Source organism: Colwellia sp. 6M3 (genome assembly GCF_014077595.1).
GTDB lineage: Bacteria > Pseudomonadota > Gammaproteobacteria > Enterobacterales > Alteromonadaceae > Cognaticolwellia.
The window spans coordinates 1-92,253 of record NZ_JACGWF010000005.1 but is presented as its reverse complement, the minus strand read 5'-3'; the positions used below and the strand labels follow the sequence as shown (position 1 = coordinate 92,253).

The following is a 92,253-nucleotide window of genomic DNA, read 5'->3' as shown; positions in this document are numbered from 1 at the left end:
ACAGACGGTTGTCGATTTTTTTACGCAAGTCATGCAAATGGATAATTTTACTTTGCGGCAAGAAGCCTTAGAATGAGGGATAATTCACTTTTATTGGTTAAAAGTGAACCCCGAAACTTGAGTTATGATTATAGTGTCTATAAAATAACACGTGTGTAGCAAATAACAAACAGTCAGTCGGTTTTTTAGGCCTAAAAGCTGATTTAATAAAAAACAGGTATATCCAGACGTTATTATTTGGCTATTTATCTAATTAATCGGTTATTAAGTTGATTTCAAAATGAAGTCGTACTTCATTACCAGAAACTTGATCAGGATCAAGGTTATAGATATTACAAGGTTTATACTTTAGGAGTATTTAAAGGAGACTTATTATTCTCATGAAAAATCGATTGAATTGGCTATTAGTAATAATGATATATTTGTCTGTTAATGGACAAGTATTTGCTAAGGCTGTTCATGTCTGTACCGAAATGGCGTATACCGCTTCTGTATTATCATCCGCTAACACAACGATTAATATTCATGAACATCATCAGCCAATTGAGCCGAGAAAAGATAATCACCAAATAAATGAAGTGCATAATACCGCTAAGCCTAAAGCAATGGATAATTGCCATTGCGTAGATTGCGATTGTGTACAAAACATTACAGGACAAGCAAATTCATCATTGTTGCAAGATAACAGTTTTGCAAATTTCTTCCCTGTCATTTCAATAAATGTGGTTAAGTTAAATAGAAACTTTATATCTTTGCCATATACCAACCCTTATAAACCTCCGATTACAATCTAAAACGGGATCAGTGTGCCTTTTTTTCAAGGTAGCTGAACTTGTATTCTATTAGACGTTTAGTGCAATAATTTGTCAAAGTGATTTACATCGCCTAACAAATTAGAACTTCCCCCTGTGCTTTTCGCCACCCATTTAAAAACATTTAATTATACTATTTGGCGTAGAGGAGCTCCTCTGCCCGCCATAAAATACTAAGGCCATATCATGAAAAATGGACTTCTCCAATCGGTTGTAGCAGCAACCTCAATGTCATTAATGACAACTGTTAATGCGCAAGAAAATTCTACTTTAGATATTGGTCGTTTCGCTATTGCAGGTTATGGCGATGTGACTTATATCAACCAATCGAACATGAAAGATGAAACAGGAAACGATATTCAAAATAATGTAGTTGCACGTTTTGTTCCCATATTTTTGTTTCAACTTTCTGAAAAAATTCATATTGAGGCGGAACTAGAGTTCAGTACTAATGCTGAAGGCGAAACCGAAACTGAACTTGAATACGCCAACATGCATTACTTTTTTAATGACAATACCATCATTACCGCGGGGAAATTCTTATTACCCTTCGGTCAGTTTGGTGTGAATTTACACCCAAGTTGGATCAATAAAGCGGCGAGCAACCCAGGTCTTTATGGTGGTCACGGTGGTAATGGTTCGTTAGGTGGAATTACAAGTATTTTGGGAGACACGGGTATAAATATCGCTAATACATGGGATCTAGGTGATGCAGGGAGAATTTTTACTGATTTTTATACGGTCAGTGGTCCAAGGCAAGAAGCCGGAGATCATGGCGGTGGAGTAGAAATGTCAGCTAAAAATGGGGACAACAATAACACCATGGCATTTGGTGGGCGTATCGCTTATGCATTTTTACCTGAATGGGAAGTAGGTATTTCTTATTACTCAGGTAAATATAGTAATGACGGCGACTTAAATTACGATGCTTATAATATCGATTTTAACTGGGTGGGTAGTTATGCCAGTGTTCGAGGTGAAATTTTTGGTTCTAGCGCCGAAACAGAAGGTGAGGATGAACCCATTGAGGTTGATGAACATGGAGAGGAATGGGTAAAAGATTTTGATAAAAGTGGCTGGTATATCCAAGGTACTTGGCAAGCACGCGAGCTAGGTAATGCCTGGTTAAATCCAGTTGAGTTTGTTGTGCGCTATTCAGATATTAAGTCAGATTTTGACGGCAGCATTGGCCATGATTTTGAAGAAGACGCAGGTAAGATGGGCAGTCGTATTTATTATGGTGTCAATTATTGGTTAGAACCAAGTGCTGTATTGAAGTTGGGAGCAGAAAGTACATCAATAGATAATGAAGGTGCAGGTCACGGCGGCATAGTTGATGATCGTGTGTTTTTACAGTTAGCGTTTGGCTTTTAAGGAGATTTACCATGAAAATATTAATATTATTATTGACCATATTTACCTTAACCATCAGTGCATTTTCAGTCCAAGCACAGCATGTCAGCGATCCCTCGTTAGTAGCCGAAGGAGCTAAAGTCTACAGTGAAAATTGTGCTCGTTGCCATAATGCACGTCCTGCAGAAGAGTACACAAAAAAAGAGTGGTCTGTTGTTATTCCTCATATGCGTGCAAAAGCACATATGACAGGTAAGGAAGCATTGGCGGTAGAAGCTTTCTTAGCAAGCACTTTAACTGCTGATGTGCGCAATATAGCAAGCCATGAAAACACGAATTTACCTAAGAAAACTGGTGCTGAATTAGTCACTCAATTCGGTTGTCAGGGCTGTCATCAACTTAGAGGAGAGGGAGGTAAATTAGGTCCTGCTTTAGACAATGTTGTTGCAGATAAAGGTGAGGCATTTGTGCTTAAGAAGTTAATGGAGCCTAAGTTTAATAATGCGGCTTCGGCTATGCCTAAATATCCAATGAATAAGGAAGATATCGCGGCAATTATTGAGTTCTTAAAGCAAGAATAAAACAGCAGGTATAGAGGTGGTTTTGACGGGATTATTTACAGTTTATTTATATTGTCGTCATTAAATTAATCACTGTTTATCTTTTCAGGGAAATAGAATGCCTCTACTCGTTAATGTTTAAGTCTCAGACCTGATATTTGTCAAAAATGATGTTTTTACAAATAGTCACTTGACCTGTGTTTAACACATAGGTGTAAGTTAAGTGTAGGTTTTATAGTTCTTTATTTTCATATTAAGCATCAGCACTTATGTAATGAGAGCAATAGGATCAGTAAGCGCTATGAAGTTAACTTATACCAAACATATGAATTGTCACCTCGTTGTAGATAAGAATGAAAGTGACGCGCACTAAGGAGATCACCATGAATAGATCAACCGCTAGTATTGCCAATAAAAACATCCAAGAGTTAACCATTGAAGGAGCTTGCTGTGCAAGTTGTGTCAATAAGATTGAAACAGCATTAAAAGATATTAACGGCGTAAACAGCGCTGAAATGAATTTTGCCTTACGTTCTGTAGTTGTAAACGGAGATGTCGGCTCTGCTGTTCTGATTAATGCCATTGAAAGAATAGGTTACAGGGCTAGAACCGCAGCAAGGAGCTAGAAATGAATAAATTAATCGGTATAAATACCAGTATAAATCCCCAAAATTTGATTAATAAAGGAGGCTGTTATGTCTGATTTAGATCATAGAGTTGGCGTTAGAGAAATTAACTTAGTAGTAAGAAACCTAAGACTTACCAAGGTAACAGAAGAAAATATCGATGGGCTAATTGCGGAAATAGATCGAATGTTCGGCTTAGATGAAGTCTCTTTCAATCGCAAAGAGCAGAGCATTCATTTAGCTTACGATGCAACCAATTTAGACCTTGATGGCATTGAAAATGTTATTAGAAATCATGGGGCGGATATTCACAATGATTGGTGGACCCGCACAAAAGACAGCTATTACAAATTTTGTGATCAAAACGTCAAGGATAATTTCACACATGAACCTTGGAGTTGTCATAAATCGCCACCAAATTCGAGCAAAAGAAAACGTTAATATCGCGTTAAAAACAACTTAATTAGGAATTACTTATGTTAACGAAAATATCCAAAATAATTACACTTGTCATTTTTACTGTAGTGCTTACAGGCTGTGCAAATAGCGATTTGTCACATCGGTATCTCATGCGTGGCCAAGTAGTGTCAGCAACACCAGACAATATTGTTGTTTGCGTTGGTTTTGATGACGGTGCAAAAGTAGGGCAAATTTTGGAAACATATCGATTTACCCTGAACGATGACAACGATGACGGTGCCGATTTTTTTCAAAAAGTGGAAAAAGGGCAAGTGAAAATAGAAGAAATTATGAATGAACACTTCGCTAAAGTATCGGTTGTAAAAGGTACGGTTAAGAAATTCGATATGGTGCAGTTAAAAAAATAGGAACTTCTCGCTTGCGTGATGTTGGCAAGCTAGGCATCACGCTTTTTTTAAATTAGTTAACTGTTACGGAGGCAGCAATGGAAAGTCTATTTTCATTTTTATTATTTGCCGGGATATTTTATCTCATGATGCGCTTTGGATGTGGAGCTCATATGACCCATGGACACCATGATAAAAAATCCGCTAAAAATAGTTTTATAGATCCTGTTTGTGGGCATGAAGTTGAAGAGGATAAAGGGTATGGCAAACTCGAAAAAGGGCATTTATATCGTTTTTGTTCAAGAGAATGTTTAGATAGGTTTGACCGTGAACCAGGAAAATTTATTGATAAGCAACATGCAATAACACCAAAGGATAATGAACATGAAACATAAAATATCACTGGTTGCATTTGGCCATGCAACAAGCCTATTTCTTGCCATTAGTTTTACTTTATGTGTCATTTTTGGCTTGTTGTTTCCTCAACAAGCCATGTACCCCGTATGGTTACAACTGTTACCAGGTTTTGAATGGATAAGCTGGAAAAGCTTCTTTTTAGGGATAGTAGAAAGCTATTTTTATGGTTGGTTTATTGCCCTTGTTTGGGGGCCGATATATAACGTCGCGGGTAGTAAAAGTAAGTAGTTTAAGCTTTTTATTTACCACTAAAATATTTTGTAATTTTTAATTTAGGAATGCGTATGTGCCCTATTACAGAATCATGAATCATTAATTTATATAGGGTATTTCAAGAAGGATGAAAAATATGCGAATGATAAACACCTTACTGATAACATTATTTTTATTATCAGCTGAACAATTGTCTGCCAAACAAGTAAACATGCATTCTGCCTCAGAATATGACGTATTAACTGAGCAAAATGCAATTGCGCTTGCGCTAGCAAACAATCCTAACCTTGCACAAATTAAGGCCCGATATGAGGCGATGAAAAGCATACCTTCACAAGTTGGTACTTTACCAGATCCAATACTAACCCTAGGGGCTATGAATTTTCCAACGGACAGTTTTGACAGATCGCAAGAAGGGATGACCCAATTGCAAATAGGCGTATCACAGGCTTTTCCTTTTCCAGGTAAGTTAAGCTTGAAAGAAGATATCGCTGAATTTGAAGCCAAAGCCGCTTATTATGATGTTGCTGAAATGCGTTTACTATTAACGAAGAATGTCAGTAATAAATGGTGGCAGCTGTTTTATTTAGACAGAGCAATAGAGACGGTTGATAAAAATCAAGCATTGCTAAAGCAATTTATCGAAGTGGCGAAAACAAAATACACAACAGGCAAAGGACTACAACAAGATGTCTTATTGTCCCAATTAGAATTATCAAAGCTAATAAACCATAAAATTCAAATAGTGGCTTTAAAAGCAACCCAGATAATTCAATTAAATATTTTAATGGATATAACGCCACGTTCACCTATTACCCTGGCAAATAAATTAAGTTTCAATCAACCGCATTTATTGGCCGAAGAACAACTCTATCAATTAGCCATAAGGTCTCGGCCATTACTTCAAAAGCACAAAAAATTAATATCAGCGGCTAATTCTCGGCTTGATTTAGCTGAGCGAGACTATTATCCCGATTTTAATATTGGTGTTACATATGGTGATCGCATAGGCCAAAATTCACAACCGATGGGCGGCGATAGAGCGGATTTATTTTCTATTAAACTCGGTATTAAAATTCCCTTATTTGCCAGCACTAAACAGTCATATCGGGTAAAACAAAGAATCAGCGAACAGTTTAAATCCAAATATGCTTATCTCGATGAAAGCAACCAGGTAAAGGCTGATATCGCTAGATATATCACTGATTATCGTCGCTCTGAACAGCAACGTTCTTTATTTGAAACAGGCATTTTACCACAAGCAAGACAAACCGTTCAGTCCATGTTAGTCGGTTATCAAGTCAGTGAAGTGGATTTTTTAAACCTAGTCGGCAGCCAAGTAACTTTATTTAATTATGAGCTACAGTTTTGGCAATCAGTCTCTCAAAGTAATCAAGCATTAGCATCGATACAAGCCTCTATTGGCAAGGAATATATATATGAATAAATCCACGTTGTTCACCGCCATTATTATGTTGGTTATTGGCTTAGGAATAGGCTATTTTTTATCTGATCAAGGAGAGGGGCCTGCTAACGCGCTAGCAGATAACGTTTCCGTACCGAAAAATAATGAAAATCCCCTATTTTATCGAAATGCTATGAATCCATCGGTTACTTCACCTGTACCAGCAAAAGATGCCATGGGAATGGATTATACGCCAGTGTATGCTGTCGAAACTGATCAAAAAGCGGTATTGGGAACGGTTAAAATAGATCCCGTGGTAGTTCAAAATATTGGGGTTCGCACCGGTATTGCAAAAAAAGAGTCAATGAGCCGCACTATTCGTGCTGTTGGTCGGGTTGATTTTGATGAACAAAAAATGGCACGTTTACATCCAAAAGTTGAAGGTTGGATTGAAGACTTAAACGTCGATAAAACAGGTGAGACGGTAAAGGAGGGAGATGTTTTAGTGAGTATTTATTCGCCAAAATTAGTATCAACTCAGCAAGAATATTTATTGGCGTTGAACAGCCTAAAATCACTCGAAAATAGTCCTTTTGAAGATGTTGCTCGAGGTGCTAAAGACATGGTTGCCAGCGCCCGAGAGCGCTTAAAGTTACTTGATGTGCCAGAGCATCAAATTGTTGAACTTGAAAAAAGTAGAAAAATTAAAAAACAGCTACACATCCATACACCTGTAGATGGCACTGTGACACGCATTGGTTCTAGGCAGGGGCAATATGTAACGCCTAAAACTGAGTTATATATGGTGGTAGATTTAAGCCAAGTATGGGTTTATGCCGATGTATATGAATATGAGTTACCCTGGATTAAGGTCGGCGATGAAGTCGAAATGACCTTAGTCAGTGTGCCAGGAAAAATATTTTCAGGTCGTTTAGGTTATATCTATCCTTATGCCGAAGCAAAAACGCGTACCACAAAAGTTAGAATTATTTTTGATAATCCGGAACAGTTACTTAGACCAGATATGTTTGCTGAGATAACCATACATTCAGACGTTAATGAAGCTGCCATTGTAATTCCTTCACAAGCCGTAATTCGCTCGGGTGAGCGTTCTCAAGTTTTTGTGGTAACTGAACCCGGTCGATTTGAACCAAGAATAGTTACATTAGGCATAGAGTCAAATGGCAAGGTTGCCGTGCTCTCTGGTTTGATTGAGGGGGAAGAAGTCGTGACTTCTGCGCAATTTATGGTTGATTCAGAATCAAAGCTACGTGAAGCCACGGAAAAAATGATGCTACAGCTACAAAACAAAAAATCTAGTAATAATAAAATGCCTCCAATGGACATGAAAAACTCTGTTGAAATGAAAGTTAAGGAGCAATAACAATGATTGAAGCCATTATTTCAGCCTCCTTAAAAGACCGTTTTATGGTCCTTTTAGCGGCGTTAATTATTACTTTAGTGGGTTTGTTTGCTTATAAGAACACCCCGTTAGATGCGATACCTGATTTGTCTGATGTGCAGGTGATTGTTTTTACTAAGTTCCCAGGGCAATCACCGCAAGTTGTTGAAGATCAGGTCACTTATCCATTAACTACTTCAATGCTTGCTGTGCCAAAAACGAAAGTAGTGCGAGGTTATTCTTTTTTTGGTATGTCATTTGTTTATATTATTTTTGAAGATAATACTGACATGTATTGGGCAAGATCGAGGGTATTAGAGTCTTTAAATTACGTGAGTGGTCGATTACCACAAGGTATTACTCCCACTTTAGGGCCTGATGCAACGGGTGTTGGTTGGGTTTATGAATATGCTTTAGTTGATAAAACGGGCAAACATGACTTAGCACAATTACGTTCAATACAAGACTGGTACTTACGCTATCCCTTGCAGACAGTTGATGGCGTTGCTGAAGTGGCCTCGATGGGCGGTTTTGTTAAGCAATACCAAGTTGAAGTCGACCCGAATGCACTCGTGCGTTACAACATACCGTTAAACAAAGTAAAAATGGCAATTAAAGCGTCAAATAAAGATGTTGGTGGTCGCTTAATTGAGATGGCTGAAACAGAATATATGGTACGAAGTAAAGGCTATATTAAATCTATTGACGATCTCAATGCTATTCCTGTATCCGTAAGCCAAGATGGTACGCCCGTGAGATTAAAAGATGTTGCTCATGTTCACATAGGTCCGGAGTTACGACGTGGAGTGATAGATCTTAATGGCGAAGGTGAGGTGGCGGGTGGTGTTGTCATCATGCGCTTTGGTGAGAATGCCTTAGCTACTATTCAGGCGGTGCGTGCCAAACTGGAGGAGCTTAAAGCGGGTCTACCTGAAGGTGTGGAAATAGTGCCTGTATATGACAGAGGTGACTTAATAGAACGCGCTGTTGATAGTTTAAATACCTCATTGTTACAAGAACTTGTTATTGTCAGCTTAGTGGTAATTTTATTTTTATTGCATGCTCGCTCGGCTTTTGTTGCCATCATCACTCTGCCCTTAGGCATATTAATGGCATTTATTGTTATGCGATTTCAAGGCTTAAATGCCAATATTATGTCATTAGGTGGTATTGCTATCACGATTGGAACAATGGTCGATGGTGCTATCGTTATGGTAGAAAATGCCCATACCTGTTTAGCAAAAGCACGTGAAGAAAAAGGGCAGGATCTTACTAATGATGAACGTTGGAAAGTCATAGGTGATAGTAGCCGAGAAGTCGGGCCGGCATTATTTTTCTCTCTATTGGTGATAACGGTATCTTTTCTTCCTATTTTTACTATGCAAGCCCAAGAAGGTCGTCTATTTAGCCCATTAGCTTTTACGGCAACCTACGCAATGGCAGCATCAGCGATACTGGCGGTAACATTAGTACCCGTGATGATGGGATATTTTCTGCGTGGTAATATTATGCCAGAGCATAAAAATCCGGTAAATCGTCTACTCCATAAATTACACAAGCCCACATTAACATTCTTGATGAAGTTTCGAGGCCTCACAATGGTCTTGGCTGTTTCATTGCTTGCAGTGACTTACTATCCTTATTCACAACTAGGTAGTGAATTTATGCCGCCATTGGATGAAGGCGATATTCTCTATATGCCAACGTTATTTCCTGGTATCTCTATCACTAAAGCGAAAGAATTTTTACAACAAAGCGATAAAATATTAAAAACCTTTCCTGAAGTTCATCATGTTTTTGGTAAAGTGGGTCGTGCTGAGTCAGCTACAGATGCAGCACCCTTATCTATGATTGAAACAACTATTCGATTGAAACCCAAAGAGGAATGGCCAGATCCCACAAAAACAACGGCTAACATTATGGCTGAAATGGATAAAGCGATAAACTTTCCAGGCGTAGCAAACGCATGGACCATGCCGATTAAAACGCGTATTGATATGCTCTCAACGGGCATAAAAACACCCATAGGAATTAAAGTCTCTGGACCTGATTTAGTTGTTTTACAGAAAATATCGCAAGATATAGAACAAGCCATGAAAGGCTTACCTGAAACAACCTCTGCTTTTGGTGACAGAACTATTGGTGGCTATTATTTAGATTTTGATGTCGACCGTGAAAAAGCAGCACGTTATGGTTTAACCGTAGGTGCAGTACAAGATGTAATTCAAAGTGCCATTGGCGGCATGAATATAACTGAAACGGTTGAGGGGTTAGAGCGATATCCGGTTAATTTACGTTACCCCAGAGAGCTAAGAGATGATTTAGAGTCACTTAAACGCGTGCTTATTTCAACACCAACAGGCACTCAAATACCTATGGCTATGGTTGCCGACGTGGTGTATCGACGTGGTGCGCCCGTTATTAAAAGTGAGGATGCTCGTCCTAACGCATGGATTTATGTCGATATTTCAAGTTCTGATATTGGCGGATTTGTGCGTGATGCTAAAAAAGTATTGGCAAAGCAAGTAATTATCCCTTCAGGCTATACCGTAACTTGGTCTGGACAGTTTGAATATATGGAGCGTGCAGCGCAACGTTTAAGTATTGTTGCACCCGCTACTTTGTTCATCATATTTTTACTCTTGTATTTAAATTTTCGTAATGTCATTGAACCTCTGGTGGTGATGATGTCGATGCCATTTGCCTTAGTGGGGGGAATTTGGTTGGTATATCTCAACAATTATAATATGTCGGTTGGTGTCGCTGTTGGTTTTATTGCTTTAGCGGGTATGGCAGCAGAAATTGGTGTACTGGTGTTAAGCTTTATTGATACTGAGATCGCTAAGCGTCGTGCAGATGCGAGTGAACCTTTATCAGTGATTGAAATTAAAGATGCCGTATTGTCTGCAACCTCTAAGCGAGTAAGGCCTGTTGCTATGACGGCAATTTCTACGATGGCAGGGTTAATTCCTATAATGCTTAGCTCTTCAACTGGCTCTGATGTAACTCACCGAATTGCTGCGCCTATGCTTGGCGGTATGTTAACTGTATTGATACTAAATTTACTGGTTTTACCTGTACTTTATAGTTTTATTTTACAGTTTCAAGAAGCCGCAAAGAAGAAGAGTGATCAAGCTATAGCGCTAGCATCAGGTTAATTCTCTCAAAAAACGCCTTAGTGATATTTCATGTTGCTAAAGCGTTTTGTTATTTATTAAGAGGTACATATGACGGATATGAGGCACCGGGTTGCTTAGCTAAACTTGGTCTAACGATGTTAAATCGCATCAAGCTATTTACCTGTTACTTTATTTTCACCTTAATATATTTGATGCGTCTTGAAAAAGTCAAAAATAAAGTCGCGATAACAATTAATTCTGTTATGTGGCTTGATGTGCCATTGTTCTTGAATTATCTATCTGCAACTAGATTCAATACACCGCATGACCTTTAAATTATCTAGAGACAATTGAAAATGCTAAGCAGGAAGAAGGGAATTAAGGTTAGATAAAATGACGAAAGGGATTAAGTAAGCCATGAAAAATTAAATACCTTAATTAATGGGGGTTAAGGATATTTCAACTTTATTAACATAATTAAAAATTAGCCGGGGTGGTTGCGCTAACAATTTTACATACGCCAGAAAAGATATTTCTAAATCTATGGGGTTTATTATTATCGAAATAATAACTGTCGTTAGCATTTAAAATAAATACATCGGTGCCAACGGTAAGCTCAATTTTGCCTTCTAAAATATAACCGGCTTCTTCCGCGTCGTTTTGCAGCATTTCAGTACCGGTATCAGCATTTTCAGGATAGCTTTCTACTAGAAAAGTCATTTGCCTGTTAGGAAAAGATTTACCGACTAAATGCATATGCACATCGCCTGAGCCAATATCGATTAATTCATCAGAGGTATAAACTACTTGTTGAATTTCTGCTTCGTTACTTTCTTCTGTAAAGAACTCAACTAACGAAATAGGTATGCCGTTTAACACTTTTTGAAGCGAGCTAATAGATGGGCTTACGCTATTTTTTTCAATCATTGAAATTGTACTATTGGTAACACCTGCTCTTTTTGCAAGCTCACGTTGCGATATATTTCTTATTAATCTAATAGACTTAAGTTTTTTGCCTACATCCATTTAATTTCCTCTAGGGGTAAAACTATTATGTTAGCTCAATTTTTTGAATTATATAACGATCGCTTGGCTTAAGTCATTAATTGAGTTAGTCTGTTTGTTATATTTTACGGGGTGTTCTTATTTATGAGCACTAGTTTTGTAACATTCATTTATTATTAAAAGAATAAAACAATGACTAAAGTTCATACATCTAATCATGCTGATTCTTATTACTTTTCAACATTAAAATATCAACAAAGCTATCCTATGCTCCATGAAAGTATTGAGGCTGATGTGTGCATTGTTGGTGGCGGCTTTAGTGGTATTTCAAGTGCGATAGAGTTAGCTGAACGTGGTTATAACGTTGTTTTATTAGAGGCGTATAAAGTTGGCTGGGGCGCTTCGGGTCGCAACGGTGGACAAATTATTCGTGGTATTGGTCATGATATTGAGGGCTTTAGAAAAACCATAGGTCAAAAAGGTATTGATGCTATTACACAGTTAGGCTTCGATGCTAATCAAATTGTGATTGATAGAATCAATAAGTACCAGATAGATTGTGATTTAACCATGGGTTATTGCGACCTCGCAACGCGTGATAAACATATGAAAATGCTTGAAAAAGAAGTTGAGCATCTAAGACAATATGAATATTCACATGAAATTAAATTACTAGATAAAACGGCACTTAAAAAGCAGGTTATAGGCTCTGACGCATACGTCGGTGGCTTAATTGATATGGGAAGTGGTCATTTACACCCATTGAACCTTTGTCGTGGAGAAGCTAAGGCAGCAAGTGATCTTGGGGTAAAAATATTTGAAGGTACTAAAGTAGAAAAATACACGCCCGGCGAAACCATCGTTATAAAAACAACTAACGGAGAGGTAAGAGCTAAACAATTAATTCTTGCTGGTAATGCTTATTTAGGTGAACTTGCCCCTAAAATAGCGCATAAAATATTACCTGCAGGGAGTTATATCATAGCGACCGAACCATTAAGTGAGTCAGTATATAAATCACTTTTACCTAATAATCACGCAGTTTGCGACCAAAAAATAGAACTAGACTACTTTAGATTATCAGCCGATAAACGCTTATTGTTTGGTGGTCTTTGTAATTATTCAGCACGAGATCCGAAAAATATTGCCGCGACATTGACCCCAAAAATGTTATCAGTTTTTCCTGAGTTAGCAGACGTTAATATCGATTTTCAATGGGGTGGCATGATAGGAATTGGCGCTAATCGCCTGCCACAAATTGGCCGTTTAGATCATAATATTTATTATGCGCAGGCGTATTCAGGGCATGGCGTAAACATTACTCATGTAGCAGGAAAAATACTGGCGGAAGCCATAAGTGGTGAGTCTTCATTAATCAAACATTTCGAAAAAGTGAAACACTTTACCTTTCCTGGTGGTAAACATTTGCGATCGCCATTACTTGCCATGGGCATGATGTATCACAAGCTACTCGATAAATTTTAAGTAATTTTCATTTAATGACTTAGATACGTCGGTATGATGAAAATACTATTACCTCATACCTCATACCTTAAAGCCAATAAATTACCAAGGTGTTGGCTAATAAGGTTGCAGTAAGTACTTTTACTACAAGCACTTACTGACCATGTTGGTAAGTCGGTATAAACTTATTTATTTTTGTCATTTAATTGTAAAACAAGGTTTTTAAGTTCAAGAATTTCTTGTTGTAATTCACTCAATGTTGGCTCTGTTTTATTTTTTTCGCGCGAGCGTTCTTCTTCCATCACATTTACCACAATACCAATCACCATATTCAAAAAGGCAAATGCGGTAAAAAAGATAAAAGTCATGTAGTAAATCCAGCTATAAGGATAAACTTCCATCGTTTCATATTGAATATCGGTCCAATCTTCGAAGGTCATTACTCGAAACAGCGTGAGCATTGAAATAGCGATGTCACTCCACAACTTGGGGTTTATAGTATTGAATAGGAAACTGCCAATTGCGGCGTATATATAAAAAATAATAAACATCAGCAATAAAACATAGCCCAATTGTGGCATGGCTTTTATCAAAGAGTTTATCAATATTCGAAGCTCTGGAACCACCGACACCATTCGCAATACCCGAAACACTCGCACCAATCGTGCAAGTAAGGCCATTTCAGAGTCGTTAATGGGTATAAGGCTTATAACGACAACTAAGGTGTCGAACACATTCCATGCCGACTTGAAAAAGTGTCGTTTGTTTTCTTCTGTTAGAAACCGTAAAGATATTTCAAATAAGAAAAAAAGCGTGATAAACGTGTCTAGTACTGAGGTGACGGAAATAGCGGTATTCGAAAGCGGGAAGGTTTTTGCGCCAATTTCAAGTGCAGAAATTATAATCACACATATAACACTTAATTCGAAAAATTTATTGTTTCTTAACTTAGTAAAAGCAGCTTTAGTATTTTGATACATTGAGGTAATTTAATTCAGTTAGGTTTGGATAGCTTAGATGGTGAATTATAAACTTTTTGTGGTAAAATTAGCTAAGTTTTTAACAAAACTATCGTAACTATTTATGTATAAAACTAAAGCTACATTTTGTTACAGTTTGTGGCCTTAAACCAATCTACAAGCCAATCAATAAACCATTAGAACTTAGCGTTGTTAGTGCAATATTAAAATGCTATAACTAAGTAACATAAAAAAATATCAATTGAAAATAATAGATTATAGCCAAATGAGCAAAAAAAACACTTCAGTTGATAATATCAAAAAGACACGTTTAAAGGTGTTATGGATGGCGATATCTCACCGAACGGTGTTATTCAAATTACTCATTTTACTCTCCAGTTTATTTATTAATATTTCGGCTCACAGCTACAATAAAAATTCATTTCAATATTTTGGTAAAAATTTTGGACAACAATTGTCTGTAATTGAAGCCATGGATGATCAAAATAAAGCGTTAAAGCTCATCATTACACTTTGCGAAGATGAGTCACTTTCTACATTAGAAAAGCTTTCTGCTTTAGCCAGTAAAAGTCGTACCTTGCATAAACTAGGTCAGCTTGAAAACGCGATTAAAGTAGCACAGCAAGAGCAAGAACTTGCTCATGAATTTGAGTTAAATCGATTAGAAGCAGATGCTTATAAAAGGGTAGGGGTTTATGCTTATTATAATGGCAAAAATCGATTGGCATTACACTCTTATCAACAAGCACTTAACTATTATCTCACCCTTGATGAACCTATTGCTCAAGCAAACTTATACAATAATATCGCGCTAGTTTATGGCCGAGCTTCTCAACCTGTGCGAGAGTTAGCGATATATCAAAAAATTCAGCCCATTTATCAGCAGTATGGCAGCGAAAAAGATAATATTGATGTCTTAACGAATATCGCAAATTTACATTTACGCTTAAAAAGATTCGATACGTCGATATCTATGTATCATGACATTATTGAAAAATTATTAAAAACCTCAGATAAAATCGGAGTAGCGAAAGCTTACAGTGATTTAGGCTCGTCTTATAAAAATGCTGGTGACTACCAAAAAGCCGAGCACTACATGACATTAGCACTGAGTTTACATAGAAAAAATAAAGATGATTATAATGCGGCATCCACATTGCATAATTTAGCTGAACTCAACAATTACCTTCATAATATTGATAAAGCTATAGTTTTTGCAGAGGAAAGTATTCGTCTTAGTATTGCTCAAGGTCATACCAATGCTTATGTTGGCGCTAAATACAGTTTGGCTCTCGCCTACTTTTATCAAGGTAAGTATGACTTAGCATTACAAAACGTCGAAGAATCTACTAAGGTTATCAACAAAATTGATTATAAAGAGCAACTAAAATTTAACTTATCTTTACAAGCACTGATTTATGCAGCACAACATAAAAACTTTGAAGCCGTTGCTAGTCACCGAACTTTTTTACAAACACAGCTTGAGTTGGCAAACAATCAACTGAACACGCAATTAGCGCTTTTTGATTCTGAGCAATTAAAGCAACAAGTTGAGCAATTAAAGCAACAAAAACTTTTACAGAAACTTGAGGTAGAGGGTTCTTTACAATCAAGAATTATTATTATCATTGTTGTTGTCGCAAGCTTCGTTATCGCCTTTTTAATTGCTAGACGAGAAATAGAAAACCGTTCGAAAAATGCACTTGAAACCAAAGTTAAACAAAGAACGACAGAACTCGAATACTTAATGCAAGAATTGCAAAACGCTAATAATATTAAAAGTCAGTTTTTAGCGAATATGAGTCACGAAATAAGAACACCTTTAACTACGGTTATTGGTCAAGCTGAAGCTATTATTAGTGGCGATGTAGAAGAAGCCTATATCAGTAAAGAGGTTAAAATAATTCTCGGTAATAGCTTACATTTATTAGAGCTTACCAATAATATTTTAGACTTGAGTAAAATAGAAGCTAATAAAATTGAGCTTGAAATACAAAGTCAAAACTTGCACGACATTTTGCAAGAACTCGCTAATATGTTTTGTTTACAAGCAAATTCTAAAGGTTTAACGTTTGACATTGTGCATCGTTTGCCTGAACCATTTTTAATCGATATTGATGGTTTTCGTGTTAAACAAATTTTGATCAATCTATGTGCGAATGCCATTAAGTTTACGCCCAAAGGGCATATAGAGTTGAATATTAGTCAAAGTGAAACACACTTAATGTTTAAGATTACCGATAGCGGCATCGGTATGAGTAGTTCACAATTACAGCACTTGTTTGAAAGCTTTACCCAAGGAGATAGCAGCATAAATCGGCGCTTTGGCGGTACAGGGCTAGGGTTATGTTTATCAGATCAATTAGCGAAAATTATGGGCGGGAAAATTGAAGTAGAAAGTGAGTTAAATCAAGGCAGTGTTTTTGCCTTTAGTTTGCCTTGTAAAGCCCACTTTAATAAACAGCTTATTGAAAACAAGATATCGATAATTGACACACAGGTGAACATTGATTGTAGTCATCAAGAGTTGCCTCAGCAATTAAAAGGCACAATTTTACTTGCTGATGATCATAATGATAATCGCCGACTTATTGCTAGATTATTGAGCTCAATTGGTTTAAATGTGATCACAGCTCGTAACGGCTACGAAACCATTGCGTTATTCAAACAACATCAGCCAGCATTGGTATTAATGGATATTCAAATGCCTGAAATGGACGGTATTGAAGCGTTTAAAATTTTACGGCAAAAAGGTTTTCAAACCCCTATTATTGCATTAACGGCCAATGCCATGTCGCATGAAATAGCGCATTATTTATCGTTGGGCTTTAATGGTCATTTATCTAAGCCTATTGAGCGAAATATATTTATCCCTACCATTGCCAAATATTACGATGGCAGTATCACACAAGAAAAAGCGAATGAGAGTTTTCAAAATGTTGATATGTCCGATTTAGTCAAAGAGTTTAAATCTAACTTAGTGTTAGAGCAGCAAGATTTAGTGCTACATACTAACAATAAAGATTATGAAAAACTTTCGAATTTATCACATCGTATTGCTGGCGCTGCGCAAATGTTTGGTTTTGCTGATTTATCTCAATATGCCATCAAGTTAGAAACGGCGATCAAAAATAACCACAGTATCGATGTGAATGAATACACCCAAAAGTTACTCAACGAAATAGACCAAGTTTTGTGGTAAATGCAAAGTAAATAAGTCAGCTATTGATTCGACATTAGCCAGCTAAAATAGTCTCTAGATTACTCTATCCTCTCTCAGTAAAATACTCACCACTTAGTGCTTCCCCAAGCTGATCAAAACTGTAAACAAAGTTGCAGGTAACAGATTTACATTTGGATTAACCCTTAATTCAAAGGAGACTAATAAATAGGCTTTGGGCGGTTTAACGCCAGCGCTAAATTGGCTAAGGCCAATTTGTATACAGCGTTGTTAGTAGAATCGTAAAATGCTATAACTTACATGTAATTCATTTGATAATAAAAATAAAGTATTTAAAGGTGTCATAGATGACGGTTTCCAATAGCAGGGTATTAGCTACTTCATTGTTTTTATTTGTAAACTTTCTCATCAGTTTTACCGCTCACAGTCAGAAGCAAAACTCACTCCCTCAGATAGAAGAAAAATTCACTCAGCAACTAACAGAAATTGAGGACATGGCTGATCAAAATGAAGCTTTGAAATTAATAACTGTCTTGAGCGAAGATGCCTCGTTGCCAATACTTCAAAAACTGACGGTATTAGCAAGTAAAAGTAAAGTCCTTCATCAACTAGGTCAACTTGAAAATGCGATTGTTGTCGCTCAAAAAGAGCAAGCATTAGCTAATAAATTTCACTTTAATCAAATTGAAGCAGACGCCTTTAAAAGAGTAGGTGTTTATTCCTATTACAATGGCAACAATGAACTGGCCCTTCACGCTTATCAGCAGGCACTGAATTATTACCTGACAATTGATGAGCCAATTGCTCAAGCCAATTTACACAACAATATTGCCTTAGTACACGCAATAACCAGTGAATTTGAAAAAGCGTTACTCAGCTACCAAAAAGCGGAAAAAATATATCAAGAGTTTGGTAGTGACATAGATAAAATTGACATTAAATTTAATATTGCGGGCTTTCATTTAGAGCTAAAACGTTATGATATTGCTATAGCCATGTATCACGACGTTATTGAAAGGCGCGCTAAAATTGCTGATTTTCGCGGCCTTGGTATGGCGTATGGTCATATTGGTACCTCGTACAAGTATCAAGGAGACTATAAAAAGGCCGAACATTATATGCTTTTGTCGCTTAATTCTGCTCGTGAAAATAAAGATGATTTCTATGTGGCGTCGGCCTTACATAACTTAGCCGAACTTCAAAACGATCTGCAAAATATTGACAAAGCAACAGCCTATGCAAAGGAAAGTATTCGCCTAAGTATTGAGCAAGGCCATGATAACGCTTATGCAGGGGCTTTATACAGCCTAGCTAGAGCAAATTTTTATCAAGGAAATTATCAATTAGCAATGGATCTTGTAGAGCAGTCAAATACCATTGCAGTAAAACGAAAAAACAGAGACCAGATACAATATAACCTTTCATTACAAGCGTTAATATATGCTGCGCAACATCAAAACTATAAAGCAATTACTAGCCAGTATGACTTTTTAAAAGCACAATTTGAATTATCGAATAGCGAACTTAACTCTAAATTAGCCTTGTTTAACTCCAAACAGTTAAAGCAGGAAGTTAAACAACTTAAGCAACAAAAGCGTTTACAAGAGCTTGAAACTGAGCGCTCATCACAAGCACGTACCATCATTATAATTGCCATTATTGCTACGCTATTAATAGGTTTTTTAATTACCCATCGCATCATTGAACGTCGCTCGAAAAATGCACTCGAAATAAAGGTAAAACAACGCACCACTGAGCTTGAGTACTTAATGAAAGAGTTACAAAATGCTAATAATATTAAAAGCCAGTTTTTAGCAAATATGAGTCATGAAATCAGAACGCCGTTAACCACGGTTATTGGCCAAGCTGAAGCTATTATTAATGGTGATGTTGAAGAGTTTTATATAAATAAAGAGGTTGAAATAATTCTTGGCAATAGTTTACATCTATTAGAGCTTACGAATAATATTCTCGATTTAAGTAAAATTGAAGCGAATAAAATTGAGTTAGAAATACAAAGTCAAAACTTACACAACATATTACAAGAACTCGCCAATATGTTTTGTTTGCAGGCGAAATCTAAAGGCTTAACATTTGACATAGTACATTGCTTACCTAAACCATTTTTAATCGATATTGATGGCTTTCGTGTTAAACAAATTTTGATCAACTTATGTGCCAATGCGATTAAATTTACGCAACAAGGACATGTAGAGTTAAATATTAGCCAAAGTGAAACACACTTAATATTTAAAATCACCGACAGTGGTATTGGTATGAGTAGCTCACAATTGCAAAACTTATTTGAAAGCTTCACCCAAGGTGATAGTAGTATTAATCGACGTTTTGGTGGTACCGGATTAGGTTTATGTTTATCAGACCAGTTAGCTAAAATTATGGGAGGGAAAATTGAAGTCGAGAGTGAACTAAACCAAGGCAGTGTTTTCGCTTTTAGTCTACCTTGCCAAGCAACAATGTCTGAACATTGTAATGAAATAAAAGTATCATCTGATGAAACAACTAAAGCGATAAACGAACAACAATTAAAAGGTACAATTTTACTCGCTGAAGATCATAACGACAATCGCCGACTTATTGCTCGCTTACTTACTTCGATAGGCTTAGACGTTATTACCGCACGTAATGGTTATGAAGCCATCACGTTATTTAAACAGCATCAACCATTGTTGGTGTTAATGGATATTCAAATGCCTGAAATGGACGGTATTGAAGCGTTTAAAATTTTACGGCAAAAGGGCTTTCAAACGCCTATTATCGCATTAACGGCCAATGCTATGTCGCATGAAATAGCGCATTATTTATCGTTGGGCTTTAATGGTCATTTATCTAAACCGATTGAGCGAAATATCTTTATTCCCACCATTGCCAAATATTACGGCGGTAGTATCACGCAGGAAAAAGCCGATGAAAGCTTTAACAGTGTTGATATGTCAGATTTAGTAACAGAATTTAAATCTAACCTGGTGTTAGAACAGCAAGACTTAGTTTTACATATAAACAATCATGACAACGATAAGCTTTCGAAATTAGCGCATCGTATTGCTGGTGCTGCGCAAATGTTTGGTTTTGCCAATTTATCTGAATATGCCATCAATTTAGAAATAGCGATTAATCATAATGATACGGCGAGTATTAATAATTACACTCAAAAATTACTCAACGAAATAGACCAAGTATTATGGTAAATATTTAAGTTAACTTATCGATACTGGAACACTGTATCTAAAGACGTATTGAAAAATAAGCTATTTTAAATGACAGTTTGAAAGCTGGGGATATTTATCTTTTTCATTTTAGCGATAATTTTTTGAGAAAATACTTATAAAACTGAAGACGTTTTAGTTCACTAGGCACTGGCTTTTATTGCGGTGAACTTGTTATCAATAAAACCTTAGTTGATATTATCTTTAGTGAGTGTAATAAGCTTATCAACAGTTTTTAAATTTCGCGATGTCGCCTGAACATTTAAATGCTTTTCAATATTACTCAGAGTCAATTTTGAGCGGCCATACCCTTCTTCACAATGTAAATAAAGTACCTTGCCAATAAGATCCATTTGTTCACTTGCTTTAATGTAAGGCGATAATACTGTTATCGACTTGGTTGGGATCTCGGATAAAAAACATAACAGCACTTTACTGCCATCTGAAATAGGGTCGATATCTTTAAAAGGTAAGTTTAAGCGTGCACTTTGCAAATCATCGGGTGTTAAAACAATAACCGGCACCTCAAAATGATATTGCTTAGCAATAAGCTGGCTTATACTTTTAGCCAGTTGCGAGCATTCATTTATGCCATCGCCTTTATAGTTAAAGATTAAGTTTCCACTTTGGATATAGCTCTGTACGTTTTCAAACGATAATTTTTGATAAAGCGCACGCAAGTCCGCCATTTTTATGATTTTTTGACCCGCAACATTAATGCCGCGTAATAATGAAATATAAGTACTCAAAGGGATATTCTCATCAGTTAAGGTTCAATCATTAAACGCTGAGTTATTTTGGAGTATGTCCAGCGCAGTGCTAAAATTTTAGTTTACCGAGTAACATATCTTTATACATAACCCAGTCACCTAGCAGGCTATAAATAGGGTAGGTAAATGTCGCGGGTCTATTTTTCTCAAAAAAGAAGTGTCCAAGCCAGGCAAATCCATAACCCAATAAGGGTAAAGTCCAGAGTAATACCCAAGCAGAGCTTAATAAAATATAACTAAGCATCAGTATAATTAAGCTGGAGCCGATAAAGTGTAACCTTCTACAAATAATATTTTGATGCTGGCTTAAGTAAAAAGGATAAAACGATTTAAAGTCAGTGTATTGTTTTGCGGTTGTATCAGACATTCTCATTACCTAATTTATTTTACTGGTTAGCACTTTTAAGCCTATTAATATCATAGCGCCGCCAAGCACGCGATCGATCCAATGACCTAATCGCTGAAATTTTTCATTTACACTGGGTCTAGAAAGTAAAACTACGACAGCAGAAAACCACAGTAGTTGTAATATCATCATCCAAACACCGTAAATAACCAAATGTAATAGTGGTAAATCTGGCGATAACACCACGGTGAACAATGCAACAAAATAGATGGGCGCTTTTGGATTTAACGCATTACATAAAAAACCTTTAACAATAGCCTTAACATTTGAATGCTTTGCAATTGCTTGCTTTAGCTTAGCATCTTCTGTCTTACCCAAAGGTTTTGCTCTTAAGCCTTGTATACCTAAATAAATTAAATAACACCCGCCAATAAGTTTTATTAGCCATAATGCTGTTGCTGAATTAGCAATAACCGCCGCTAAACCTAAGGCAGAATAAATAATATGAACCGATAAGCCTAAGGCGATACCAATACTCACCATAAAGCCAGATTGCTTACCATTAGAGAGTGTTTGTTGTGACACCAATACAAAGTCTGGTCCAGGAGATGCCGCGGCCAACAAGTGAATTGAGGTAATAATGAGTAAACCTTGCATTAAATCCATAGTAATCCTTAGCAACCTTCTAACATAACGATTAAAAAAATAGCTTGTCGATAATGTCTGTTATTTAAACCTTTAAAATAACATAAACTCAAATGCTTAAAGGTTTTTTTAATAAAAAAAGTACTTAGCTAAATTTAGCGTGTAGTGAATATTTGGAAAAAACTAAGTCATTGAAGTTATTATGTAAGCGCTGTATATTTATTTTAATAACAATACACCAATGGTGTTTTAGTGTTGTTAAAAATTTAAAGTATTGTCGTCAGGTTATATTTTTATAACACAAGTTGGCTTAACTATAACTTTATACAATTTAGGAGTGAAAATGAATAATAAAATTATTGGTATAGTACTTATTATTGTCGGTGTAGCTTTAGCATTATGGGGCTATAACATTTATGATTCTGCAACTTCTCAAGTTACCCGAGTCGTTAGCGGAGATACACCCATTGAAGCTTGGGGTGGTATGGTTGGTGGTGTTATTGCTGCGTTAATTGGTATCACTAAGCTAAAATAAAATAAAATAAAAAGATAAAAATTTCATCTTAAAAAAGGAGAAAAATAGATGAGTGAAGTAGTGATAAACGAAGGACCATCAACCGAGGGCACAGCTAAAATAGTTTATATACTGTATATGGTTGGGATCTTTTTTGGTATCACAGGCATTATTGGTGTAGTCATGGCTTATATCAATAAATCTGATGCACCAGAGTGGCTTAAATCACATTATCAATTTCAAATTAGAACATTCTGGATAGGTGCTTTGTATATTATTCTAGGCTCAATTCTATCTATAATACTTGTCGGCTGGCTGGTACTTTTATTTTGGGTTATTTGGCTTATTGTACGATGTGTAAAAGGGATGAAATCACTAGATGCAAAAACAGCACACCCTGATCCTACCGGTTGGCTTTTCTAATTATGTAACGCATAAGGATAGATATTGTAATGCCGATATCTATCCTTTTTAACATTAATATCTGCTTACTTTATCTTGATCTAAGCTGCCGATTAAAAGCGCTACTCCTATCTGTTAATGCGTTGAGTTTTTTAATTTACTTGGCGTGTTAGGATAAATCATCATTAAATCAGTTCAATTTTATTCATTACAATATTTTATTCATAACAATAAAAAGGGATGTCGATGAAAACTAGAATTTTTATCATACTGCTAAGCGCTTTATTCTTAGCGTCATGTAGTTCTCTGATGAGCAACAACACAGGGAAGAAAACACAATCAAGTAGCTTGATGGACTTTCTCTACCCTAACCATGCAAGTCGAGCTGAACATCAACCAGAAATTCCAGTGTTAACACTGCCCGTAAAAGTGGGTTTAGCTTTTGTGCCTTCTAAAAACTGGCAAAGAGATGGTATTCATAATAAAGATCAAATAGAGCTACTTGAAAAAGTGAAAAAATCATTTCTCAAATATGATTATATTGATCGTATTGAAATAATACCAAGCACTTACCTTAATGGCGGAGAAGGTTTTACAACTTTAGAACAAGTAGGCCGACTTTATGATGTCGATGTTATGGCGTTGGTATCATATGACCAAGTCACTCAATCACTTGAAAACAACGCAGCGCTTTTATATTGGACAATTGTCGGAATGTATATAATTCCGGGTAATGAAAATTCGGTTCAAACCTTTGTTGATACCGCTGTTTTTGATATTAAAAGTAAAAAAATGTTATTTAGAGCCCCAGGTATAAATAAGCTTGAAAAAAGAACTACCGCAATAGGGGTTGATGACACGTTAATTCAAAAATCACTCGAAGGATTTAGCTTGGCTGTTTCAGATATGACGATTAATTTAGATGCTGAACTTTCGACATTTAAAACACGAGTGAAAGAAGAAAAAATTGCTAAAGTAGAGCATCGAGAAGGCTATAGTGGAGGTGCAGCAAGTTATTATTGGTTGTTTTTCATAATACTGATTTTAGGTAGAAAAGCCTGCTGTAAGCAATCAAATCCAATAAAGTAAAGCTACGCTATATTTCACTGAGAGATAATCTAAAATGAAAACAGAAAAAGATGAAGTTAAAGAAGAGATTAAAGCAAAGTGGCGGTATTGGAAGAGTATAAAAAGCAAAAAAACCAAAGCATTACTAATACTCCTATTTATTGGTTTAATCTGGCTGAAAATATTTACCACCGTACTAACCTTTGATTGGTTAGCGAGTTTTTTTAATTAAGATTAATACTTCAGCTCAGGGTTAACTTTAGCTGTTATTTGTTATTTATTTTACTGTCATCGTAGATTTAAAATTTTTACATTGTAAAACGACATACTCAAACTTAAGACCTAATGGGTGACAGCTTTATTGTAGTGAAGCAATTAAATCCTTTAGGTCTTAACTCTTAGGCCTTAATTCTTAGGTCTTAACTCTTGGTGTTTAACATTTTGGCATTACTCGTTATTCATGAATGGTATAACGAGTAACCTCTGTGCATACTACATTAAGGCAAGGTACAAATTTCTTGCGCTTGTTTATGGTAATGGTCAGGGCTTAAACCTAACAATTGCGGAATGGTTGCCGATATAGCAATTGATGAATACGTACCGACTAAAATACCGCTAAATAATGCAATAGCAAACCCCTGTAAAGACTCTCCAGCAAACAAGCCTATCGCTAGAACCGTAGCAAGCGTGGTACCTGAGGTGATTAAAGTTCGCACCAAGGTTGATTTAATTGCATGGTTAATTGTGCTATCAATATCACTATCCTTGTTTCTTATCATGATTTCTCTGACTTTATCCCCAACGATTATGGAGTCATTTAGTGAGTAGCCAATAATGGCTAATAAACTCGCTAAAATGGTTAAATCAAAGGAGATATTAAACCAAGCGAATATACCTAGTACCACTATCACATCATGTACAAGAGCAACTACCGAGCCAGCAGCCAGTCGCCATTCAAATCTTAGCGACAAGTACACTAAAATTACTATTGCCGCCGTGAGTAAGGCTAAGCCCCCTTGGTTGATAAGTTCATCGCCGACTTGGCTGCCAATATACATTGCATCTTGTGGTGTTATAGATAAGCCGCTTTGCTGAGTAAACTCAGTTAACCAAGTGCTATTTTGTTGACCACTGTTGCTGTCAGATTGTCGAACACTCCAATGTGTGCCGTTGTCAGCTGATGATAATTGAAAGTCTTGTGATAGATAATTGCCCAGCAACTGCTGCATGTTTGCTTGCTCAAACGATTGCTCTGTTGAAAATTCAGTTAAGTATCCTCCTGTAAAATCTAAGCCAAGGTTTAAGCCTTTTGTAAATAACCCTAATAATGAGATAGCAATAAGGGCTGCCGCAAAATAGAAACTAGCAAAACGAAATTTACTAATACGCGATGTTGATTTTATGTTTGTGTTATTCATGAGTTAGCTCCTGAATTGATAAGGGATTTCGCTTTGGTTTTAGTGGCTACTTTTGAAGTTGGCTCAGATAAGGACTTAGCGTTTACGTTATCGTCTAATGTAATCCCCAGTAATTTATTTTTATTATCTCGAATGACCATATTGGTTAATGTTTTTGCGACAAATACGCCAGTAAACATACTGGTAAGTATTCCAAGACATAAAATAATAGCAAAACCTTTAACCGGTCCGTAACCTATGGTGTATAAAATAATGCCGGTGATCATGGTGGTAATGTTGGCATCTAAAATAGTCGCAAAGGCACTTTTATAGCCAACTTCAATGGCTGACAACGCTTTACGTCCTCGTCTTAACTCTTCTTTAATTCGCTCAAAAATAAGTACATTGGCATCAACCGCCATACCAACCGTTAAAACTAAGCCTGCAATACCTGGTAAGGTTAAAACAGCGCCAGGTAATAAAGACATGAGTCCTAATAAACTGACTAAATTTAGCGCTAAAGCAACGTTAGCAATAAGCCCTAAAGTGCGGTACCAAACCGCCATAAACAATAATGTAAATGCAATACCAATACTCAACGCTTTAATGCCATTATCAATATTGTCAGCGCCAAGTGTTGCTTCAATATTGCGCTGCATTACGATAGTAACAGGAGCATTTAAAGAGCCAGCACGTAATAATAGCGACAATTCTTGTGCTGCTTGTGGGCTCGACATATGGGTAATACTAAACTGCGCGCCTAAATGTTGTGAGATATTCGCAACATTAATGATTTTACTCTTTTTAACTATTTCATTATCACTGTTACGGTGAAACTCAGAGAATAAAGTCACCATAGGTTTACCAATGTTGTCTTTTGAAAAGGTCGACATTTTTTTACCGCCCACGCTATCCAAAGTCAGGTTTACCGAGGGCATACCCATTTCATCTTGTCCGGCACGGGCATTTTTAATACTACTGCCTGAAAACACTACTTTACTATTTAAGTTGAATTTACGACCGCTGCTATCTGTCATTTGTATCATGCCAGCCGTATTTGAATCATCAGCGAGTTGATAAAAGTCCAGTGTCGCGGTAGCACCAATAATACGTTTAGCCTCTTCTGGGTTATGCACACCGGGTAGTTCTATACGTATTCTATTTTTCCCTTGTTGTTGAGTTATTGCTTCAGTGATCCCTAATTCTTCAATGCGCCCACGCATAGTTTTTAGAGTTTGCTTCATGGTAGCTTGTCTAAAGTTGACTTGCTCTTGAGGCGAGTAAAGTAGCGATATATGCGTATTACTTATGTTTTTAGTGCTTAACTCAGGTGAATGTTTAGTTATATCACTTAGCAGTAATTCAAGCTTACTTTTCATGGCAGAAGGGAAGCTAACTTCAAGAGAATAATTATTAACTTGAGCTACATTAACGCCTCGTATACGTTTTTCTATACTTTGGGTTTTTAGATCTGTGCCAAGCCCTTTCATGTGTTCAAATAAAGCTCTCTCGGTATCAACATCTAGTACAAATAAAACCCCGCCACTGAGATCTAACCCTAGTTTTATAGGCTCCATATTCATGGCCTTAAACCAAGATGGACCCTCGTTTGATACTGTACTACTGATGACATATTTACCGGCAAATGCTGTATTTAATAATTCTTTAGCGGCTTGTTCGTCTGACTTATTTTCTAGCGTAATTATTGTGCCCGTTGCATTCGTTATTATTTTTTCTGATGCCAAGTTATTGTTAAGCAACAGTGTGTTTAATTGCTCAGGTGTCGTTTGTTCAATATTGCTGTTATTACTGATTAACTGAATATTTGTTTTGTCAGGGTATAAATTTGGTAAAGCATTAATAATCATAAATATTAGCGTGATAAAAATAACCATATTTCGCCAGCTAATATTTTTTATGCTGGACTTGTTGCGTGTGTTCATTTTGAAATCTCGATTAATCCCAATTTGAGTAATTAAGTGATCTACTTTTTTACTTTAAGCATCAAAAGTGAGCAAATAATTAATCAACTGGTGTAACACTGTATTAAAAACTCAGCTATATCGCAGAATGCATTCAATAAGTGCCCGATGGCTTAGCATCAGTTATTTAAAAGTAAAATAGTCGATTTTTGTGCAGGCAATAAAACTAATCGTTATTGCTTTGCTGAAGTTAAATGAATTAGCTGTGGTAGGTGGTTTTTGCGCTGTATAAAAAATTACCGTCTTTCCAGCCGGAAATACGTGATGATTTTGCGTGATGATTTAATTGTTCAAACCAGTTAATTAAGTTTGGGGGTGGCGCTAAATTTTTAAACTCTCTAGCACTACTCTCAGTTTTAAAAAACTCAATCACTAAGACATAAATTGGCGCTGTTTGTGCCTCAATTGAAAAAGTAGCAGGACTAAAAGTATTAATTCTAGGTAAGTTAAATAAATGTTGTGGCTGATGGCTGTCTAAATCGACACTAACCTGTTGTTCATTTTGAGCCGTGTTGACATGCTGTGGAGTTGGCTCTTGTGAGTATTTTGAGATCGATAATGCACTAGCATTTTGAGCTAGCAAAAATAACATAAAAAATATTGTTATAAAACGCCACATACCGAAAAGTTTAATTGCTGAGAATAACCTAGATATTAGGACATTAATTTATTTTTCAATAGCGCAAGGCAGATAATTAAATAAATATATAGCGACTTTTATACTTCAGATGGAGTCTAAGAATATTTAACTATTTTAAAGTAAACTCAATAGGTTAAAAGGTTGTTGTTAGACCTAACCGTCCCCATATCATTTACGTGGTTATAAACACCGTAAAAGCTTTTCATAAGGAGTAATAATGCAAGATTTAGAGCAACAATTAAATTTTATATTAGAGTTAGACCGTCTTAAAGCTGTGTACCGACAAGTGACAGTGAAATCAGATGACAACAGACGTGAGAATAGTGCTGAGCACAGTTGGCACATAGCCTTGATGGCGCAAACACTAAATGGTTATGCATCAGAGCCGGTAGATGTAGCGCGAGTTACCATTATGCTACTTATTCATGACATCGTTGAAATTGATGCAGGCGACACGTTTGCATTTGCAAAACAATCAGAGCTTGATGCACAGGAAGCAAAAGAGTTAGCCGCTGCAAAACGTATCTTTGGTTTATTGCCTGAGCAACAATATCAAGAAACGTTAAATCTTTGGTTGGAGTTTGAAGAAGCAAAAACCAACGATGCTAAATTTGCTAAAGCAATGGACCGAGTTTTACCTTTATTACAAAATATGAAAAATAATGGGGGTAGCTGGGTGAAACATAATGTGAGTAAATCTGAAGTCATCGCGCGAAATAATTTATTAGATGGTTTAGCACCTAAACTATGGATATATGTTACTGAACAAATAGATTTGGCAGTAGAAAATGGTTGGCTACGCAATGCTTAACGTTTTTCTCAACAAACTTTTTCATCAATAAATTTTTCTAAAATAAACATTTTCTATAATAAATGTAGGGGCTTGCTACTTTTCTTAGTACCAAGCTCCTACATGCTATTTTATTTGTAGCGCCTGCTCAGCGCTAAAACACTTAAGTACCCGTATTTTTAATGCCAATTAAAGACTAATCATCACTTTTGTGGTCATTTCTTTTTGTATAACTGATCAATAAAATATTCGTTTTGTACGGAAAGTCTACGCTTTTAGTGACCTTACCTCTGCTCTTCACGCTGTTTTCAAATCCTTTTAAGCAAGTTAACTAGATCAAACGTGAAAGTAGTAGATTAATAAGTTATATCTATTTTTAGACGTCTATACGTTTAGAGGTTGACATAGCTAGAAATCCAAGTCACATTACACTGAGATAAAAATAGTAAATAAAAAGGCTGTTTATCAGCGTTATTTTATACTGACACTAAGTTGATTCATTACCTGCACACTTTATTGGTTAAAATGAAAAGTAGAGGCTGAATAAGTCAACTTGGTATTAACACAGATATATCGATTTTCCGACATTAGGTTAGTGCTATGCCCATAAAAATCCCCAATGAATTACCTGCTTTAACGATTTTAGACAAAGAAAATATTTTCGTTATGTCTGAACGTCGTGCAGCTGATCAAGAAATTCGTCCTATGGAAGTGGCGATTCTTAACCTAATGCCAAATAAAATTGAAACTGAAGTGCAAATCTTGCGCATGCTGGCGAATACACCACTGCAAATAAATGTCGAGTTCGTTCGAATTCATGCAAACGAATCTAAAAATACGCCACAAGCGCATTTAGATAATTTTTACCGTTTATTCGATGATATTAAACACAAACAATACGATGGTTTACTTATTACAGGTGCGCCGCTAGCGTTATTAGATTATCAACAAGTTACTTTTTGGGATAAAATTTGTGAGGTGTTTGACTGGGCAGAGCAAAATGTTACTTCAACCATGTTTTCTTGTTGGGCCGCCCATGCTGCGCTTTATCATCATTATGGTTTAAAGCGACATTTGCGAAAGCAAAAACTATCTGGCGTATATCGCCACCACTGTTTAAAGCCAGATGAGCAACTAACCCGCGGTTTCGATGAGACATTTAGTGTACCGCACTCACGTTATGGTTTCATTGACAAATCTGATTATCAGTCTCTTGAAGATATTGAAATATTAGCAGAATCTGACGTTGCAGGGGTGTATTTAGCCGCGAGTAAAAATAAGCAGCAAGTCTATTTAACCGGTCACCCAGAATATGATGCAAGTACATTGAGTGAAGAGTATTTTCGAGATATTGCGGCCGGGGGCAAGGTTTCAATACCTGACAATTATTTTACCGATGATGACCCAGAAAAAGAGGCGGCAAACATGTGGCGCAGCCATGGCAGTTTACTGTACACAAACTGGCTAAATTATTACGTTTACCAAATTACGCCGTATCAATTAGATGCGAACCATATTAAAGCCATTCACCCAGGGAAATCTCGTGTCTAAGCAATCAAACTCTCAATCAAAAACCCCAGTAGTGCAATCTGCTTCTTATGGCCTTTTACAAGCTCAGTTAGACCAGCGTATTTTAATTTTAGATGGCGCTATGGGCACCATGATCCAAGCGTATAAGTTTGAAGAGCAAGACTATCGCGGCGAACAGTTTGCCGACTGGCATAGCGATGTTAAAGGTAACAACGACATGTTGGTGCTGACGCAGCCAGACGTTATTAAAGCGATTCACCGTGAATATTTAGTCGCTGGCGCAGATATTCTTGAAACCAATACTTTTAATGCCACCACTATCGCCATGGCAGATTACGACATGGAAGATTACAGTGCCGCTATTAACTTAGCCGCGGCACAAATAGCGCGTGAAGTTGCAGATGAATTTACCGCGAAAAACCCGGGTAAACCACGTTTTGTTGCCGGTGTTTTAGGGCCAACAAACCGCACCTGTTCAATATCTCCTGATGTAAACGATCCTGCGTATCGTAATGTAACTTTTGATCAGTTAAAAGATGCCTATATTGAATCTACTAACGCCTTGCTTGATGGCGGCAGTGACATTATTTTAATTGAAACGATATTCGATACCTTGAATGCTAAAGCGGCTATATTCGCCGTTGAAACGGTTTTTGAAAGCCGTGGTGAACGTTTTCCTGTGATGATTTCCGGCACAATTACCGATGCTTCAGGGCGTACGTTATCAGGCCAAACAACTGAGGCATTTTACAACTCGTTACGCCATGCTAAGCCTATTTCAGTGGGTTTAAACTGTGCGTTAGGCCCAGTTGAATTACGCCAATATGTTGCAGAGTTAAGCCGTATTTCAGACGTAGCTGTATCTGCTCACCCCAATGCTGGTTTACCGAATGCTTTTGGTGGCTATGATTTTAGCGTTGAAGAAATGGACAAGCATATTGAAGAGTGGGGAACATCAGGCTTTTTAAATATTATTGGTGGCTGTTGTGGTACCACGCCAGATCATATTAAAGGTATGGCAGATGCGGTTGCTAATATTGCTCCGCGAGAAATAAAGCCGAAAGAAATTGCTTGTCGCTTATCAGGTCTAGAAGCGCTTACCATCAAAGAAGATAGCTTATTTGTTAACGTAGGTGAGCGTACTAATGTTACAGGTTCAGCTGTTTTTAAACGCCTTATAACCGATGAAAACTACGATCAAGCTATTGCGGTGGCTTTGCAGCAAGTTGAAAACGGTGCGCAAATTATTGATATCAACATGGATGAAGGCATGTTGGACTCGCAAGCGGCAATGGTGCGATTTTTAAACTTAATTGCCGGTGAGCCAGATATTGCTAAGGTGCCAATTATGCTCGATTCTTCTAAATGGGATATTTTAGAAGCGGGCTTAAAATGTATTCAAGGTAAAGGTGTTGTTAACTCTATTAGTTTAAAAGAGGGCGAAGACAACTTTCGCGAACAAGCTGAATTGTTACGTCGCTACGGCGCTGCGGTTATTATTATGGCGTTTGATGAAAAAGGCCAAGCCGACACTCGCGAGCGTAAGTATGAAATTTGTAAGCGCGCCTATCAAATTCTGGTGCATGAAATTGGTTTTCCAGCCGAAGATATAATTTTCGATCCTAATATTTTTGCCGTTGCCACCGGTATTGAAGAACATAACAACTATGCGCGCGATTTCATTGAAGCAGTAGGTGATATTAAGCAAAACTTACCACACGCTATGATTTCTGGTGGTGTGTCTAATGTGTCGTTTTCATTCCGTGGTAATAATCCGGTGCGTGAAGCGATTCATGCGGTGTTTCTCTACCATGCGATCAAAAATGGTATGGATATGGGTATAGTTAACGCAGGTCAGTTAGCTATTTATTCAGACATTCCTGATAACCTGCGTTTAGCGGTTGAAGATGTCATTCAAAACTCAGATGATGGCGCTACTGAGCGACTACTCGATATCGCACAAGAATATCGTGGTCAAGCCGGCAGTCAAAGTAGTAAAGCGGATTTAACATGGCGAGAATTAGAAGTTAATAAGCGCTTAGAATATTCACTGGTTAAAGGTATTAACGAGTTTATTATTGAAGATACTGAAGCCGCTAGATTAGTCGCTAAACGACCTTTAGATGTTATTGAAGGGCCGTTAATGGACGGCATGAATGTTGTTGGTGACTTATTTGGTGCTGGCGAAATGTTTTTACCACAAGTGGTAAAGTCAGCGCGAGTAATGAAGCAAGCAGTAGCGCATTTAAACCCTTTTATCGAAGCGGAAAAAACCGAGATTAAATCTAACGGTAAAATATTATTAGCAACGGTAAAAGGCGATGTGCATGACATTGGGAAAAATATTGTTGGCGTAGTGTTGCAGTGTAATAACTACGAAATTATCGACTTAGGCGTTATGGTGTCATGTGACGATATTTTACGCGTAGCTCGCGAAGAAAAAGTCGATATTATTGGTTTGTCAGGATTAATTACTCCGTCATTAGATGAAATGGTACATGTTGCTAAAGAAATGAAGCGACTAGACTTCAACCTACCATTATTGATTGGCGGCGCGACTACCTCTAAAGCGCATACAGCGGTAAAAATTGAGCCGCAATATCAGCATCCTGTTGTGTATGTTCCTAATGCTTCACGTTCAGTTTCTGTGGTAAGTACGTTACTTTCTGATGAAAATAGAGACGCCTTTGTTGAACGCCAAAATGCTGAATACGTTAAAGTGCGTGAGCGTCATTATAAAAAAGGCCCTCGCTCGAGTTTAATCTCTTTAAAAGACGCGCGTGCTAATGCTGTGCCTATTAGTTTTGATAACTACACACCAAAAGTGCCTAATAAACTAGGCGTAACTGTACTTGATAATATCGACCTAAATATTGTTAGACATTATATCGATTGGACGCCGTTTTTTATGACTTGGCAGTTATCGGGTAAATACCCGTTAATTCTTAAGCATGAAGTGGTAGGCGAAGAAGCCACTAAGTTATTTAATGATGCCAACGCTATGTTGGATGATGTGATCAACAATAAAAAATTAACTGCAAAAGCGGTTTTTGGTTTATTTCCAGCGAATCGTGAGCAAGATGATTTACAGCTTTATACCGATGACTCACGCACCGAACCATTAATGAAATTGCATCAATTACGTCAACAAAGTAAAAAGCCTAGCGGCCAATATAATCGTTGTTTAGCCGATTATGTTGCTGATAAAGCCTCAGGTGTTGACGACTACATTGGCGCTTTCGCGGTTTCTGCAGGTTTTGGTGTTGAAGCGTTAGTAAAAGCTTTCGATGCAGATCACGATGACTACAACAGCATTTTAATTAAAGCGGTTGCAGACAGACTTGCAGAGGCAAGTGCTGAGTATTTACACGAACAAATTCGTAAAGATTATTGGGGCTATGCACCAGAAGAAAATTTAGCAAATGATGACCTAATTCGTGAAAAATACCAAGGTATTAGACCTGCACCGGGCTATCCTGCTTGTCCAGAACACACAGAAAAGGGCTTGTTGTGGGAGTTACTTAAGGTTGATGAAAATATTGGTATGGAATTAACCTCAAGCTTTGCCATGTGGCCGGGCGCTGCGGTAAGTGGCTGGTATTTTGCTCATCCAGAGTCTAAATACTTCGCGGTTGCCAAGTTAGCACAAGACCAAGTAGAAAGTTACGCCGCCCGTAAAGAAATGACCATGCCTCAAGCTGAACGTTGGCTGTCGGCTAATTTAGATTACGAGCCATCGTAAGTCATATTTCATAACGTATGATGTAGATAGTTTGGTGCAATAAAGCTCTGCGATATAAACATAAAAGTGACATAACTTAATCGGTTATGTCACTTTTTTATTATTTAATCAGTTCAATTAATTCATGAATAGTTTTTACCGCAGTAATTTTAGCTCCTAAACCTTCCATTGATTTATGATAATTTCTAAACGGAATAAATATTTCGGTGAAACCATGTTGTGCAGCTTCTTTTACGCGCGGCACACCACTGTCTATCGGGCGCACATCACCATTTAAACTTAACTCACCCATAATGCACGTGGTACGTGGAATAACAAATTCATTCAAGCTACTAAGCAGAGCCGTAACCAGAGCAAGATCGATACAAGTTTCTGACTCGTCTATTTTTAAGCCGCCAATAATGTTGAAAAAAGTATCATGATAAATTTTGGTTTTGGTGTGCTTACGTAAAATACCGGTAAGCATTTTTATGCGATTCATATTCAGGCCAACACAAACACGCTGTGGAAATTCTGCTTCGGTTTCTGTGGTTAAACATTGAATCTCTAGTAATAAGTTTCTGTTCCCTTTGCGGATACAAGTAATAGCTGAGCCTGGAGACTCAGTACTCGAACCGGATAAGAATATTTCACTGGGGTTGTCAACGCTGAGCATACCGCGTTCACACATTTTAAAAATGCCTACGGTGTCAATATCACCAAAACGGTTTTTATTCGCTCTTAAAGTACGTATTTGGCCGTCGTTGGTGTCAATGTGCAATAGTGCATCAACAATGTGTACTAAAGTTTGTGGGCCTGCAATTTCGTTGTTTTTATTGACGTGGGCGATTAAAAACATGGTGACGTTATTTTGTTTACAGTATTGCGTTAACGCCTGTGCTGCACTTTTTACTTGTGAAGGGGAGCCTGGGCTGCCATTGGCATTGTCGGTCACTACAGCTTGAATAGAGTCAATAACCGCAAACTTGATTTTCTTTTGCTCTAGTTCTTCAATAATCGCTTCAACACTGGTTTCAGACAATAAATACAATTCGTCAGGATTATAATCAAGCTTTAAGCGTTGCACCCTGTTTTTAAACTGCGACAAGGACTCTTCCGCGGTACAGTAAAGAGAGGGCATCAATTGTGACATGCGAGCAACTAAATCGGACAGTAGGGTGGTTTTACCTGCGCCCGGGTCGCCTGAAATAATGTTGACTGAGCCAGTGGTAACGCCGCCGCATAATACGCGGTCGAGCTCACCGATACCGGTTAATTGTTTTTCAGCTTCCGTGGTTTCTACGTCGTTTATTTTTTTACTGCCACCACCCGTGCCACCAGCGTAACCGCCAGATGATGTGCGACTTTTAGTAGCACTTTTACTCTGGTTAGGAGATATTTTCATTTCAGCTAGTGTATTCCAAGCACCACAGCGGCACTGGCCTTGCCAACGTGGGTAGTTCATTCCACAATCGGTACAAACGAATTCTATTTTTGCTAACTTTGCCATTTGGCTGCCTATTTCTTAAATTACTTGCTAACTCACTAACATTAGTCAAAATTATGACAATTGAGTTAATAAATCAATAATGCCCTTATTTAGGTCGGTATTATCTTTATTTTTTAACTCTATGATTAATGATTTAAAGGATTTTGTTGTATTTTTTGGTGTTAAACTAATATTTATTGTTTTTCTGTCTCTATAATAATTTAACAGGTATGGTTATTGCTTTAAACTGTTAAAACAGCTAAATATAAACGGGTTACTTTTCAATATTGTGCATAGTGTGTGGTGTTAACTTATAACAAGCCACATATACTAGAACAATGTTTGATAAGTATTTTTCTTTATTGTAAAGATATTGAAGCGTAAATGAATAAAGATTTTTCAAAATTTCAAAATATTATTAATGAATTTAGTGGCCAAGTCTTAAATAGTGACTTTGAAGCTAGGTTTAATGCTGTCACAAAAGATACCCCTAAAACTGAACGTTTTTTATTAAAAATGGAATTAAAGCGCCTAGCTGCTCCATGTAGCCGCTTAATTGATTTAAGAGGATATGTTGATGGCGAATGTAAAACATTTGAGCATGAAGATAGAATTCACTTTTTAGATAACGTCGCCAGTTCGGTTTTTACAGAAGCATTTTCTCGTTACGGCGCGTATACCGTTGGAGTATACGAAGAAGTGATGAATACAGAAAATAACTTTCGAGTTATTTATCAAAAAGAAAAAACCAAAGCACCTAAAAGCCAGTCTGTAGACACCAATAAAATATTTGAAAAATCTCAATTTCCAGCACAGTTTCACCGTTTTGGTGCATACTATGATCGAGCCGAAGAGCGGATGAACTTTGTTATTCCGATCAAGGTTTCTGTTGATAAACAGCGAGTATTTGAATGCTTAACGTCTGATATCAGTGTGCATGGTTGCAAGTTCAAGCTTAACGATTTAACTACTATCGAAGTAGGGCAACAAATAACGCTGCGCTTTACTGGCTTAGAAGAACAGTATCAACTAACCGATGATAGCGACATTATCTACGAAGTTAAAAACTTAACTCTTTTAGATAACATGCAGTTGGTTGGCGCAAAAAGAATCACTAATGACTCGTTAGAGACAGAAAATCTCACGAAATATTTAATTAACTTTATTCGGACGAATAAGCGTCGATACAAAATTAATTTAGATAATACGATTCGCGCCTTACAAACACGAAGTTTTGAACAGTTTGTTTTACCAAAGTCGAATGAACTGCCAATTTTTATAGAAAAAAATACAAATATGCTAACGCCAAAATATGCGTTAACTTGTAATAACAATCAAGATTTGTATCAATATTGGCAAGACGAAAAACGCTACTCAACGCTTTATTGCTTACTTTCTGCTGAACGTATCGTTAGGCTTAAAAAACTAGCTACGACAAAGAAATCGTTATTGGTCTTTAGTTTTATTCACCGCAGCCAAGGTAAATTGTACTTTTATACTGCAGATGAAATCCAGCTAAGTGAAGACCCAGAGTTTATGCAGCAATTTTTAGGTTTTGCCGCTTCTAAAGAGCACTTTTTGGTGACTCAATTAAGTTTATTGGATGTAGAGCCTGAACGAGCAGAATCGCACTTTACTTTGGCTAATAGTATTACTAAGCAAAACGAATATTTAAATGCCCCAGTATCTGAAGATATTAGAGCATTAATAGATAAAACGCCTTATATCGTGGTGTTAAGCGATGTTACGCATGCTGATAGCACGAAGGCTTATCAGTCGCTATCTTATGAAGGAATTAACACTGTAAAATTAAAAAGATTTGGCCATAAACGTTTAAGTAAACCTTTTAGTGTTGATGAAGTTGGTATTAATTATAGAAATAAGCGACAAGAGTTAAGGTTTACCTATAAAACTCCCGCGAATATCACCATAGAAGGTGATGTTTTTCAGGGCGAATCAATCGATTTTTCAACTTCTGGTTTGAAGATTGAATTAGATAAAAGTACTCATTTAATTGTGGGTGATATTGTTTCTTTAGCGCTGCCTAAAATGCAAAAAATAACCTCAACCTTTGATTTGACCAGCTTACCTTATGAAGTTATGCGGGTTAATCGTGCTAAAACCATTGTTAATTTGCGGGTTTTTGTCGAGAAACATCAGCACATTGGGCGAAAATTCTTTAAAGCGTTAATTGATAAGAACCGTGATAAGTTAACTTCAGATGAATATGCTATGGCCAGTCCAGGTTTAGCTAAGGCATTAAGAAATATCTACAGTGCCAGTTCGAATATTCCTGCGCTAGTGTTACAAACAAGTGGTAGTCGATATAAGTCAGACGTTATAGCAAGTGGCGATGCAAGCGGCAAGTTAATGGCTGAAATGGCGCAACTAAGTGACCGAAAGTCTTATTACAACTTATACCCAATACTTGGTCATGCAGACTTTATGTCTAGTGTTACCGCTAAATTTAAGAAGATGCAACACAGCGATACAGCCAGTGTAAAAGTTCTTTATATCGCGATTGACCCGAGTATCGATGCCGTAGAAAAGGCAGTAAAAATAAAGCTTTCTAGCGAGTTAACTACTGAAGCATTAAAGCAGGCATTTATTCATCAAGCATTGAAAAAGGGACAGTTTTTTTGTGTGATGATAAAACTATCACGTGCTGCCGAGCCAGATATGAGCCACCTTCACCCTGAGTTAAGCTACATTAGTGGTTATGCGATTCATCGTGGTAAACAAATAGAGCAAGAAATTTGGAGCGTTACAGGTATTGCGCAGGTTTTTGATATTACCCAAGAAGTGGTGCTTCGTTATCGTTTAATGCGTTAAAAATAAAGTAATGGCATTTAGCATTTGAATAACTTAAATAACTCTGTCAGCTAAAGATAAAGCGCTATAATGTTAATTACATTTAATAAATTATTTTTTAGCTTCATTAGCTTAACCAATAAATAACAATAGCGTAAAGTTAGTGACTTTCGACTGCTACCATGCAATTACGGCTTTACAAGTAAACATAAGTAACTATTTTTCATACAATATATAGTTAAAATTTTAAAGACAACAAGTATAAACTTATCTAGCAATATTCACATATCAAGAAAAAACTCTTATAATGTAACTTCGATTGCATTTAGAGTTTTTTATGTTCAAAGCAGCTTCAAGAGTCTTAGTTATAGCGGTTATGCTTATTGCCTTTATCGGGCAAGCAATCGCTTTTAATAGCGCTATGTCTTGCGAAACATTAGAGAGCTCTTTTTCTAGCAACTTAATTGAGCAAGTAAAGTATAACGAGTCAGTGACCAGTGCTACTGGTAGCTCAGAAGACTGCTGTGGTATTAAATGTTGTGATCTCGATTGTACCTGTGTTGCTAATGCATGCTCGTCATTCATGAATGTTGGTACTGAAGTCGAGGCAATTAAGGCGACTACTTTAAATGAAGTTGCTGGCCTGCAACGATTAGAACAACCCAAAACTTTTTCTACTTTGCTCTATCGCCCTCCTATTTTTATCTCGTAAATACCTAAACCCCAAAAAAACTATATACAACTTATAAATCTTTAAGTTAATTCACATTATTGTGCTGATTAACTACCAAGCAATGCCAGAGGTAAAAATGTTTAAAAAGTCATTAATAACGCCATTAGCAATACTGTTAATACCAGCGTTTACCTACGCCAATGAAAATAACGATGAACATAAAAATGAACACGATGAAAAGCAAGCACATCATGAGCATAAAGAGGAGCAGGTTGAGCGTATTCAAGTTAGCGCTTCTCGTTTAGGTCGCATAGTTACCGAGTCGGCAACACGTACCGAGATTATTAACGGTGAAGAAATACAAGAAAAAGCACTTATGCGCCCAGGTAATATCTCTATGTTAGTGGCTGAAACAGGTGGTGTTAGAGTACAAACTACCTCGCCAGCATTAGGTAGTGCTAATATTAGGCTACAAGGGTTATATGGTCGTTACACGCAACTCTTAAGTGATGGTTTACCTTTATATGGCGGCCAAACCGCTTCAATTGGCTTATTACAAATTCCGCCAACAGACCTTGCAAATGTTGAAATAATTAAAGGCTCTGCTTCTTCACTTTATGGTGGCTCGGCACTTGGAGGGGTAATAAACCTGATCTCCCGAACGCCTTCGAGTGAGTATGAAGGTGAAGTATTGGTGAATGCTACCTCAAAAAACGGTCAAGATATTACCTCGTACTTTGCATCACCTTTGACGAACAACTTAAGCGCATCGGTAACTGCTGGAGTTCATCATCAAGAAGAACAAGATTTAGATGACGATGGCTGGATCGATCTAGCTGGTTATGAAAGGGGGAGTGTTCGCCCTCGGTTTTATTGGCAAGACGACAGCGGGGCAAACTTATACCTTACATTGGGGGCAATGAAAGAGCAGAGAACTGGGGGAACTTTAGGTGACGCTACGGTTAGCGATGGTAATCAGTTCCCGTTAACACAAAATACCTTGAGAACTGATATTGGCTTTATCTATGATCAACCATTAGGTGACGTTTTAAATTTAAATTGGCGTGGCTCAGCAACGAATCAAGATCATGAACATCAATTTGGTGCTGTTCTAGAAGACGATAGCCACGAAAGTTACTTAATAGAAACTAGCTTGTCAGGGTATTCTGATAAAACGGCGTGGCTAGTTGGCTTAGCGCTTCAATCTGAAAAGTTCGCCTCTGACACTTTCCCTGAATTTGATTATTCTTATCAAGCGCCTGGATTATTTTCACAACTTGACTATGAAGCAAGTGATGTTGTTTCAATGTCGCTTAGCGCACGTACTGACTGGCACAGTGAATATGGCACGCAAGTTAGCCCACGTATTTCAGTGTTATATAACCCAGATAACTGGACGTTCAGAGGCGCATATGGACAGGGTTTTTTCGCGCCTAGCCCATTTATTGAAGACCTAGATGAAACGGGTTTATCTCGCCTTGAGCCGCTAGAAAACCTTGAAGAAGAGCGAGCGTCTACCGCTTCGATAGATATTAGCTATGTGTTGAACAACGTAGAAACTAGCTTGACGTTATTTTCTTCAACTATAGATAATGTTACTGAATTAAACGTTATCGGCGCGATTGTTCAATCTTCAGGTAAACAAGTTCGAATCGTCAATGCCATCGGAGAAAGTGAAATAAACGGCGCTGAATTATTACTGCGCTATCGCTGGCGAGATATTAAGTTTACCGGTAGCTATTTATATACTGACGCCACAAAAGAAAGTGCTTCTAGTTCCAATCGCGTACCTTTAGCATTAACGCCTCAGCATTCTGCAGGTCTTGTGGTTATGTGGGAAGAGCACGGTAGCCATTTACTCGGATTCGAAGCTTACTATACTGGTACACAGCACCTTGAGAACAATCCGTATCGAGAGCGAAGCGACTCTTATTGGCATTTAGGTTTGTTAGGCCAAATAACCGTAGGGCAAGTTAGCTTTTTTGTTAATGCTGAAAACTTGTTAAATGTTAGACAAACTAAGCAAGATCCTTTGCTTTTACCTGAGCAAGCACCTAGTGGTAGATGGACAACTGATATTTGGTCAAGAAACGATGGTTTTACCGTTAATGCTGGCTTTCGTTTTCAGTTTGGCGGTTAATTAACACTTGAGTGGCTAACTTTTTAGTTCTTCAGTCATGTAGTTGAGGGATTAAATGACTTAAAGATTATAATTTGTCGGATTAAAGCTTGAAGGAATAAAGTTTGAAGGAATAGTGTTGTGAGATAGTAAAATTTGGAGGCAGTTACAGCAAGTAGCTACCTCCATTTTATTATTTAAGCCAATGCAATAAACAATCTAAGCCAGACTTAGTGATACATGCATCTGCTTGCGCCAGTACTAAAGGTTTGGCATGAAAGGCAACACCTAAATGGGCCGCTGCCATCATAACTAAATCGTTTGCACCATCGCCCATGGCAACGGTTTGGGATGGCGCAATAGCAAAGTCGTTTTTCAGCTGTAGTAAACAATCTGCTTTAGCTTGTGCGTCAATCACTGCACCTAAAACCTTTCCGGTTAGCTTGTTATTCTGTATTTCCAACACGTTAGCAACCGCAGCATCAAGTGATAACATGTTTTTTAAATGGTCTGCAAAATAGGTAAAACCACCTGAAGCAATAGCGACACGCCATTGATGTTTTTTTAAAGCAGTAACTAACGTTTCTAAACCTTCCATTAGCGGAATGTTATGCGCAACTTGCGCCAATATGTCTTCAGATGAATGTTGAAGTTTAGCAACACGTTGATGCAAACTTTGGCTAAAATCTAACTCACCTTGCATAGCGAGTTCAGTAACGGCTGCTACTTCTTCACCAACACCGGCTAATGCTGCTATTTCATCAATACATTCAATTTTTATCGTGGTTGAATCCATATCCATTACCAACAAACCTGGTGTTGCTAGTGTAGGAGCGTTTACTAAAAGTGCTGATTCAATTTTTTCAGTTGTATTGAAGCTAGATAAGCGATTTCGTGCTTGTTTTATATCAATGACCTTGACACTAAATCGATAACTTGTTGCGTTATTTCGTTGATTAACCGCATGCAAACCAACTAAGCTTATTTCACATTCGTTTAGTAAATTGACTAAAGTGGCTATTTTAATATCTGCAAAAACAACCAGTTCGATGGCGTCTGATAAATTAGTATCTGCAGCTGCCTGCGCTGTATCGTTTAAAGCAAAAGTTTGTTGGGCTTTATCAAACTGAATTGCTATTTCGTTGGTGATTGAGTCAGCAGGTAACCATTGTGCTAAATTTAACTGTTGTATATCGTGTAAAGGAATAATTTTATGTTGAATTGTCACGGAAATACCTTATTTGAAAAACACGCTTTTAAACGATTATCCTAGTATAAAATGTTTAAATTTAGTTCTATACTGTATTTATAAAAATGTAGGAAGCAATTCGTTTGATGAAGCAAATAGAACAGCCTTTATACCCTAAATTATCGTCGATTTATAATAAAATATTGCAATTAGCTATAGCGATTTTGTTGATTGTACTTTTGATGGATTTTTGGGTTAGCAGTCGTGACAGTCAACAAATGCACATTCAAGCGCATGCCAATAAAGTGGGTAAGCTTTACTTGGCACAAGCGGCAACAAGTGCAATGCCTTATTTAGCGCAAAACCCTAACAATTTACAACAATATGCCGACTCTTTAGTGCAGCAACCTTTAGTTAAAAGCGTTCATATTTACAGTATTACTGGCCAAGTAATGGCAAATTCAGAACAAGCAGAGTCTATTAATGATTTATTTGGTATTAGCATCAGGCAAATAAATAAAACAGATAATGTATTTCCTTTTGTACAGGAACTTCGCAGTGACAAATTACACGGGTATATAAGGTTATCGCTTCATCGGTCAATGCTGGTTGATGACTTGGCCAATAATAGCCGTTCTCAATTCGATATAATGCGCATATTGATGATAGTGGCGGGTGTTATTGGCTTTCTCTTAACGCGTGGTTTAAATCGTTTTAGCCGACAAGGTTACCGACCGCCAACTAAATAATCCTGCTAATAGCTTAACTCAGCTTAGGTAGAATAGTAGTGATATTTTCTTGCAGTGCATGGGCAAGATCTTCAGTTGATTCATGGCGTATTTTATTAAGTGCTTGAAAAACATTAGTAAGCTGCAACGGTGAATTATCTTCGCCTTGAAAACCATATAATGGCATTGAAGGCGCATCGGTTTCTAATACCAAGCTTGTTATCGGTAAGCGCTTAACTGCTTTAATGGTTTTCTCAGCTCTTGGGTAAGTAATAGTCCCCCCTATGCCTAATTTAAAACCTAGATCTATGTACTGGCATGCTTGCTGATAACTGCCTGAAAATGCGTGGATAATTCCACCTTGAGGTGTTTTTTTCTCTCTCAGTATGCGGGTTATATCTTGATGTGTTCTGCGATGATGAACAATGATAGGTAAGCTGAACGATTTTGCTAAATCAATTTGGTGCTCAAAAACTTGAATTTGTAATGCTAAATTATTTTGTTCTTTATCAATGACACCGTCAATTCCTGCCTCGCCAATAGCCACTATATCTTCGATATTATTTTTCACTAAGTGGGTTAAATCACTCAAACTATGTTCGGTTAAATCATTCAGAAACCATGGGTGAATACCTAAACAAGCATGCAGTGATAATTTTTCGTTACTCTGTGTTTTAGCCAGAGTAAGTACTTTTTGCCAATTTTTAGGACCAATACTGGGTATAACGATATTGTGAATTTGTGCTTGATGACATTGGTTAAGTAAACTGGGTAAGTTGGCATTAAAGTTATCAAAGTCAAGATGACAATGGCTGTCGGTAAAGCTCAAGGTATGTGTCATCTTAACTCCCGTGGTATTTATTAATACCTTGTTTAAACTACTAAAAATCAGGTTGAATTAATTTATTCGCCCGTTGGGTAAGTACATCAATAACCTTGGTTAATTTATAATGTTTAATAAATTCAGTGTTCGGTATTTGCTGATGAACAAGCACATTGGCAAGGTAAACCGCTTGCGCTACGCCGAAAGACTTTTGTAATAGCTTTTCAGGTCGGTGATGTAAAATAATGGCTTCTATTATGTGATAGGAAAAACCCCACATATGTAATAAATAACCACCGACATGACAGTGATCACTCGCAAAAACTTTATTTTCTAAATCGATATTATTGTCACCGTTCACTCGGTGTAAAATGAATAAATCGGTGGATTTTTCATTAATTTCAAATAATACAACTTTACCAATGTCGTGTAATAAGCCCGCAATCATAGTGTCTTGTTTTAATTCTGGCTTGACCATTGAAGCTGCAAGTTTTGCTGTGGCTAAGCAATGCAATTGCTCATCTTGTATTGAAAATCCTTTAATTTTTGGCGCATAAGAGAATAGTTCAGCAGTCATTACAATACAGCATAGAGTGTCAATGCCCATTTTGGTGATGGCATCTGCAATATTCATCATCGGCTTTGAGCCGGTCGCAAAAGTATTATTAGAGAACTGAAGCACTTTGGCTGTTAGTGCAGGGTCTTGTTGTATAATTTGAGCAATTTTTTGTGAGTCTGTATTACTTTCTTTTAAGATAGCATTTAGCTGCATATAAACTTTGGGCGGGCTAGGTAGTGTTTTTATATTAGCAACGGTTTTTACAATAATATCTTGAGTGATGGCTTTATTATTATTCGCCAAATTAGCGATGGTGCTAACAATAGTTTTACATTCTATAGGCTGAGCAAAAGAGTAATGCGCATTATGTTGCGTGTGTTGTTCATTATCGCTAATTAAAATTCGAACAATGGTTGGGAATTTTTTGGCGATCATTTCAAAAATCGTGTTGCCATCATTTTTGTCAACAATGGCAGCACATATTACAACCGTAAACTTGTGCTTTGAAAGAGCTGAAATTGCAGCGTTTAAGCCATTTACATGGGCAAACTTAGCTCGAGACTTAATAAGATCTTGTTTAAGCTCGAGCAGCTGGTTCTCAGTGTTATCAATGAGTAATATTTTCATTTACAGCATATTGTCCCGTAGAGATGTTACATGCGTTCCATAACGTCGATACCTAAAATATCTAATCCTTGCTTTAGGGTATTTGCAATAATGTAGCTTAGGGCTAGCCTTGATTGTTTAACGTCATCAGCAATGTCATCTTTCAATATTGGGCAAGCTTCGTAAAAGCTCATATAAAGACTCGCAAGTTCATACAAGTAATTACACAAAAGGTTTGGTGTACATTCGCTAATGACAGAATCTATAACGTTTTCTAACTGCAATAATTTAAGTGCTAGCGCTTTTTCTTGTGGCTCAATAATAACAATGGCTGGTAAGTCATCGTTTGCTGAGAAATCAGCCTTAGTGAAAATACTTTTAATACGCGAATAAGCATATTGTAAGTAGGGTGCTGTAGCGCCTTCAAAACTGAGCATGGTTTTCCAGTTGAAAATATAATCGCTGGTACGGTTTTTTGATAGATCAGCAAACTTAACCGCGCCAATACCCACTTTTTCAGCAATTTCAGTTAAATGGTCTTCACTATAATCTGGATTTTTTTCAGCGATAACCACTTTTGCTCTAATAACGGCTTCATCGAGTAACTCAGCCAATTTAATGGTGCCACCAGTACGGGTTTTAAATGGTTTACCATCGTCTCCCATCATCATGCCAAATGGACAATGGTCATAACCTACATGCTCGGGTAAGAAACCTGCTTTGCGGGCAACGATTTCAACTTGCTTAAAATGTAACGCTTGGCGAGCGTCAGTAAAAATAATAATTCGGTCGGCTTTTAACTCACCAACACGGTAGCGACATGCTGATAAATCGGTCGTTGCATATAAGTAACCGCCACCCGATTTTTGCACAATAAATACCGAAGGGTCGCCGTCTTTATTAGCCATTTCGTTAATAAAAACAACTTTAGCGCCTTGATCTTCAACGGCTATTTTTTGTGCCATTAATTCATCGATAACATTTGATAAATCATCGTTGTAAGCACTTTCACCCATAATGTCTTTACGCGCTAACGTGACATTAAGTTTTTTATAAATGTCTTCACTGTGGCTAATTGAGATATCAATAAACTGCTGCCATAGTGTTGCGCAATGTGCGTCGCCACTTTGCAGTTTTACGACATAATCACGGGCGCGATCAGCAAAGCCGTCTTCGTTATCAAAACGAATTTTTGCTTCACGATAGAAATTTTCTAAATCAGAAAGAGCAGTTTCAGCAACTTCATCTGACGCTAATTTATCGCTTAAATGAGCGAGTAGCATACCAAACTGCGTGCCCCAATCACCCATGTGGTTTTGACGAATAACATGTTCACCACGAAACTCAAGCGCACGCACTACAGCGTCACCAATAATGGTGGAACGTAAATGACCTACGTGCATTTCTTTAGCGAGATTTGGAGCAGAATAATCAACCACAACGTTTTGCGGTTTTTCTGACTGGTTTACACCTAAATTTTTATCGTTCGATACTGTGTTTAACTGCGTTGCTAACCAGTTTTTGTCTAAATGAATATTAATAAACCCTGGGCCTGCTAATTCAATTTTTTCAGCAATACCCGTTAAGTCGAGTGCTTCAACCACTTTGGTTGCTAATTCACGAGGATTGGTTTTTAATTTTTTAGCTGCACCCATAACACCATTGGCTTGGTAATCACCAAAATTTGCTCGGTTAGATAAACTTATCGCAGGATTTGTGCCTTCAGGTAAACCTGCAACTGTCATTGCTGCACTAACTCTTTCACTTAGGATGTTACTAATATTCATTTTAATTAACTCTTATTCTATTAAGACTCAAGTGTGTGGCATCAACTTGAGTGAATAAGCCTAATGTTATTCACTAGGCTTATGGATAAATTACGTGATTGACTTTTACTTGTCATCAATTGCTTTAAATTAATCTGCAGGAGATTAATGTTCGCGTGTTTTATGAAACACAATATCGGGATGACGTTCTTGCGCTAGGCTTAAGTTCACCATAGTTGGGGCGATGTAAGTTAAGTTATTACCGCCATCCAATGCTAGGTTGTCATAAGCTTTCTTTTCAAATTGCTCTAACGTACGTTCATTATCACAAGTACACCAACGCGCTGTTGCTACGCTAATTGGCTCATAAATAGCATCAACCTTGTATTCAGTTTTTAAACGTTGCACAACGACTTCAAATTGTAGAACACCAACCGCGCCAACGATCATATCGTTCGAGTTGAAAGGTCTAAATACCTGCACAGCGCCTTCTTCAGACAACTGGATAAGACCTTTTTGTAATTGCTTAGCTTTAAGCGGGTCACGCAAACGAATTCGGCGGAACATTTCAGGGGCAAAGTTTGGAATACCGCTAAACTTCATATCTTCACCAGCGGTAAAGGTATCACCAATTTGAATACTGCCATGGTTATGTAAACCAATAATATCGCCAGCATAAGCTTGCTCAACATTAGAGCGGTCACCAGCCATAAAGGTTACTGCGTCAGCAATTCTTACGTCTTTGCCGATGCGCACTTGTTTCATTTTCATGCCTTTTTCATATTTGCCTGAACAAATACGCATGAATGCAATACGGTCACGATGTTTTGGATCCATATTGGCTTGAATTTTAAAAACAAAACCTGAGAACTTTTCTTCTTCAGCAGTAACAATACGAGTGTCGGTTTCGCGCGGCAATGGTTTTGGTGCCCAGCGAGTTAAGCCGTCGAGCATATGGTCAACACCAAAGTTACCTAATGCAGTACCAAAAAACACCGGTGTAAGTTCACCCTTTAAAAATTCTTCAAGATTAAACTCATGTGACGCGCCAGCAACAAGCTCTAGCTCTTCTCGCAAATCATCAGCGTAGTTACCAATAACTTTATCTAATTCTGGGTTATCGATACCTTTAATAACACGCTTTTCTTGAATAGTGTGACCTTGGCCTGTTTGATATAAAAATATTTCATCGGTTAAAATGTTATATACACCCTTAAACTCTTTACCCATGCCAATTGGCCAGGTAATAGGGGCACATTTTATTTTTAGTACGTCTTCAACTTCATCCATGACTTCCATTGGGTCGCGAACATCACGGTCCATTTTATTCATGAAGGTAATTATAGGGGTGTCACGCAGACGAGTAACTTCCATTAATTTAATGGTACGTGCTTCTACACCCTTAGCAACGTCGATAACCATCAAACAAGAGTCAACTGCGGTTAGCGTACGGTAGGTATCTTCTGAGAAATCTTCATGACCCGGTGTATCGAGTAAATTAACTAAACAGTTTTTATAGGGAAATTGCATTACAGAAGTGGTTATTGAAATACCACGTTCTTTTTCCATCTCCATCCAGTCAGATTTCGCATGTTGTCCCGACTTTTTACCTTTTACGGTACCGGCTTTTTGTAAAGCTTGACCAAAAAGTAAAACCTTTTCAGTGATCGTCGTTTTACCCGCATCAGGATGAGAAATAATAGCGAAGGTGCGTCGAAGGTCGACTTCCTGCTGTTGTACAGACATGCAAATTACCTGTTTTAAAAGTGGATGAATAGAATTTAACTAAAATTTTAAAGCGCAACATTATAGCGAAAACAAGTGCGAAGGGCAGTAACAATATCTTGTATTTTAATTTTAATTTCAATTTTTTACCACGATAGTTAAATGTTCCTACCAGGAAGTGCTTAACTTAAACAATAACCTCGGATATTTCAGCTAATGACACATTTTAAAGTTAGGGTGGATAAGTCGTTATTAGGTACAAAACACTTCAAAATTATTTAAATGCGCATAGCTAAAATGAAAATAACTTCGCATGGTTAATCACTAATTTCATCTTAGCGTTATTCATTTTTATCTCATTCAAGGTTTTATCTATTAAGTACAAGAGAAACTTGATTTACATCAAGTAACGCAATGATTAAATGCAGTATCGTCAGTTAATAATGTTTTTATGTGATCTATGTCAGTTAATTAACTTGGAAAAATGTAGTTGTTTTACTTTTTTCAAGTGGAGGGGATTTATGGTTGATTTAAGCCGTCGTAACTTTATGCGAGCCAAGCATGTTTCTACACCGCCAGCGATTAGATTACCTTGGACCGTAGACGAAAAGTTATTTACTCAAGGCTGCACGCAATGTGGCGATTGCATGGATGCTTGTGAGGAAAATATTATTGTTAAAGGTGATGGTGGTTTTCCTGAAATTAATTTTTTTGCTGGCAAATGTACCTTTTGTCAACAATGTGTGAAGGCCTGTAAAGAACCATTATTCAAACCTTTGGACGCTGTCCCTTGGCAGTTAACTATTGAAATTGAAGAAAGTTGTTTAGCTAAAAATCAGGTGCACTGCCAAGTTTGTCAGGACAGTTGTGAGTCTGATGCTATTTCATTTAAATACCTGCATGCTAGCGTACCTCAACCTGAAATTACACTTTTAGATTGTACAGGGTGTGGGGCTTGTGTCGCTATTTGTCCGGAGTCGGCAATCAAGCTTTCAACAACATTATTGGGAGCAGAACATGAGTGATTTAGAGCAGTTGATATGGAATATTTTAGGTTATACCTCAATGCCACTGATATTTGTTTTTGGCTTTATCGCCACAGCCTTAGTCGCGGTTATTATTTTAAAAATATTTGGCGCTAAGCCTGCAGCCGTGCTTGAGCATTCAGTTGAAGCAAACGAAAAAGTATAAGAGGGCAAAAATATGATTAACCTTTTAGAAGAAAGCCCAGTAAATATTGCCGGAGTTATGTTTATGGCTTACCCAGACAACGCGGCTAAAGTTGCTGATGATTTACAAGCCTTTCCCGGTGCTGAGATACATGCAAAAGGAGAAAATGGCAGTTTAGTTTTCACTGTAGAGGGCCTTGAGGGAGAAAAAAATCCAGCAAAACGCATCATAGATACCATTACAGATATGAGCAATGTTTCTGGGGTTATCTCGTCATCACTAATATTTCATCATAACGATGCCGGATTGCCACAGCACCAGGGGAAAGCATTATGACCTTAACTCGACGTGATTTTATTAAAGCTAATGCGATTGCAGCCACCGCTGTTGCCGCTGGCGTTTCGGTTCCTTTGTCAGCGACTAATTTGATCACACAATCGTCAAAAAGTACGATTAAGTGGGACAAAGCACCTTGTCGTTTTTGTGGTACAGGTTGCAGTGTTTTAGTCGGCACTCAACATGGCAAAGTAGTGGCAACACAGGGCGATCCAGAAGCAGAAGTTAATAAAGGCTTAAACTGTATAAAAGGCTATTTTTTATCGAAAATTATGTACGGTAAAGATCGTTTAACGCAGCCATTATTAAGAATGACCGACGGTAAATACGATAAAGAAGGCGACTTTACACCGGTAAGCTGGGACAAAGCCTTTGATGTTATGGCTGATAAATTTAAAGCCGCGATTAAAAAAAAGGGCCCAACCTCGGTCGGTATGTTTGGCTCAGGTCAATGGACTGTTTGGGAAGGCTATGCGGCCTCTAAACTGATGAAAGCAGGCTTTTTAACGAATAATATAGACCCAAATGCTCGACATTGTATGGCTTCAGCTGTTGGTGGTTTTATGCGTACCTTTGGTATCGATGAGCCTATGGGCTGTTACGACGATTTGGAACATGCTGATGCCTTTGTGCTTTGGGGCTCCAACATGGCGGAAATGCATCCTATTTTATGGTCACGACTCACCGATCGTCGTTTAAGTGCGTCGCACGTTAAAGTTAATGTGTTATCAACCTATAAACACCGTAGTTTTGAACTTGCCGATAATGGCATGATTTTCACTCCACAAACAGATTTGGCTATTTTAAACTTTATTGCTAACTACATTATTCAAAATAATGCTGTTAATGAAGACTTCATGAAAAAGCACGTCAATGTGCGTGAAGGGGTAACGGATATAGGTTATGGCTTACGCCCAACGCATCCTTTAGAAAAAGCGGCGAAAAATGCCGGCAGTGGTGAATCAAAGCCGATGACATTTGAAGCCTACGCTAAGTTTGTTAGTACTTATACGGTGGAATCAGTATCAAAGCTTTCTGGCGTGCCTGAGGCTAATTTAATTGAAATGGCTAAGTTGTACGCTGATCCAAAAGTGAAAGTAACGTCATTTTGGACCATGGGGTTTAACCAACATACCCGTGGAGTTTGGGCTAATAATTTAATGTACAACGTGCATTTGTTAACCGGTAAAATTTCTGAACCGGGTAATAGCCCGTTCTCATTAACCGGTCAGCCCTCAGCTTGTGGCACTGCACGTGAAGTTGGAACATTCTCTCATCGTTTACCAGCTGATTTACAAGTTGCAAACCCTAAACACAGAGCGATAGCTGAGAAAATTTGGCAGTTACCCGAAGGAACTATTCCTCCTAAACCTGGTTACCATGCGGTATTACAAAATCGTATGTTAAAAGATGGCGAGCTCAATGCCTATTGGGTGATGTGTAATAACAATATGCAAGCGGCGCCGAACATTAATGAAGAGGCGATCCCGGGTTATCGTAATCCAGAAAACTTTATTGTCGTGTCAGACCCTTATCCCACCGTTACGGCACAAGCTGCTGATCTTATTTTACCGACAGCGATGTGGGTAGAAAAAGAGGGCGCGTACGGTAATGCCGAACGTAGAACACAATTTTGGCATCAACAAGTAAATGCTCCAGGCGATGCGCGCTCAGATCTCTGGCAATTAGTGGAGTTTTCTAAACGTTTTAAAGTTGAAGAAGTGTGGCCAGAAGCCTTGATTGCAAAACAACCTGAACTTCGCGGTAAAACGCTATACGACGTGTTATACGCTAATGGCAAAGTGGATAAATTCCCGATGAGTGAATCAAAAGGCGATGCCAACTTTGAAGGTGATGCTTTTGGTTTTTATATCCAAAAAGGTTTGTTTGAAGAATATGCTGAATTTGGGCGTGGTCATGGTCACGATTTAGCGCCGTTTGACCGATATCACGAAGAACGTGGTTTACGGTGGCCAGTGGTTAACGGTAAAGAAACACAATGGCGTTTTAGAGAAGGCCATGATCCTTACGTAGAAAAAGGCAGTGAAGTGCAGTTTTATGGTCACAAAGATAATAAAGCGGTAATTTTTGCATTGCCTTACGAGCCACCTGCAGAATCGCCAGATGAAGAGTATAACTTATGGCTTAGTACCGGACGGGTACTTGAACATTGGCATTCAGGGTCCATGACATCACGAGTGCCAGAGCTACATAAAGCCTTTCCTGATGCGGTGATTTTTATGCACCCAGATGATGCCAGAGAGCGTAGTCTGCGCCGCGGCGATAAAGTGTTGATGGCGTCTCGTCGAGGTGAAGTTGAGTCTCGAATTGAAACCAGAGGTCGAAACCGACCTCCAAAAGGTTTGGTGTTTATGCCGTGGTTTGACGCTAAACAATTAGTCAATAAAGTCACCTTAGATGCAACCGACCCGCTGTCAAAGCAAACTGATTATAAAAAATGTGCGGTTAAAGTGACTAAAGTTTAATGTGGAAAAGTTAGCACATCGATAAATTTATTATCGATGTGTGTGGGGAGAGAGAAATGAAATTATTAACTTTGTGCGTTGCTGCTGTTGTTTTGGCAATAACGTTTACTGCCATAGCCCAAGAAACAGTTAATACTGGCGGTTTAGCTACCATTCGCGGGGCGGCAACTATTGATGAAACTCGCCCAGCAGAAAAACTAAAGCGGGTGATTAAAGATAAAAATCCAATTGCACGTAACTATGTTCATCAACCACCGGTAATACCTCACCAAGTGCGAGGTTATCGCGTTGATTTAAATAGTAATAAATGCTTGAACTGCCATAGTTGGAAATATGCCGCAGAAACCGGTGCAACGAAAATTAGCTTAACGCATTATGAAACACGCGATGGAAAAACGTTATCGGATGTTTCGCCTCGTCGTTATTTTTGCCTGCAATGTCATGTTACTCAAGCTGATGCAGCGCCTTTGGTAGATAACACCTTTGAGCCTGTTGAATCTTTGGGTCATGAGTAATTGGCTATTTTGCACAGGAGGTTAGCATGCTAAAAAATGTGTGGATGTTTTTAAAGTCACCTAATAGTGCTGCATTATGGTTTATTTTAGTGATTGGGTTTGCCGGTGGCGTAATATTTTGGGGTGGTTTTAACACCGCTTTAGAAGTAACTAACACAGAGGAGTTCTGTATTAGTTGTCATGAAATGCAAGACAATGTGTATGAGGAGTATCGTGAAACTATTCATTATGCAAATCGTTCAGGTGTTCGGGCTACGTGCCCTGATTGTCATGTACCGAAAAAATGGACAGATAAGATAGTACGTAAAATTGCTGCCAGTAAAGAGGTTTGGGGTATGTTAACGGGCGTGATTGATACCCGTGAAAAATTTGTTGATCATCGACGTTCTATGGCAGAACGTGAGTGGAAACGAATGAAAGAAAATGACTCTTTAGAATGCCGTAATTGCCATAACTTTGAGTACATGGACTTTTCTGAACAAGGTAATCGTAGTGTCAAAATGCACTCTGACGCGCTTGCATCAGGTGAAAAAACTTGTATTGACTGCCACAAAGGTATTGCTCACCAATTACCTGATATGAAAGGGGTTGAAAACTGGTAATTATGTCTGTGTAAAGTTCAGGAGGAGGTCATAAAAAAATAAACCCTTAGGTTTATTTTTTTATAAATTACTTAGCTATTTAAAAGAATGTTAGCAGGTAGTGTCTGATTAGAGTTTCTTTGACATCACAATTGCATCTTCATAGCCAAACCCGCTGTTACTAGGGTAATAGCCCGTTCGTCGCGATATTTCTGTAAATCCTTGGTTGATATATAACATTTGTGCACTAATGTTTTTTGCTCGCACTTCAAGAAAAATAGTTGTGGTTGCTAGTTGTTTACAGTGTTTAAAAAATTGTAGTAATAGTGCTTTACCATAGCTTTTGCCTTGTAGCTCTGGATTAACACAAATATCCATTAGCGTAGACTCGCCTGCAACATGCTCTGCAACATAAAATCCGACAATAACATGGTCAACAATCAAGTATTCGCCAAAATACCGGCCATCAATACAACTGCGAAAAGTTTTCTCGCTCCATGGGTGTGGATGACAGGCAATTTCAATTACCATAAGTTGCTCTACTTCTTCCTGCGTTACAGGTTTGAATGTTGTATTAACTGCTTGTGTCATGTTGAGCTCAGATGTCCTAGTGATTGCCATAAAGATTTTTTTAATGCGGGCGAGTTAGCAAGGATTGTTAACTCAGGTGTTATCAAACAATTATGCTTAAATTCAATTTCTGTATTTTTGCTGAATTGCCAATTAATAATGCCAATATCTATTTGATCATTAACAAGGGATAAATCAGCACTGCTTGCACCTAAACAACTAATAATATCTTTAAATAATTGCTGCTTAAGTAAGGCATCTAGATCGATAGCCACTTTGTTGTTTAGTTCTTGATTTTGGTTGACGTTAGATTGTTGTGCTGTCTTTGATGTTTTATCAGAATAACTAGTTTCGCTAACTTCAGCGGAATTTTGTTGAGAGGCAGTAACAGTTGACGATATTGAGTTTTGTTTGGATAACTCACGTCGTTGCCAAACAGTAATCCCCATGGCTTGTAATAAATTAAACTGTCTTTTGTTAATGCTCATATCATTTTAGCTATGGTTAAAGTCAGGGTTATCATGACAGAATTTTCAAATAGGAAAAACTAGAATTTGTAAAAAGCTTAAAAGGGAAATAAAACGATAAGATATTGGAGAGTATTAAATAGGATAAATTAATACTCGAAAGAAAAATGGCAGGGGTGGAGAGATTCGAACTCCCAACCGTCGGTTTTGGAGACCGCTGTTCTACCAATTGGAACTACACCCCTGCAACGGATTCGAATTATACTGATGCGAAGCCAAAGGTAAAGAGCAATTTCAAAATAAATGACTGTTCGGCTAAATAAACAGCATATTTACCTGTTTTCATCCATCACCAATGGCATTTGTTTGTTTATTAGCCAGCCTGCCAATAACAAAAACGAGATTTTTCTGGATATGGGTAAACATCGGCAAATACACCTTTAGCTACTTTAGCTTGGCAATCTTGCCAGTATTGAGCGTCTAAAAGGTTGGCATGATGACCTAAGAAAGCTTGTCGGTAGCGGTTATTTGCTAAAGCAAAGGTTGCTATCTCTTCTGGAAATACATCGCCAGGGGCTACCGAGTACCAAGGTTCGGCGGCATAAATTTGCTCTTCGGTAACGGGTTCTGGTTTTACACGAAAGTTAACTTCGTTCATGTAGGTTATTTCATCATAATCGTAAAAAATAACGCGCCCATGTCGGGTAACGCCAAAGTTTTTCAATAACATGTCACCTGGAAATATATCAGCAGCAATCAGTTGCTTAATCGCTTTGCCATAGCCGTACATAGCACTGTCAATTTGTGCGTCAGTAGCTTTGGCTAAATATAGATTAAGCGGGGTCATTTTACGTTCTATGTACATATGTTTAATGATCACTAAATCATCTTCATATCGCAGTAATGATGGAGCAACCGTATTTAATTCTTGTAAAAGTTCTTCTGAGAAACGCTCTTTAGGGAAAGCGACTTCAGAATATTCCATCGTATCGGCCATTCTACCTACTCGGTCATGCAGTTTAACTAAGCGATATTTACCTTTTACATCGTCTCGACTCATATTTTTACTGGGTGAGAACTTATCTTTAATAATTTTAAAAACATAAGGGTAAGAGGGCAGCATAAATACTGACATCACCATACCTTTAATACCTGGAGCTAATTCAAGCTTATCGTCACTGTTATCGAGGTGATTTAAAAAATCACGATAAAATTGAGTTTTGCCTTGCTTGTGAAAGCCAATGGCAGAATATAAGTCAGCACTGGTTTTGTGTGGGATCAAACGACTTAAAAACTCGACTAATGCTCGAGGGTGCTGACAATTAACAAAAAAGTAGGCTCGGGCAAAACCAAATACAACCGCCATATGCTCACCTTCGGTGATTAAGGCGTCGATAAAAAGTCCTTCTTTTTCGGTATTTAATAAAGAAATAATGAAGGGGGTTTCGCCTGCGGGTGAAATTACTCGACCGATAATATAGGCGCCTTTATTTCGATAAAAAACGGAATCCAAAATATCAAATTGTAAATCTGAAAGCTTATAGTGTGTTTTATCCGCTTGTTTACGAAACTTAGCAATGAGGGTATTAATATCTTTTTTCAGATGTGTAAAAGGTACAGAAAAATTTCTACTTTGCATGATGTTACTGATGGTTTTAAATAAGCCATGTTCAGCAGGGAAGTAGCTAGTATAAATAGATGGAGTAGGTAATGCATCTAATCGGGTCGCGGTTGACTGCACAAAAATATAGGCATTGTGATAATACTCACGTTCAAATAAATGGCAGAAAATAGAATTATAAAAGCTTTCGGCTAATTCAGGCTGTGGGTGCTTACTGAGTAATTCGATATAGCAACCTTTTACTAATTTCCATAGCTGGTCATCAAGTTCGGCAATAGCAAAGCCTTCTTTGAGGGTCGCTAAAGTTTCATCAATACGTTGATCGTAAAAATCAGTGCGCTCTTTTGCCGCTAATTGTATGTCACGCCAGCGATGTTGCTCAAAACGCTGTTTTGCTGTTTGCGTTATTTCACTATAGAGGTATATATGACGTTCAAAACCGTTGATGATTGTTTTTGCAATGGCGAAAGCTAGATTTTTCATGAGCATATCTACGTTAGTTGTTTGATTTCAGCATACGTTAAAATGAGCCATTTAGGTGATTATTTTTCACCTATAGTCGCTATTTATTATCGTGATAGCACTGGGTTACTGCAGCTGCTTTTAGTACAGTCGCTAAGGCTGAGTTTTACAAGTTAATGCTTGCTATTCGTGCCATGCAGCACTAAAATTACGCGTTTTTTACCTATAAACTAGTTTATTACTCATGCGCGTTGTTGATTTTTCATTTGATTTACCCGAAGAGCTTATCGCTCGATACCCTAAAGCCAATCGTTCAGCTAGCCGTTTAATGACCTTAAACGGTAATGATGGTGTGCTTAATGATGAAACATTTATCGATCTCATTAATCATGTTAATGCGGGTGATCTATTAGTCTTTAATAATACTCGGGTTATTCCAGCAAGAATGTTTGGGCAAAAAGCCAGTGGCGGAAAATTAGAAGTTTTAGTAGAACGTTTGTTAGATGAACATAGAGTTTTAGCGCATATTCGCTGCAGCAAATCACCAAAACCGGGTAGTGAAATATTACTAGAAGGTAAAATTAAAGCGACAATGGTTGCGCGACATGATGCGCTTTTTGAGCTTGAGTTTCAGGGTGAACAATCAGTGTTATCAATATTAGATGAAGTTGGCCACATGCCATTACCCCCTTATATTGACCGACCTGATGAAGATAGTGATCGTGAGCGTTATCAAACCGTTTATAACGAAAAACCCGGTGCGGTAGCAGCCCCAACGGCAGGCTTGCACTTTGATGATGCACTTATGGCACAACTAAAAGCTAAAGGTGTTGATTTTGCTTTTGTTACTTTACATGTTGGCGCTGGCACATTCCAACCCGTTAAAGTTGATGTAGTAGCTGACCATATAATGCATGCAGAATACGTTGAAGTACCCTCAAGTGTTGTTACCCAAATTGAACAAACTAAAATGAATAGTGGCAGAGTAATTGCTGTTGGCACAACGTCAGTTCGTTCATTAGAAAGTGCCGCTAAAGTTGCTAAAGAGCAAGGTAAGTCTCTTAGTGAGTTTTACGGTGACACCGATATTTTTATTACCCCAGGTTATGAATTTCAAGTGGTTGATGCCCTTATTACTAACTTTCATTTATCTGAATCAACCTTATTAATGTTAGTGAGCGCTTTTGCTGGCTATGAAAATATTATGGCGGCTTATCAACATGCCGTTGATCAGCAGTATCGATTTTTCAGTTATGGCGATGCCATGTTATTAACTAAGAAAGATCAAAAAATTAATCAATAAAACTAAAAAAATTGTTAGCTAAATGGCTAGCAACTTAAACGAAAAAGCTGCTAGCCTGTTTCGCTAGTGGGCGAAGGATAAAAATATGACAGATAAGAAAGCAAAAACGCCAATGAAGTATGAATTACTGACAACCGACGGTAAGGCGCGACGTGGTCGTTTAACCTTCGACCGCGGTACAGTTGAAACCCCAGCATTTATGCCGGTAGGAACATACGGCACAGTAAAAGGCATGAAAACTGAAGAAGTTGCAGATACGGGAGCAGAGATCTTGTTAGGCAACACCTTTCATTTAATGTTACGCCCTGGTACTGAAATTATTGAGCAACATGGCGGTTTACATGGTTTTATGAATTGGGATAAACCTATTCTAACTGACTCGGGTGGTTTTCAAGTATTTAGCTTAGGAAAAATGCGTAAAATTACCGAAGAAGGTGTAAAGTTTAGCTCGCCAGTAAATGGTGAGAAAATTATGCTAACGCCTGAGCGTTCAATGGAAGTACAGCGTAGCTTAGATTCAGATATTGTTATGATATTTGATGAATGTACGCCTTATCCTGCTAGCCATGAAGAATCTAAAGTATCAATGGAGCTTTCATTGCGTTGGGCACAACGTTCAAAAGATGCCCATGAAGGTAATCAAAATGCTTTATTTGGTATAGTACAAGGCGGCATGTATGAAGACCTTCGTGAAGTATCGGTTAATGGTTTAACCAGTATTGGCTTCGACGGCTATGCTATTGGTGGTTTATCAGTAGGCGAGCCGAAAGAAGATATGATCCGAATTTTAGATCACACTGCGCCCTTGATACCGGAAAATAAACCCCGATATCTTATGGGAGTTGGCAAACCTGAAGATTTAGTTGAAGGTGTACGCCGCGGTATTGATATGTTTGATTGTGTTATGCCAACACGTAATGCTCGTAACGGACATTTATTTGTTACCAATGGCGTGATTAAAATTAGAAACGCCCGTCACAAAACAGATTCTGGACCATTAGATGCTGAATGTGATTGTTATACATGTAAAAATTACTCGCGTGCTTATTTACATCATTTAGACAAATGTAATGAGATTTTAGGTTCGCAATTAAATACAATGCATAATTTACGTTTTTACCAACGTGTTATGCAAGGATTGCGTAACGCCATAGAGCAAGGCAAACTAGAAGAGTTTGTTGCTGAGTTTTATGCATTACGTGATTTACCTGTACCACCTTTAGCTGGCTCATTAGCAAATAATGAAGCCGAGTAAAACTTAATCTATTCACCATTTAAAATTTATTTAGAAACAATAACAAGAGGTATTTATGAGTTTATTTATTAGTCAAGCCCACGCTGCTGCTGCACCTGCTCAAGGCGCTGATGGTATGTCAATGTTGATCATGTTGGCTGTATTTGGTTTAGTGTTTTATTTTATGATTTACCGCCCACAAGCAAAGCGAGTGAAAGAGCACAAAAACTTGATGTCTGAATTATCGAAAGGTGATGAAGTACTTACGCAAGGTGGCATTGTTGGTAAAATTGTTAAAGTTTCTGACGAAAAAGATTTTATCGTTGTTAGTATTGCCGAAGGTACTGAAGTGACAGTGCAAAAAGGTGCTATTAATGCGGTATTACCTAAAGGTACAATGAAGTCTCTATAAGAGGTTTTATTGGCTTTTTTGCTAAAGTTTTCTAAGGGTGCTCATTGATAGTTTTCAATTGAGTGCCTTTGTATATTTATGGCTATAGCGATTATAAAATTATAATAAACTTTCACGCTTACATTTTTCTTAATGTGGTGACGTGATTCAAAAGAAAATAGGGTGATATTGTGTTAAACAAATATCCATTATGGAAAACATTGATGGTGCTACTTATAGTTGCTATTGGTGCTTTGTATGCGTCTCCAAACCTTTATGGTGAAGATCCTGCTGTACAAATTTCTGGCTTGCGCGGTATAGAAACTAACGCGGCAACGTTGGACGTAGTTAAATCAAAATTAGATGAAAGTAAAATTTCCTACGCGAGCATCGTGATGGAAGGCGGCCAAATTTTGGCACGTTTTAGCGACACGGAGCAACAATTACGCGCGCGCGATTTACTTGACGAAACAATTGGTGATGAGTATTCAGTAGCCTTAAACTTAACACCTGCAACGCCAGAATGGTTAGCAAGTCTTGGCGGTACGCCAATGAAGTTAGGTTTAGATTTAAGTGGTGGTGTTAGCTTCCTGATGGAAGTAAACATGAAAGAAGCCATTAACAAGGCCCAAGAAAGTTTAGTTGATGATTTTCGTACTGCTTTACGTGGCGAAAAAATTCGCTATCGTTCAGTTAAAAAAGTTGATGACGCTATCGCCGTGCAATTTCGTAATCTTGAAGATTTAGATAATGCAGAAACTTTCTTAGAAAAACAAAACCAAAGTTTATTATTTATTAGTGATGAAGACAGCTTAACGTTATCGGCTAAAATGACCGAACAAAAGCTAAAAGAAACACGTGAATATGCTTTGCAGCAAAACATAACGATTATACGTAATCGTGTTAACGAACTTGGTGTTGCTGAGCCTTTAGTTCAACGTCAAGGTCAAAAGCACATTGTAATTGAATTACCTGGTGTTCAAGATACCGCGAAAGCTAAAGAAATATTAAACGCTACGGCGACTATTGAATTTCGTTTAGTTGATACTGAAGGTGATTTAGGTGCTGCACTTAATGGACGAGTTCCAGGAAGCTCTCAGCTTCTTAAAGAGCGTAATGGCCAACCTGTTCTTCTTAAAAAGCGTGTTATGTTAACGGGTGATCACATTGTTGATGCTGGTTCTAGCTTCGATGAATACAGTCGCCCACAAGTTAATATTACCTTGGATTCTGCTGGCGGTAGTAAAATGTCGAACGGCACCAAAAATAGTATTGGTAAGCCAATGGCTACCGTATTTATTGAATATAAACCTACCGATCGTCTTGACTCTGAAGGCAACACAGTTTTTGAAAAAGTTGAAGAAGTGATCAGTGTTGCAACTATTCAAGCTCGTTTAGGTAAAACCTTCCGTATCACTGGTGCTGGTAGTCAAGCAGAAGCGCACAACTTAGCGCTACTACTTAGAGCTGGTGCCTTAATCGCGCCGATTCAAATTGTTGAAGAACGTACCGTTGGCCCAACATTAGGTGCTGAAAACGTTCAACTAGGTTTCCAAGCTATTATGATGGGCTTTGGCTTAGTTTTCTTGTTTATGCTGATTTATTACCGTGCCTTTGGTGTTGTTGCTAATTTAGCGTTAGGCGCGAACTTAATCTTAATCATTGGTGTTATGTCGATGATCCCAGGTGCGACATTAACTTTACCAGGTATGGCAGGTATTGTATTAACCGTTGGTATGGCCGTTGATGCAAACGTCCTTATATTTGAACGTATTCGTGAAGAAATGCGCGAAGGTAAGTCTGTGCAACAATCAATCCATCAAGGTTATGATGCTGCATTCTCAACGATTATTGATGCCAACATTACTACGTTGATTGCTGCACTGATTTTATTCGCTGTGGGTACCGGACCGATTAAAGGTTTCGCTGTAACATTATCGATTGGTATTATTACGTCAATGTTTACCGCTGTTATTGGTACTCGTACGATTGTTAACGCTGTTTGGGGTGGTAAACGTCTCGACAAATTGTCAATATAAGGCTTCATTATTATGCAAATTTTACAATTAAAAGAGACTGTTGCCTTTATGCGCTACCGAAAGGTAGCGGTGATATTTAGTCTTATCCTGATGGCTGCTTCTGTTTTCTCATTGGCGACCAATAAACTTAATTTCGGTCTCGATTTTACCGGTGGTACGCTCATCGAAGTTGGTTTTGAACAGTCCGCTGATTTAACCAAAATACGCGGTATTATGGACTCAAGCGGTTTTGATGACGCTGTTGTTCAATTGTACGGCTCAAGTCGTGATGTGGTTATACGCCTAGCGACTCGTGAAGATGTTAAAGCAGAAATGCTAGGTAATCAGGTACTTGATATTTTACAAGCAGGTACTGGGCAAACTATTGACATGCGTCGTATAGAGTTTGTTGGTGCAAGTGTTGGTGATGAACTGGCAGAGCAGGGTGGCTTAGCTATGCTAACTGCACTTATCTGTATATTGGTTTATGTCGCGTTTCGATTTGAATGGCGCTTTGCTTTAGGCTCTGTTATCGCGCTTTTTCACGATGTATTACTCACCTTAGGCTTGTTTTCGGTGTTACAACTTGAATTCGACTTAACGGTACTTGCGGCAATATTAGCGGTTATAGGTTACTCACTAAACGATACTATTGTGGTCTCAGACCGGATTCGAGAAAACTTCAGAAAAGTGCGTGAAGGTTCACCTGAAGATGTGATCAATATATCGTTAACACAAACCTTATCACGAACTATTATTACCTCAATTACTACGCTATTAGTACTTGCTGCATTATTCTTTAAAGGCGGCGCATTAATTCATGGTTTTGCCACTGCATTACTTTTAGGTGTTTTTGTCGGTACTTATTCATCTGTTTATGTTGCTAGTTCGGTAGCCTTGGCATTAGGTATTTCAAAAGAAGACTTAATCCCTGAAGTTATTGAAAAAGAAGGCGCAGATCAAGAAGAAATGAGACCTTAACAATCGTATAACGATTTTTAAGCTACAAAAAAAAGGCTCGCATTATGCGAGCCTTTTTTATGCTATTCAAACTACTACTATAGTTGAGACTGAATATAATTTTCTAAACCGATAGTTTTAATTAGGCCTAGTTGCTGCTCTAGCCAGAAGGCGTGATCCACTTCGGTATCATCAAGTAACTTTTCAAGTATCTCACGTGTTACGTAATCTTTTTCTTGTTCACATAGAGCGATGGCAGTTCTTAGTGCCTTAGCTACGTCATATTCAACGTCTAAATCACTTTGTAGCATTTCAGGTACGGTTTTACCTATATTCAAGCCTGCACGAGTTTGCATATCAGGCATACCTTCCAAAAATAGAATACGTTGAATTAGCATAGATGCATGAAGCTTTTCATCGTCAAACTCATGATCAATGCGTTCGAATAGTTTAGTGATGCCCCAATCTTCATACATACGAGAATGTATAAAGTATTGATCCATTGCTGCAAGTTCGTATGCAAGCAGGCCATTTAACGCTGAAATTATTTGCGTATTACCTTTCATTTTAACTTTCCTTCTAATTAATTGTCAGACGTTTAATTACAGCTGTGCTTGTATGAATTTTTCAATACCCATAGCGTCTATTTGGTATTGTTGGGTTTCCAGCCAATCGAGGTGTTCTTCTTCATCATTTAATATGCCATCTAACATTTCACGGCTCACGTAATCATGTTCTTGTTCACAAACCGTGATGGCGTTTCTTACGATGGCAATTTGTGCTATTTGGAAGCCACTATCACATTTGATCATTTCTTGAGTGTGTTCACCGATAGCTAGTGGAGCTAATTGTTGTAAATTAGGTAAGCCTTCGAGAAATAAAATACGCTCAATAACTTTGTCAGCTTGCTTCATATCGAGGATCGATTTTTTATAGCATTTACTGTTTAAGGCATTGATACCCCAGTTTTTATACATGCGGGCGTGAAGAAAGTATTGATTAATTGATGTAAGTTCGCTGGTAAGCACTTTGTTTAGTATTGCCAGGACAGTTGCATTGCCTTTCATGAGAGCCTCAAATTTAAATGGATTAAATATTGGCTATTAGTATAGAAAGAATTACAGAAAATGCAAAGGTTATATTGTAAAAAGCTTTAAAAAACAGTGGTTTGATAATGTTAATCGTTATCAATTGCAGTCAGGTTTTTAGCAGGGTTGTTAGCCAACTTCTTTAAATAAGCTTTCATCCATGATGGTATTATCAATGATGTTTTGCGCCACTTTAACGCAAGTGCCACATTGTGAACCTAACGGTAAGTGTTGTTTTAGCTCACGAATAGATCCGACACCGGATTCAGTGACTAATTGTTTAATTTGATGATCTGTAATGCCCTTGCAAATACAAACAAACATAATAAAATTTCGCTCAAGATTGATAACGCGATTGATAATAGTTCTTATTTGGATTCCTTTCAACAACTAATTTGATCTTTTTACTCGATCATTGATAAATATATAATTTATTTAACAATTTTTTTAAGGTTAAATTTTGATCACTAACAATCATCTTATCCTACAAGCATAATAAAATAGTTATATAATAAAAATATTATATAACTATTTTATTATGCTATTGATTGAGCTAAAATAATGGCCAATGCAAATTAAGACCAGACAGAACAAATGAACCCTACTGAGTTTTATAAAAATTTAGCTGACGACATACGACTTAAAAGTATTTTGTTAATTGCTAAGGAAGATGAGTTGTGTGTTTGTGAATTAATGACAGCACTTGGTGAAACAAGCCAGCCTAAAATATCGAGACATTTAGCCGTACTAAAAAGCTCTGGTTTATTATTAACCCGTAAACAAAAGCAATGGATATTTTATGCTATTAATCCGGAGCTAGTCGATTGGGCTCAAGAAGTTATTACCTTAACGTTAAATGAAAATATAGAATTTATAAGTCAAAATTTAGCAACATTACATCTTATGGGTGACAGGCCAACACGCATGGCTAATTGTTGTGAATAACTTTTGATTTTGGCTTATATCGACAGATGCAATAACAGTTTTAATTTTTACACATCGTAATTATGACAGGAAATTTATCATGACAATTAAAATAGGTATTAATGGCTTTGGCCGAATGGGACGTTTATCGATGCGCGTGGCGTATGAGTGGGATGATGTTGAAATTATTAAAATTAACGATCCTGCAGGCAATGCAGAAACTTTAGCTCATTTACTTAACTTTGACTCGGTTCATGGCATTTGGCAGCATCAAGCTCATGGTGTTGATCAATCTATCGTAATTAATGATCATGTTATTGCTTGTAGTCAAAATAAAAATATAAGCGATACCGATTGGTCAGACTGTGATGTTGTTATCGAAGCCTCAGGTGTTATGAAAACTAAAGCTTTGCTGCAAGCTTATCTTGAGCAAGGCGTAAAACGTGTCGTTGTTACTGCACCAGTTAAAGAAGAGGGCATTTTAAATATTGTGATGGGAGTAAATGATGACCAATATGATGCCAATAATCATCAAATAGTAACAGCTGCTTCATGTACTACTAATTGCCTTGCCCCTGTAGTAAAAGTTATTCATGAAAATATAGGTATTAAGCATGGGTCGATGACCACCATTCATGATATTACCAATACCCAAACTATTTTAGACGCACCCCACAAAGACTTACGCCGAGCACGTGCTTGTGGTATTAGCTTGATCCCAACAACCACAGGTTCTGCAACCGCTATTACGCACATTTTCCCTGAACTAAAAGGGAAATTAAATGGTCATGCCGTACGCGTACCTTTAGCTAATGCGTCACTGACTGATTGTGTTTTTGAGCTTGAACGTGCCACAACAGAAGCAGAAGTGAATGATTTTTTGCAGACTGCAGCGAATGGAGAGTTAAAAAACATTTTGGGTTTCGAACAAAGACCCTTGGTGTCAGTTGATTATAAAACTGATCCTCGCTCGTGTATTATCGATGCGCCTTCGACTATGGTCATTAATGGTACACAAGTGAAACTTTATGTCTGGTATGACAATGAATGGGGCTACGCAAACCGCACCGCAGAGATTGCTCGAATGGTTGGCCGTTCTGATCGGTAACGTGAATTTTCTTAGCAAATAAAGGATCGATTTGAAGATCAGGAATAATTGATAAATGAAGGCATTAAGCGGCGTATCAGAACAACTGAAACAGTATTTTATTATAACTGGAAATTATTGGGCATTCACGTTAACCGATGGCGCCCTGCGTATGTTGGTTGTGTTGTATTTTCATCAGCTAGGTTATAGCCCGCTTAATATTGCCTTTTTATTTTTGTTTTATGAAGTTTTTGGCATTGTCACAAATTTGGTCGGTGGATGGCTTGGCGCACGAATCGGGTTAAACAAAACCATGAACATTGGTTTAGGGCTGCAAATAGTTGCTTTAGCAATGCTCACTGTGCCAACTGAGCTATTAACGATATTTTATGTTATGGCCGCGCAAGCGTTATCAGGTATTGCTAAAGACCTAAACAAAATGAGTGCTAAGAGTGCGATTAAATTATTAGTGCCAGGGGAGCAAAACACAAAATTATATCAATGGGTGGCATTATTAACAGGGTCTAAAAACACCTTAAAAGGAATCGGTTTTTTTATTGGCGGCGTGTTATTAAGCTACTTTGGTTTTACTGGCGCAATTACGATTATGACCGTACTACTTTGTATGGTTTGGCTTTTCAGTATATTTGCTTTAAAAGCTGATCTTGGTAAAGCAAAGCATAAACCAAAATTTAAAGATATATTCTCTAAAAGTCGTGCTATTAATTTACTATCAGCTGCGAGGTTATTTTTATTCGCCGCTCGTGACGTTTGGTTCGTTATTGCTTTGCCCGTTTTTTTAGCTGCAGAGTTTGGTTGGTCACATAGCTGGGTAGGTGGTTTTATTGCCGCTTGGATAGTGCTTTATGGTTTTATGCAGGCCATTGCACCTTGGTTAACAAAAAAGAAAGCGGGTAACATTCAAACACCAAAGGATGCAGCCAAATGGGGCGCTATTTTAATGATTATTCCATTTGTGATGGCAGTAGCATTACAAACAGATTTATCAGCAAAAATCATTGTTATTGGGGGCTTAATGGCATTCGCGGTGTTATTTGCTATTAACTCCTCATTGCATAGTTATTTAATTGTTGAGATGGCAGACAAAGACGGTGTTTCACTTGATGTTGGCTTTTATTACATGGCTAATGCCTGTGGCAGGTTACTTGGTACTGTGTTGTCAGGTTGGATCTTTCAACTTTACGGGCTAGGAGCCTGTTTAACGATATCTGCGATATTTATTGCATTAGCGGTTCTCTTTGCAGCACTGATCCGCGTTGAAAATCCGTGTAACTAAATAATTCAACGCTAAATAAACATAAGGTTAGCCAGTTACTTTGGTAATAAATAAGCCAGTTTTGTTACCCTACCTTTATTTGTCGAGTCGACTTTTAAATCGCTTTTTATATCTTTCCAGGCGGTAACCTTACCGCCAACATTCAACTTTTTAAAGCCCGTATCAGTCGGCTTTTTTTCATCTAATGCTAAAAATTTTAACAGTTGAGCGTAGCTGGTATGCTGACTAATATCGATTGATAAAAAATCAGTATATCTGCCTTCAAAGTATGATTCTGCTTGCGCTTTATGTTGTTGATAGCACTGTGCTAAAAATTCATCATTACTGATGTTATCTGCGTTGTAAGGTGAAAATGTTGATTTATAGCAGCGTTTAATAATGGGATTAAAACCGCCATCTTCACGAATAAGGTTAATATGCATACGAGCAAGCAATTGCTTAATTGAGGGCAGCCATTTATCTAAAGTTCTAGCTAAATAGATAAATTTTGCATTTGGGTAGGCAATGTCTAATGCTTGATAGTCACAAAAAATCGGCGTATCAGCAATAACTTGAGCTTCGGTAAAACTACGATCGGTATAAGCCGTATGAGCAACATAAAAGCCAAGCTCGAGCATAGCAACACAAACACTTGTTGTGCCGGTTCTAGGTAAGCCAATAATAAATATTTTTTGCATGTTATTGGCTTACTAGTGAATTAATAGGGTGTTGTTTTAAAAGTTAAGGTTATTTTAACTAATGGCATGTTAAATGACTCACTTTTCATTGAAAGTTTTTCATCAACTAAAGTCAAAGCCCTATGACGCTATAACACGATAGGGCGATACTTACTTGTTACCATCAACCGAGACGTTTAAGTCTTTTAAAATACCGTCTTTTAGATTATATACAAAGCCATGTACAGTAACGTCTTGATTAATTGCCCATGCATTTTTTAGGATTGTGGTGTTACATACATTAGCCACTTGTTCAATTACGTTTAATTCACAAAGTAGTGTTAATTGCTCTTCTTTGTCTTTAACAGCATCTAGGCGCTCTTTATGGAAACGGTAAACATCTTTAATGTGATGTAACCAATTATCAATAAGGCCATAGCTTTTATCTTCTAATGAAGCCATGACACCACCGCAACCATAATGGCCACAAACAATAATATGATTTATTTTTAACACATCAACAGCAAACTGAATAACTGACAAACAGTTTAAATCGGTATGAATAACTTGATTGGCAATATTACGGTGCACAAATACTTCGCCCGGTAACATGCCCAGTAATTCATTGGCTGGAACTCTTGAATCAGAACAACCTATCCATAAGTAATCAGGATTTTGTTGTTCTGATAAATTTTTGAAAAATTCAGGGTTATCTTTTTTAATGTTATCTGACCATTGCTGATTATTGTCAAATAGGTGTTGTATTGAGCTCATGATGGAATCAACTGAAGAAAATATAAGGTGATTTTAAGTTGTTAGGCTCACAAGTAAAGAAAAAACTGGTCTAAGCTTTGTAAATACCGGTGTAAGCTTTGAAAATATAGTGCGTTTGCGTACCTAAAGTATTTATTTTGCACTTGCGATAACTCGCTATCAAAGAAAAAATTTCATGGAATTGGAAAAGTCTACCTGCTTAACTGGAAATCAATGTGTAAATAAAGATGGAGATATAGATGAGTGTAACGCACAGGAGTGGTCAAAACGTTTGATGATAGGGTATTTAAAAAATACAGTGTTAGCGCTACACGGCCCGATTTTAAAATTTAACTTTCATTTAATACAGGCCAGCTAGAGAAATTAATTACTGTACCTCAAGGTGAGTTTACAACTACTTTTGCTCTTCATCTTTTTGTAGCTGCTCATCTTTACGAATGTCTACTTTGTGCTGTTGTTCTTTTGATAATTCAAACTTACGCGCAGATTGTTTTATTAGTAATAGTCCGGCTATTACTGAACCAACAGCGATAACAATAATAAATATAGTGGTAATACTCATGGCTTTATCCCCAAAGGAAAGTTTCTCTCATTTTAAGTTTCATGCGATTGCTTATTTATGTTCAAATAAAAAACCAATAGCTAAATAGTACAATAGCATGTAATTTATTTGTAAGCTCGAACAGGTGAACAAGAACATTTAACTTCAGTACCTATAAAAATTAAGTTCACTAAGTTACTACTACACAATATTCGGAAATCAAGATGTCAAATTTTCTCAGTATTAAATTACTCATGCCTATTTTGTTCATTGGAATTATAAGTATTATCGCGTTTTATCTAACCGGTGAACTTAGCCACAATGCAACTATCGCGTTTTTAATGGTCATGGTCGTTACACAAATCATTGTGGGCTATATATATTCGCAAAAAAAACTCACGCAAAGACTTGTGAATTTACAACATTATATTGATCAAGTGGCAAGCATTGATGAAGCACCAAGTATACATATTAAAGATGACAATGAGGATGATTTAGCTAATGTTACCAATAAGTTAACAAAGTTTATTGCTAACTTAGCTGATGTTATTAACGAAATTAGAGCTGAATCAGACGCATTGAAACAAGGCTCTGCATCGTTGACTGCACAAATGCATGGCTCAGTGGGGGCTGTGGATGAGTCAGTAAATCAAATTGAACAAATGGCGAGATCTATAGACCAAGTGGCCTCAACGTCGACAACACTCTCAGACAGTGCGACTCAGGTAAGCGAAACAACGAGTCAAGTGTTAGCCATTTTAAAGCAAGGTACGCATGCTTCAACTACCAGCAAAAATACCATTGAAGATTTTGACAAAGAAGTAACAATAATGGCGTCTGATTTAGCTTTGTTACAAGAAGAATGCTCTCGCATTGGTTCGGTATTAGAGGTTATTCGAGGCATTGCGGATCAAACGAATTTACTGGCATTAAATGCAGCGATTGAAGCGGCTAGAGCCGGCGAGCAGGGAAGAGGATTTGCCGTTGTTGCCGACGAAGTGCGTGCGTTAGCGCATAGAACACAAGAATCTACTGTTGAAATTCACGCCATGGTTGAAGGCTTGCAAGAAAAATCAACCAATGCCGTTAATGCTATTGACCGTGGTCAAGGGCTATCGCGCGATAGTTTAATACACTCAGCAGAAGTGGCCGATGCATTAAGTAAAATAGGACAAGTATTCTTTGAAGTTGACACCTTAACATCTCAAATTGCGCAAGGAACAACCGAACAACAACAAGCGACGGCCTCAATAAATGAGAACATGTCGATGGTGGTAAAATTAAGCCGAGAGCTTAATAGTAATTTACTCGCCGTAACTGAGCTTGCCGAAATGCAACAACATACCGCAGACGAGGTCGATACAACATTAAATCGAGTTTGTGTTTAATCTAGTGCTTGAGTTGAGTTGAATTGAATTAAGTTGAGCTACCTAAAGTAAACCCAAAGCCATATAGAGTGAATAAAAAAGAGGTAACATATTGGACAAATATGTTACCTCTTTTTTATTCATATTTAACAAGATATTTCATTTTAGGCTTATTTTTAGCCCACTCTTGGCTTATTGGGGGCCAAATAACCAGCCTAGTTTTTGCTGGCTTTATTATCGGTATTTTGTTGGTAATAGGTTCTACTTTTATCTGCTTGCTGACATAAGTCGGTTAGGGCGTGTAAACTCCGCGTGGTCATACGATGCGCAATGTCGGCATCTAATATGATAATTTGTTGGTGCTTTACTGCCGGTAGTATTGGCCATTGTTGCCAGTTATATCCATCTACACCAGTTTGTTTTTTTGAAAGCGGCTGAATAATAACATCGATATTGGCTTGTAATACTTTTTCAATATTTACTTGTGGATAGCCAGTTTCTGCTGTTTCAAACGGATTGTTGATGCTGCAAATATCTAAAAATTGTTGTGGCCAACTACCTTTCGCAATCGTGGTTAATGGTCTTGACCACACCTCATAAAATCCGGTTAAGGGCTTTTCATTACCATATTTTTTTTTGATGTCGGCTAAATCAGCTAAAAATTTAGTCGCAACTTGTTCAGCTTGTTTGCTATGCCCAGTGAGTTTGCCAAATAAGCGCAGTTCTTTAGCAACGTCATTAAAGCTATCGGGTTGCGAATAAACCACATTGAAGCCCAGTTGCTTTATACGAGCTAAATCGTCACTGGGGTTACCACTTTTCCATGCAATGATTAAATCAGGTTGTAATTCAATCACTCGCTCCAATTGAATACGCATTGAACTGCCAATTCTAGGGATTTTTTTCGCAGCCAATGGGTAATTTGCATATTCAGTGCTTGCTATAATTTGTTCACCTGCACCAATATCAAATAGCATTTCAACAATGTGCGGAGAGAGCGCTATTATTTTGGGTTTAGGTGTTTCAATAACCGATATAAGTTTATCATCGACATTATTTGCTTGTGCACTTGTCGTAGTCAATATAGCGATAATTGCTAAACAGAAAAACTGCGTTAATTTCATAAAAATTCCATTGTAATGCTTTAACCAGTTAAACTACCAGTCAATACCTTTTTGTGCTTTTATGCCATTATCAAAAGCATGCTTAAGCGGTTGAACTTCACTAACCGTATCTGCAAGCTCAATAATACTTCGATGACATGCACGTCCGGTAATGATGACATGTTGCATAGCGGGACGATTAACAATAGCTTCAATAACTTCTTCTAAATCTAAATACTTGTAGGATAACATGTAGGTAAGTTCATCAAGTAAAACGACATCGACACTGTCATCTTGTAATAATCGTTTTGCTTCGTGCCAAACTTTTACTGCCGCAGCAATATCTTTAGATTTATCTTGGGTGTCCCAAGTAAAGCCTGTCGCCATTACATGAAATTCGACACCATTATTTTCTAATAAATTACGTTCACCACAAGCCCAGTCTCCTTTAATAAACTGTAATGCTGCGGCCTTATAACCATGACCAACAGCACGTGCTAATGTGCCAAATCCAGAGGTTGACTTGCCTTTACCATTGCCGGTAATAACAATTAATAAGCCACGTTCTTCTTGAGCTGAATCAATACGAGCATCAACTTTTTCTTTAATACGTTGCATGCGAGCTTGGTGTTTTTGAGTTTTATCTGTTTCTGTAGTCATGTAAGTTATCCTGTTTTACGCGTGCGATACATAATCGCTAAAAAGAAAATACTGCCGATGGCGGAGGTAATAATACCAATGGGAATTTCAACATTACTAAACGCACTGCGTGCTGCAACATCAACCCATACTAAAAAGCAACCACCGACTAAGGCAGAACCAATAATAAGCGGCATAGTGGTGACGCCAACTAATTGCCTAACAATGTGTGGGATCATTAAGCCCACAAAACCGATACCACCACAATAAGCAACAATGGTAGCGGTAACTGCGGCACATAAAGCTAATAATATTAAACGTAGTTTATCAATGTTAACACCAAGACTTGCAGCGCTTTCATCGCCAAGTAGTAGGGCATCTATTTGTCGGTGTAAGGCAAAAATGGTCAATAAAGTGAGTAATACCATGGCGCCAATTAAATAAAAGTGAAACATTTCAACACGTGCCAAACTGCCCATTAACCAAAAAATAACACGATTGGTAGCAAAGGGGTCGCCAAGGTAAAGAATAAAATGACTGATAGAACCCAGCATAAAGGAAACCGCTACACCTGTGAGTAATAAGTGATTCATATTGCGTAGTAAAGTCGCTATACCAAAAACGATCACCACGGAAAATAACGCGCCAAGAAAAGCGGCTAACGGTAGCGCTAGCGATTGTTGATCACCTAAGGTGAATGTCGCTATGGTAGCCCCTAAACCTGCGCCAGAAATAATGCCAAATAAGTAAGGGTCGGCAAGCGGATTACGTGTCACATTTTGCAAAATTGCACCAGCGCAAGCTAAACCCATTCCGGCAACTAATCCTACTAAAACTCGGGGAATACGTATTTGCCAAATGACCATGTCGTGCATAGGTGAGGCACATTCATACATCACACATTGAAATATATCAGCCCGAGTAATAGTCGCTGGACCGTAAGTAATCGATACAATAACGGTTAAAATAGTAAAAACTATTAGCGCAGAAAAAATCCAAGTGTTTTTGCCTTTAAGCGCACGAATAATACTCAAGATAATTCGCCTTCATTGTTATGTAAAATGCTTGGCTTAAGAGTCGGTTGTTTATCTGTTGCAATATCGGTTGCGGGATAAAAGTAAACCCTAGGCACATCATAATGTTGAGCATCGTCTCGATAACAAGGTAGTCCAAAAACTTTGGTAAGTAATTCAGGTTTTAACACTTGGTCGACAGTATTATCGCTGACTAGGTTGCCCTTATCTAACAAAAGTAATCTATTGCAATAATGAGCGGCAAGATTGAGGTCATGAATAGTCATAATAACGGTAATATTTAATGCTTTAACCAATTGTAATATTTGGTGCTGATAGAAAATATCTAAGTGATTAGTGGGCTCATCAAGTACTAATATTTTTGCTTTTTGGACTAGAGCTTTAGCAATTAATACCCGTTGTTGTTCACCGCCGGATAAGGTGTTGAAAAATTTAGCTTGGCTGCATGCCAAACCTACCTTTTCTAATGCGAGCATAATGTTTTCTTTATCTGCATCGTTGTCGCGAGCAAATAAGGTTTTATATGGTAGTAAACCCATTCTTACCACATCGTAAACTTTTAAATCAAATATAGGGGGAGCGTTTTGTACGACTAGAGCAAATGTTTGCGCTAACTCATTAGGTTTATATTGGCTTAGTGCTTTATTTTTAAGTTTAATGCTGCCGTGCCAATTTTTATAATGATTGAGTAAGCACTTTAATAGCGTGGTTTTCCCCGCGCCATTAGGACCGATAATACCGATAATATCGCCGCGATTAACGTCAAACGAAATGTTATTGAGAATTATGTGTTTATCAACAGACCAAGATACAGATTCGACACTGAGTAAAGTTGGCATTAAAGGCAGCCCAGTTTATGGATAACTAGGTGGATATTGTTTTTAACAAGGTAAAAGCAGTATATTTTCATTATTGCCTAAAAGTGATAACAAGCTGATGAATTCAAAAGCTAATATATTGAATAACGTAATTAAGGTGAGGCAATAGGAAACAAGTGTCTTGTAGACAGTGTAACTCACGTGTATTCCCGCACGGTGTTATAAGTTTTATATAAAAATGTTGATATTAGGTGTCCTGACTTATAACTATTAAAATGAAGTTATTTACAGTTGCGGGTACAGTCACGGCTTTAACCGTGTTCCCTATGAATTAGCCAAAATCAGGATAAAAGATGAGGCTAAAAATATCGTTTATAAGTGTCAATTTTACGGTTAACTACACTGCTTTACAATGAAAACCTTGTACTGACGGTAGAGTCTGTTATTAGCAAGCATAAAAAAGGAGCCGAAGCTCCTTATGGTTTTGTAGTACTAACTTTTAGATACTACCAAATTTTAACGCGCTTCTCAGGGGCAATATACATAGCATCACCTTTTTTTACGTCAAATGCGCGATAAAATTCAGGCATATTTGACAGTGAGCCTAAAGCACGAAATTCTGCAGGTGAATGTGGGTCGGTTGCCACGCGATTACGTAATGATTTTTCAACCATTTTTCCACGCCATACTTGCGCATAGCCCATAAAGAAACGTTGCTCACCAGTTAAGCCATCAATTACCGGTGCTTCTTTACCATTTAATGACGCTTTGTAAGCTTTATAAGCGATGGTAACACCAGATAAATCACCAATGTTTTCGCCTAAAGTAAGTTCGCCGTTTACGTTTAAATCATCAAATACCGCATAATCACTGTATTGGGCAACTAAGTTATCAGTGCGTACTTTAAAGGCGGCTAAATCTTCTTCAGTCCACCAATTACGCATGTTACCGTCACCATCGTATTTACTACCTTGGTCGTCAAAACCGTGGCCCATTTCATGACCGATAACCGCGCCAATACCGCCATAGTTTACAGCGTCGTCTGCGGCCAAGTTAAAAAATGGTGGTTGTAAAATTGCAGCAGGGAATACGATTTCATTTTTAGTTGGGTTGTAATATGCATTAACTGTTTGCGGTGTCATGCCCCATTCTTGACGATCAATTGGGCCGCCTAATTTAGCAAGCTTTTTGTTATGTGATACAGTGCCTGAGCGCATTTTGTTGCCAACGAGGTCATCACTTTTAATGACAAGCGCAGAATAATCTTCCCATTTATCAGGGTAACCTATTTTTGGATCAAAACTCGCTAACTTAACATGTGCTGCTTTTTTAGTCGCTTCTGACATCCACTCAAGATCATCAATACTTGCGCCATAAGCACCACGTAAGTTTTCCACTAATATTGTCATGCGGGTTTTTGCTTCAGGTTTAAAGTGACGGCCAACATAAACCTTACCGATAACTTCACCTAAGTTACCATTAACCACTGAAACACCACGTTTCCACATTGGGCGTTGTTCTTCACGACCACTTAATTGCTTTGAATAAAAGTCAAAGTTTTCATCGCCTAAAGCGGTAGTGAGCGAGTCAGCAAAATTGCTAAGCGTATGGAAAGTTAAATAAGTTTGCCAATCAGCTAATGAGGTTGCTGCGAAAGTTTCACCAAAACCTGTAACAAATGAAGGTTGGTTAATAATAAGGTCTTTCTGAGCTGGAACACCTTGTGCTTCAAGGTAAGCTGTCCAATTGAATGCATCGGTAACTGTGTTTAAATCGCTAACATTAAATTTATTATAACGTTTAGTGCTGTCTCTAGATTCAACTTTAGTCCAGTGAAAACCTGCTAATTTAGTTTCAATGGCCATGATAGTTTGCGCTGCAGCTTTACCGAATTCTAAACCGGCTAAGTTAAACATATTTTCAATGTGCGCAACGTAACCTGAGCGTAATTTTTCAAAACGCTCCGTGTCGTTAAAGTAGTAATCTCTGTCGGGTAACCCTAAACCACTTTGCCAAACATGTGTGGCGTATCGAGTTGAGTCTTTAGCGTCCACATTGATGTAAAAAGCTAATGGACTACCTACACCAATTTTTTGATATTCACCAAAGAATGTAGCAAGCTCATTTTTATCTTGTAAATTATTAATGCGATCAAATATGGCTTGAACAGGTTGAGTGCCTAGAGTATCACGCGTTTCTGAGTCCATGAATGAACGGAATAAATCGGCAACTTTTTGCTCGTCGCTACCCATTGTTAAGTTTTTAGTTGCAGCTAACTCTTCGATAATTGCTTTAACGTTGTCGTCTGCTTCATCGCGTAAGTCGTAAAACGAACCAATTGATGTTTTATCACCTGGAATTTCGTTGTTGTTTAGCCATGCGCCATTAACATATTGGTAAAAATTGTCTTGTGGACGCACAGATAGATCCATATTGGCTTTATCTATACCTGATGCTAATGCTGTTTTTTGTATTACTGGTGCTTCAACGGCAGCTTTTGTCTCAGTGGCTTCATTACAACCTGCAATGAACAGTAAAGAAGTGCAAACAGCACTTGTTATTATTTTCTTCATTCAATACTCACAATTTGATTTATGTAGAATGCTCAGAGCGTTGCAGAGCTTTTTTGTAAAGCAAAAGATATTAAAGGCTATTAAGCTGATTTACTAGATTAAAGTCATTTTTTTTAACATTTTGTTAACCTAAGCTGTAGTTTTAAATTTACAGATAATATAGATAACCTGTTTAAGCGACTAAATTTGTATAATTATTTGTGATTAGCTGGTTTTAATTTAGATTTTGTTTGTTTTATCTAATTATAACAGCGGATATTTGCCTTTTTTGTCACTACACTTCTTTAGGTGGGAGAAAGTTAATAAAGTCAGAAGATATATCTTGATGAGCTGTGGTATTATTTTACGCTCAATAATCTTGGTGTTATTACCATTATCAATAAAGAAAGAGTTCATGTTTCAGCCAGTTAGTGTTTATATCGGCTTAAAATATAGCCGTAGCAGTCATGGAAAAGGTTTTGTCTCCTTTATCACCTTTTTTTCTATTATCGGTATTGTGCTTGGTGTTGCTTCTTTGATCACGGTTGTCTCGGTTATGGATGGCCTTGAGCGTGAGCAAAAACGGCGCGTATTGGGGTTGGTGCCTCATGTTTTAATGTCTGCGCAGCAGACTCATATAAATAATTGGCGTGATCTACAGCGCGACATTCTGGCGTTACCTGACGTTACACAAGTTACGCCTTTTCAGGAAAGTGAAGCCTTAATTCAATCTAAAACTGCCCTGCAAGGTGTTCTAGTTCATGGCATTATGCCTGAGTTTGAACAACATAATATTATCAATACGGCCATGGAATATGGCGAACTTTCCCATTTAGACACTCAACCATTTAGCATTGTTTTAGGGCAAGCTTTAGCGCGAAAGTTAAATGTTGGCTTAGGCGATGTTGTGCGTTTAACCTTACCTAATAAAACTTTATTCACCCCGATGGGTCGTGTGCCCGTGCATCGCACGTTTACTATTGTAGGTATTTTTAATGTTGGCTCCCAAGTTGATGAGGCCATGGTTTATATTGAAATTAAAGATGGTGCAAAGTTACATCGAAACAAAGGTGATGGCGTTAATCAATTAAGGTTGTATTTAGATGATGCGTTTAATGCTCAGCAAGTAATTTCGCAGTTATCAATTAAATACCCAAACTTTCAATTTGTCAGCTGGCAAGAAAGCCAAGGTGCATTGTTTGCCGCCGTGAGTATGGAGAAAAATATGATGTGGCTAATGCTGAGTTTAATTGTTGCGGTTGCGGCTTTTAATATTGTTTCAGCATTAGTGATGGTGGTCATTGATAAACAAGGTGAAATCAGTATTTTACAAACGCTAGGTTTGGACCGAAGCGGTATCGTTAAAATTTTTATCACCCAAGGGTTAACCAATGGCATTTTGGGCGTTATTTTGGGCGTTACACTTGGGGTAATAATAACGCTGAATTTAAACGCTATATTTGGTTTACTCGGCGTTAATTTATTAGGGGCAGGGCAACAATTACCAATTGCTCTTGATCCAGTTAACATCCTAGTTATTGTCGTTTCTGCACTAGCCATGAGCTTTGTAGCAACGCTTTACCCTGCCTATCGTGCAGCGCAAACCCAGCCTGCAGAGGTACTTAGAAATGAATAGTAAATTGAACAATACAATGGACAATGACTTGAATAACAATATAAACACAGACAGCGGTGAATCTAAAGTAAAAGCTGAACTTGCATTGGGTTTAGAGTGTCGACAGCTAAGTAAATTTTATCAACAAGGACCTGTTACCACGCAGGTATTATCGAAGCTCGACTTAGCGGTTAAAGCGGGTGAGTTAGTTGCTATTGTTGGTAGCTCTGGCTGTGGTAAAAGTACCTTTTTGCATTTAGCTGGCGCTTTAGATACGCCAAGTGCTGGTGAAGTGTTTATTAATGGTGTCAATATTCATCAATTAACTGAAAAGCAACGAGCGAAATTTCGTAATCAACATATCGGTTTTATTTATCAATTTCATCATTTACTGATGGAGTTTACCGCAGAAGAAAATGTGGCTATGCCATTGTTGATTCGTGGCGATAAACCTAAAGATGCCTTGGCTCAGGCTAAAGCTATGCTTGAGCAAGTTGGGTTATCACATCGTGGCCATCATCGTCCGTCTGAACTTTCCGGTGGCGAACGTCAGCGCGTTGCGATTGCTCGAGCTTTAGTTACTAAACCGTCACTTGTCTTGGCCGATGAACCAACCGGTAATTTAGATTTTGACACCGCTGAACAAATATATCAGTTGTTGCAAGAGTTAAACCGCACTGTAAATACCAGCTTTGTTATTGTGACTCATGATTTAACTTTGGCGGCCAAAATGGATCGACAACTAAAGTTAGATCACGGGCACCTAAAACCGCTTGAAATTGCTAACGACATTATTAAACCAAAAGATGGAGAAGCTTAAGTGCTAAAACCATTAAGTGTCTTTATTGGCTTACGGTATGTTCGAAGTCGTCATAGTAAAGGGTTTTCATCATTTATATCTGCCTCTTCTACTATCGGTATTGCCATCGGTGTAATGGTGCTGATTGTTGTGCTTTCAGCTATGAATGGTTTTGAACGGGCGTTAGCAACACACTTATTATCTATTGTGCCGCATGCTGAGGTGCTAGCTGTAAATAAGCCTATCAACAAATGGCCAGAAAATGTTGCCCTTATTCAGCAAAACCCCAATGTGATTGCAGCAGCACCGTTTATAAAAACGCAGGGCATGATGCAAAAATCTGCGGCACTTAAAGGTGTTGAGATACGTGGCGTAGACGTGATGTTAGAACAGCAAGTTTCAGCCATTGCTCGTTATATGGTTGCAGGTGATTGGCAAAATTTAACGCTTGAAAACGGTATTGTTATTGGTGCGGGTATTGCGCGTAAACTTTCGGCTAAAGTGGGTGATAACGTTCAGCTATTACTGCCACCGGTAAGCTCGCAGGATATGCAAGTTAGTCCTAATAAACAATTTCCTGTACCCATAACTCAGCAGGCAACTATTGTTGGTATCTTTAAATTTGGCGGTACTATTGATGACACGCAAGTGTTTATTAATTTAATGAAAGCGATCGAGTTAGTCGGTTATCAACCTGATGAAGTACAAGGCATTCGTCTAAAAGTAGACGATGTTTTTTCTGCGCCACAAATTGTTCGCGACGTGGCGTATAATTTTGATTTTTATGTTTATATGTTAGATTGGACTCGCAGCCATGGTCATTTATTTAATGATATTCAGTTGGTGCGTTTAGTGATGTTTATTGTTTTAGTGTTAGTGATTGCTGTAGCGAGTTTTAACATAGTGTCGACATTAATTATGGCGGTGAATGAGAAGAAATCAGATATTGCGATATTAAAAACTATGGGGGCTAAATCGAGCACCATTATGACTAGCTTTATGTTTCAAGGCCTAATGAATGGTATTGTTGGTTGTGCTCTTGGCGCCAGTTTAGGGATATTAATCTCTTTAAATTTAACGGATATTATTCGTGCAATTGAAGCCGCACTTTCGGTTGAGTTTTTAACATCTGACGTTTATTTTATTGATTTTTTACCCACTTTATTACGCCAGCAAGATGTTATTAATACGGTTATCACCGCCTTGGTAATGAGTCTGTTAGCGACAATTTATCCTGCATGGCGAGCAACTAAAGTTGAACCTGCACAAGTGCTAGGACAGGCATAAAATTAATCTATTGAATTGCTCATCGTTAAAATAAAAATAGCGACGTAGATAAAACAAAAAAATCAGACGAAAGTCTGATTTTTTTTATGTTAATAAAGATAAGTGTTTTTGATCTAAACTAAAATGTTTTTAACGTCTTCGCAGTTGACGCTTTTTCCATTCTTTTGCCACTGAATAGCGCCAAATGGTATTTATTGATAAATAGCCTAAAATAGAAAATATAATTCCAAGTACAGCACAACCGACAATAAATGCAGGGCCGATAGTTGAAATACTCTCAACTAACCATTGCCAACTCGCCTCGAAAGCGAATTTTCTGGTTGGCACACCAATGATCCATGTACCGACGACATAGCAAAAATAAAAAATTGCAGGCATAGTCAATGGGTTAGTGATCCAACAAAGGGCAATGGATAAAGGTAGATTTGCATGTACTATAATTGCAAAGCCAGCCGCTAAAACCATTTGAAATGGCACGGGCATAAAGGCAAAAAATAACCCTATAGCAAATGCTTTGCTGACTGAACGGCGGTTTAGGTACCACAAATTGGCATTATGCAGTAACGCACCGAAAATTTTCAAATGTTTATTATTTTTGATTTTTTGATGATCTGGCATTAAACGTTGAATCAGTTTTTTCGGCATAGAATTTACTTAACTTTACATGGCTAAATGGACATTAATCACTATGGAATGGTGGCTACTTACATTTTTTATCAGTGCTATTTTGTCATTATTCTTACCCTTAGTGCCAGAGTTTTCTTTGTTACTCGCCATTTTGCTATTGTCATTACTGTTTGTCTTTACACCTAAATTTAGAATAATCACTGTTTCAGTCGCTGCTATAGTATGGATCTTACTTGCTGGATATCAATATAAGCATGTCTTAAATATAAATGATATTGATCTTGCTACCTTACATAAGCAAGTGCATTTGATCCAAGGCGAAGTGAGTAATATTGTCCATGTTAAGTCGGGGAGCAGTCGTTTCAATTTTCGAGTTAGTCATTGGCAGGGGCAAGCGTTAAAAAAAGCTTTCTTGATTCGCTTAACTTGGAAAGCAGCAGAAAAGCCTTTACAACAAGGGCAAAGGTGGCAGTTAGCCGTAAAAATAAAGCCTTCACATGGTTTGGCAAATATTGGCGGCTTTAATTACCAAGTGTGGCTTAGGCAACAGCAAATAATCGCGACAGGTTATGTTAAAGCAGATAAAAAATCGCCAATAGCATTAACGCTCAAAAAAAGTAACATACTTCTTCATGCGCAAACAAGTTGGCGCCAAACGTTATACCAAAAATTAAAGGTCGCACTCGATGATGAGCCTCTTGGTGGTCTCATTTTAGCCTTAGGCTTTGGCGAGCGTGGAAAGTTAACCTCTGCACATTGGCAGGTTTTATCTGCAACGGCTACTCAACATCTTATTGCCATTTCTGGCTTACATATTGGCATAGTCGCCATAGCAAGTTTGATTTTTATCCGTGCAGTTATTCGGCTTTTACCGTTGAATTTACTTTTACCAAAATCTTGGCAATTGAACTTAATGCAATTGAATTTAAGTTATGTTGCCGTGTTTTGTAGTTGTTTTATGGCCTGGTATTACGCTTATTTAGCGGGGTTTTCTATTCCCACCCTGCGTGCATTAGTGATGTTATTATTATTTTGGTCAGTTAAATTTTTGAATATAAAGCTTTCTCTGCTGCGTTGGTTTTTACTCGCCATTGTTATTATTTTATTGATTTGGCCACTGAGTTTAATAAGTGCTAGCTTTTGGCTGTCAATCTCAGCATTAGTTATTATTTTTTCAACATTTTCACGTTTTTCCATGCGTGGTCCGTCAGCAGAAGACACTTCAATACTAACGGTTGATGTGGTCTCTGAAACGCCGCTAAAAAAACAATGGTACAACGCAAAGGTCCGTGTGTGGCTCTGGATAAAAACACTTGTTGTATTGCAGTTTGCGTTAACGCTAGCCATGTTGCCACTTGCCGCCACGTTAAGTTATCAACTGCCACTTGCCGCTTTTTTTGCTAATATTATTGCTGTCCCTTTGATGAGTGTTAGTGTTATACCTTTAACGCTTCTGGCGGTTGTTGCCTCGCCATTTAGTGATGGCTTATCGCATTTTTTTGCTGATGTCGCGTTATTATGTTTGTCGTTTGTTTGGCAGTGGTTGAGTTATTTAGCTAATGCGAAGTGGGCAATGGTCGCTATTTCCTATCAGCAAATTCAATTTATGATGATACTTTTCGCTTTCATCGCCCTAGCGCTATTTTTTCGACTCAGTAAAGGTAAATTTATTGCAGGATTAAGTTTGTTGATGCTCGCAATTTATATTGATTTTTTGAGTGTTCGAGTAGATAAATCATGGCAGGTTTCGGTGCTAGACGTCGGTCATGGTCTCGCCATTGTTATTGAAAAAAATAATCATGTTTTTATCTACGATACGGGTGCAAGCTATCCCAGTGGTTTCAATATGGCGGATGCAGCAATATTGCCCTATTTAGCACATCAGGGTTATCAATCCATTGACGGTGTTATTATTAGCCATAATGATAATGATCATGCCGGTGGTTTACGTTATTTAAGAGCTAAAATTCCCATTGACCGTGTTATTGCAAATGACAGTAAACTCAATCCCGACAGTGAATGTTTATCAGGCCAAAATTTTAGCTGGCAAGGATTAGAGTTTGAAGTGTTATCGCCCATGCAAGCCCATGGAGATAAAAATGATGATTCATGTGTGGTTATTATAAGTGATGGTATTCATCGTGTTTTATTACCAGGAGACATTTCGGTAAAACAAGAGCGGCGGTTATTAAGGGTTGCGAGTATTCGTAATAAGCTGAGCAGTGATTTGCTGATTGTGCCACACCATGGTTCTAAATCATCGTCTAGTCGCCAATTTTTAACGGCTGTTTCGCCAGATTATGCTGTATTTAGTGCAGGTTATTTAAATCGTTGGCATATGCCAACAGATAAAATAACAGCGCGTTATAACGCTTTTAATATCACCACCTTTAATACGGCTGAGTTGGGCATGGTGACATTTAAATTCAGTCCAAAACATACTCAAAATCAAGCTACAAAGGCCATTGAAAAACATATCGAGGTAAGCAATTATCGTCAGGATATGCGTCCATATTGGTTTGTAAACTAACCCGTAAATAAGTATTTTATACCGTAAATATTCGATTTTTATTCCCTATAAAAGTTTATCGGTTGGTTGATTGGCAAAATAGCGCTAAAATACGCAGATAAGTTAATATTTCTAATTAAAGTAATCCCTTAGGGATCAGATTTTTGATAACGCATTGAGAGCATGAATGTCGACAAAACCACCACAAGAAACTACTGAAGATACTACGCGAAAAAACTTCAAGCGCCTATTGGGCTATGCCAAAGCTTATAAAGCGGCTGCGGTTGTATCCATTCTAGGTATGCTAGGTTATGCCGCTATCGACAGTTTCGTGTTCTCACAATTGCAGCCTTTAATTGATAAGGGCTTAGACGGTCAAGATACTGAGTTTATGAAGTGGGCGCCTTATGTCATCGTAGTGATGTTTATTTTACGTGGTATTTGTCACTTTGCGGGTAACTATACCTTAGCTTGGTTGGGTAACAATGTTGTCGCTAATATTCGTCAGGAATTATTTGAACATGTAATGTCTATGCCGGTTGCTTATCATGATAAAGAATCAACGGGGAGCTTGATTTCAAAATTAACCTTTGATACCGAACAAGTCCTTAGTGCTGTTTCTAAAGCCTTATTAACCTTGGTTCAGCAAGGTGCTTTTGTCTTGGGTTTACTGATTGTTATGTTTTATAACAGTTGGCAGTTAGCGTCGATTTTCTTACTTATTACGCCAGTTATTGCTGGCATAGTAACCGTGGTTTCAGGTCGCTTTCGTAAAATAAGCAAAGGCATTCAAAATGCCATGGGTGAAGTAACAACAGCGGCTGAGCAAACTTTTAATGGCCATAAAGTGGTTCTAACCTTTGATGGCCAACAACGAGAGTTCGATCGTTTCTCTAAAATTAATAAACATAATCGTCAACAGCGGATGAAAATGGTAGCAACTCAGGCGGCTAGCGTACCTATTATACAAATTATTGCCTCGTTTGCTTTAGCGTTTGTTTTGTATGTTGCCAATTTAGATTCAATGCGCGCCAATATCTCGGCCGGTGTTTTTATGACGGTACTGATGTGTATGGTAACGCTACTTCGCCCTTTAAAACTTTTGACTACAGTGAATAGTGAATTTCAAAAAGGGATGGCGGCTTGTGTGAGCATTTTTGGCGTGCTTGATCAAAAAACAGAACATGACACGGGCACTATTTCTCTAGAGCGAGCAAAAGGCACTTTAGCGTTTGAACACGTAAATTTCTTTTATAACGCTGAAAAAGAAAAACAAGCACTTACCGATTTAAGCTTTACGGCAAATGTGGGTGAAACCGTCGCTTTAGTTGGGCGTTCTGGTAGCGGTAAATCAACGGCAAGTTCATTATTGTTACGATTTTATAATGCAACATCAGGCAAAGTATTAATCGATGGCCAAGATATTAAAGATTACAAGCTGAAAGATTTACGTAAGCAGTTTGCTTATGTTTCTCAACAAGTTGTACTTTTTAATGATTCTATTGCCAACAATATCGCTTACGGAAAACCCCAAGCAACCCGCGAAGAAATTGAAGATGCCGCGAGTAAAGCTCATGTCATGGAGTTTGTTGATGCTTTACCTGAAGGGCTTGATACAAATATTGGTGATAATGGCGCTATGCTTTCAGGTGGACAGCGTCAACGTGTGGCTATAGCGCGAGCATTGCTGTGTGATGCGCCATTTTTAATTTTAGATGAAGCAACTAGCGCGTTAGATACTGAATCTGAGCGTCATATTCAAGATGCTTTGAGTATATTGCAACAAAATCGTACCTGTATTGTTATTGCCCATCGTTTATCGACTATAGAAAGTGCCGATAAAATTATTGTGATGGAGCAAGGTCAAATTAAAGAGCAGGGTGATCACAAAACATTATTAGCGCTAGATGGTGCTTATGCCCAGTTACATAAATTTCAATTTGGTGCTTAGTAAGCAATGTATTACTTGAATAACAGCGGCCAAAAATTATGCGTTTAATTGAAAAAGTATGGTTTCAGGGCCACTCGGTAAAGTGGTTATTGGTGCCTTTGTTGTTTCCATTAACTATCATATTTACAATCATAAGTTTTTTGCGCCGACTCGCTTATCAAGTCGGGTTAATAAAGCGGGTTAACTTGTCGGTGCCGATTGTTGTCGTTGGTAATATTGGTATTGGTGGTAATGGTAAAACACCTGCTACTTTATATTTAGTTGAAAAGCTGAGCGAAAAAGGCGTAAAGGTTGGAGTAGTAAGCCGTGGTTATGGCTCTAAAGCGCCACATTATCCTTACCAAGTTGATATTAAAAGTAATGCAGAGCAAGCAGGTGATGAGCCGCTATTAATATTTAAACGTAGTGGTATTCCTGTGGTCATTGGCGCTGATAGAGTTCAAGCATGTCAGCGTTTAATTGAGTTAGGTTGTGAATTAATTATTGCTGATGATGGTTTACAGCACTATCGGTTAGCTCGAGATTTTGAGTTTGTTGTCGTGGATGGTAAACGTTTATTTGGTAATGGATTATTATTACCTGCAGGGCCATTACGAGAAAGAGTCAATAGAATAAAAAATGCAAACTGTGTCATTGTTAATGGCGAAAGTTCATGGCCGAGCAAGGATAACTCTTTATCAATACCGGTATTAACGATGCAGTTAAAGGCTAAACAGGTTGTTAATGTCAAAACTGGTGCTGTATTAGCACTAGATTGCTTTTTAACTTCACATTTGGCAAACGATAAGCACATTAATGCAATAGCAGGTATCGGAGATCCTCAGCGTTTTTTTAATAGCCTTGAACATCTTGGGTTTGCGTTGGCGTTAGTTAAAGGCTTTGTTGATCATCAAGATTTTTCAGCACAAGATTTACAGCAATTTCCCGCTGATATACCGTTATTGATGACTGAAAAAGATGCAGTAAAATGTGCCGAGTTTGCTCAAGATAATTATTGGTACTTACCCGTTGATGCTGATTTTTCAAATAATTTGGATAGCAATTTAATAACGAAGGTAATCAATTCAATTGCAGCCCTTGTTAAAAAATAATGTAATTTAAGTTATAAGAATAAAACTATATAAAAAACTGTAGGTTTGAATTTTAGCCCTGTTGGTAAGTATTCACTAAATTTTACGTTTGATACAAAGTTATCAAGCAATATGACACTTAAGAGAGAAAATAATGGCATTTGATACTAAATTAATGGAAATCCTTGCGTGCCCAGTATGTAAAGGAAAGTTAGATTACAATAAAGAACAACAAACGTTAATTTGTAAATTTGACCGTTTAGCTTATGCAATCGAAAAAGATATTCCAGTGTTACTGGAAAGTGAAGCTCGTCGCATTAATGCTGATGATGCATAGATTTTAACTAAAGTTAGTAACATCATTTTTATAAAAATAAAATTTATGAGGTCTTTATGTCGTTTGTGGTAGTGATCCCTGCAAGATTTGAGTCATCACGTTTACCGGGTAAAGTACTCGCTGATATTGCGGGTAAGCCAATGATCCAATGGGTTGTTGAAAAAGCTTTAGCCAGTGGCGCTGAGCAAGTTATTGTAGCAACAGATAACGATGAGGTTGCTCGTGTCGTTAAAAGCTTTGGTGGCGAAGTATGTAAAACACGTGCTGACCACCAGTCGGGAACCGAGCGTCTTGCGGAAGTAATGCAAACCTATCAGTTTTCTGACCAGCAAGTTATTGTAAATGTGCAAGGTGATGAGCCGTTTATTCCAGTTGAAAACATTGCTCAAGTAGCAAGTAACTTATCAAGTCAACACCAAGCGCGTATGGCAACATTAGCGATGAAAATTGATAATGTCGAAGAAGCATTAAACCCTAATGCGGTTAAAGTGTTATGCGATAAAAATGGTTATGCTTTGTATTTTAGTCGAGCGACTATCCCTTATGATCGCGAACGTTTTTTAAATAATGAAAACATTGACGCTATTGGCGACTATTACTTACGTCATATTGGTATTTATGCTTATCGTGCCGGTTTTATTAAAGATTATGTGCAATGGCCTGCAAGCCAATTAGAGCAAGTTGAATCTTTAGAGCAACTTCGGGTACTTTGGCAAGGTGAAAAAATTCACGTTGCCGTTGCAAACACTCGTTTAGAGGTTGAAGGCGTTGATACCCCAGAAGACCTTGAAAAAGCACGGGCGTATGCTAAAGGCTTAAAGCACTAGAAAGTACTAGAAAATATGCTGAAAGAGGCTAATAAGCCTCTTTTTTTATCGCTCACTTTGTTTTTTTTAGCACGAGTAATGCGAAATTAAACATTTAAACGTAAGTTTAGAATTTTTAGATTATTAAGCTACATTTCAAGGTTTAAACCAAATGGCACTGAGCAAAAAAAAAGCACGCTGGTTAATGGCGAGAAAAGGCTTTTTAGATATGTTACCCCTTAACTTAGCTGTTTTACCGTGGGGAATCCTTTGCGGCTCTTTGGCTATTCAACGCGATTTTTCTGCCCTCGAAGCTATCTTGATGCCACTGATCGTTTTTGCCGGCTCTGCGCAATTAGTGGCGATTGAGTTAATCGCAAACAATGCTTCCTTAGCGACTATTTTGTTTACCACTTTTATTATTAGCTCACGACATTTTTTATATGGTTTAGCATTAAGAGATAAATTACACATTTTACCCACCAAATGGCGTTACGGGTTGGGGTTTTTATTAACCGATGAATTATTTGCTTTGTCGAGTCATAGTAAATCTTTTGTTGGCCAGTTGAGGTTGATTTATGCCGTAGTTGCTGGAGGTAGCTTCTATGTGTTTTGGTTGTTATGGAATATAACAGGCGTTATTGCAGGTAGTTATTTACCTGATTTAACCAACTTAGGTCTAGACTTCGCCATAGCTGTAACTTTTATTGCGCTAGTTATTCCTACGATTATCAATCTACCTATTTTGGTTAGTGTGATTGTAGCTGCATTTTTATCTGTTGTGTTTAAGTTAATGCAGTTTGAATTAGATTTAGTGGCCGCGGCATTAATTGCCATGTATTGCGGTTATATTACCGATCGATTTCTGCAGAAGCGTAAAAGCGCAGATATGACTAAGGTTCACGACAATGATGACAATCAAGACAATATAAAGCCGTCTGCTAAGGATAGTGTATGACATTAATAACTATTCTTTTGATGGCAGTGATCACGTTTACTACGCGCTATCTCTTTATTCATCCTCGCTTGCCAGTACGCTTAGGAGCAAAAATGGCGAAGTTGTTAAGTTTTAGTGCCCCAGCGGTATTAACCGCTATTTGGGTGCCTATTATTTTTATTCAGCAGGGCGAGTTAAGTGTTTCGCTACAGAATCCGTATCTCATTGCGGCTACCTTCGCCGTTGGCACCGCAGCCAAAACTAAAAGTATTTATCTCACCATGTTTATTGGGTTAATAACCTTTGTTCTAAGTCGGTATATGTTAAACCTGTAGCTTCTTGGTAAGTTCATTGAGTCAGTTGACTTAATATTAAGGGTATTTAAAGCTAAAAAAGCACAGGTTATCGATTAAAGCTTGTCAGTTGATATTGATAACTTTTATGATAGTACACGTCTTTTATCTGAGAGTATTACTATCAATATTGCTATGAATTTAACCAAATCATTAACTGCTATCGCCATTGTCAGTGCGCTGACATTTTCACAACCTAGTGTTGTTCATGCAGCAGACACTACAACTAAGACAGAGTCGCCATCTAGTTGGTTAAACTTGAGTGCTAAAGAGCTAAAAGCGGTAGAACGCTATGCAACCGAATATAAAGACTATATTTATAAAGCACCAACAGAACTAACCTTTGTTACAGAGACTGTTAAACGAGTTAAAAAACAAGGTTTTAAAAAATTTACTGAGAAAAGTAAATTAAAGCCAGGTGCACGTTTTTACGATGTTAACCGTGACCGTACTATTACATTGATGGTCATTGGCAATAAGCCATTAGAACAAGGCACACGTATTGTGGGCGCGCATATTGATGCGCCACGTCTGGAACTTAAAGGGCGACCACTATTTGAAAAAGAAAAATTTGCCATGTTTCAAACTTATATTCATGGCGGTATTAAAACCTATCAATGGGTTAATATTCCATTAGCTTTAGTCGGTAGAGTGGATAAAAAAGATGGTACAACGGTCAATATCTCAGTTGGTTTTGATGAAAATGATCCTATCTTTTTAGTGACTGATCTGGCACCTCATGTTGACTCACCTAACCGTAAACGCACCAGTCGTGATGTTATTGGCAAAGAAGAACTTGATATTATTGTGGCTGCTAAACCCGAGCTAGATAAAAAAATCAAAGATCAGGTTAGTGACTATTTAAAATCAGAATACAATATTTCAGTGGAAGATTTAGTTTCTGCCGAGCTGGCTTTAGTTCCTGCGACTAAACCACGTGATGTTGGTTTTGATCGCAGTATGATTGCTGCCTACGGCCAAGATGATAAAGCGTCATCAATCGCTGCAGTTAAAGCAATAACAGAGCAAAAAATTCCTGAGTATACGTCGATTGCTTATTTAGTTGATAATGAAGAAGTTGGTAACATTAATAACACAGGGGCAAGTTCAACTTATTTAGTCGACTTAATGAGTAGCTTATTGCATAACCAAAAAGGTGATAGCTATAACGATTACCAATTGCGTAAAGTGTTACGTAATACCAAAGTTATTTCTGCTGACGTCAACCCTGGTGTTAACCCAACATGGTCAAGTGTATGGGAGCTAGGTAATGCCCCAAGGTTGGGTAATGGCGTTAACTTAAAGCTTTATGGCGGCGGGTTTAATACTAATTCTGAATATATGGCATGGACACGAAACTATTTAGATAATGCTGATATTAAATGGCAAACATCGACTTACAAAGGTAAGGCTTCTGGCGGTACGATCGGCAGTGATTTATCTAACGATAATATGGAAGTGATTGATTTTGGTATTCCTATTTTATCAATTCACTCGCCTTATGCGGTTGGATCAAAAGTTGACTTATATTCACTTTACAAAGCTATGTCAGCGTTTTACCAAGAAAAGTAAATACAAGTTTACTTAACTCTTGTGATGGTTATAGCGTGTGATTCATAAAAGCAAAAGCCGTATTTTATTAATACGGCTTTTTTGTCGGTAAAATTAACGCGCTTTGAGCAGTGAGTTAAGCAGTAACTGTGTTTATGGTTGTAAGTGCTGCTTTGCTGCCACCGGGTTAGCATACATAGTTAATAACCATTGCTGTTGCTCTAACGTAAGGTTTTCCATGCGCTTATTCAGGAGGGCTAACACGGTATTATTGGTTTCTAGATGATTAAGTTTTGCGTGTGCCACTAGGTTAGTGTCGTACAATTTATAGTGACTAATAATAGCTTTATCAATAGCAGCAGCTATGGCTTTACTATCAGCATACTCGCCTTGAATAGGTTGACAAAACTCAATGTGAACTCGACCTTTTTGTCCGGTTAAGCCTTGAGTAATGCTTTTTAAGTCTTCACCTTCCTGCTTTTTATAACTGCCTGTTGCTTCTTTTTCTGCAAGTTCAATAGCTTTGTCGGTATCACAGGGATCAAACTCATAAGAGATGGATACAGGGACTATGTTAATTTCAGATAGATAATCGGCAATTGGTGTTTGTTTGTCTTTATTTAGCAATAACATAGAGATTAAAGCTGAATTTGTTTTATCTATACCGTCTTTGGCACGGCCTTCACGTTGAGCAATCCAAATGTTTTGCTGACGATTAGCAACCGTATCATGAATATACGCAGACAACTGTTTTGATGCATTGAGCATGGCACGTTTATTTTCTGCACTACGTTTAACGATAAAGCTTTTATTAATACGCATTAAATCAGCAACCCAGGGCTGATCTAATAAATTATCACCAACTGCAGCTTCAACGGTACTGATACCACTTTTATAGAGAGCTAAATTCACCAATGCAACATCTAAAACAATATCGCGATGATTACTAATAAATAGCGCAGGTTTGGTGTTGTCAAAGTTATCCATGCCGCTATAACTAAAACCAGCGGTACTTTTCTTGATCAAATGATGTAAATACTTCGCCACTTCGATTTGAATTTGATCTATATTGTGAAATTTTTGCGCGCGAATTTTTAACGACCACTTTACTATTGTGCGAGCAAATGAGGGACAAGCTTGATATAAGCGGGGCATTTTTAAACTAGCAATTGAAGCTTGTAAGCCTTTTTCGTTAATTAATTTTTCGATTACGTCAACTACCTCATCATCACGATAAGGGCGAATATCATCAAACATTCAAAAATCTCTTTTAAGGTCGAAAACAAATATTATATGAGTAATGATTATAACCGAATCATATTGAAATATGTGCTTTTTGTTTGATCGTTTAGTATTTATCTTTATTTATTTCATATACAAAAAAGACAATAAGTATTCGGCTTTTTCCAATCAAATAATATACAGATTTTATTAAATGAGTCAGTGGAATGTTATTACAATAATTAGGTTTTTATTCAAATAACTCCCCCTGCGATAGGCGAAAATAGGCAAATAGTGATGCTATTAGATTTAATTGAAACTTAAACCGTATATATG

At 37.7% G+C, this 92,253-nt stretch carries 81 protein-coding genes, 1 tRNA gene and 1 riboswitch; of the genes, 51 read left to right on the top strand and 31 right to left on the bottom strand.

Features of this window, described 5'->3' with window-relative positions; translation table 11 throughout:
* Window positions 1-380 precede the first annotated feature (380 nt).
* The 11 genes from H4J50_RS02475 (at window position 381) to H4J50_RS02425 (ending at window position 10,752) form a co-directional block, all read left to right on the top strand.
* Window positions 381-794, top strand: coding sequence for a hypothetical protein (locus tag H4J50_RS02475; protein WP_108456762.1), 414 nt, complete (start codon window positions 381-383; stop codon window positions 792-794).
* A gap of 204 nt (window positions 795-998) precedes the next feature.
* Window positions 999-2,186, top strand: coding sequence for a porin (locus H4J50_RS02470; protein WP_182254235.1), 1,188 nt, complete (start codon window positions 999-1,001; stop codon window positions 2,184-2,186).
* Between the two features lie 11 nt (window positions 2,187-2,197).
* Entirely contained in the window at window positions 2,198-2,746 is a 549-nt protein-coding gene (locus H4J50_RS02465) for a cytochrome c (protein ID WP_182254233.1), read from the top strand.
* Window positions 2,747-3,108: 362 nt separating this feature from the next.
* The gene (locus H4J50_RS02460; protein ID WP_108456759.1) at window positions 3,109-3,351 is read left to right on the top strand and encodes a cation transporter; all 243 of its coding nucleotides are present in this window, start codon (window positions 3,109-3,111) and stop codon (window positions 3,349-3,351) included.
* 69 nt (window positions 3,352-3,420) lie between these two features.
* Entirely contained in the window at window positions 3,421-3,792 is a 372-nt protein-coding gene (locus tag H4J50_RS02455; protein ID WP_182254231.1) for a cation transporter, read from the top strand.
* Window positions 3,793-3,827: 35 nt separating this feature from the next.
* A complete protein-coding gene (locus H4J50_RS02450) occupies window positions 3,828-4,178 on the top strand; it encodes a hypothetical protein (protein ID WP_182254229.1) in 351 nt (116 codons plus the stop codon).
* A gap of 77 nt (window positions 4,179-4,255) precedes the next feature.
* On the top strand, window positions 4,256-4,552 hold the full coding sequence (locus H4J50_RS02445; RefSeq protein WP_182254227.1) for a YHS domain-containing protein: 297 nt from the start codon (window positions 4,256-4,258) through the stop codon (window positions 4,550-4,552).
* On the top strand, window positions 4,542-4,802 hold the full coding sequence (locus H4J50_RS02440) for a DUF5676 family membrane protein (RefSeq protein WP_182254225.1): 261 nt from the start codon (window positions 4,542-4,544) through the stop codon (window positions 4,800-4,802). Before H4J50_RS02445 ends, H4J50_RS02440 begins: the two co-directional genes overlap by 11 nt.
* A 121-nt stretch (window positions 4,803-4,923) precedes the next feature.
* Window positions 4,924-6,234 (top strand): TolC family protein, encoded by a 1,311-nt coding sequence (locus H4J50_RS02435; RefSeq protein ID WP_182254223.1) that lies wholly within the window; start codon window positions 4,924-4,926, stop codon window positions 6,232-6,234.
* Entirely contained in the window at window positions 6,227-7,576 is a 1,350-nt protein-coding gene (locus H4J50_RS02430) for an efflux RND transporter periplasmic adaptor subunit (protein ID WP_182254221.1), read from the top strand. The genes H4J50_RS02435 and H4J50_RS02430 overlap by 8 nt, the downstream gene beginning before the upstream one ends.
* A gap of 2 nt (window positions 7,577-7,578) precedes the next feature.
* Window positions 7,579-10,752: an efflux RND transporter permease subunit gene (locus H4J50_RS02425; RefSeq protein WP_182254219.1), complete on the top strand. Its 3,174-nt coding sequence runs from the start codon at window positions 7,579-7,581 to the stop codon at window positions 10,750-10,752.
* Window positions 10,753-11,190: 438 nt separating this feature from the next.
* On the opposite strand, the gene H4J50_RS02420 is transcribed toward H4J50_RS02425, so the two are convergent.
* Window positions 11,191-11,739 carry a helix-turn-helix domain-containing protein gene (locus H4J50_RS02420; RefSeq protein WP_108456754.1) on the bottom strand — a complete coding sequence of 183 codons (549 nt, stop codon included), beginning with the start codon at window positions 11,737-11,739 and terminating at the stop codon, window positions 11,191-11,193.
* 171 nt (window positions 11,740-11,910) lie between these two features.
* Between H4J50_RS02420 and H4J50_RS02415 the strand changes: the two genes are divergently transcribed.
* Window positions 11,911-13,203: an FAD-binding oxidoreductase gene (locus tag H4J50_RS02415; RefSeq protein ID WP_182254217.1), complete on the top strand. Its 1,293-nt coding sequence runs from the start codon at window positions 11,911-11,913 to the stop codon at window positions 13,201-13,203.
* 164 nt (window positions 13,204-13,367) lie between these two features.
* Here H4J50_RS02415 and H4J50_RS02410 read toward each other — a convergent pair whose 3' ends face one another.
* Window positions 13,368-14,162: an ion transporter gene (locus H4J50_RS02410; protein WP_108456752.1), complete on the bottom strand. Its 795-nt coding sequence runs from the start codon at window positions 14,160-14,162 to the stop codon at window positions 13,368-13,370.
* A gap of 325 nt (window positions 14,163-14,487) precedes the next feature.
* Between H4J50_RS02410 and H4J50_RS02405 the strand changes: the two genes are divergently transcribed.
* On the top strand, window positions 14,488-17,364 hold the full coding sequence (locus H4J50_RS02405; RefSeq protein ID WP_182254216.1) for a response regulator: 2,877 nt from the start codon (window positions 14,488-14,490) through the stop codon (window positions 17,362-17,364).
* A 326-nt stretch (window positions 17,365-17,690) separates the two neighbouring features.
* A complete protein-coding gene (locus tag H4J50_RS02400; RefSeq protein ID WP_182254214.1) occupies window positions 17,691-20,549 on the top strand; it encodes a response regulator in 2,859 nt (952 codons plus the stop codon).
* A gap of 206 nt (window positions 20,550-20,755) precedes the next feature.
* On the opposite strand, the gene H4J50_RS02395 is transcribed toward H4J50_RS02400, so the two are convergent.
* The 3 genes from H4J50_RS02395 to H4J50_RS02385 all read right to left on the bottom strand — a co-directional run bounded on the left by H4J50_RS02395 (window position 20,756) and on the right by H4J50_RS02385 (window position 22,349).
* The gene (locus H4J50_RS02395) at window positions 20,756-21,316 is read right to left on the bottom strand and encodes a DUF1697 domain-containing protein (protein WP_162533789.1); all 561 of its coding nucleotides are present in this window, start codon (window positions 21,314-21,316) and stop codon (window positions 20,756-20,758) included.
* 70 nt (window positions 21,317-21,386) lie between these two features.
* Window positions 21,387-21,704 carry a DUF962 domain-containing protein gene (locus H4J50_RS02390; RefSeq protein WP_108456748.1) on the bottom strand — a complete coding sequence of 106 codons (318 nt, stop codon included), beginning with the start codon at window positions 21,702-21,704 and terminating at the stop codon, window positions 21,387-21,389.
* A gap of 9 nt (window positions 21,705-21,713) precedes the next feature.
* Window positions 21,714-22,349 (bottom strand): LysE family translocator, encoded by a 636-nt coding sequence (locus H4J50_RS02385; protein ID WP_108456747.1) that lies wholly within the window; start codon window positions 22,347-22,349, stop codon window positions 21,714-21,716.
* Between the two features lie 322 nt (window positions 22,350-22,671).
* Between H4J50_RS02385 and H4J50_RS02380 the strand changes: the two genes are divergently transcribed.
* The 4 genes from H4J50_RS02380 to H4J50_RS02365 all read left to right on the top strand — a co-directional run bounded on the left by H4J50_RS02380 (window position 22,672) and on the right by H4J50_RS02365 (window position 24,544).
* Window positions 22,672-22,863 carry a DUF3185 family protein gene (locus H4J50_RS02380; protein WP_108456746.1) on the top strand — a complete coding sequence of 64 codons (192 nt, stop codon included), beginning with the start codon at window positions 22,672-22,674 and terminating at the stop codon, window positions 22,861-22,863.
* A gap of 48 nt (window positions 22,864-22,911) precedes the next feature.
* On the top strand, window positions 22,912-23,265 hold the full coding sequence (locus tag H4J50_RS02375; RefSeq protein WP_108456745.1) for a hypothetical protein: 354 nt from the start codon (window positions 22,912-22,914) through the stop codon (window positions 23,263-23,265).
* A 225-nt stretch (window positions 23,266-23,490) separates the two neighbouring features.
* The gene (gene rhlP, locus H4J50_RS02370) at window positions 23,491-24,333 is read left to right on the top strand and encodes a rhombotarget lipoprotein (protein WP_182254212.1); all 843 of its coding nucleotides are present in this window, start codon (window positions 23,491-23,493) and stop codon (window positions 24,331-24,333) included.
* Window positions 24,334-24,367: 34 nt separating this feature from the next.
* Entirely contained in the window at window positions 24,368-24,544 is a 177-nt protein-coding gene (locus H4J50_RS02365) for a hypothetical protein (RefSeq protein WP_182254210.1), read from the top strand.
* Between the two features lie 265 nt (window positions 24,545-24,809).
* Here H4J50_RS02365 and secF (H4J50_RS02360) read toward each other — a convergent pair whose 3' ends face one another.
* From secF (H4J50_RS02360) to H4J50_RS02350, 3 genes are all read right to left on the bottom strand, one after another.
* Window positions 24,810-25,730, bottom strand: a complete 921-nt coding sequence (gene secF / locus H4J50_RS02360; RefSeq protein ID WP_182254208.1) for a protein translocase subunit SecF — start codon at window positions 25,728-25,730, stop codon at window positions 24,810-24,812.
* Complete coding sequence (secD, locus tag H4J50_RS02355) at window positions 25,727-27,652, bottom strand: protein translocase subunit SecD (protein ID WP_182254206.1); 1,926 nt, start codon at window positions 27,650-27,652, stop codon at window positions 25,727-25,729. The genes secF (H4J50_RS02360) and secD (H4J50_RS02355) overlap by 4 nt, the downstream gene beginning before the upstream one ends.
* Before the next feature lie 238 nt (window positions 27,653-27,890).
* Window positions 27,891-28,283: a hypothetical protein gene (locus tag H4J50_RS02350; protein WP_162533788.1), complete on the bottom strand. Its 393-nt coding sequence runs from the start codon at window positions 28,281-28,283 to the stop codon at window positions 27,891-27,893.
* Between the two features lie 265 nt (window positions 28,284-28,548).
* Here H4J50_RS02350 and H4J50_RS02345 point away from each other — a divergent pair, with 265 nt between their 5' ends.
* The 3 genes from H4J50_RS02345 (at window position 28,549) to metH (ending at window position 34,393) form a co-directional block, all read left to right on the top strand.
* Window positions 28,549-29,142 (top strand): HD family hydrolase, encoded by a 594-nt coding sequence (locus H4J50_RS02345; protein ID WP_182254204.1) that lies wholly within the window; start codon window positions 28,549-28,551, stop codon window positions 29,140-29,142.
* 579 nt (window positions 29,143-29,721) lie between these two features.
* Complete coding sequence (metA, locus tag H4J50_RS02340) at window positions 29,722-30,672, top strand: homoserine O-succinyltransferase (RefSeq protein ID WP_182254203.1); 951 nt, start codon at window positions 29,722-29,724, stop codon at window positions 30,670-30,672.
* Between the two features lie 31 nt (window positions 30,673-30,703).
* Complete coding sequence (metH, locus tag H4J50_RS02335; RefSeq protein WP_310733248.1) at window positions 30,704-34,393, top strand: methionine synthase; 3,690 nt, start codon at window positions 30,704-30,706, stop codon at window positions 34,391-34,393.
* Window positions 34,394-34,493: 100 nt separating this feature from the next.
* On the opposite strand, the gene radA is transcribed toward metH, so the two are convergent.
* Window positions 34,494-35,882 carry a DNA repair protein RadA gene (gene radA / locus H4J50_RS02330; protein WP_182254198.1) on the bottom strand — a complete coding sequence of 463 codons (1,389 nt, stop codon included), beginning with the start codon at window positions 35,880-35,882 and terminating at the stop codon, window positions 34,494-34,496.
* Between the two features lie 363 nt (window positions 35,883-36,245).
* Between radA and H4J50_RS02325 the strand changes: the two genes are divergently transcribed.
* The 3 genes from H4J50_RS02325 (at window position 36,246) to H4J50_RS02315 (ending at window position 41,485) form a co-directional block, all read left to right on the top strand.
* Entirely contained in the window at window positions 36,246-38,693 is a 2,448-nt protein-coding gene (locus tag H4J50_RS02325; RefSeq protein WP_182254196.1) for a PilZ domain-containing protein, read from the top strand.
* A gap of 316 nt (window positions 38,694-39,009) precedes the next feature.
* On the top strand, window positions 39,010-39,384 hold the full coding sequence (locus H4J50_RS02320; RefSeq protein ID WP_182254194.1) for a hypothetical protein: 375 nt from the start codon (window positions 39,010-39,012) through the stop codon (window positions 39,382-39,384).
* Between the two features lie 97 nt (window positions 39,385-39,481).
* Window positions 39,482-41,485 carry a TonB-dependent siderophore receptor gene (locus H4J50_RS02315; protein ID WP_182254192.1) on the top strand — a complete coding sequence of 668 codons (2,004 nt, stop codon included), beginning with the start codon at window positions 39,482-39,484 and terminating at the stop codon, window positions 41,483-41,485.
* A 172-nt stretch (window positions 41,486-41,657) separates the two neighbouring features.
* Here the strand turns inward: H4J50_RS02315 and serB are convergent, their stop codons facing one another.
* Window positions 41,658-42,692 (bottom strand): phosphoserine phosphatase SerB, encoded by a 1,035-nt coding sequence (gene serB / locus H4J50_RS19820; RefSeq protein WP_310733246.1) that lies wholly within the window; start codon window positions 42,690-42,692, stop codon window positions 41,658-41,660.
* Between the two features lie 107 nt (window positions 42,693-42,799).
* Here serB and H4J50_RS02305 point away from each other — a divergent pair, with 107 nt between their 5' ends.
* On the top strand, window positions 42,800-43,402 hold the full coding sequence (locus H4J50_RS02305; RefSeq protein WP_108456736.1) for an AhpA/YtjB family protein: 603 nt from the start codon (window positions 42,800-42,802) through the stop codon (window positions 43,400-43,402).
* A gap of 13 nt (window positions 43,403-43,415) precedes the next feature.
* On the opposite strand, the gene H4J50_RS02300 is transcribed toward H4J50_RS02305, so the two are convergent.
* The 4 genes from H4J50_RS02300 to prfC all read right to left on the bottom strand — a co-directional run bounded on the left by H4J50_RS02300 (window position 43,416) and on the right by prfC (window position 48,881).
* The gene (locus H4J50_RS02300) at window positions 43,416-44,222 is read right to left on the bottom strand and encodes a TatD family hydrolase (RefSeq protein ID WP_259366140.1); all 807 of its coding nucleotides are present in this window, start codon (window positions 44,220-44,222) and stop codon (window positions 43,416-43,418) included.
* A gap of 40 nt (window positions 44,223-44,262) precedes the next feature.
* Complete coding sequence (locus tag H4J50_RS02295; RefSeq protein WP_182254190.1) at window positions 44,263-45,390, bottom strand: HDOD domain-containing protein; 1,128 nt, start codon at window positions 45,388-45,390, stop codon at window positions 44,263-44,265.
* A 26-nt stretch (window positions 45,391-45,416) separates the two neighbouring features.
* Window positions 45,417-47,156, bottom strand: a complete 1,740-nt coding sequence (gene argS / locus H4J50_RS02290; RefSeq protein WP_108456734.1) for an arginine--tRNA ligase — start codon at window positions 47,154-47,156, stop codon at window positions 45,417-45,419.
* Between the two features lie 144 nt (window positions 47,157-47,300).
* Window positions 47,301-48,881: a peptide chain release factor 3 gene (gene prfC / locus H4J50_RS02285; RefSeq protein WP_108456733.1), complete on the bottom strand. Its 1,581-nt coding sequence runs from the start codon at window positions 48,879-48,881 to the stop codon at window positions 47,301-47,303.
* Between the two features lie 500 nt (window positions 48,882-49,381).
* Here prfC and napF point away from each other — a divergent pair, with 500 nt between their 5' ends.
* Genes napF through H4J50_RS02255 form a run of 6 tightly spaced genes read left to right on the top strand, consistent with a single transcriptional unit; the run spans window position 49,382 to window position 53,969 of the window.
* Window positions 49,382-49,885 carry a ferredoxin-type protein NapF gene (gene napF, locus H4J50_RS02280; RefSeq protein WP_182254188.1) on the top strand — a complete coding sequence of 168 codons (504 nt, stop codon included), beginning with the start codon at window positions 49,382-49,384 and terminating at the stop codon, window positions 49,883-49,885.
* The gene (locus H4J50_RS02275) at window positions 49,878-50,051 is read left to right on the top strand and encodes a TIGR02808 family protein (RefSeq protein ID WP_182254186.1); all 174 of its coding nucleotides are present in this window, start codon (window positions 49,878-49,880) and stop codon (window positions 50,049-50,051) included. Before napF ends, H4J50_RS02275 begins: the two co-directional genes overlap by 8 nt.
* Window positions 50,052-50,063: 12 nt before the next feature.
* Window positions 50,064-50,366: a chaperone NapD gene (locus H4J50_RS02270; RefSeq protein WP_108456730.1), complete on the top strand. Its 303-nt coding sequence runs from the start codon at window positions 50,064-50,066 to the stop codon at window positions 50,364-50,366.
* Window positions 50,363-52,852 (top strand): nitrate reductase catalytic subunit NapA, encoded by a 2,490-nt coding sequence (napA, locus tag H4J50_RS02265; protein ID WP_182254184.1) that lies wholly within the window; start codon window positions 50,363-50,365, stop codon window positions 52,850-52,852. The genes H4J50_RS02270 and napA overlap by 4 nt, the downstream gene beginning before the upstream one ends.
* Window positions 52,853-52,908: 56 nt before the next feature.
* Window positions 52,909-53,367 (top strand): nitrate reductase cytochrome c-type subunit, encoded by a 459-nt coding sequence (locus H4J50_RS02260; protein WP_182254182.1) that lies wholly within the window; start codon window positions 52,909-52,911, stop codon window positions 53,365-53,367.
* Window positions 53,368-53,393: 26 nt separating this feature from the next.
* On the top strand, window positions 53,394-53,969 hold the full coding sequence (locus tag H4J50_RS02255; RefSeq protein WP_182254180.1) for a cytochrome c3 family protein: 576 nt from the start codon (window positions 53,394-53,396) through the stop codon (window positions 53,967-53,969).
* Window positions 53,970-54,077: 108 nt separating this feature from the next.
* Here the strand turns inward: H4J50_RS02255 and rimI are convergent, their stop codons facing one another.
* From rimI to aceK, 4 genes are all read right to left on the bottom strand, one after another.
* Complete coding sequence (gene rimI, locus H4J50_RS02250) at window positions 54,078-54,539, bottom strand: ribosomal protein S18-alanine N-acetyltransferase (protein ID WP_108456726.1); 462 nt, start codon at window positions 54,537-54,539, stop codon at window positions 54,078-54,080.
* Complete coding sequence (locus H4J50_RS02245; protein ID WP_182254178.1) at window positions 54,536-55,006, bottom strand: hypothetical protein; 471 nt, start codon at window positions 55,004-55,006, stop codon at window positions 54,536-54,538. The genes rimI and H4J50_RS02245 overlap by 4 nt, the downstream gene beginning before the upstream one ends.
* 147 nt (window positions 55,007-55,153) lie before the next feature.
* Window positions 55,154-55,230, bottom strand: a tRNA-Trp gene (locus tag H4J50_RS02240).
* Between the two features lie 128 nt (window positions 55,231-55,358).
* A complete protein-coding gene (gene aceK / locus H4J50_RS02235; RefSeq protein WP_310733245.1) occupies window positions 55,359-57,089 on the bottom strand; it encodes a bifunctional isocitrate dehydrogenase kinase/phosphatase in 1,731 nt (576 codons plus the stop codon).
* 223 nt (window positions 57,090-57,312) lie between these two features.
* On the opposite strand from aceK, the gene queA reads away from it, so the two are divergent.
* From queA to secF (H4J50_RS02210), 5 genes are all read left to right on the top strand, one after another.
* On the top strand, window positions 57,313-58,371 hold the full coding sequence (queA, locus tag H4J50_RS02230; protein ID WP_182254176.1) for a tRNA preQ1(34) S-adenosylmethionine ribosyltransferase-isomerase QueA: 1,059 nt from the start codon (window positions 57,313-57,315) through the stop codon (window positions 58,369-58,371).
* Between the two features lie 112 nt (window positions 58,372-58,483).
* Window positions 58,484-59,626 (top strand): tRNA guanosine(34) transglycosylase Tgt, encoded by a 1,143-nt coding sequence (tgt, locus tag H4J50_RS02225; protein WP_182254242.1) that lies wholly within the window; start codon window positions 58,484-58,486, stop codon window positions 59,624-59,626.
* A 55-nt stretch (window positions 59,627-59,681) separates the two neighbouring features.
* Window positions 59,682-60,017 (top strand): preprotein translocase subunit YajC, encoded by a 336-nt coding sequence (gene yajC / locus H4J50_RS02220; RefSeq protein WP_108456722.1) that lies wholly within the window; start codon window positions 59,682-59,684, stop codon window positions 60,015-60,017.
* Between the two features lie 170 nt (window positions 60,018-60,187).
* Window positions 60,188-62,035 carry a protein translocase subunit SecD gene (gene secD / locus H4J50_RS02215; RefSeq protein WP_108456721.1) on the top strand — a complete coding sequence of 616 codons (1,848 nt, stop codon included), beginning with the start codon at window positions 60,188-60,190 and terminating at the stop codon, window positions 62,033-62,035.
* 12 nt (window positions 62,036-62,047) lie between these two features.
* Window positions 62,048-62,995, top strand: coding sequence for a protein translocase subunit SecF (gene secF / locus H4J50_RS02210; RefSeq protein ID WP_182254175.1), 948 nt, complete (start codon window positions 62,048-62,050; stop codon window positions 62,993-62,995).
* A gap of 77 nt (window positions 62,996-63,072) precedes the next feature.
* Here the strand turns inward: secF (H4J50_RS02210) and bfr (H4J50_RS02205) are convergent, their stop codons facing one another.
* The 3 genes from bfr (H4J50_RS02205) to H4J50_RS02195 form a co-directional block, all read right to left on the bottom strand.
* Complete coding sequence (gene bfr / locus H4J50_RS02205; RefSeq protein WP_108456719.1) at window positions 63,073-63,540, bottom strand: bacterioferritin; 468 nt, start codon at window positions 63,538-63,540, stop codon at window positions 63,073-63,075.
* A gap of 36 nt (window positions 63,541-63,576) precedes the next feature.
* Window positions 63,577-64,041 carry a bacterioferritin gene (gene bfr, locus H4J50_RS02200; protein ID WP_182254173.1) on the bottom strand — a complete coding sequence of 155 codons (465 nt, stop codon included), beginning with the start codon at window positions 64,039-64,041 and terminating at the stop codon, window positions 63,577-63,579.
* Between the two features lie 150 nt (window positions 64,042-64,191).
* Window positions 64,192-64,386, bottom strand: a complete 195-nt coding sequence (locus H4J50_RS02195; protein ID WP_081154530.1) for a bacterioferritin-associated ferredoxin — start codon at window positions 64,384-64,386, stop codon at window positions 64,192-64,194.
* A gap of 270 nt (window positions 64,387-64,656) precedes the next feature.
* Between H4J50_RS02195 and H4J50_RS02190 the strand changes: the two genes are divergently transcribed.
* From H4J50_RS02190 to arsJ, 3 genes are all read left to right on the top strand, one after another.
* A complete protein-coding gene (locus tag H4J50_RS02190) occupies window positions 64,657-65,007 on the top strand; it encodes a metalloregulator ArsR/SmtB family transcription factor (RefSeq protein ID WP_108456717.1) in 351 nt (116 codons plus the stop codon).
* Between the two features lie 79 nt (window positions 65,008-65,086).
* Window positions 65,087-66,094, top strand: coding sequence for an ArsJ-associated glyceraldehyde-3-phosphate dehydrogenase (locus H4J50_RS02185; protein ID WP_108456716.1), 1,008 nt, complete (start codon window positions 65,087-65,089; stop codon window positions 66,092-66,094).
* Window positions 66,095-66,149: 55 nt separating this feature from the next.
* The gene (arsJ, locus tag H4J50_RS02180) at window positions 66,150-67,370 is read left to right on the top strand and encodes an organoarsenical effux MFS transporter ArsJ (RefSeq protein ID WP_182254171.1); all 1,221 of its coding nucleotides are present in this window, start codon (window positions 66,150-66,152) and stop codon (window positions 67,368-67,370) included.
* Window positions 67,371-67,405: 35 nt separating this feature from the next.
* Here arsJ and H4J50_RS02175 read toward each other — a convergent pair whose 3' ends face one another.
* The 3 genes from H4J50_RS02175 to H4J50_RS02165 form a co-directional block, all read right to left on the bottom strand.
* Complete coding sequence (locus H4J50_RS02175) at window positions 67,406-68,047, bottom strand: sulfotransferase (protein WP_182254169.1); 642 nt, start codon at window positions 68,045-68,047, stop codon at window positions 67,406-67,408.
* Window positions 68,048-68,197: 150 nt separating this feature from the next.
* Window positions 68,198-68,800, bottom strand: coding sequence for a carbonate dehydratase (gene can, locus H4J50_RS02170; RefSeq protein WP_108456713.1), 603 nt, complete (start codon window positions 68,798-68,800; stop codon window positions 68,198-68,200).
* Window positions 68,801-69,194: 394 nt separating this feature from the next.
* Window positions 69,195-69,362 (bottom strand): DUF2897 family protein, encoded by a 168-nt coding sequence (locus tag H4J50_RS02165; protein ID WP_108456712.1) that lies wholly within the window; start codon window positions 69,360-69,362, stop codon window positions 69,195-69,197.
* Between the two features lie 203 nt (window positions 69,363-69,565).
* Between H4J50_RS02165 and H4J50_RS19815 the strand changes: the two genes are divergently transcribed.
* Window positions 69,566-70,729: a methyl-accepting chemotaxis protein gene (locus H4J50_RS19815; RefSeq protein ID WP_182254167.1), complete on the top strand. Its 1,164-nt coding sequence runs from the start codon at window positions 69,566-69,568 to the stop codon at window positions 70,727-70,729.
* Window positions 70,730-70,923: 194 nt separating this feature from the next.
* Here the strand turns inward: H4J50_RS19815 and H4J50_RS02155 are convergent, their stop codons facing one another.
* The 5 genes from H4J50_RS02155 to H4J50_RS02135 form a co-directional block, all read right to left on the bottom strand.
* Window positions 70,924-71,832: a cobalamin-binding protein gene (locus tag H4J50_RS02155; protein WP_182254165.1), complete on the bottom strand. Its 909-nt coding sequence runs from the start codon at window positions 71,830-71,832 to the stop codon at window positions 70,924-70,926.
* Window positions 71,833-71,865: 33 nt separating this feature from the next.
* Window positions 71,866-72,471 (bottom strand): cob(I)yrinic acid a,c-diamide adenosyltransferase, encoded by a 606-nt coding sequence (gene cobO / locus H4J50_RS02150; RefSeq protein WP_182254163.1) that lies wholly within the window; start codon window positions 72,469-72,471, stop codon window positions 71,866-71,868.
* 5 nt (window positions 72,472-72,476) lie between these two features.
* Window positions 72,477-73,478: an iron ABC transporter permease gene (locus H4J50_RS02145; RefSeq protein WP_310733247.1), complete on the bottom strand. Its 1,002-nt coding sequence runs from the start codon at window positions 73,476-73,478 to the stop codon at window positions 72,477-72,479.
* Between the two features lie 2 nt (window positions 73,479-73,480).
* Window positions 73,481-74,323, bottom strand: coding sequence for an ABC transporter ATP-binding protein (locus tag H4J50_RS02140; protein WP_182254161.1), 843 nt, complete (start codon window positions 74,321-74,323; stop codon window positions 73,481-73,483).
* A 207-nt stretch (window positions 74,324-74,530) separates the two neighbouring features.
* Window positions 74,531-74,673: riboswitch (cobalamin riboswitch) on the bottom strand.
* A 135-nt stretch (window positions 74,674-74,808) separates the two neighbouring features.
* Window positions 74,809-76,875 (bottom strand): M13 family metallopeptidase, encoded by a 2,067-nt coding sequence (locus H4J50_RS02135; RefSeq protein WP_182254159.1) that lies wholly within the window; start codon window positions 76,873-76,875, stop codon window positions 74,809-74,811.
* Window positions 76,876-77,269: 394 nt separating this feature from the next.
* Between H4J50_RS02135 and H4J50_RS02130 the strand changes: the two genes are divergently transcribed.
* From H4J50_RS02130 to lolE, 3 genes are read left to right on the top strand one after another with little or no spacing between them, the layout of a single operon-like run.
* Window positions 77,270-78,490 carry a lipoprotein-releasing ABC transporter permease subunit gene (locus H4J50_RS02130; RefSeq protein ID WP_182254157.1) on the top strand — a complete coding sequence of 407 codons (1,221 nt, stop codon included), beginning with the start codon at window positions 77,270-77,272 and terminating at the stop codon, window positions 78,488-78,490.
* Complete coding sequence (gene lolD / locus H4J50_RS02125) at window positions 78,483-79,289, top strand: lipoprotein-releasing ABC transporter ATP-binding protein LolD (RefSeq protein ID WP_259366139.1); 807 nt, start codon at window positions 78,483-78,485, stop codon at window positions 79,287-79,289. The genes H4J50_RS02130 and lolD overlap by 8 nt, the downstream gene beginning before the upstream one ends.
* Entirely contained in the window at window positions 79,290-80,555 is a 1,266-nt protein-coding gene (gene lolE / locus H4J50_RS02120; RefSeq protein ID WP_182254155.1) for a lipoprotein-releasing ABC transporter permease subunit LolE, read from the top strand.
* 129 nt (window positions 80,556-80,684) lie between these two features.
* Here lolE and H4J50_RS02115 read toward each other — a convergent pair whose 3' ends face one another.
* Window positions 80,685-81,200 (bottom strand): DUF2062 domain-containing protein, encoded by a 516-nt coding sequence (locus H4J50_RS02115; RefSeq protein ID WP_108456705.1) that lies wholly within the window; start codon window positions 81,198-81,200, stop codon window positions 80,685-80,687.
* Window positions 81,201-81,219: 19 nt separating this feature from the next.
* On the opposite strand from H4J50_RS02115, the gene H4J50_RS02110 reads away from it, so the two are divergent.
* The 8 genes from H4J50_RS02110 to H4J50_RS02075 all read left to right on the top strand — a co-directional run bounded on the left by H4J50_RS02110 (window position 81,220) and on the right by H4J50_RS02075 (window position 90,717).
* On the top strand, window positions 81,220-83,712 hold the full coding sequence (locus tag H4J50_RS02110) for a DNA internalization-related competence protein ComEC/Rec2 (RefSeq protein WP_182254153.1): 2,493 nt from the start codon (window positions 81,220-81,222) through the stop codon (window positions 83,710-83,712).
* A gap of 166 nt (window positions 83,713-83,878) precedes the next feature.
* Window positions 83,879-85,642 (top strand): lipid A export permease/ATP-binding protein MsbA, encoded by a 1,764-nt coding sequence (gene msbA, locus H4J50_RS02105; RefSeq protein WP_182254151.1) that lies wholly within the window; start codon window positions 83,879-83,881, stop codon window positions 85,640-85,642.
* A 38-nt stretch (window positions 85,643-85,680) separates the two neighbouring features.
* A complete protein-coding gene (gene lpxK, locus H4J50_RS02100; RefSeq protein WP_182254149.1) occupies window positions 85,681-86,733 on the top strand; it encodes a tetraacyldisaccharide 4'-kinase in 1,053 nt (350 codons plus the stop codon).
* Window positions 86,734-86,866: 133 nt separating this feature from the next.
* Window positions 86,867-87,049 carry a Trm112 family protein gene (locus H4J50_RS02095; protein WP_108456701.1) on the top strand — a complete coding sequence of 61 codons (183 nt, stop codon included), beginning with the start codon at window positions 86,867-86,869 and terminating at the stop codon, window positions 87,047-87,049.
* Between the two features lie 56 nt (window positions 87,050-87,105).
* Window positions 87,106-87,876 (top strand): 3-deoxy-manno-octulosonate cytidylyltransferase, encoded by a 771-nt coding sequence (kdsB, locus tag H4J50_RS02090; protein ID WP_182254146.1) that lies wholly within the window; start codon window positions 87,106-87,108, stop codon window positions 87,874-87,876.
* Between the two features lie 151 nt (window positions 87,877-88,027).
* A complete protein-coding gene (locus tag H4J50_RS02085) occupies window positions 88,028-88,813 on the top strand; it encodes an AzlC family ABC transporter permease (RefSeq protein WP_182254144.1) in 786 nt (261 codons plus the stop codon).
* A complete protein-coding gene (locus tag H4J50_RS02080) occupies window positions 88,810-89,127 on the top strand; it encodes an AzlD domain-containing protein (protein ID WP_108456699.1) in 318 nt (105 codons plus the stop codon). The genes H4J50_RS02085 and H4J50_RS02080 overlap by 4 nt, the downstream gene beginning before the upstream one ends.
* Window positions 89,128-89,208: 81 nt before the next feature.
* A complete protein-coding gene (locus tag H4J50_RS02075) occupies window positions 89,209-90,717 on the top strand; it encodes a hypothetical protein (protein WP_220466080.1) in 1,509 nt (502 codons plus the stop codon).
* Between the two features lie 132 nt (window positions 90,718-90,849).
* Here H4J50_RS02075 and H4J50_RS02070 read toward each other — a convergent pair whose 3' ends face one another.
* Window positions 90,850-91,953 carry a 1-acyl-sn-glycerol-3-phosphate acyltransferase gene (locus tag H4J50_RS02070; RefSeq protein ID WP_182254142.1) on the bottom strand — a complete coding sequence of 368 codons (1,104 nt, stop codon included), beginning with the start codon at window positions 91,951-91,953 and terminating at the stop codon, window positions 90,850-90,852.
* Between the last annotated feature and the right edge of the window lie 300 nt (window positions 91,954-92,253).

Excerpts from the sequence above, each read along its gene's own strand:
- H4J50_RS02475 (WP_108456762.1), top strand. The coding sequence starts at position 381 with ATGAAAAATCGATTGAATTGGCTATTAGTAATAATGATATATTTGTCT.
- H4J50_RS02470 (WP_182254235.1), top strand. The coding sequence starts at position 999 with ATGAAAAATGGACTTCTCCAATCGGTTGTAGCAGCAACCTCAATGTCA.
- H4J50_RS02465 (WP_182254233.1), top strand. The coding sequence starts at position 2,198 with ATGAAAATATTAATATTATTATTGACCATATTTACCTTAACCATCAGT.
- H4J50_RS02460 (WP_108456759.1), top strand. The coding sequence starts at position 3,109 with ATGAATAGATCAACCGCTAGTATTGCCAATAAAAACATCCAAGAGTTA.
- H4J50_RS02455 (WP_182254231.1), top strand. The coding sequence starts at position 3,421 with ATGTCTGATTTAGATCATAGAGTTGGCGTTAGAGAAATTAACTTAGTA.
- H4J50_RS02450 (WP_182254229.1), top strand. The coding sequence starts at position 3,828 with ATGTTAACGAAAATATCCAAAATAATTACACTTGTCATTTTTACTGTA.
- H4J50_RS02445 (WP_182254227.1), top strand. The coding sequence starts at position 4,256 with ATGGAAAGTCTATTTTCATTTTTATTATTTGCCGGGATATTTTATCTC.
- H4J50_RS02440 (WP_182254225.1), top strand. The coding sequence starts at position 4,542 with ATGAAACATAAAATATCACTGGTTGCATTTGGCCATGCAACAAGCCTA.
- H4J50_RS02435 (WP_182254223.1), top strand. The coding sequence starts at position 4,924 with ATGCGAATGATAAACACCTTACTGATAACATTATTTTTATTATCAGCT.
- H4J50_RS02430 (WP_182254221.1), top strand. The coding sequence starts at position 6,227 with ATGAATAAATCCACGTTGTTCACCGCCATTATTATGTTGGTTATTGGC.
- H4J50_RS02425 (WP_182254219.1), top strand. The coding sequence starts at position 7,579 with ATGATTGAAGCCATTATTTCAGCCTCCTTAAAAGACCGTTTTATGGTC.
- H4J50_RS02420 (WP_108456754.1), bottom strand. The coding sequence starts at position 11,739 with ATGGATGTAGGCAAAAAACTTAAGTCTATTAGATTAATAAGAAATATA.
- H4J50_RS02415 (WP_182254217.1), top strand. The coding sequence starts at position 11,911 with ATGACTAAAGTTCATACATCTAATCATGCTGATTCTTATTACTTTTCA.
- H4J50_RS02410 (WP_108456752.1), bottom strand. The coding sequence starts at position 14,162 with ATGTATCAAAATACTAAAGCTGCTTTTACTAAGTTAAGAAACAATAAA.
- H4J50_RS02405 (WP_182254216.1), top strand. The coding sequence starts at position 14,488 with ATGGCGATATCTCACCGAACGGTGTTATTCAAATTACTCATTTTACTC.
- H4J50_RS02400 (WP_182254214.1), top strand. The coding sequence starts at position 17,691 with ATGACGGTTTCCAATAGCAGGGTATTAGCTACTTCATTGTTTTTATTT.
- H4J50_RS02390 (WP_108456748.1), bottom strand. The coding sequence starts at position 21,704 with ATGTCTGATACAACCGCAAAACAATACACTGACTTTAAATCGTTTTAT.
- H4J50_RS02385 (WP_108456747.1), bottom strand. The coding sequence starts at position 22,349 with ATGGATTTAATGCAAGGTTTACTCATTATTACCTCAATTCACTTGTTG.
- H4J50_RS02380 (WP_108456746.1), top strand. The coding sequence starts at position 22,672 with ATGAATAATAAAATTATTGGTATAGTACTTATTATTGTCGGTGTAGCT.
- H4J50_RS02375 (WP_108456745.1), top strand. The coding sequence starts at position 22,912 with ATGAGTGAAGTAGTGATAAACGAAGGACCATCAACCGAGGGCACAGCT.
- rhlP (WP_182254212.1), top strand. The coding sequence starts at position 23,491 with ATGAAAACTAGAATTTTTATCATACTGCTAAGCGCTTTATTCTTAGCG.
- H4J50_RS02365 (WP_182254210.1), top strand. The coding sequence starts at position 24,368 with ATGAAAACAGAAAAAGATGAAGTTAAAGAAGAGATTAAAGCAAAGTGG.
- secF (WP_182254208.1), bottom strand. The coding sequence starts at position 25,730 with ATGAATAACACAAACATAAAATCAACATCGCGTATTAGTAAATTTCGT.
- secD (WP_182254206.1), bottom strand. The coding sequence starts at position 27,652 with ATGAACACACGCAACAAGTCCAGCATAAAAAATATTAGCTGGCGAAAT.
- H4J50_RS02350 (WP_162533788.1), bottom strand. The coding sequence starts at position 28,283 with ATGTTATTTTTGCTAGCTCAAAATGCTAGTGCATTATCGATCTCAAAA.
- H4J50_RS02345 (WP_182254204.1), top strand. The coding sequence starts at position 28,549 with ATGCAAGATTTAGAGCAACAATTAAATTTTATATTAGAGTTAGACCGT.
- metA (WP_182254203.1), top strand. The coding sequence starts at position 29,722 with ATGCCCATAAAAATCCCCAATGAATTACCTGCTTTAACGATTTTAGAC.
- radA (WP_182254198.1), bottom strand. The coding sequence starts at position 35,882 with ATGGCAAAGTTAGCAAAAATAGAATTCGTTTGTACCGATTGTGGAATG.
- H4J50_RS02325 (WP_182254196.1), top strand. The coding sequence starts at position 36,246 with ATGAATAAAGATTTTTCAAAATTTCAAAATATTATTAATGAATTTAGT.
- H4J50_RS02320 (WP_182254194.1), top strand. The coding sequence starts at position 39,010 with ATGTTCAAAGCAGCTTCAAGAGTCTTAGTTATAGCGGTTATGCTTATT.
- H4J50_RS02315 (WP_182254192.1), top strand. The coding sequence starts at position 39,482 with ATGTTTAAAAAGTCATTAATAACGCCATTAGCAATACTGTTAATACCA.
- H4J50_RS02305 (WP_108456736.1), top strand. The coding sequence starts at position 42,800 with ATGAAGCAAATAGAACAGCCTTTATACCCTAAATTATCGTCGATTTAT.
- H4J50_RS02300 (WP_259366140.1), bottom strand. The coding sequence starts at position 44,222 with ATGACACATACCTTGAGCTTTACCGACAGCCATTGTCATCTTGACTTT.
- H4J50_RS02295 (WP_182254190.1), bottom strand. The coding sequence starts at position 45,390 with ATGAAAATATTACTCATTGATAACACTGAGAACCAGCTGCTCGAGCTT.
- argS (WP_108456734.1), bottom strand. The coding sequence starts at position 47,156 with ATGAATATTAGTAACATCCTAAGTGAAAGAGTTAGTGCAGCAATGACA.
- prfC (WP_108456733.1), bottom strand. The coding sequence starts at position 48,881 with ATGTCTGTACAACAGCAGGAAGTCGACCTTCGACGCACCTTCGCTATT.
- napF (WP_182254188.1), top strand. The coding sequence starts at position 49,382 with ATGGTTGATTTAAGCCGTCGTAACTTTATGCGAGCCAAGCATGTTTCT.
- H4J50_RS02275 (WP_182254186.1), top strand. The coding sequence starts at position 49,878 with ATGAGTGATTTAGAGCAGTTGATATGGAATATTTTAGGTTATACCTCA.
- H4J50_RS02270 (WP_108456730.1), top strand. The coding sequence starts at position 50,064 with ATGATTAACCTTTTAGAAGAAAGCCCAGTAAATATTGCCGGAGTTATG.
- napA (WP_182254184.1), top strand. The coding sequence starts at position 50,363 with ATGACCTTAACTCGACGTGATTTTATTAAAGCTAATGCGATTGCAGCC.
- H4J50_RS02260 (WP_182254182.1), top strand. The coding sequence starts at position 52,909 with ATGAAATTATTAACTTTGTGCGTTGCTGCTGTTGTTTTGGCAATAACG.
- H4J50_RS02255 (WP_182254180.1), top strand. The coding sequence starts at position 53,394 with ATGCTAAAAAATGTGTGGATGTTTTTAAAGTCACCTAATAGTGCTGCA.
- rimI (WP_108456726.1), bottom strand. The coding sequence starts at position 54,539 with ATGACACAAGCAGTTAATACAACATTCAAACCTGTAACGCAGGAAGAA.
- H4J50_RS02245 (WP_182254178.1), bottom strand. The coding sequence starts at position 55,006 with ATGAGCATTAACAAAAGACAGTTTAATTTATTACAAGCCATGGGGATT.
- aceK (WP_310733245.1), bottom strand. The coding sequence starts at position 57,089 with ATGAAAAATCTAGCTTTCGCCATTGCAAAAACAATCATCAACGGTTTT.
- queA (WP_182254176.1), top strand. The coding sequence starts at position 57,313 with ATGCGCGTTGTTGATTTTTCATTTGATTTACCCGAAGAGCTTATCGCT.
- tgt (WP_182254242.1), top strand. The coding sequence starts at position 58,484 with ATGAAGTATGAATTACTGACAACCGACGGTAAGGCGCGACGTGGTCGT.
- yajC (WP_108456722.1), top strand. The coding sequence starts at position 59,682 with ATGAGTTTATTTATTAGTCAAGCCCACGCTGCTGCTGCACCTGCTCAA.
- secF (WP_182254175.1), top strand. The coding sequence starts at position 62,048 with ATGCAAATTTTACAATTAAAAGAGACTGTTGCCTTTATGCGCTACCGA.
- bfr (WP_108456719.1), bottom strand. The coding sequence starts at position 63,540 with ATGAAAGGTAATACGCAAATAATTTCAGCGTTAAATGGCCTGCTTGCA.
- bfr (WP_182254173.1), bottom strand. The coding sequence starts at position 64,041 with ATGAAAGGCAATGCAACTGTCCTGGCAATACTAAACAAAGTGCTTACC.
- H4J50_RS02195 (WP_081154530.1), bottom strand. The coding sequence starts at position 64,386 with ATGTTTGTTTGTATTTGCAAGGGCATTACAGATCATCAAATTAAACAA.
- H4J50_RS02190 (WP_108456717.1), top strand. The coding sequence starts at position 64,657 with ATGAACCCTACTGAGTTTTATAAAAATTTAGCTGACGACATACGACTT.
- H4J50_RS02185 (WP_108456716.1), top strand. The coding sequence starts at position 65,087 with ATGACAATTAAAATAGGTATTAATGGCTTTGGCCGAATGGGACGTTTA.
- arsJ (WP_182254171.1), top strand. The coding sequence starts at position 66,150 with ATGAAGGCATTAAGCGGCGTATCAGAACAACTGAAACAGTATTTTATT.
- H4J50_RS02175 (WP_182254169.1), bottom strand. The coding sequence starts at position 68,047 with ATGCAAAAAATATTTATTATTGGCTTACCTAGAACCGGCACAACAAGT.
- can (WP_108456713.1), bottom strand. The coding sequence starts at position 68,800 with ATGAGCTCAATACAACACCTATTTGACAATAATCAGCAATGGTCAGAT.
- H4J50_RS02165 (WP_108456712.1), bottom strand. The coding sequence starts at position 69,362 with ATGAGTATTACCACTATATTTATTATTGTTATCGCTGTTGGTTCAGTA.
- H4J50_RS19815 (WP_182254167.1), top strand. The coding sequence starts at position 69,566 with ATGTCAAATTTTCTCAGTATTAAATTACTCATGCCTATTTTGTTCATT.
- H4J50_RS02155 (WP_182254165.1), bottom strand. The coding sequence starts at position 71,832 with ATGAAATTAACGCAGTTTTTCTGTTTAGCAATTATCGCTATATTGACT.
- cobO (WP_182254163.1), bottom strand. The coding sequence starts at position 72,471 with ATGACTACAGAAACAGATAAAACTCAAAAACACCAAGCTCGCATGCAA.
- H4J50_RS02140 (WP_182254161.1), bottom strand. The coding sequence starts at position 74,323 with ATGCCAACTTTACTCAGTGTCGAATCTGTATCTTGGTCTGTTGATAAA.
- H4J50_RS02135 (WP_182254159.1), bottom strand. The coding sequence starts at position 76,875 with ATGAAGAAAATAATAACAAGTGCTGTTTGCACTTCTTTACTGTTCATT.
- H4J50_RS02130 (WP_182254157.1), top strand. The coding sequence starts at position 77,270 with ATGTTTCAGCCAGTTAGTGTTTATATCGGCTTAAAATATAGCCGTAGC.
- lolD (WP_259366139.1), top strand. The coding sequence starts at position 78,483 with ATGAATAGTAAATTGAACAATACAATGGACAATGACTTGAATAACAAT.
- H4J50_RS02115 (WP_108456705.1), bottom strand. The coding sequence starts at position 81,200 with ATGCCGAAAAAACTGATTCAACGTTTAATGCCAGATCATCAAAAAATC.
- H4J50_RS02110 (WP_182254153.1), top strand. The coding sequence starts at position 81,220 with ATGGCTAAATGGACATTAATCACTATGGAATGGTGGCTACTTACATTT.
- msbA (WP_182254151.1), top strand. The coding sequence starts at position 83,879 with ATGTCGACAAAACCACCACAAGAAACTACTGAAGATACTACGCGAAAA.
- lpxK (WP_182254149.1), top strand. The coding sequence starts at position 85,681 with ATGCGTTTAATTGAAAAAGTATGGTTTCAGGGCCACTCGGTAAAGTGG.
- H4J50_RS02095 (WP_108456701.1), top strand. The coding sequence starts at position 86,867 with ATGGCATTTGATACTAAATTAATGGAAATCCTTGCGTGCCCAGTATGT.
- kdsB (WP_182254146.1), top strand. The coding sequence starts at position 87,106 with ATGTCGTTTGTGGTAGTGATCCCTGCAAGATTTGAGTCATCACGTTTA.
- H4J50_RS02085 (WP_182254144.1), top strand. The coding sequence starts at position 88,028 with ATGGCACTGAGCAAAAAAAAAGCACGCTGGTTAATGGCGAGAAAAGGC.
- H4J50_RS02080 (WP_108456699.1), top strand. The coding sequence starts at position 88,810 with ATGACATTAATAACTATTCTTTTGATGGCAGTGATCACGTTTACTACG.
- H4J50_RS02070 (WP_182254142.1), bottom strand. The coding sequence starts at position 91,953 with ATGTTTGATGATATTCGCCCTTATCGTGATGATGAGGTAGTTGACGTA.